At 72.5% G+C, this 112,866-nt stretch carries 100 protein-coding genes, 1 tRNA gene and 2 pseudogenes (2 of these 103 cut by a window edge); 35 read left to right on the forward strand and 68 right to left on the reverse strand.

Annotated features, from left to right (window positions below; all coding sequences use genetic code 11):
- Positions 1 to 258: the beginning of a PLP-dependent aminotransferase family protein gene (locus ACIP5W_RS14750; protein WP_401472097.1), read on the reverse strand. 1,206 nt of this gene lie to the left of the window's left edge; only the first 258 of its 1,464 coding nucleotides appear in the window; it begins with the start codon at positions 256 to 258; its stop codon lies beyond the left edge, outside the window.
- Here ACIP5W_RS14750 and ACIP5W_RS14755 point away from each other — a divergent pair.
- Together ACIP5W_RS14755 and ACIP5W_RS14760 are read left to right on the forward strand one after the other, a co-directional pair.
- The gene (locus tag ACIP5W_RS14755) at positions 257 to 1,171 is read left to right on the forward strand and encodes a DMT family transporter (RefSeq protein ID WP_401472100.1); all 915 of its coding nucleotides are present in this window, start codon (positions 257 to 259) and stop codon (positions 1,169 to 1,171) included. The two genes, ACIP5W_RS14750 and ACIP5W_RS14755, sit on opposite strands and share 2 nt — an antisense overlap.
- A 133-nt stretch (positions 1,172 to 1,304) precedes the next feature.
- A complete protein-coding gene (locus ACIP5W_RS14760; RefSeq protein ID WP_401472103.1) occupies positions 1,305 to 1,502 on the forward strand; it encodes a DUF1918 domain-containing protein in 198 nt (65 codons plus the stop codon).
- 108 nt (positions 1,503 to 1,610) lie between these two features.
- Here the strand turns inward: ACIP5W_RS14760 and ACIP5W_RS14765 are convergent, their stop codons facing one another.
- A complete protein-coding gene (locus tag ACIP5W_RS14765; RefSeq protein WP_401472105.1) occupies positions 1,611 to 2,855 on the reverse strand; it encodes a glycoside hydrolase family 10 protein in 1,245 nt (414 codons plus the stop codon).
- A 180-nt stretch (positions 2,856 to 3,035) separates the two neighbouring features.
- On the opposite strand from ACIP5W_RS14765, the gene ACIP5W_RS14770 reads away from it, so the two are divergent.
- Positions 3,036 to 3,896 carry a 3-hydroxybutyryl-CoA dehydrogenase gene (locus ACIP5W_RS14770; RefSeq protein ID WP_401472108.1) on the forward strand — a complete coding sequence of 287 codons (861 nt, stop codon included), beginning with the start codon at positions 3,036 to 3,038 and terminating at the stop codon, positions 3,894 to 3,896.
- Between the two features lie 66 nt (positions 3,897 to 3,962).
- Here ACIP5W_RS14770 and ACIP5W_RS14775 read toward each other — a convergent pair whose 3' ends face one another.
- The 10 genes from ACIP5W_RS14775 to infC all read right to left on the reverse strand — a co-directional run bounded on the left by ACIP5W_RS14775 (position 3,963) and on the right by infC (position 15,223).
- The gene (locus ACIP5W_RS14775; RefSeq protein WP_401472111.1) at positions 3,963 to 4,508 is read right to left on the reverse strand and encodes an NUDIX hydrolase; all 546 of its coding nucleotides are present in this window, start codon (positions 4,506 to 4,508) and stop codon (positions 3,963 to 3,965) included.
- Positions 4,509 to 4,571: 63 nt separating this feature from the next.
- Complete coding sequence (locus tag ACIP5W_RS14780; RefSeq protein WP_401472114.1) at positions 4,572 to 5,912, reverse strand: transcriptional regulator; 1,341 nt, start codon at positions 5,910 to 5,912, stop codon at positions 4,572 to 4,574.
- 238 nt (positions 5,913 to 6,150) lie between these two features.
- Positions 6,151 to 7,215 carry a PP2C family protein-serine/threonine phosphatase gene (locus tag ACIP5W_RS14785; RefSeq protein WP_401472117.1) on the reverse strand — a complete coding sequence of 355 codons (1,065 nt, stop codon included), beginning with the start codon at positions 7,213 to 7,215 and terminating at the stop codon, positions 6,151 to 6,153.
- A 385-nt stretch (positions 7,216 to 7,600) separates the two neighbouring features.
- Positions 7,601 to 10,111 (reverse strand): phenylalanine--tRNA ligase subunit beta, encoded by a 2,511-nt coding sequence (gene pheT / locus ACIP5W_RS14790; RefSeq protein ID WP_401472120.1) that lies wholly within the window; start codon positions 10,109 to 10,111, stop codon positions 7,601 to 7,603.
- Complete coding sequence (pheS, locus tag ACIP5W_RS14795) at positions 10,111 to 11,232, reverse strand: phenylalanine--tRNA ligase subunit alpha (protein WP_401472123.1); 1,122 nt, start codon at positions 11,230 to 11,232, stop codon at positions 10,111 to 10,113. The genes pheT and pheS overlap by 1 nt, the downstream gene beginning before the upstream one ends.
- Positions 11,233 to 11,390: 158 nt before the next feature.
- Positions 11,391 to 12,530: an ATP-binding protein gene (locus ACIP5W_RS14800; RefSeq protein WP_401472126.1), complete on the reverse strand. Its 1,140-nt coding sequence runs from the start codon at positions 12,528 to 12,530 to the stop codon at positions 11,391 to 11,393.
- A gap of 55 nt (positions 12,531 to 12,585) precedes the next feature.
- Positions 12,586 to 13,434 carry a TrmH family RNA methyltransferase gene (locus tag ACIP5W_RS14805; protein ID WP_401472129.1) on the reverse strand — a complete coding sequence of 283 codons (849 nt, stop codon included), beginning with the start codon at positions 13,432 to 13,434 and terminating at the stop codon, positions 12,586 to 12,588.
- 302 nt (positions 13,435 to 13,736) lie between these two features.
- A complete protein-coding gene (rplT, locus tag ACIP5W_RS14810; protein WP_020938960.1) occupies positions 13,737 to 14,120 on the reverse strand; it encodes a 50S ribosomal protein L20 in 384 nt (127 codons plus the stop codon).
- A gap of 99 nt (positions 14,121 to 14,219) precedes the next feature.
- Positions 14,220 to 14,414 (reverse strand): 50S ribosomal protein L35, encoded by a 195-nt coding sequence (rpmI, locus tag ACIP5W_RS14815; RefSeq protein WP_007829094.1) that lies wholly within the window; start codon positions 14,412 to 14,414, stop codon positions 14,220 to 14,222.
- 107 nt (positions 14,415 to 14,521) lie between these two features.
- Positions 14,522 to 15,223 (reverse strand): translation initiation factor IF-3, encoded by a 702-nt coding sequence (gene infC, locus ACIP5W_RS14820; protein WP_401472132.1) that lies wholly within the window; start codon positions 15,221 to 15,223, stop codon positions 14,522 to 14,524.
- 383 nt (positions 15,224 to 15,606) lie between these two features.
- On the opposite strand from infC, the gene ACIP5W_RS14825 reads away from it, so the two are divergent.
- The gene (locus ACIP5W_RS14825) at positions 15,607 to 15,984 is read left to right on the forward strand and encodes a DUF1844 domain-containing protein (protein WP_401472135.1); all 378 of its coding nucleotides are present in this window, start codon (positions 15,607 to 15,609) and stop codon (positions 15,982 to 15,984) included.
- 6 nt (positions 15,985 to 15,990) lie between these two features.
- On the opposite strand, the gene ACIP5W_RS14830 is transcribed toward ACIP5W_RS14825, so the two are convergent.
- On the reverse strand, positions 15,991 to 16,731 hold the full coding sequence (locus ACIP5W_RS14830) for an SseB family protein (protein WP_401472138.1): 741 nt from the start codon (positions 16,729 to 16,731) through the stop codon (positions 15,991 to 15,993).
- Positions 16,732 to 16,881: 150 nt separating this feature from the next.
- On the opposite strand from ACIP5W_RS14830, the gene ACIP5W_RS14835 reads away from it, so the two are divergent.
- Entirely contained in the window at positions 16,882 to 17,913 is a 1,032-nt protein-coding gene (locus ACIP5W_RS14835; protein ID WP_401472141.1) for a serine hydrolase, read from the forward strand.
- 51 nt (positions 17,914 to 17,964) lie between these two features.
- Here ACIP5W_RS14835 and mycP read toward each other — a convergent pair whose 3' ends face one another.
- Positions 17,965 to 19,167 carry a type VII secretion-associated serine protease mycosin gene (gene mycP / locus ACIP5W_RS14840; protein WP_401472144.1) on the reverse strand — a complete coding sequence of 401 codons (1,203 nt, stop codon included), beginning with the start codon at positions 19,165 to 19,167 and terminating at the stop codon, positions 17,965 to 17,967.
- On the reverse strand, positions 19,164 to 20,807 hold the full coding sequence (locus ACIP5W_RS14845; RefSeq protein WP_401472147.1) for a hypothetical protein: 1,644 nt from the start codon (positions 20,805 to 20,807) through the stop codon (positions 19,164 to 19,166). Before ACIP5W_RS14845 ends, mycP begins: the two co-directional genes overlap by 4 nt.
- A gap of 937 nt (positions 20,808 to 21,744) precedes the next feature.
- On the opposite strand from ACIP5W_RS14845, the gene ACIP5W_RS14850 reads away from it, so the two are divergent.
- Entirely contained in the window at positions 21,745 to 22,947 is a 1,203-nt protein-coding gene (locus tag ACIP5W_RS14850; RefSeq protein ID WP_401472149.1) for an amino acid deaminase/aldolase, read from the forward strand.
- A gap of 362 nt (positions 22,948 to 23,309) precedes the next feature.
- Here the strand turns inward: ACIP5W_RS14850 and ACIP5W_RS14855 are convergent, their stop codons facing one another.
- From ACIP5W_RS14855 to ACIP5W_RS14865, 3 genes are all read right to left on the reverse strand, one after another.
- Complete coding sequence (locus ACIP5W_RS14855) at positions 23,310 to 24,092, reverse strand: 3-oxoacyl-ACP reductase (RefSeq protein WP_401472151.1); 783 nt, start codon at positions 24,090 to 24,092, stop codon at positions 23,310 to 23,312.
- Positions 24,089 to 25,444: an aldehyde dehydrogenase family protein gene (locus tag ACIP5W_RS14860; RefSeq protein ID WP_401472631.1), complete on the reverse strand. Its 1,356-nt coding sequence runs from the start codon at positions 25,442 to 25,444 to the stop codon at positions 24,089 to 24,091. Before ACIP5W_RS14860 ends, ACIP5W_RS14855 begins: the two co-directional genes overlap by 4 nt.
- A 131-nt stretch (positions 25,445 to 25,575) precedes the next feature.
- Positions 25,576 to 26,934 carry a glutamine synthetase family protein gene (locus ACIP5W_RS14865; protein WP_401472154.1) on the reverse strand — a complete coding sequence of 453 codons (1,359 nt, stop codon included), beginning with the start codon at positions 26,932 to 26,934 and terminating at the stop codon, positions 25,576 to 25,578.
- Positions 26,935 to 27,097: 163 nt separating this feature from the next.
- Between ACIP5W_RS14865 and ACIP5W_RS14870 the strand changes: the two genes are divergently transcribed.
- Both ACIP5W_RS14870 and ACIP5W_RS14875 read left to right on the forward strand, forming a co-directional pair.
- Complete coding sequence (locus ACIP5W_RS14870; RefSeq protein ID WP_401472157.1) at positions 27,098 to 27,832, forward strand: FadR/GntR family transcriptional regulator; 735 nt, start codon at positions 27,098 to 27,100, stop codon at positions 27,830 to 27,832.
- Positions 27,833 to 27,978: 146 nt separating this feature from the next.
- A complete protein-coding gene (locus ACIP5W_RS14875) occupies positions 27,979 to 28,653 on the forward strand; it encodes a gamma-glutamyl-gamma-aminobutyrate hydrolase family protein (protein WP_401472634.1) in 675 nt (224 codons plus the stop codon).
- A 14-nt stretch (positions 28,654 to 28,667) separates the two neighbouring features.
- Here the strand turns inward: ACIP5W_RS14875 and ACIP5W_RS14880 are convergent, their stop codons facing one another.
- On the reverse strand, positions 28,668 to 29,606 hold the full coding sequence (locus ACIP5W_RS14880; RefSeq protein WP_401472160.1) for a LysR family transcriptional regulator: 939 nt from the start codon (positions 29,604 to 29,606) through the stop codon (positions 28,668 to 28,670).
- Between the two features lie 70 nt (positions 29,607 to 29,676).
- On the opposite strand from ACIP5W_RS14880, the gene ACIP5W_RS14885 reads away from it, so the two are divergent.
- Entirely contained in the window at positions 29,677 to 30,858 is a 1,182-nt protein-coding gene (locus ACIP5W_RS14885; RefSeq protein WP_401472163.1) for a TDT family transporter, read from the forward strand.
- On the opposite strand, the gene ACIP5W_RS14890 is transcribed toward ACIP5W_RS14885, so the two are convergent.
- From ACIP5W_RS14890 to ACIP5W_RS14905, 4 genes are all read right to left on the reverse strand, one after another.
- Positions 30,770 to 31,489, reverse strand: a complete 720-nt coding sequence (locus ACIP5W_RS14890) for a helical backbone metal receptor (protein ID WP_401472166.1) — start codon at positions 31,487 to 31,489, stop codon at positions 30,770 to 30,772. The two genes, ACIP5W_RS14885 and ACIP5W_RS14890, sit on opposite strands and share 89 nt — an antisense overlap.
- Entirely contained in the window at positions 31,489 to 32,064 is a 576-nt protein-coding gene (locus tag ACIP5W_RS14895) for a helix-turn-helix domain-containing protein (RefSeq protein ID WP_401472169.1), read from the reverse strand. The genes ACIP5W_RS14890 and ACIP5W_RS14895 overlap by 1 nt, the downstream gene beginning before the upstream one ends.
- A gap of 440 nt (positions 32,065 to 32,504) precedes the next feature.
- Positions 32,505 to 34,316 (reverse strand): ABC transporter permease/substrate binding protein, encoded by a 1,812-nt coding sequence (locus ACIP5W_RS14900; RefSeq protein WP_401472172.1) that lies wholly within the window; start codon positions 34,314 to 34,316, stop codon positions 32,505 to 32,507.
- On the reverse strand, positions 34,309 to 35,391 hold the full coding sequence (locus ACIP5W_RS14905) for a glycine betaine/L-proline ABC transporter ATP-binding protein (protein WP_401472175.1): 1,083 nt from the start codon (positions 35,389 to 35,391) through the stop codon (positions 34,309 to 34,311). Before ACIP5W_RS14905 ends, ACIP5W_RS14900 begins: the two co-directional genes overlap by 8 nt.
- 226 nt (positions 35,392 to 35,617) lie before the next feature.
- Between ACIP5W_RS14905 and ACIP5W_RS14910 the strand changes: the two genes are divergently transcribed.
- Both ACIP5W_RS14910 and ACIP5W_RS14915 read left to right on the forward strand, forming a co-directional pair.
- Entirely contained in the window at positions 35,618 to 36,547 is a 930-nt protein-coding gene (locus ACIP5W_RS14910; protein WP_401472637.1) for a 5'-3' exonuclease H3TH domain-containing protein, read from the forward strand.
- A gap of 97 nt (positions 36,548 to 36,644) precedes the next feature.
- Positions 36,645 to 37,490: a siderophore-interacting protein gene (locus ACIP5W_RS14915; protein WP_401472178.1), complete on the forward strand. Its 846-nt coding sequence runs from the start codon at positions 36,645 to 36,647 to the stop codon at positions 37,488 to 37,490.
- Positions 37,491 to 37,802: 312 nt separating this feature from the next.
- On the opposite strand, the pseudogene ACIP5W_RS14920 reads toward ACIP5W_RS14915, so the two are convergent.
- Positions 37,803 to 38,395 (reverse strand): annotated as a pseudogene (locus tag ACIP5W_RS14920) (GNAT family N-acetyltransferase); the annotation flags it as partial.
- A gap of 51 nt (positions 38,396 to 38,446) precedes the next feature.
- Here ACIP5W_RS14920 and ACIP5W_RS14925 point away from each other — a divergent pair.
- Complete coding sequence (locus ACIP5W_RS14925) at positions 38,447 to 39,412, forward strand: RluA family pseudouridine synthase (RefSeq protein ID WP_401472181.1); 966 nt, start codon at positions 38,447 to 38,449, stop codon at positions 39,410 to 39,412.
- Here the strand turns inward: ACIP5W_RS14925 and ACIP5W_RS14930 are convergent.
- The 16 genes from ACIP5W_RS14930 to ACIP5W_RS15005 all read right to left on the reverse strand — a co-directional run bounded on the left by ACIP5W_RS14930 (position 39,406) and on the right by ACIP5W_RS15005 (position 56,439).
- Positions 39,406 to 40,977 (reverse strand): cytochrome P450, encoded by a 1,572-nt coding sequence (locus ACIP5W_RS14930; protein WP_401472184.1) that lies wholly within the window; start codon positions 40,975 to 40,977, stop codon positions 39,406 to 39,408. The two genes, ACIP5W_RS14925 and ACIP5W_RS14930, sit on opposite strands and share 7 nt — an antisense overlap.
- A 64-nt stretch (positions 40,978 to 41,041) precedes the next feature.
- On the reverse strand, positions 41,042 to 41,662 hold the full coding sequence (locus tag ACIP5W_RS14935) for a GTP-binding protein (protein ID WP_401472187.1): 621 nt from the start codon (positions 41,660 to 41,662) through the stop codon (positions 41,042 to 41,044).
- Entirely contained in the window at positions 41,643 to 42,038 is a 396-nt protein-coding gene (locus ACIP5W_RS14940; RefSeq protein ID WP_401472190.1) for a DUF742 domain-containing protein, read from the reverse strand. The genes ACIP5W_RS14935 and ACIP5W_RS14940 overlap by 20 nt, the downstream gene beginning before the upstream one ends.
- Entirely contained in the window at positions 42,035 to 42,442 is a 408-nt protein-coding gene (locus ACIP5W_RS14945; RefSeq protein ID WP_356563317.1) for a roadblock/LC7 domain-containing protein, read from the reverse strand. The genes ACIP5W_RS14940 and ACIP5W_RS14945 overlap by 4 nt, the downstream gene beginning before the upstream one ends.
- Positions 42,439 to 44,061 (reverse strand): ATP-binding protein, encoded by a 1,623-nt coding sequence (locus ACIP5W_RS14950; RefSeq protein WP_401472193.1) that lies wholly within the window; start codon positions 44,059 to 44,061, stop codon positions 42,439 to 42,441. The genes ACIP5W_RS14945 and ACIP5W_RS14950 overlap by 4 nt, the downstream gene beginning before the upstream one ends.
- 837 nt (positions 44,062 to 44,898) lie before the next feature.
- On the reverse strand, positions 44,899 to 47,751 hold the full coding sequence (locus tag ACIP5W_RS14955; protein WP_401472196.1) for a DEAD/DEAH box helicase: 2,853 nt from the start codon (positions 47,749 to 47,751) through the stop codon (positions 44,899 to 44,901).
- A 130-nt stretch (positions 47,752 to 47,881) separates the two neighbouring features.
- Positions 47,882 to 48,826 (reverse strand): twin-arginine translocase subunit TatC, encoded by a 945-nt coding sequence (gene tatC, locus ACIP5W_RS14960; RefSeq protein ID WP_401472199.1) that lies wholly within the window; start codon positions 48,824 to 48,826, stop codon positions 47,882 to 47,884.
- Between the two features lie 47 nt (positions 48,827 to 48,873).
- Positions 48,874 to 49,161 carry a Sec-independent protein translocase subunit TatA gene (gene tatA / locus ACIP5W_RS14965; protein ID WP_363089206.1) on the reverse strand — a complete coding sequence of 96 codons (288 nt, stop codon included), beginning with the start codon at positions 49,159 to 49,161 and terminating at the stop codon, positions 48,874 to 48,876.
- 261 nt (positions 49,162 to 49,422) lie between these two features.
- On the reverse strand, positions 49,423 to 49,617 hold the full coding sequence (locus ACIP5W_RS14970; protein ID WP_401472203.1) for a hypothetical protein: 195 nt from the start codon (positions 49,615 to 49,617) through the stop codon (positions 49,423 to 49,425).
- Between the two features lie 20 nt (positions 49,618 to 49,637).
- Positions 49,638 to 49,931 (reverse strand): hypothetical protein, encoded by a 294-nt coding sequence (locus tag ACIP5W_RS14975; RefSeq protein WP_401472206.1) that lies wholly within the window; start codon positions 49,929 to 49,931, stop codon positions 49,638 to 49,640.
- Complete coding sequence (locus tag ACIP5W_RS14980; protein WP_401472209.1) at positions 49,928 to 51,025, reverse strand: helix-turn-helix transcriptional regulator; 1,098 nt, start codon at positions 51,023 to 51,025, stop codon at positions 49,928 to 49,930. Before ACIP5W_RS14980 ends, ACIP5W_RS14975 begins: the two co-directional genes overlap by 4 nt.
- A gap of 18 nt (positions 51,026 to 51,043) precedes the next feature.
- Positions 51,044 to 52,021, reverse strand: a complete 978-nt coding sequence (locus ACIP5W_RS14985; RefSeq protein ID WP_401472212.1) for a helix-turn-helix transcriptional regulator — start codon at positions 52,019 to 52,021, stop codon at positions 51,044 to 51,046.
- A gap of 130 nt (positions 52,022 to 52,151) precedes the next feature.
- Positions 52,152 to 52,523 (reverse strand): FKBP-type peptidyl-prolyl cis-trans isomerase, encoded by a 372-nt coding sequence (locus ACIP5W_RS14990; protein WP_073495330.1) that lies wholly within the window; start codon positions 52,521 to 52,523, stop codon positions 52,152 to 52,154.
- 59 nt (positions 52,524 to 52,582) lie between these two features.
- Positions 52,583 to 53,593: an FKBP-type peptidyl-prolyl cis-trans isomerase gene (locus tag ACIP5W_RS14995; protein WP_401472216.1), complete on the reverse strand. Its 1,011-nt coding sequence runs from the start codon at positions 53,591 to 53,593 to the stop codon at positions 52,583 to 52,585.
- A 215-nt stretch (positions 53,594 to 53,808) separates the two neighbouring features.
- Positions 53,809 to 55,170 (reverse strand): Pup--protein ligase, encoded by a 1,362-nt coding sequence (gene pafA, locus ACIP5W_RS15000; protein ID WP_020117715.1) that lies wholly within the window; start codon positions 55,168 to 55,170, stop codon positions 53,809 to 53,811.
- 9 nt (positions 55,171 to 55,179) lie between these two features.
- Complete coding sequence (locus ACIP5W_RS15005; protein ID WP_401472220.1) at positions 55,180 to 56,439, reverse strand: MFS transporter; 1,260 nt, start codon at positions 56,437 to 56,439, stop codon at positions 55,180 to 55,182.
- A 120-nt stretch (positions 56,440 to 56,559) separates the two neighbouring features.
- Here ACIP5W_RS15005 and ACIP5W_RS15010 point away from each other — a divergent pair, with 120 nt between their 5' ends.
- Positions 56,560 to 57,573 (forward strand): LacI family DNA-binding transcriptional regulator, encoded by a 1,014-nt coding sequence (locus ACIP5W_RS15010; RefSeq protein WP_401472223.1) that lies wholly within the window; start codon positions 56,560 to 56,562, stop codon positions 57,571 to 57,573.
- A gap of 71 nt (positions 57,574 to 57,644) precedes the next feature.
- On the opposite strand, the gene prcA is transcribed toward ACIP5W_RS15010, so the two are convergent.
- The 6 genes from prcA to arc all read right to left on the reverse strand — a co-directional run bounded on the left by prcA (position 57,645) and on the right by arc (position 63,796).
- Positions 57,645 to 58,391 carry a proteasome subunit alpha gene (gene prcA / locus ACIP5W_RS15015; protein ID WP_401472226.1) on the reverse strand — a complete coding sequence of 249 codons (747 nt, stop codon included), beginning with the start codon at positions 58,389 to 58,391 and terminating at the stop codon, positions 57,645 to 57,647.
- A gap of 58 nt (positions 58,392 to 58,449) precedes the next feature.
- Entirely contained in the window at positions 58,450 to 59,295 is an 846-nt protein-coding gene (gene prcB / locus ACIP5W_RS15020) for a proteasome subunit beta (RefSeq protein WP_401472229.1), read from the reverse strand.
- Positions 59,247 to 59,759 carry an endonuclease VII domain-containing protein gene (locus ACIP5W_RS15025; RefSeq protein WP_401472232.1) on the reverse strand — a complete coding sequence of 171 codons (513 nt, stop codon included), beginning with the start codon at positions 59,757 to 59,759 and terminating at the stop codon, positions 59,247 to 59,249. The genes prcB and ACIP5W_RS15025 overlap by 49 nt, the downstream gene beginning before the upstream one ends.
- Positions 59,760 to 59,880: 121 nt before the next feature.
- Positions 59,881 to 60,099, reverse strand: coding sequence for a ubiquitin-like protein Pup (locus ACIP5W_RS15030; RefSeq protein ID WP_363089217.1), 219 nt, complete (start codon positions 60,097 to 60,099; stop codon positions 59,881 to 59,883).
- Between the two features lie 189 nt (positions 60,100 to 60,288).
- Positions 60,289 to 61,800 carry a depupylase/deamidase Dop gene (gene dop, locus ACIP5W_RS15035; RefSeq protein WP_401472237.1) on the reverse strand — a complete coding sequence of 504 codons (1,512 nt, stop codon included), beginning with the start codon at positions 61,798 to 61,800 and terminating at the stop codon, positions 60,289 to 60,291.
- Between the two features lie 229 nt (positions 61,801 to 62,029).
- A complete protein-coding gene (gene arc, locus ACIP5W_RS15040; protein WP_401472240.1) occupies positions 62,030 to 63,796 on the reverse strand; it encodes a proteasome ATPase in 1,767 nt (588 codons plus the stop codon).
- A 244-nt stretch (positions 63,797 to 64,040) separates the two neighbouring features.
- On the opposite strand from arc, the gene ACIP5W_RS15045 reads away from it, so the two are divergent.
- Entirely contained in the window at positions 64,041 to 64,346 is a 306-nt protein-coding gene (locus ACIP5W_RS15045) for a ferredoxin (RefSeq protein ID WP_401472243.1), read from the forward strand.
- Positions 64,347 to 64,403: 57 nt separating this feature from the next.
- Here the strand turns inward: ACIP5W_RS15045 and ACIP5W_RS15050 are convergent, their stop codons facing one another.
- From ACIP5W_RS15050 to ACIP5W_RS15060, 3 genes are all read right to left on the reverse strand, one after another.
- Positions 64,404 to 64,982, reverse strand: a complete 579-nt coding sequence (locus ACIP5W_RS15050; protein ID WP_401472246.1) for a hypothetical protein — start codon at positions 64,980 to 64,982, stop codon at positions 64,404 to 64,406.
- A gap of 374 nt (positions 64,983 to 65,356) precedes the next feature.
- Entirely contained in the window at positions 65,357 to 66,256 is a 900-nt protein-coding gene (locus ACIP5W_RS15055; protein WP_363089222.1) for a tRNA (adenine-N1)-methyltransferase, read from the reverse strand.
- A 50-nt stretch (positions 66,257 to 66,306) separates the two neighbouring features.
- Positions 66,307 to 67,911: a site-2 protease family protein gene (locus tag ACIP5W_RS15060; RefSeq protein ID WP_401472250.1), complete on the reverse strand. Its 1,605-nt coding sequence runs from the start codon at positions 67,909 to 67,911 to the stop codon at positions 66,307 to 66,309.
- 174 nt (positions 67,912 to 68,085) lie between these two features.
- Here ACIP5W_RS15060 and ACIP5W_RS15065 point away from each other — a divergent pair, with 174 nt between their 5' ends.
- Positions 68,086 to 69,075 (forward strand): RecB family exonuclease, encoded by a 990-nt coding sequence (locus ACIP5W_RS15065; RefSeq protein ID WP_401472253.1) that lies wholly within the window; start codon positions 68,086 to 68,088, stop codon positions 69,073 to 69,075.
- Between the two features lie 75 nt (positions 69,076 to 69,150).
- Positions 69,151 to 69,822: a response regulator transcription factor gene (locus ACIP5W_RS15070; RefSeq protein WP_016434400.1), complete on the forward strand. Its 672-nt coding sequence runs from the start codon at positions 69,151 to 69,153 to the stop codon at positions 69,820 to 69,822.
- A 257-nt stretch (positions 69,823 to 70,079) separates the two neighbouring features.
- Here ACIP5W_RS15070 and ACIP5W_RS15075 read toward each other — a convergent pair whose 3' ends face one another.
- The 3 genes from ACIP5W_RS15075 to metH all read right to left on the reverse strand — a co-directional run bounded on the left by ACIP5W_RS15075 (position 70,080) and on the right by metH (position 76,501).
- Entirely contained in the window at positions 70,080 to 71,687 is a 1,608-nt protein-coding gene (locus tag ACIP5W_RS15075; RefSeq protein ID WP_401472258.1) for an ABC transporter substrate-binding protein, read from the reverse strand.
- Positions 71,688 to 72,154: 467 nt separating this feature from the next.
- Positions 72,155 to 72,853 carry an HAD family hydrolase gene (locus ACIP5W_RS15080; protein ID WP_401472261.1) on the reverse strand — a complete coding sequence of 233 codons (699 nt, stop codon included), beginning with the start codon at positions 72,851 to 72,853 and terminating at the stop codon, positions 72,155 to 72,157.
- 126 nt (positions 72,854 to 72,979) lie between these two features.
- Positions 72,980 to 76,501 carry a methionine synthase gene (gene metH / locus ACIP5W_RS15085; protein WP_401472264.1) on the reverse strand — a complete coding sequence of 1,174 codons (3,522 nt, stop codon included), beginning with the start codon at positions 76,499 to 76,501 and terminating at the stop codon, positions 72,980 to 72,982.
- 344 nt (positions 76,502 to 76,845) lie between these two features.
- On the opposite strand from metH, the gene ACIP5W_RS15090 reads away from it, so the two are divergent.
- The 6 genes from ACIP5W_RS15090 to ACIP5W_RS15115 all read left to right on the forward strand — a co-directional run bounded on the left by ACIP5W_RS15090 (position 76,846) and on the right by ACIP5W_RS15115 (position 83,955).
- Positions 76,846 to 77,610: an IclR family transcriptional regulator gene (locus tag ACIP5W_RS15090; protein WP_401472267.1), complete on the forward strand. Its 765-nt coding sequence runs from the start codon at positions 76,846 to 76,848 to the stop codon at positions 77,608 to 77,610.
- A gap of 360 nt (positions 77,611 to 77,970) precedes the next feature.
- Positions 77,971 to 78,765, forward strand: coding sequence for an MIP/aquaporin family protein (locus ACIP5W_RS15095; RefSeq protein WP_401472270.1), 795 nt, complete (start codon positions 77,971 to 77,973; stop codon positions 78,763 to 78,765).
- Between the two features lie 78 nt (positions 78,766 to 78,843).
- Entirely contained in the window at positions 78,844 to 80,382 is a 1,539-nt protein-coding gene (glpK, locus tag ACIP5W_RS15100) for a glycerol kinase GlpK (RefSeq protein WP_401472273.1), read from the forward strand.
- An 18-nt stretch (positions 80,383 to 80,400) separates the two neighbouring features.
- Entirely contained in the window at positions 80,401 to 82,017 is a 1,617-nt protein-coding gene (locus ACIP5W_RS15105) for an FAD-dependent oxidoreductase (RefSeq protein ID WP_401472276.1), read from the forward strand.
- A gap of 188 nt (positions 82,018 to 82,205) precedes the next feature.
- Positions 82,206 to 82,877 carry a FadR/GntR family transcriptional regulator gene (locus tag ACIP5W_RS15110; protein WP_401472279.1) on the forward strand — a complete coding sequence of 224 codons (672 nt, stop codon included), beginning with the start codon at positions 82,206 to 82,208 and terminating at the stop codon, positions 82,875 to 82,877.
- Between the two features lie 142 nt (positions 82,878 to 83,019).
- A complete protein-coding gene (locus ACIP5W_RS15115; RefSeq protein ID WP_401472282.1) occupies positions 83,020 to 83,955 on the forward strand; it encodes a PAC2 family protein in 936 nt (311 codons plus the stop codon).
- A gap of 102 nt (positions 83,956 to 84,057) precedes the next feature.
- Here ACIP5W_RS15115 and ACIP5W_RS15120 read toward each other — a convergent pair.
- The 6 genes and pseudogenes from ACIP5W_RS15120 to ACIP5W_RS15145 all read right to left on the reverse strand — a co-directional run.
- Positions 84,058 to 84,291, reverse strand: a pseudogene (locus ACIP5W_RS15120) (superoxide dismutase); the annotation flags it as partial.
- Entirely contained in the window at positions 84,228 to 84,428 is a 201-nt protein-coding gene (locus tag ACIP5W_RS15125; protein WP_401472285.1) for a hypothetical protein, read from the reverse strand. The pseudogene ACIP5W_RS15120 and the gene ACIP5W_RS15125, both read right to left, overlap by 64 nt.
- A 187-nt stretch (positions 84,429 to 84,615) precedes the next feature.
- Positions 84,616 to 85,845, reverse strand: a complete 1,230-nt coding sequence (gene mshC / locus ACIP5W_RS15130) for a cysteine--1-D-myo-inosityl 2-amino-2-deoxy-alpha-D-glucopyranoside ligase (protein WP_401472288.1) — start codon at positions 85,843 to 85,845, stop codon at positions 84,616 to 84,618.
- Positions 85,846 to 86,079: 234 nt separating this feature from the next.
- Positions 86,080 to 86,913, reverse strand: a complete 834-nt coding sequence (locus ACIP5W_RS15135; RefSeq protein ID WP_401472291.1) for an SCO1664 family protein — start codon at positions 86,911 to 86,913, stop codon at positions 86,080 to 86,082.
- Positions 86,877 to 87,467 carry a DUF3090 domain-containing protein gene (locus ACIP5W_RS15140; protein ID WP_366062484.1) on the reverse strand — a complete coding sequence of 197 codons (591 nt, stop codon included), beginning with the start codon at positions 87,465 to 87,467 and terminating at the stop codon, positions 86,877 to 86,879. The genes ACIP5W_RS15135 and ACIP5W_RS15140 overlap by 37 nt, the downstream gene beginning before the upstream one ends.
- A gap of 88 nt (positions 87,468 to 87,555) precedes the next feature.
- Entirely contained in the window at positions 87,556 to 88,242 is a 687-nt protein-coding gene (locus ACIP5W_RS15145) for a histidine phosphatase family protein (protein ID WP_398097915.1), read from the reverse strand.
- A gap of 61 nt (positions 88,243 to 88,303) precedes the next feature.
- Between ACIP5W_RS15145 and corA the strand changes: the two genes are divergently transcribed.
- A complete protein-coding gene (gene corA / locus ACIP5W_RS15150; RefSeq protein WP_401472296.1) occupies positions 88,304 to 89,314 on the forward strand; it encodes a magnesium/cobalt transporter CorA in 1,011 nt (336 codons plus the stop codon).
- A gap of 105 nt (positions 89,315 to 89,419) precedes the next feature.
- Here the strand turns inward: corA and ACIP5W_RS15155 are convergent, their stop codons facing one another.
- Together ACIP5W_RS15155 and ACIP5W_RS15160 are read right to left on the reverse strand one after the other, a co-directional pair.
- Positions 89,420 to 90,208: a ferritin-like domain-containing protein gene (locus ACIP5W_RS15155; RefSeq protein WP_401472299.1), complete on the reverse strand. Its 789-nt coding sequence runs from the start codon at positions 90,206 to 90,208 to the stop codon at positions 89,420 to 89,422.
- A 249-nt stretch (positions 90,209 to 90,457) separates the two neighbouring features.
- Complete coding sequence (locus ACIP5W_RS15160; RefSeq protein ID WP_401472302.1) at positions 90,458 to 91,513, reverse strand: LLM class F420-dependent oxidoreductase; 1,056 nt, start codon at positions 91,511 to 91,513, stop codon at positions 90,458 to 90,460.
- Between the two features lie 195 nt (positions 91,514 to 91,708).
- Between ACIP5W_RS15160 and ACIP5W_RS15165 the strand changes: the two genes are divergently transcribed.
- Together ACIP5W_RS15165 and ACIP5W_RS15170 are read left to right on the forward strand one after the other, a co-directional pair.
- The gene (locus tag ACIP5W_RS15165; RefSeq protein ID WP_401472305.1) at positions 91,709 to 92,695 is read left to right on the forward strand and encodes an aldo/keto reductase; all 987 of its coding nucleotides are present in this window, start codon (positions 91,709 to 91,711) and stop codon (positions 92,693 to 92,695) included.
- A complete protein-coding gene (locus ACIP5W_RS15170; protein WP_401472308.1) occupies positions 92,692 to 94,986 on the forward strand; it encodes a helix-hairpin-helix domain-containing protein in 2,295 nt (764 codons plus the stop codon). The genes ACIP5W_RS15165 and ACIP5W_RS15170 overlap by 4 nt, the downstream gene beginning before the upstream one ends.
- 90 nt (positions 94,987 to 95,076) lie before the next feature.
- Here ACIP5W_RS15170 and ACIP5W_RS15175 read toward each other — a convergent pair whose 3' ends face one another.
- Positions 95,077 to 95,796, reverse strand: a complete 720-nt coding sequence (locus ACIP5W_RS15175) for a hypothetical protein (protein ID WP_401472311.1) — start codon at positions 95,794 to 95,796, stop codon at positions 95,077 to 95,079.
- Positions 95,797 to 95,843: 47 nt separating this feature from the next.
- Between ACIP5W_RS15175 and ACIP5W_RS15180 the strand changes: the two genes are divergently transcribed.
- The gene (locus tag ACIP5W_RS15180; RefSeq protein WP_005485166.1) at positions 95,844 to 96,032 is read left to right on the forward strand and encodes a DUF5703 family protein; all 189 of its coding nucleotides are present in this window, start codon (positions 95,844 to 95,846) and stop codon (positions 96,030 to 96,032) included.
- 71 nt (positions 96,033 to 96,103) lie between these two features.
- Here ACIP5W_RS15180 and ACIP5W_RS15185 read toward each other — a convergent pair whose 3' ends face one another.
- The 3 genes from ACIP5W_RS15185 to ACIP5W_RS15195 all read right to left on the reverse strand — a co-directional run bounded on the left by ACIP5W_RS15185 (position 96,104) and on the right by ACIP5W_RS15195 (position 98,835).
- Entirely contained in the window at positions 96,104 to 96,925 is an 822-nt protein-coding gene (locus ACIP5W_RS15185; RefSeq protein ID WP_401472314.1) for a chaplin, read from the reverse strand.
- Positions 96,926 to 97,130: 205 nt separating this feature from the next.
- Positions 97,131 to 97,364, reverse strand: coding sequence for a chaplin ChpH (chpH, locus tag ACIP5W_RS15190; RefSeq protein WP_363089246.1), 234 nt, complete (start codon positions 97,362 to 97,364; stop codon positions 97,131 to 97,133).
- A gap of 142 nt (positions 97,365 to 97,506) precedes the next feature.
- A complete protein-coding gene (locus ACIP5W_RS15195) occupies positions 97,507 to 98,835 on the reverse strand; it encodes a M20/M25/M40 family metallo-hydrolase (RefSeq protein WP_401472317.1) in 1,329 nt (442 codons plus the stop codon).
- Between the two features lie 219 nt (positions 98,836 to 99,054).
- Between ACIP5W_RS15195 and ACIP5W_RS15200 the strand changes: the two genes are divergently transcribed.
- The 4 genes from ACIP5W_RS15200 (at position 99,055) to ACIP5W_RS15215 (ending at position 105,072) form a co-directional block, all read left to right on the forward strand.
- Positions 99,055 to 99,139 (forward strand) — tRNA-Leu (locus tag ACIP5W_RS15200).
- 272 nt (positions 99,140 to 99,411) lie between these two features.
- Entirely contained in the window at positions 99,412 to 103,266 is a 3,855-nt protein-coding gene (locus tag ACIP5W_RS15205) for a Pls/PosA family non-ribosomal peptide synthetase (RefSeq protein ID WP_401472320.1), read from the forward strand.
- A 74-nt stretch (positions 103,267 to 103,340) separates the two neighbouring features.
- Entirely contained in the window at positions 103,341 to 104,705 is a 1,365-nt protein-coding gene (locus ACIP5W_RS15210) for a M1 family metallopeptidase (protein ID WP_401472323.1), read from the forward strand.
- Positions 104,689 to 105,072: a YchJ family protein gene (locus tag ACIP5W_RS15215; RefSeq protein WP_401472326.1), complete on the forward strand. Its 384-nt coding sequence runs from the start codon at positions 104,689 to 104,691 to the stop codon at positions 105,070 to 105,072. Before ACIP5W_RS15210 ends, ACIP5W_RS15215 begins: the two co-directional genes overlap by 17 nt.
- A gap of 26 nt (positions 105,073 to 105,098) precedes the next feature.
- Here the strand turns inward: ACIP5W_RS15215 and ACIP5W_RS15220 are convergent, their stop codons facing one another.
- Positions 105,099 to 105,800, reverse strand: a complete 702-nt coding sequence (locus ACIP5W_RS15220) for a FadR/GntR family transcriptional regulator (RefSeq protein ID WP_401472329.1) — start codon at positions 105,798 to 105,800, stop codon at positions 105,099 to 105,101.
- A 130-nt stretch (positions 105,801 to 105,930) separates the two neighbouring features.
- Between ACIP5W_RS15220 and ACIP5W_RS15225 the strand changes: the two genes are divergently transcribed.
- Positions 105,931 to 106,449, forward strand: coding sequence for a gluconokinase (locus ACIP5W_RS15225; RefSeq protein WP_401472332.1), 519 nt, complete (start codon positions 105,931 to 105,933; stop codon positions 106,447 to 106,449).
- 89 nt (positions 106,450 to 106,538) lie between these two features.
- Positions 106,539 to 107,936, forward strand: coding sequence for a gluconate:H+ symporter (locus ACIP5W_RS15230; protein WP_401472335.1), 1,398 nt, complete (start codon positions 106,539 to 106,541; stop codon positions 107,934 to 107,936).
- A 78-nt stretch (positions 107,937 to 108,014) separates the two neighbouring features.
- Here ACIP5W_RS15230 and ACIP5W_RS15235 read toward each other — a convergent pair whose 3' ends face one another.
- From ACIP5W_RS15235 to ACIP5W_RS15245, 3 genes are all read right to left on the reverse strand, one after another.
- Positions 108,015 to 108,638: a cytochrome b/b6 domain-containing protein gene (locus ACIP5W_RS15235; RefSeq protein ID WP_401472338.1), complete on the reverse strand. Its 624-nt coding sequence runs from the start codon at positions 108,636 to 108,638 to the stop codon at positions 108,015 to 108,017.
- A complete protein-coding gene (locus ACIP5W_RS15240) occupies positions 108,622 to 109,347 on the reverse strand; it encodes a molybdopterin-dependent oxidoreductase (protein ID WP_401472341.1) in 726 nt (241 codons plus the stop codon). The genes ACIP5W_RS15235 and ACIP5W_RS15240 overlap by 17 nt, the downstream gene beginning before the upstream one ends.
- 151 nt (positions 109,348 to 109,498) lie before the next feature.
- Entirely contained in the window at positions 109,499 to 110,485 is a 987-nt protein-coding gene (locus ACIP5W_RS15245) for a hypothetical protein (protein WP_401472344.1), read from the reverse strand.
- Positions 110,486 to 110,923: 438 nt separating this feature from the next.
- On the opposite strand from ACIP5W_RS15245, the gene ACIP5W_RS15250 reads away from it, so the two are divergent.
- The 3 genes from ACIP5W_RS15250 to ACIP5W_RS15260 all read left to right on the forward strand — a co-directional run.
- A complete protein-coding gene (locus ACIP5W_RS15250; protein WP_401472347.1) occupies positions 110,924 to 111,817 on the forward strand; it encodes a DMT family transporter in 894 nt (297 codons plus the stop codon).
- Positions 111,818 to 111,987: 170 nt separating this feature from the next.
- Positions 111,988 to 112,503, forward strand: coding sequence for an NUDIX hydrolase (locus tag ACIP5W_RS15255; RefSeq protein WP_401472350.1), 516 nt, complete (start codon positions 111,988 to 111,990; stop codon positions 112,501 to 112,503).
- 43 nt (positions 112,504 to 112,546) lie between these two features.
- Positions 112,547 to 112,866, forward strand: the 5' portion of a protein-coding gene (locus ACIP5W_RS15260; RefSeq protein ID WP_363089271.1) for a DUF202 domain-containing protein. The gene runs 73 nt beyond the window's last position; the window shows 320 of its 393 coding nt (coding positions 1-320); the start codon lies at positions 112,547 to 112,549; its stop codon lies beyond the right edge, outside the window.

Here is a 112,866-nt window from a genome sequence, read left to right on the forward strand (position 1 = left end):
CGCGACCTCCTGCCAGGAGGTGTCGCCGGCCGGTGCGGACGCGGGGCGTGGCCCGGCCCGGAAGGCCCCGGCGCCCGGCCGGGTGACCACCAGCCCCTCGGCTGCCAGCTGCGCGAGCGCCCGAGAGACCGTCACGGGACTCACCCGGAACCGCTCGACGAGAGCGCGACTCGACGGCAGCTTTCCACCAGGAGAGTAGCGGTCAAGCTCCCTTCGGAGCCGATCCGCCAGTTCACCGACACTGCTACGCTCATGCATGAAGACACAGAGTAGCGCTACTGCCCTTCCCGCGATAGCGGTGACCACCCCGCGGACGAGTGGCCTCGGTACCCTCCAGGCCGCTCTCGGCGTCGGCGCCTTCTCGCTCACCTTCCCCGCCACCGCCTGGGGCCTCGAGGGCTTCGGCCCCTGGGCGCTGGTCGCCGTGCGCAGCGTGCTGGCCGCGCTCGTCGCGGGCGGCTGCCTCCTCGCCCTGCGGGTGCCCCTGCCCGCCCGTCGGCACCGGTCGGGGCTCGCCGTCGTGGCCGCCGGGGTCGTCGTGGGCTTCCCGCTGTTCAGCACCCTCGCCCTGCAGACGTCGTCCACCGCGCACGCGGCCGTCGTGGTCGGTCTGCTGCCCCTGACGACCGCGCTGCTGTCCGCCCTGCGCGTCGGTTCCCGGCCCTCCCGGACCTTCTGGACGGCGGCGCTGGCCGGTGCCGGCGCGGTGGCCGCCTTCACCGTGCAGCAGAGCGGCGGCGCCCTCACCACCGCCGACCTGTACCTGTTCGGGGCGCTGCTGGTGTGCGCGGCCGGTTACACCGAGGGCGGCCGGCTGGCGCGGGTGATGCCGGGCTGGCAGGTCATCGGCTGGGCGCTGGTGTTCTGCCTGCCGCTCGCCGTGCCCGCCGCCGCCCTCGCCCTCGCCCTCGAGCCGGTCCGGCTGACCGCGCACAGCGTCACCGGGCTGTTGTGGGTGGCGGTGGGCTCGCAGTTCCTCGGCCTCGTCGTCTGGTACCGGGGCATGGCCGCCATCGGCATCCCCAAGGCCAGCCAGTTGCAGTTGGCCCAGCCCCTGCTCACACTGGTGTGGTCGGTGCTGCTGCTGGGCGAGCACCTCACGCCCGCCGCTCCGCTGACGGCTGCGGCCGTCCTGGTCTGCATCGCCGTCACCCAGCGGGCGCGCGGTTAGGTCTCGAACGCGAGGCCCCGAGGGCGCCACGCGCCGGTTCGGCCGGTGCCGCGCGCCGCAGACGGGAAAAGGACTCCGGGACGACTCCGAAACACGGACCTCTGCTCCCGCACACGGTGAGGAGGCCTCACAGATGCGTGCAACCACGGGCGACCAGCTTGTCCAGCACGGCAGGGTGGTCGGGCAACACGACAAGGTCGGCGAGATCGTCGAAGTGCTGGGTCAGGAGGGCGGTCCCCCCTACCGCGTCCGCTTCACGGACGGGCACGAGGGCGTGTGCTCGCCGGGACCGGACACCGAGATCCGCCACAAGGACCAGGAACGGCGGTAGCCGGCGGGCCGGCCGGGCAGAGCACGACGGCGGGCCGGCCGGGCAGAGCACGACGGCGGGCCGGCCGGGCAGAGCACGACGGCGGGCCGGCCGGAGAACGAGGGCAGGTCAGCGCGGGGGCGTCGCCGGCTGCGCGTAGTGGTCGGCGACGACCCGCGCCATCGCGCCGACGCGGTCCGTGCGCAGGTCCCCGGCCGCGAAGAAGACGTGGCCGCGGACCTCGGGGTGGCCGGCCGCGAGGGTGAGGTGCCGGGACAGTTCGGCCGGGTCCCGCCAGGCCGCGGGTTGCGCCGGATCGCCGGCCTTGTACAGCGCCTCCCCCAGGTAGAGCTTGGTGCGGCTGCCCCGCGCGACCTCCGCCCACCAGGGCACGAGTGCGGCGTAGTCGGCGGCGGAGAGTCCGATGTTCCAGTACAGCTGCGGCACGACGTAGTCGATCCAGCCCTCCCGCACCCACCTGCGGGTGTCGGCGTGGACGGCGTCGTACGACTGGAGCGCCCGGGTGTCCGAGCCGCGCGGGTCGGTGGAGGCGTTGCGCCACACCCCGAAGGGGCTGATCCCGAACTGTGTGGTGGGCCGCACCGCCTTGATCCGGGCGGCGGTCTCGCGCACCAGCCGGTCGATGTTGTCGCGTCGCCAGGCGGCCCGGTCGGTGAAGGCGCCGCCGTGGGCGTCGTAGGCCGCGTCGTCGTCGAAGGTCTGGCCGGCCACCGGATAGGGATAGAAGTAGTCGTCGAAGTGCACGGCGTCGACCGGGTACCTGCGCACCGCGTCGAGCATCGCGTCCTGCACGAACGCCCGGACCTCGGGCAGACCGGGGTTGTAGTGGAGCTTCCCGGCGTACGGCACCACCCAGTCGGGGTGCCGTCGCGCGGGGTGGGAGGCGACGAGCCTGCTCGGGTCGTCGTGGACGGCGACCCGGTAGGGGTTGAACCAGGCGTGCAGCTGGAGTCCGCGGGCGTGCGCCTCAGCCACGGCGGTGCCCAGCGGGTCCCAGCCGGGCGCCTTGCCCTGGGTGCCGGTGAGCACCTGCGACCACGGCTCGTACGACGAGGGCCACAGGGCGTCCGCGGTGGGCCGGACCTGGAAAATCACCGTGTTGAGGCGGTCGCGGACCGCCAGGTCGAGCCAGCCGAGCAGTTCGGAACGCTGCTGGGCCGCGGTCAGTCCGGTGCGTGAGGGCCAGTCCCGGTTGGCGACGGTGGCCAGCCACATGCCGCGCATCTGCGCCGCCGCCCGGCCGTGCCCGCCGGCGTGCGGGGAGGGGACCCCGGCCGGGCGGGCCGTCGCGCCCGTCGTCGTGACCGCCGACAGTGCGGCCAGCGCGAACGCCCGCCGAGTCAGTCGCGCCATCGCGCACATCCCCACATACGCCGCGGATCCGCTCGGTCACGGATCGTCTCCGCGCCCAGCATGCCCCCACCCCGACGATCGATCATCGATACTTGCTAGTAACGTGCACGATCGGAGCAGGCCCGCCGGGACCCGGAAGACCTGCGCAGTGACCGGAGTCAGCCAGTGAAAGGGACCGATGTGACCGACATCGAACGCGTCGGAGTGGTGGGCTGCGGCCAGATGGGGGCGGGCATCGCCGAGGTCTGCGCGCGGGCCGGACTCGACGTGAAGGTCGCCGAGACCACCGGCGAGGCCCTGGAGTTCGGCCGCACCCGGCTCTTCAACTCCCTGGCCAAGGCCGCCGAACGCGGCAAGATCAGCGAGGAGGAGCGGGACGCCACGCAGGCGCGCCTCAGCTTCACCACCGACCTCGGCGAGTTCGCCGACCGCGACCTGGTCATCGAGGCCGTCGTGGAGAACGAGCAGGTCAAGACCGAGATCTTCCAGGTCCTGGACCAGGTCGTGACCCGCCCGGACGCCATCCTGGCCTCCAACACCTCCTCCATCCCGCTGGTGAAGCTGGCGGTCGCCACCTCGCGGCCCGACCAGGTCGTCGGCATCCACTTCTTCAACCCGGCCCCGGTGCAGAAGCTCGTCGAGCTGATCCCGGCGCTGACCACCTCCGAGGAAACCCTCAGCCGCGCGCAGCTGTTCGCCGAGAAGACGGTCGGCAAGCACGCCATCCGCGCCCAGGACCGCTCGGGCTTCGTGGTGAACGCGCTGCTGATCCCGTACCTGCTCTCCGCGATCCGGATGTTCGAGACGGGCATCGCCAGCCGCGAGGACATCGACAACGGCATGGAGCTGGGCTGCGCCCACCCGATGGGCCCGCTGAAGCTGTCCGACCTGATCGGCCTCGACACGGTGGCCTCGGTCGCGCAGTCGATGTACGACGAGTACAAGGAGCCCCTGTACGCCGCTCCCCCGCTGCTCCAGCGCATGGTCGACGCCGGCCGCCTGGGCCGCAAGACCGGCTCGGGCTTCTACACCTACGGCTGACCCCTCGGAGTCTCAGGCGGGCCCGGCACCTTGCCCGGTGCCGGGCCCGTTCGCACCGGAGGATCGTCAGCGCCCGGTGTCGTGCCCGAGCCTGAGGTGGTGCAGGAGCAGTAAGGCGGCCGCCATGTTGGCGGCCGGGACCTCCCCCCGGGCGACCATGTCGGGCACGAGTTTGAGGGGGACCCACTCCCGGCGCTCGGACTCGAAGTCGTCCACGGGGTGCCCGACGTACTCGCCCTCGTCCGACCAGTAGATGTGGTGCCGGGCGTCGGTGAGGCCGTTGGCCGGTTCCACGCTCATCAGGTGGTGCAGGGTGCCCGGGCGCCAGCCGGTCTCCTCCTCCAGTTCCCTGGCGGCCGCGCGGGCGACGTCCTCGCCGTCCTCGACGACGCCCGCGGCGAGTTCCCATCCCCAGCTGTCGGTGATGAAGCGGTGCCGCCACAGCAGGAGCACCTCGTTGGCCTCGTTCACCACGGTCGCCACCGCGACGGGCCGCAGCCGTATGAGGAAGTGGTCGAGGTGCCGGCCGTCCGGCAGGCCGACATCCGCGAGGTTGACCCGGAACCAGCGGTTTTCATACACAGTTCGTTCGTTTTGTTTCGTCCACTGCACGGTTCTGCCACCTTCCGTCGAGTAAGTGGCAATATCGCAGCAGGGACGGTGGCACGCCGGTCGCTACAGCGGTACGCGCAGTGCACCGTCGATGAGTTCGGCCGCCTCCGCCGTACCCGCGCAGCCACTGCGCACCAGGTGTTCGCGCACCACCCGGAGTCTGTCGCGCAGACGCCGGGACTCCATGCCCCGCGCCTGCTCCGCCATCAGCACGGCGGTGACCACCGCCTTGTCGGCGTTCCCCTGGCGCAGTTCGACGGTGCTGAGCATGGCGAGCCGGTGCACCCGGCCCCGGTCGTGGGCGGGCGTGTCGACGGCGGCCGCGGCGTGCTCCGCGGCGGCGGTGACGTCGCCGAGGCTCAACAGGGCCTCCGCCACCTGGACGTTGACCAGTCCCGGCTGGACATAGCCGGTCTCGTCCGGTTCGGTGCCGCGCCGGATGCGGTCGGCGGCGGCCTCGGCCCGCCGGATGCACGACAGGGCGCTCGTGCCGTCGCCGAGGTGGGCGTACGCCTTCGCCTGCATCGCGTGCAGGTCGGAGGCGAGGGCGGGGGTGACGTCCTTGCCGACCGTGCGCAGCGCGGCCTCCGCGAAGGCGACCGCCTGCCGGAACTCCCGCATGAACAGCGACTGGTTGACCAGCAGCGCGATGACGTACGCCCCGAGTCCCCGGTCCCCGCTGGCCTTCGCCAGCCGCAGCGCCTGGTGGAAGTAGCGCTGGGCGAGCCCGTGCGCATCGGAGTCGTAGGCGCAGATGCCGGCGATCGCCACCAGTCCTCCGGTCGCGCGGTGCAGTTGGCGGCCGGTGGTGTCGGTGTAGCCGCCGCGCAGCAGCGGGGCCGCCTCGGCGTTGAGGAAACCGACGATGCGACTGCGGGTCGCCACACCGCCGGCCTTGCGGTACATCTGCTCGTAGTGGGCGCGGGCCGCGCGCAGCGTCTCGATGTCGGCGGCGGTGACCCGGTGCCGGCCGCCGCGGGAGACGTCGACGTCCTCGGGCGGGTTCTCCCACTCCCACACCGGCATCACGGCGGGCGTGCCGGTGACCGCGGGGGCGCCCAGGACGTGCGGGCGCTGCTGCTCGTCGGAGCGCCACAGGGCGGTGGCCCGCTCCACGAACCCGGACAGCGAGGTGCCGTGCGGTGTCGCGTGCTCGCCGGGCACGCCGAGGCCGATGTCGTCGAGGGTGACGGGCCGTCGCAGCCGGCGGGCGAGCACCTCGCAGATCAGGTCGGGGACCTGTCCGCGCGGGCGCTGGCCCTTGAGCCACCGGGCGACGGCCGTGTGTTCGTAGCGCAGCGCGAGCCCGCGGGCGCGGCCGGCCTGGTTGACGTGCGCGGCGAGGCCGGCGTGCGAGATGCCCGCCTCGTCCAGGATCGCGTCGAGCAGGGTGTTGGGCTGCATGAGGTGCCCCCCGGGTGGTTCGGTGCCGACGGCGCCACTCACGGTAGCGGGTGCGTGTTCACACGGGGTGTGAACCGAGTGCGCACATCCGCAGCGTGCACGCGCTGTCGCGCAGCGTCGCGGTCCGGTTGACTGAAATGCCTCGAAAGAGGCCGGCCGGGCCGCCGGCTCCCCCTCATCAAGCGGCGGCCCGGCAGTCCGCCCCGCGGGGCGGGCCGTCGTCCGCGGTGGGCCGTCGTCACGGGGAGGCCGTCGACCGCGGGTGCGTGGTGGCCGGCCGTGCGGTTCCTTGCGCCCCGTCGGCCGGCTGGTGCGGACGCCGGCTGCGCAGGACGAGCAACGCGACGTCGTCCGCCGGTCTGCCCGCCGTGTGGCGCAGGAGTGCGCTGAAGACCGTGCGCACGATCTGCTCGGACGAGACCGGGTGGTCGTGGGCCGCCTTGGTCAGGGTCTCCGCCAGCGGGAAGAAACGGCCTCTCGTGTCCCGCGCGTCCTCGGCGCCGTCCGTGTAGAGGACCAGGGACTCGTCCTCGTGGAGCCGGCCGCAGTGCGTGGCCGGCAGCTCGGCAGGCAGCGGGAACGGGCCGAGCGGCGGCAGCGGGTCGGCGCGGGCCAGCGGCACCGCCTCGGCCCCGCGGAGCAGATACGGCCACGGATGTCCGCAGTTCAGGGCGCGTATGCCGCCGTCCGCGTCGATCTCCAGCAGCAGGACGGTGACGAACTCCTCGGCGACCGGGGGGTCCGTCGTACGGCCGTTCGCCGGACGCTCCTCGCGGTGGCGCTCTTGCAGGTGCCGGGCGAGGGCCCGCTCCAGCCGGCGCAGGACACCGTCCAGGTCCGGTTCGTCGTGCGCGGCCTCGCGGAAGCTGCCGAGGAGCGCGGCGACGGTCCCGAGCGCGGGAAGCCCGTGCCCGCGCACGTCGCCCATGACGACCCGCACCCCGTGTTCGGTGGCGATGACCTCGTACAGGTCGCCGCCGACGGAGGCGGCGCGGTCCGCGGAGAGCTGCGCCGCGGCCACGTTCAGCCCTTCCACGCGCGGCGGCAGGGGGCGCAGCAGCACGCTCTGGGCGGCCCCGGCGATCCGGCGGACCTGCTTCAGCTCGCGCAGCAGGGTCCGCCGTACGTACTGGACGAGCCCGGTGCCGACGACGAAGAAGACGGCGCTGGTGACGATCCTGGCGCCGAGCCCGTCCTGCTGGGCCAGCGGACAGGTCAGCTTGTAGATGACCGCCGTCGCGCCCCAGGCCGTGGGCAACCCCAGCGGGAGAACCCGGCGCAACGGCCGCTTGGTGCCGAACATGTGGGATGGCCCCCCATCTAGGGCGTGTTTCGAAAGTCCCTCCCCCAGAGGGGTGCCCCCAGCCCGGCAACGCCTGGCACGCACTCCCCGGAGGGGGCACCCCCAGCCGCGTTGTCGGGATCGTCCCGGTACAACCAGTACCGGGGCGACCCTCCGCCTTGCGATCGCACGCACCGGACGCCGCCGGTCCTGCCCTTCGGGCAGACGACGCTGCTTTCGAAACACGCCCCAGGCCCGTACAGCGCAGACAGACCGGCCCCGAGGGGCCGGTCCGATTCTGTCGATGTCAGGGCCCGGAAGGCACGGTCACCGGGAGAACTCACCCGAACGGATGAGATGCGGGTGGGGGGACCGTGCCCCCGCACCCGCCTGGCCGCACGGAACGCTAGCCGCGCAGCACCGCGCCCGTCCGCTCGCCCGCGAGGGCGACCGCCGCGTCCCGGGCGGCCGAGGCCTCGTCGACCGTCAGCGTCCGGTCCGCCGCGCGGAAGCGCAGGGCGTACGCGAGCGACTTCCGCCCGTCGCCCAGCTGCTCCGCGTTCTCGTAGACGTCGAACAGCCGGATCCCCTCGAGGAGTTCACCGGCGCCCTCACGCAGCGCGGCCTCGACGTCGGCGTGCGGGACGTAGACGTCGACGACGAGCGCGACGTCCTGCGTGGCGACGGGGAACGTGGAGATGCCCGGCGCCCGGGGCGTGTCGTCGCCGACCCGCTCCAGGACGTCCAGGTCCAGCTCCATGGCCGAGGTGCGCGCGGGCAGGCCGAGGGCCTTCAGCACGCGCGGGTGCAGCTCGCCGGCGTGGCCGATGACTCGCTCGGCGCCGTCGGCGACGACGACCAGCTCGGCGCACCGCCCCGGGTGCCACGGTCCGTACTGGCCCTTACGGACGATGAGTTCGGCGCCCGCCTCACGGGCGACCGTCCGCGCCGCCTCGACGGCGTCGGCCCAGTCCGCCGGGCGCCCCCTGCCCCACCAGCCGGCCTGTTCGCGGGCTCCCGCGAGGACGACGGCGAGGTGGCGCGGCTGGTCGGGCAGCACGGCGTCGATCGCCGCGATCTCCTCGTCGGTCGGCCGGCGGTCGACCGGCAGATGACCGGCGACGCGCTGTTCGTCGCGCGGGAAGAAGACCAGTCCGGTCTCGAAGAGGGCCAGGTCGTGCGAGCCGCGGCCGTCGTTGCGCCGCAGCGCGGCGAGCAGGCCCGGCAGCAGCGAGGTGCGGAGCGCGGGCTCCTCGTCGTTGAGCGGGTTGGTCAGTCTGACGACGCGGCGGGCCGGGTCGTCGGCGTCCAGGCCGAGCTGGTCGAAGACCTGCTCGGCGACGAACGGGTAGTTCGGCGCCTCGACGTAACCGGCACCGGCCAGCGCGCGGCCGACACGGCGGTGCAGCCGCTGGCGGTGGGTGAGGCCGCGGCCCGACGGGGGCTTGGGCAGCGTGGAGGGCAGGTTCTCGTAGCCCTCCAGCCGGATGACCTCCTCGGCGAGGTCGTTGGCCTCGCCGAGGTCGGGGCGCCAGGACGGCACGGTGACGATCAGCTCGTCCTGCCCGTACACGTCGCAGCCGATCTCCTGCAGCCGGCGTACGACGGTCTCACGGCCGTAGACGACACCCGCGACCTTGTCCGGGTGGTCGGCGGGCATGGTGACGGTGTGCGGCGCGGACGGGGCGACGACCTCGGTGACACCGGCCTCGGCGGTACCGCCGGCGAGCAGCACCAGCAGGTCGACCGTGCGCTGCGCGGCCGCCGACGACGCCTGCGGGTCGACACCGCGCTCGAAGCGCTTGGACGCCTCGGAGGACAGCTTGTGGCGGCGGGCCGTGCGGGCGACGGCGACCGCGTCGAAGTGGGCGGCCTCGATGACGACGTCGGTCGTCCCCTCGGATTCGGCGTGGTCGGCGATCTCCGTGTTGGCGCCGCCCATGACACCGGCGAGGCCGATGGGGCCGCGCTCGTCGGTGACGACCAGGTCCTCGGCGTGCAGCGTGCGCTCGACGCCGTCGAGGGTGACGAGTTTCTCGCCCTCGGCCGCGCGGCGGACGCCGATGGTGCCCTGGACCAGGGTGCGGTCGTAGGCGTGCAGGGGCTGGCCCAGCTCCATCATCACGTAGTTCGTGACGTCGACGGCGAGCGAGATCGGGCGCATGCCGACCTTCTGGAGCCGGCGCCGGAGCCAGATCGGGGAGCGTGCCTCGGGGCTCAGACCGGTGACGGTGCGGGCGGTGAAGCGGTCGCAGCCGGCCGGGTCGGAGACCTGGACGGGGTAGCCGAAGGCGTTCGGTCCGGGTACGTCGAGCAGGGCCGGGTCGCGCAGCGGCAGGCCGTAGGCGATGGCGGTCTCGCGGGCGACGCCGCGGATGGACAGGCAGTCGCCGCGGTTGGCGGTGACGGCGATGTCCAGGACCTCGTCGACCAGTTCGAGCAGCTCGATGGCGTCCTTGCCGACCTCGGTCTCCGGCGGCAGCACGATGATGCCCTTGGTGCCGTCGTCGCCCATGCCCAGCTCGTCGCTGGAGCAGATCATGCCGTGGGAGGTCTTGCCGTACGTCTTGCGCGCGGCGATGGCGAAGCCGCCGGGGAGGACGGCGCCCGGGAGGACCACGACGACCTTGTCGCCGACGGCGAAGTTGCGGGCGCCGCAGACGATCTCCTGCGGCTCGCCCGAACCGTTGGCCTGTCCGACGTCGACGGTGCAGAAGCGGATGGGCTTCTTGAAGCCCTCCAGTTCCTCGATGGTCAGCACCTGGCCGACGACGAGGGGGCCCTTGAGGTCGTGGCCGAGCTGTTCGACTGTCTCGACCTCGAGGCCGGCCGAGATGAGCTTGGCCTGGACGTCGCGGCCGGTCTCGGTGGCCGGCAGGTCGACGTACTCCCGCAGCCAGGAAAGCGGGACCCGCATCAGATCTCCATCCCGAACGGCCGGGTGAACCGGACGTCACCCTCGACCATGTCTCGCATGTCTTCGACGTTGTGGCGGAACATCAGCATCCGCTCGATGCCGAACCCGAAGGCGAAGCCGCTGTACTTCTCCGGGTCGACGCCGCAGGCGGTCAGCACCTTGGGGTTGACCATGCCGCAGCCGCCCAGTTCGATCCAGCCCTCGCTGGAGCAGGTGCGGCAGGGCCGGTCGGGGTTGCCCACGGACTCGCCCCGGCAGACGTAGCAGACCATGTCCATCTCGGCGGACGGCTCGGTGAAGGGGAAGAAGTTCGGGCGCAGCCGGGTCTTCATGCCCTCGCCGAACAGCGCCTGGACCATGTGGTCCAGGGTGCCCTTGAGGTCGGCCATGGTCAGGCCCTCGTCCACGGCGAGCAGTTCGACCTGGTGGAAGACGGGCGTGTGCGTGGCGTCCAGCTCGTCGGTGCGGTACACGCGGCCGGGACAGATCACGTACACCGGCAGCTCACGGCTCAGCAGCGAGCGGATCTGCACGGGCGAGGTGTGGGTGCGCAGCACCACACCGGACTCGCTGCCGCCTTGCGGTCCCTGCACGAAGAACGTGTCCGCCTCGCCGCGGGCCGGGTGGTCCGGGCCGATGTTCAGGGCGTCGAAGTTGAACCACTCGGCCTCGACCTGCGGGCCCTCGGCGACCTCGTAGCCCATGGCCACGAAGACGTCCTCGATGCGCTCGGAGAGCGTGGTGAGCGGGTGGCGGGCGCCGGCCGGGACCCGGTCGTGGGGCAGCGTGACATCCACCGCCTCCTCGACCAGGACGCGCGCGTCGCGCTCGGCCTCCAGCTCGCTCTGCCGGGCGGCGAGGCCCTTGTTCACCGCGCCGCGGGCCTGGCCGACGAGCTTGCCGGCGGCGGCCTTCGCGTGCGGGGGCAGTGCGCCGATCTCGCGGTTGGCGAGGGCCAGCGGGGAGGCGCCGCCGGTGTGGGCGACCTTGGCCTCCTGGAGTGCGTCGAGGGAGTCCGCGGCGGCGAAGGCGGCGAGCGCCTCGTCCCGCATGCGCTCGATCTCTTCCGGTTTCAAGGCCTCGACCTCTACAGGGTCGTACGACTTATTCGGTGCCGACATCTCTTCCCGTGCTTCCGATTGTCCCCCAGCTACCGCTGGGAGGTGCCCCCAGGCTGAATGTCCCCGTCACCGACTCGCTCGGAGGGCCGTCCATGGGACACGAAGGTGCCAAAGGCCGAGTCTAACGGGGCGAGGACGTGCGGATGCGCCCGCGGTGGCTAGGCCAGATAGGCCGGGGCCGCCACGGGCAGCGTAAATCGGAACTCGGCGCCGCCGCCGTGGGCGCGGCCGACCGTGATGACGCCGCCGTGGGCCTCGACGATGCCCTTGACGATGTACAGCCCGAGGCCCGTGCCGCCGCGCTTGCTGCCCCGCCAGAAGCGGGTGAAGACGCGGTTCATGGACTCCTCCGGGATGCCGGTGCCCTCGTCGCTCACGATGACCGACGTGCCGGTGTCCTCCCCCTCGCGGGGGGACGGGCCGGGCATGACGTCAATGGTGACGGTTCCCTCGCCGTGCCGCACCGCATTTTCGATGAGGTTGCTGAGCACCTGGTCGACCTTGTCGGGGTCGGCCCACAGGGCGGGCAGCGGCTGTTGGATGCGCAGCAGGAACCGGTCGGCGGGCTGCCCGGCGGCGACGTAGGCCTGGATGTGGCGGCCGACGGCGGCGCCCATGTCGACGGGCTGCCGGCGTACCTCCAGCCTCCCCGAGTCGATCCGGGAGATGTCGAGGAGCTCGGCGATGAGCCGGGTGACGCGGTCGGCGTCGGCGTCGACCGTCTCCAGCATCAGGCGTTTCTGGTCGTCGGTGAACCGCGTCCACTTGGCGAGGAGCGTGGCGGTGAACCCCTTCACGGAGGTGAGGGGGGAGCGCAGCTCGTGGGCGACGGTGGCGATCAGCTCGGCGTGGCTGCGCTCGGTGCGGCGGCGGGCCTCGGTGTCGCGGAGGGAGACGACGACACGGCGGACGGGGCCGGTGGGCTCGCCGCGGACGTACCGGGCGCAGACGAGGACCTCACGCCCGCCGGGCAGCAGCAGGTTGCGCTCGGGCTGGCCCACCCGGATGGCGAGCCCGCTGTACGGGTCGGTCAGCTGCCACCAGCGCCGGCCCTCGAGGTCCTCCAGCGGCAGGGCCTTGTCGAGCCGCTGCCCGAGGGCTTCGGCGGCGGGAACGGCGGTGATGCGCTCGGCGGCGGTGTTGAAGCAGACGACGTACCCGTGCTCGTCGGCGACGACCAGCCCGTCGGGCAGGTCGTCGGGGTCGATGCCGAGTCCGGCGAGGTCACCGGCCGGTCGGGCCGCGGGCGGGCGCTCCGGTCCACCGGCTCCCGGTGCGCTGCTCGTGCCGACACTCATCCCCGTACCTCACCTCCCGTCCTCCCGGAAGAGGCCCCCCGAGCTGGTCACCCTACTAGCTGTCGGTGACGGAGCGGCACCCTCCGGAGGCGCGCTGTGCACGGGCCGACGCGTAGAGACATACGGCTGCGGCGGTGGCGAGGTTCAGACTCTCGGCCTTCCCGTGGATCGGGACGCGGACGACGGCGTCGGCGAGGGCCCGGGTCTCCTCGGGCAGCCCCCAGGCCTCGTTGCCGAAGACCCACGCGGTGGGCCCGCCCATGGTGCCCTTGTCCAGTTCGTCGTCGAGGTCGTCCTGGCCTGCGCCGTCGGCGGCGAGGATGCGCACCCCGGCGTCCTTGAGCCCGGCGACGGCCCGCTCGACGGGGACGCCGACGGCGACCGGCAGGTGGAACAGCGATCCGACCGAGGCCCGTACGGCCTTGGGGTTGTACAGGTCGACGGAGGCGTCGGTGAGGACGACGGCGTCGGCGCCGGCCGCGTCGGCGCAGCGCAGGACGGTGCCGGCGTTGCCGGGGTCGCGGACGTGCGCGAGAACGGCGACGAGCCTGGGGCGGGTGGCGAGGACGTCGTCGAAGGGGGTGTCGACGAAGCGGCACACGCCGACGAGGCCCTGCGGGGTGACGGTGGTGGAGATGTCCTCGATGACCCGCTCGTCGGCGAGGTGGACGCGGGCGCCGGCTTCCCGGGCCTCGCCGACGATGCCGGCGTGGCGCTCCGCGGCCTCGGGGGTGGCGAACAGTTCCACGAGGGTGTCCGGGTGCGCGGCCGCCTCCCGTACGGCCTGCGGGCCCTCCGCGAGGAACAGCCGCTCCTTCCCCCGGAAGTTCCGCCGCGCGAGGCGCCTGGCGGCAAGGACGCGGGCGGAGCGGGGGGAGATGAGGTCGGGGGTGGCGGGGGGCATCGGGGTTCACCTTCGGTGGGTCGGCGGTGGGTCGGGGCGGGGCTCGGCGTTCTCGCCCCCGCCGCCCCGTCCCGTCCCGGCCCGGGGCTCCGCCCCGTACCCCGCTCCTCGAACGCCGGAGGGGCCGGTTTCCGGCCCGTGCTGCGTTCGAGGACGAGGCCGTTCAGGCCGAAGCGGGGGCCGGGGGCGGCAGCCCCCGGTGTCGGGACGGCAAGGGGCGGCGGGGGCGGACGCACTCGGACCCGCAGGCGGGTGGCCTGCGGGTCCGAGTCATGCTCACTTCCGGCTGAGCCGGCGCGGCGTCACGCAGCCTTCGGCGCGTTCACGTCCGACGGCAGCGCCTTCTGGGCGACCTCGACGAGCGCGGCGAACGCGTTCGCGTCGTTCACGGCCAGCTCGGCCAGGATCTTGCGGTCGACCTCGACGTTCGCGGCCTTCAGACCCTGGATGAAGCGGTTGTAGGTGATGCCGTTCGCGCGGGCAGCGGCGTTGATGCGCTGGATCCACAGCTGACGGAAGTCGCCCTTGCGCTTCTTGCGGTCGTTGTAGTTGTAGACCAGCGAGTGGGTGACCTGCTCCTTGGCCTTGCGGTACAGGCGCGAACGCTGACCGCGGTAGCCGGAGGCCGCCTCGAGGATCGCCCGGCGCTTCTTGTGGGCGTTGACTGCCCGCTTGACGCGTGCCACTTTTTAACTCCTTGTAGCGGGGCCGCGGTTGGACTCACACGGCCCGGAAACGATTGGGTCCCGGTTCAGACGTACGTACGGCGGCAGGGCGCCCGTACGTCACTTGCCGAGAAGCTTCTTGATCTTCTTGGCGTCGCCCGGGGCCATCTCGGCGTTGCCGGTGAGGCGACGCGTCAGGCGCGACGACTTGTGCTCGAGCAGGTGGCGCTTGCCGGCGCGCTCACGGAGCACCTTGCCGGAGCCGGTGACCTTGAAGCGCTTGCTGGCACCGCTGTGCGACTTGTTCTTCGGCATAGCGCCGTTCTCTCCTCGTCGGTGGCGCTCCGGTGCCCGGTCGTGAAACCGGGCACGGGTGGAGCGTCGCTTGTATCGGTTACGTCCTGGGACTGACGTCCCGGGGGTCACGCCTCGGCGGAAGCCTCGGCGGACTCGGGCCGCACGGAGTCCCCGGACTCCTCGGCGTTCACGGCGTCGGAATCCGCGGCGTTCTGCGAGCGGCCCGGGTTGGCCTTCGCCTCGGCCTTGCGGGCCTCCTGGGCCTGACGTGCCTCGGCCATCGCCTCGGTCTTCTTCTTGTGCGGACCGAGAACCATGATCATGTTGCGGCCGTCCTGCTTCGGGTTCGACTCGATGAACCCGAGGTCCTGGACGTCCTCCGCCAGGCGCTGCAGCAGTCGGTAGCCCAGCTCGGGCCGGGACTGCTCGCGACCACGGAACATGATCGTGATCTTGACCTTGTCGCCCTGCTTGAGGAACCGGACGACGTGACCCTTCTTGGTGTCATAGTCGTGCGGGTCGATCTTCGGCCGGAGCTTCATCTCCTTGATGACCGTGTGCGCCTGGTTCTTGCGCGCCTCACGGGCCTTCATGGCCGACTCGTACTTGAACTTCCCGTAGTCCATGAGCTTGCAGACCGGCGGGCGGGCGTTCGCCGCGACCTCGACCAGGTCCAGGTCGTACTCCTGCGCAAGCTCCAGTGCCTTGGCCAGGGGGACGATGCCCACCTGCTCGCCACTGGGACCGACAAGTCGCACCTCGGGAACGCGAATCCGGTCGTTGATGCGGGGCTCGGCGCTGATGGATCCTCCTCGGTAGCACCACACGGCAGTCTGGCGAACGGCCGCGTAACGTCTGTGTTCGATTGGTTGATAACCACGCCGAAGCACAAAAAATGCCCCGAACGATCACACGCGGGGCTCCAAGCACTACCGGAGCACCGCCGCGAGGACCGCGGGGCGCACTACCGGGCGACTCCATCGTCCGTACGGAACGATGGTGGCCGCCTGACCGGGGTGACCCGCCGCCCCGGAGGGTGGTCGGGTGGGAGTTCGGAGCCTCCACTTGTGGGCCGGATCCGCCTGCTGTGGGGCACGCGTGTCCGACCGGTCGTTACACGAGATTAGCAGCTCGCTCACGCGTGCGCGAATCGGGTGCCTCCCGCCTCCTGCTGTCAAGGGGGCGTGCGGCGGGCCCTATCGTGTGGGGCATGAGTGAGACCTCCCCCTCGGACAGCCCCGAGCCCTCCGGCACCGCCGGTTTCGACGAGATGACCCGCGACATCGCCGAGGTCCCGGCGGTCGAGGTGATCGTGACGGTCGCCGTCAACCTGATGAGCGCGTCCGCCGTGAAGCTCGGCCTGACCGAAGAGGGCGACAAGTACAAGGACCTGGACGAGGCCCGCAAGCTGATCACCGCCCTGGCCGGCCTGCTGGACGCGAGCACGACGGAGATCAGCTCCTTCCACGCGGCACCGCTGCGCGACGGCCTGAAGTCGCTCCAGCTCGCCTTCCGCGAGGCCTCGATCGTCCCGGACGAGCCGGGCCGGGGCCCGGGCGAGAAGTACACCGGGCCGGTCTACGGCTGAGGCCCGTCAGTCGCGCAGGTAGAAGGGCTCGCCCGGAGGGGTGGTCCCGGCCGGCAGGAGTGCCAGGTCGAGGCCGCGCACCAGGCGGGCCCTCAGTGTTTCGTCGGCGGCGATGCGCTCCGCCACGGCCTGTGCGGCCTCGGCGGGAGCGGCGTCCGGGGCCAGGACGAGGGCGAGGGTGCCGTCGGAGGGGCCGGGCACCAGGTGGGCGCGCAGGACGGCCGGTTCGGCGGCCACCGCGGCCCGTACCGCCTCGACGACCGCCGGGTCGGCCAGCGGGTCCGTCGTGGTGCGGCCCTCGGCGAGGGCCAGCAGGGCGGGCCCCGCCAGTTCGAAGGCGACCGGTCCGGCCATGTCGAGGACGACCGTGTCGGCCTTCTCGTGCGCGGCCGCCCGGAGGGCCTGGTGCAGGGGTACGGCCACGGGGCGGGCCTGCGGGTCCCAGCGGGCGAGGGACGCGGTGGAGGTGAAGGCCGGCAGCGCCGTGCGGTCCCCCGCCCTCAGGGTCGGTACGGCCATGTCGCTGGTCTTCTCCCGGCGCAGTCCGCCGCCCTCCTCACTGTCCTCCTCCAGCTCCCCGAGCACGGCGACGACGGGGACGAGCAGCCGGGCGCCCTTGAGCGCCTCCAGTACGGGTCCCACGGCGGTGCGGTCCTCGGCCCAGGCGGCGAGCGCCGCGCTCAGCCCGGGGTCGGCGGAGCCGTCGTCGTCGGAGAAACCGGGGTCGGGAATGTTCTTGTTCGCCACGGTCACCGACCCTATCGGGGGGAAACTGCCGGGCTTGTGCGGGGCCGGAAACACGGCGGTGACCGCTTTCACGGGTTTCTCAGACAGTCCTGACACACCTCTTACCCGCGGCTGACGCGGCGCACAGTCGGCGCCCCCAGCATCACGGGCATGGAGTCCTCCAGAGCACGCCGCGGCAGCCGCGCCCGTCCGTCCGGGCGCCGTCCCCTCCTCTCCCGCGTGCTCGTCTGCGCGGCCGTGCTCGGTGCCTCGGCGGCCGGGACGGTGTACGTGAAGGCCCAGGCGCACCCGGGTCCTGGCGCCGTATCGTCGGCGGCACCGTCGCCCTCGGCGTCGGTGTCGGTGTCGGTGTCGGCGGGCGGGGAGGCGTCGGTGGAGCCAGTGTTCCAGTCGGAATCAGAATCGGAGTCGGAGTCGGAGTCGGAGTCCGGGGCCCGGTCCGGATCCGGGGCCGGGGCCGTGGTGGACCGCGACGCCCTGCTGGCGGAGGCGATGGCCTCGGTGACCGTGCCGGACGCCGCCGCGGTCTCCGTGGCCGTGCTCGATGTGGAGTCCGGGCAGAGCGCCGTCCACGGCACCGGTGTCTTCGACACGGCGAGCATCGTCAAGGTGGACATCCTGGCGGCGCTGCTGCTCCAGGCGCAGGACGCCGGCCGGCAGCTCACGGCGCGGGAGAGGACGTACGCGACCGCGATGATCGAGAACAGCGACAACGACTCCGCGACCGCGCTGTGGAACTCCATCGGCGGGGCGGCGGGGCTCGACGCGGCGAACCTGCGGTTCGGACTCACCGGCACCCGGGGCGGTGAGGGCGCGCTGTGGGGACTCACCCGGACCACGGCCGCCGACCAGCTGACGCTGCTGCGACAGGTCTTCGGCACCGCGTCGAAGCTGAGCGGCGCCTCGCGGGCGTACCTCCAGGAGCTGATGGGGCAGATCGCGGCGGACCAGCGCTGGGGGGTCTCGGCCGTCGCCGACGGGTCCGCGTGGGCGCTGAAGAACGGCTGGTTGCCGCGTACGGCGACGGGGCTGTGGGACGTCAACAGCATCGGGCGGGTGACGTCCGGCGGGCACGACTACCTGGTGGCCGTGCTGTCGGACGGCAACGGGACCCGGGCCGAGGGGATCGCGCTGGTGGAAGCGGCGGCGAAGGCGGCGCTGTCGGTGTTCGCGGACGCCTGAGCGGACCGGTCCGGCGGCCGGGCGGGGTGGGGGGAAGCGACGTCCGGACGTCTACAGGACGTCGTAGTGCTGCTGCCCGTCCTCGCGGTCGCGGGTGCGGCGGCCCCGCCACAGGATCACGGCGGCCACCAGCAGCACTCCCCCGGTGCCGCCCGCGAGCGGACCGGCCCGGCCAGAGGTGTCGTCATCGGTCTTCTTCCCGTCCGGGCCGGGGCCGAAGTACTCGTCGTCGTACGCCGCCGCCCGCAGGCCCTCGGGTTCGAGGCCGGCGGCGGCCTCGATCGCGGCGGCCGGGTCGATGAAGCCGAAGCCGCGGGAGTCGTCGCGGCCGCCGGTGGGGGAGTTGCGGGCGGTGTCCTCCAGCAGCTTCTTGACCTGGGCCGGGGTCAGGTCCGGGTGGGCGGCCCTGACGAGGGCGACCGCGCCGGAGACGAAGGCCGCCGCGGCGGAGGTTCCCCAGCCCTCGTAGTACTTGTGGTCGGGGTCGGCGATGACGACGTCGACGCCGGGGGCGCTCACCGTGGCGTACCAGCGGCGGGTGGAGAAGGAGGCGCGGGTGCCGTAGCGGTCGACGGCGGTCGCGGCGATGACGCCCGGGTAGGCCGCCGGGTAGGAGATGTGGTCGCCCTTCTCGCCGCCGTTGCCGGCCGAGGCGACGACGACCGAACCCTTCTCGAGCGCGTACTGGACGGCCTCGTCCTCGGCGGGTTCGGGGTGGGCGGAGGCGGAGTCGTCGCCGAGGGAGAGGTTGATGACGTCGGCGCCCTGGTCGGCGGCCCAGCGGATGCCTTCGGCGAGGGCGTTGCCGCGGGTGTTGCGGGCTTTGGTGCGGGCCGGGTCGCCGTCCTCCAGGATCACCCGGACGGGCAGGATCCTCGCCTCCGGGGCGATGCCCATGACGCCCTCGCCGTTGCCGTAGCCATGGCCGTGACCGGCGATGATGCCGGCCATCGCGGTGCCGTGGCGGGCCCAGGCGCGGTCGCCGGGCCCGGCCCCGAAACCGACCATGTCCCTGCCGGCCAGGACGTTGCCGTCGAGGTCAGGGTGGTCGGCCTCGACGCCGGTGTCCAGGACGGCGACGGTGACGCCCCTGCCCTTGGTGGTCTGCCAGACCTCTTCGGTGTGCAGGGCCTCCAGCGCCCACTGCTTGGCCCGGATGCCGTCCGCGTACGCGGTGGTGGGCGGCACCAGGGCGACCGCGGCGGCCAGCAGACAGCTCAGCGCACCGGCCCGGCGGACACCGCGCCCGCTCATGACGGCGGCTCCGAGGACGGTACGGCGGTCTTGCGCAGGCCGCGCTCGATGCGGTCGGCGAGGCCCTTCGCCTCGTGGCCCAGGCCCGCCTGGGCCACGGCGGTGGTGGCACCGGAGGCGGTGGCCTCGACGGCGGACTGGGCGGCGGCGACCGTACGGCCGTCCGCCCAGCCGGAGACGGCGTAGACGACGACGGGCGCGTCGGTGAGGACGGACACCGTCCACGAGGCGCGCTGCGCGTCGCCGAAGGCGGCGGCGAGCGTGCCCTTCGCGGCGTACGGGCGGGGCATCAGGTCGGTGCGGCCGGCCAGGCCCTCCTTGTCGAACCTGGCGTCGAGGGCACGCATGCCGGCCGCGTCGGCCTTGGTGAACAGCAGGCCCACGGTGGTGAGGAAGCTGCGGGTGGCGTCGGTGTAGGTCGCGCGCAGCAGGCGGGTGCAGCCGACCGGGGCGAGGGCCTTCCCGAGCAGCGGGTCGAGGGCGCCGGCGCAGCCGCTGTCCGGGGCGACGGCGATCCGCGTCCAGGTACGGTCGGCGCCGCCGGGGCCGGCGCCCTGCCCGTCCACGGTCGGGGGGAACAGCCGGTCGACGGGCACGTTGTGCCACAGGCCGCCCGCGGTGGCGTAGACGCTCCGCTCCCCCGCGTCCGCGGGGTCGCCGACGAGCCAACTGCCGGTGACGGCACCGCCGATGAGGCCCAGCCCGAGGACCACGCAGGCGGCCGCCGCGACGGTGTGACCGCGCAGCCTCCGGCGCCCCGCGCGCGGGGCGTCGCCGTACCCCTCCGGGGCCGCGAACGTCACCACGGGCCGTGTGGCGCCCGGCGCCCCGCCCGGCATCGTCGGAGCGCTCCACGACAGCGCCGGGTCGGGTCCGGCCCCGGCGGCCGGGGACGGGGCGTCGAAGTCGGGGTGGCGCAGAGGCGTCGCGGGACTCCAGACGGGCGGCGCGTCCGCTTCGGGGTGCCGCCCGGGAACGGCGGTCGACAGCCCGTCCCGGTGCTGCCCGGGCGCGGGCGCCCAGGAACGCGGGAGGGGGCTCCAGGCGGTGCCGGGGGCGGGAGGGCCGGGATGATCGGGGGCGCGCTCACGGGGGGCGGCGGGGGTGCCGGGGCGGGAGGGGGCGGCCGGGTGGGCAGGAGCGCCCGGCACGTCGTGGCTCTCCCGGCGGGAGAAGGCGGGTGGGGCGGCTTCCGTGCCGGGGGCGGGGGCCGGGGCGGGGTTGCGGTCCGGAGCGGCGGTGGCGGTCGCGCCGTCCTGCGCGCCGGCCCGGGGGGCGGCGAAACGGTCCTGGCCGGTGGCCTCCGGGGCGGTCGGGCGGGAGCCGTTCGCGGGCGCGGCGTCCGGGTCCGCCGGACGGATGGTGTCCAGCCGTACGGGGCGGCGGGCGCCCGGGCCCGCCGGGCGGGAGGCCTCCGGGCCGGTGTGCCGGGACGCCTCCGGGCCGGTGTGACGGGACGCCTCCGGGCCGGTGTGACGGGACGCCTCCGGGCCGGTGTGACGGGACGCCTCCGGGCCGGTGGCACGGGAGGGGGCCGGGTGCGGGGAACGGGCGCCGTCCAGGCGGGCGGGGCGCGGGACGCCGGGACATGCCGGATCGGCACCGGCCGGTGCCGATCCGGCAGGACCGTCCGACGGCACGCCGCCGGCACCGTCCGGACCGGCTGCCGGGAGGGGACCCTCCGGGCGGGCCGGGCGCGTGATCCCCGGCTCCTGCCGCCGCGCACCCGACGGTCCCTCGGGGGCAACGCCCTCCGAACCGGCCGGACGGGAACCGTCCAGGCGGGCCGGGCGCGTGATGCGCCGCTTCGCCGGTCCCGCCGGGACCGGGGCCTCCGGGGCCGCGGGACGGCCGCCGTCGGTGACCGCGGACCGGGGGTCTTCCTGCGGCGTGTGCGCCCCGGTCCGGGAGGGGCCTTCGTCGTTCCTGCCGTTCCTGTCGTTCCTGCCGCTCGGGGGCGGGCCGTCCGGGAAGCGGGCCGACGCGGGGGGCGGGGGCATGTGGTCCGGCTGCGGGGGCCGGGGCGGCAGGTGCGGGAGACCCGGCGCCGCGAGCGGCTGCTCCGGCACGCGGCGCGAGGACGCGGACGGGTCCGGTGAGGCCGCGGGCGGCGGCTCCGGGGCCGTACGGAACGACGGGAACCCCGTAGGCGGCGGTTCGGGGGCACGGGAGTCCGGGGCCTGGCCCGGGTCCGGGTCCGCGGACGCCGGTGGGTGGGGCGGGCGGGGCGGGGTCGCCGGGGGCGGGGGCGTCGCCGGGCGCGGGGGAACCGAGGCGCGGCGTGCTTCCGTGCTCATGCACCCCCCGTTTCCTCGTGCCCGCGCCGTCGTCGTCCTGCGCGGGCCGGTCTCCTCGGCCCGGCGGCCCCGGTGCGGACCCGGCGGTCCTTCCTGGGCACGCATACCCGCACGGGCGGACCGGCATCCCGGCACGGGTGACCGGCCGGAGCCCTCCTCCGTGCGTGCGCGTCACTCTACGGCTTGTTCCTGCACGAACGGGAACCAGTGCGCACCCCCGGGGGCATCTGCCCGGAACGTCCCCCTACCCTGCGGTAATCCGGTCTGGCAGGCTGCGTTCATGACTGCGCGCGCCGCCGACCGGGCCCGGTACGACCGGGCCACCGCCCATCTGGACGCTCCTGTCGCCATCGTCGACCTGGAGGCATTCGACGCCAACGCGGACGATCTGGTGCGCCGGGCGGGCGGGAAGCCGGTCCGGGTCGCCAGCAAGTCCGTCCGCTGCCGGGCCCTGCTGGAACGCGTCCTGGCGAAGGACGGTTTCGCGGGCATCATGTCGTTCACCTTGGCCGAATCCCTGTGGCTTGCCCGGTCGGGCTTCGACGACGTCCTGCTCGCCTATCCCTCCGCCGACCGCTCCGGCTTCGCGGAACTCACCGGCGACCCCAAGCCGGCCGCCGCCGTCACCGTGATGGTCGACGACGTCGCCCAGCTCGACCTCATCGACTCCGCGCGCGGCGAGGGAAGCGAAGTGGTGCGGGTCTGCCTGGAGTTGGACACCTCGCTGAAGCTGCTGGGCGGCCGGGTGCGGGTCGGCGCGCTGCGCTCGCCGCTGCACTCCCCGGACCGGGTCGCCGACCTGGCGCGGGCGGTGGCCCGGCGGCCGGGGTTCCGGCTGGTGGGGATCATGGCGTACGAGGGGCACATCGCGGGCGTGGGCGACTCGGTGGCCGGCCGGCCCTTCCGGTCACGGGCGATCCGGCTGATGCAGGCCGCCGCCCGCCGTGAACTCGCCGAGCGGCGCGCCGCGGTGGTGCGTGCGGTGCGGGCCGTCGCGCCCGACCTGGAGTTCGTCAACGGCGGCGGCACGGGCAGTGTGCAGCACACGGCCGCGGAGGACGCGGTCACCGAGATCGCGGCGGGTTCGGGACTGTACGTGCCGCGTCTGTTCGACAACTACACGTCCTTCAGCGGCCGTCCGGCCGCCCTGTTCGCCCAGCCCGTCGTACGGCGGCCGGGCGTCGGCGTCGTCACCGTCCTCGGTGGCGGCTACCCCGCCTCCGGTGCCGCCGGCGGCGACCGGCTGCCGGTGCCGTACCTGCCGGAGGGGCTGCGCTACGACTCGCAGGAGGGGCCCGGCGAGGTGCAGACCCCGCTGCTCGGCTCCCCCGCCGACGATCTGCTGATCGGCGACAAGGTGTGGTTCCGGCACGCCAAGGCCGGTGAACTGTGCGAGCGGTTCGACACCCTGCATCTGATCGAGGGCGACCGGGTGACGGCTACCGTGCCGACGTACCGGGGCGAGGGCCGGACGTTCCTCTAGATCGCGCGGTTCACCGCGTCGGTTCACCGCGTCGGTCCGGTGCCGCTGCCGACCCCGCCGCCGCCCGCGGCCGCGCCGTCGCTCCCGCGCAGCACGACGGCTCCGGTCACGGCCGCGACGACCGGGACGGCCGTCACGGCCACCAGGGCGACCGCCCGGGACCGGTGCGCCCGGTGAAGCCGGTGAAGCCGGTGAGGCCAGCGGTCCGGCGGTCCGGCGCCCTCCGCCGCCGGTGCGGCGGAGGCTCCGGGGTGCGCCGGTGGTCGGCCCGGGTGGTGCCGTCCCCCCGGCGTTCCCGGTGGGGAGCCGTCAGGTCGCGGTGCCGGGGGCGTCATGCTCCTCCCGGCACCGCGAGGCGCGGCCTACAGCGGGGTGACGTACGCCCCGGAGATGCCGCCGTCGACCAGGAAGTCGCAGGCGTTGACGAAGGAGGAGTCGTCGCTGGCCAGGAAGGCGACGGCGGCGGCGATCTCGTCGGCCTCGGCGAACCGCCCGGCCGGGATGTGGACGAGACGGCGGGCCGCCCGCTCGGGGTCCTTGGCGAACAGCTCCTGGAGCAGCGGGGTGTTGACCGGCCCGGGGCAGAGGGCGTTCACGCGGATGCCCTCCCGCGCGAACTGCACACCCAGTTCGCGGGACATGGCGAGGACGCCGCCCTTGGAGGCCGTGTACGAGATCTGGGAGGTGGCGGCGCCCATCCTGGCCACGAAGGACGCCGTGTTGATGATGGAGCCCTTGCCCTGGCGCCGCATGTAGGGGATGGCGGCCTTGCAGCACAGGTAGACGGAGGTGAGGTTGACCTCCTGGACGCGTTTCCAGGCCTCCAGCCCGGTGTCGAGGATGGAGTCGTCGTCGGGGGGTGAGATGCCGGCGTTGTTGAAGGCGATGTCGACGCTGCCGTAGGTGTCGTACGCCGCCTTGAACAGCGCCTCCACCTGGTCGGGGTCGGTGACGTCGACCTTGACGAACAGGCCGCCGACCTCCTCGGCTGCGGCTTTGCCACGGGTCTCGTCGATGTCTCCGCAGACGACGTGGGCCCCCTCGGAGGCGAGGCGGCGCGCGGTGGCGAGGCCGATCCCGCTGCCGGCCCCGGTGATGACGGCGGTGCGGCCGACGAGCCGGCGGCAGCTGATCTCTTTGGTCACTGTGCGGGGCCCTCCGTGCTGATGAAGACGTTCTTGGTCTCGGTGAAGGCGGTCAGGGCGTCCGGGCCGAGTTCGCGGCCGATACCGGACTGCTTGAAGCCGCCGAACGGGGTCCAGTAGCGGACGCTGGAGTGGGAGTTGACGGACAGGTTCCCGGCGCGCACGGCCTGCGAGACGCGCAGGGCGCGGCCGACGTCGCGGGTCCAGACGGAGCCGGAGAGGCCGTAGTCGGTGGCGTTGGCGAGTTCGATCGCCTCCGCCTCGTCCTCGAAGGGCAGGACGACGGCGACCGGACCGAAGACCTCCTCGACGGCGACACGCGCGCGGGGGTCGAGGCCGGTCAGGACGGTGGGCGGGAACCAGAAACCGGGGCCGTCGGGGGCCTTGCCGCGGATGCCGGCCAGGTGGTCCGGCACGTACGAACGGACGCGGTTCAGCTGGGCGTCGGAGATCAGCGGGCCCATGTCCGTGGTCTCGTCGGCCGGGTCGCCGACCACGACCGACTCGATCGCGGGGGCGAGGAGGTCCAGGAAGCGGTCGTGGACGGAACGCTGGACGAGGATGCGGGTGCGGGCGCAGCAGTCCTGTCCGGCGTTGTCGAGGAAGGCCATGGGAGCCGCCGCGGCGGCGGCCTCGATGTCGGCGTCGGCGAAGACGATGTTGGGGCTCTTGCCGCCGAGTTCCAGGGTGACTCGTTTGAGCTGCTCGGCCCCCTTCGCCAACACCCGTTTGCCCACGGCCGCCGACCCGGTGAAGACGATCTTCGCCACGCCCGGATGCTCGACCAGGGCGTTGCCCGCGACGGGGCCACGGCCGGGCAGCACCTGGAAGAGGTCCTCCGGCAGGCCCGCCTCCAGGGCGAGTTCGGCCAGCCGCAGGGCGGTCAGCGGGGTCGTCTCGGCGGGCTTGAGGATCACCGCGTTGCCCGCGGCGAGCGCCGGGGCGGCGCCCCAGGCCGCGATCGGCATCGGGAAGTTCCACGGCGCGATGACGCCGACGACGCCCAGCGGTTCGAGGATCGTGACGTCCAGGCCGCCCGCGACCGGGATCTGACGTCCCGTGAGCCGCTCCACTCCGCCGGCCGCGTAGTCGAGCAGATCACGCACGTTGCCCGCCTCCCAGCGGGCGTTGCCGATGGTGTGTCCGGCCTCGCGGACCTCCGACTGCGCGAGTTCCTCGAGGTGTTCGTCGACCCGCGCGGCGAACCGGCGCAGCAGGCGGGCGCGGTCGCCGGGCGCGAGGGCGGCCCAGCGGGACTGGGCCCGGGTGCCGCGCACGACGGCCGCGTGGACGTCGGCCTCGGTGGCGGCGGGGACGGTGGCGACGACCTCCTCGGTGGCCGGATCGATCACCCGGAGCCGGTCCGCGCAGAGGTCGCCGGACGAGAGCCGGTCGGAGGTGGACCGGTCGGAGGTGGACCGGTCGGAGGTGGACCGGTCGGAGGTGGACCGGTCGGAGGTGGGCTGGTCGGGCAAGAAGGGCCTCACATGCGTTCGAAGGAGCGGCGCAGTTCCCAGTCGGTGACCGCCGCGTCGAAGGCCTCCACCTCGACGCGTGCCATGTTGCGGTAGTGCGCAACGACCTCGTCGCCGAAGGCGGCCCGGGCGATGGCGCTGTTCTCCCAGAGGTCGGCGGCCTCGCGCAGGGTGGTGGGGACGCGCGCGTGGCCGGCGGTGTAGGCGTTGCCGGCGCAGGGCTCGGGCAGTTCCAGCTTCCGCTCGATGCCGTGCAGTCCGGCGGCCACCAGTCCGGCGACCGCGAGGTGCGGGTTGACGTCGCCGCCGGGCAGCCGGTTCTCGAAGCGGAGGGAGCGGCCGTGGCCGACGACGCGCAGGGCGCAGGTGCGGTTGTCGCGTCCCCAGGCGACGGCGGTCGGGGCGAAGGAACCCGGCTGGAACCGCTTGTAGGAGTTGATGTGCGGGGCGTAGAGGAGGGAGAAGTCGCGCAGCGCGGCGAGCTGTCCGGCGAGGAAGTACCGCATGGTCTCGGACATCCCGTCCGGCCCGGCCATCGCGTTGGTGCCGTCGGCGTCCGCGAGGGAGAGGTGGATGTGGCAGGAGTTGCCCTCGCGCTCGTCGTACTTGGCCATGAAGGTGAGGGAGACGCCCTCCTGGGAGGCGATCTCCTTGGCACCGGTCTTGTAGACGGCGTGCTGGTCGCAGGTGACCAGGGCCTCGTCGTAGCGGAAGGCGATCTCGTGCTGGCCGGGGTTGCACTCGCCCTTGGCGGACTCGACGGTGAGACCGGCGCCGGCCATGTCGTTGCGCAGGCGGCGCAGCAGGGGCTCGACGCGGCCGGTGCCGAGGATCGAGTAGTCGACGTTGTACTGGTTGGCCGGGGTGAGTCCCCGGTAACGGGCGTCCCAGGCCTGCTCGTAGGTGTCCTTGAAGACGATGAACTCCAGCTCGGTGCCGACCTGGGCGGTGTAGCCCAGGTCGGCGAGGCGTTCCAGCTGGCGGCGCAGGATCTGCCGGGGGGCGGCGACCACGGGTGAGCCGTCCTCCCAGGCGAGGTCGGCGAGGAGCATCGCCGTACCGGGGTGCCAGGGCAGGCGGCGCAGGGTGCTCGGGTCGGGGCGCATGGCGAAGTCGCCGTAGCCCCGCTCCCAGGAGGACATCTCGTAACCGCCGACCGTGTTCATCTCGGTGTCGACGGCGAGGAGGTAGTTGCAGCCCTCGGTGCCGTGTTCGAGGACCTCGTCGAGGAAGAAGCGGGCGGCGAAACGCTTGCCCTGGAGACGCCCCTGCATGTCGGGGAAGGCGAGGACGACGGTGTCGATCTCGCCGCCGGCGACGAGGGCGTGCAGTTCCTCGACGCCGAGCGGGGGTGTGCGGTCTGCCACGGGAGGGCCTCCTCAGGCTTCCTCGGCTGTTGCGACTGCTGCTGGGGCGCTGCTGGGGCTGCGGGACTGCGGGGCTGCTGCTACAGCCACCGGGGCTGTGTCGGACGACCGGGAGCCATAAGGTATTGCGGGGAACCTTTACTTGGGAAGGGGGCGCGACCGGATGCCGGCGGATGCCGAGGAAGGACCGGCGGACCGGCTGACGCCGGTGCTTCGGCCGGTGCGGGCCGGGAACGGTTTCGAGGAGGCCCTGCAGCAGATCCTCCAGGTGGTACGGCTGGGCCTGGTGCCGGGCGGGGAGCGGCTGCCGGCCGAACGGGACCTGGCGGAACGGCTCGGGATCAGCCGGGTGACGCTGCGCGAGGTGCTCAGGGTGCTCCAGGACCAGGGACTCGTGGAGTCCCGCCGGGGCAGGTACGGCGGAACGTTCGTGCTGCCGCGTACGGACGCGGTCGGCGAGGACGAGCTGCGGCGGCGGATCACCGAGGCCGACATGGAGGACGTGCTCCGGTTCCGGGAGGTGCTGGAGGTCGGCGCGGCGGGCCTGTGCGCGGCGCACGGCCTGACGGCGGAGCAGGCCGGGCGGTTGCGGGCGGCGCTGGCACGGACCGAGGACGCCCCCCTCGCCGACTACCGCCGCCGCGACACGATGCTGCACCTCACCCTCGCCGGCCTGTGCGGCTCGCCGTCGCTGGCGGCGCAGTACGCGGCGGTCCGGGCGACGCTCAACGACCTGCTGGACTGCATCCCGCTGCTGGTGCGCAACCTGGAGCATTCGCAGCGCCAGCACACGGCGCTGGTGGGGGCGGTGCTGGAGGGCGACGCGGACGGGGCGCGGGAGATCATGCGCGAGCACTGCGCCGGGACGGCCGCGCTGCTGCGGGGCTTCCTCGCCTGACCCGCGGGCGTGTTCAATGGTTCGCGTCCGGTCCATTCGGTCCGGGGGCGGCCGGGCCGGGGGCCTGTACCTGCCGCACAGAGGCAGTGGCCGGTGGTCGGCGGCGGGACGGAGGGCGGGGCGTGGTGAACGGGACGGGCAGGCCGCTGATCGGCGTCAGCACCTATCTGGAGGCCGGCACGCGGTGGGGGGTGTGGGAGCTGGAGGCGGTGCTGCTGCCTGCCGGGTATCCGCGGCTCGTGCAGCGGGCGGGCGCGCTGGCGGCGATGCTGCCGCCGGACGCGCCCGGGTACGCGGCGTCCGCCGTGGCCCGGCTGGACGGACTGGTGATCGCGGGCGGGCCCGATGTCGAGCCCGCGCGCTACGGCGCCGAGCGCGATCCCCGGACGGGGCCGCCGGCGCGGGAGCGGGACGCCTGGGAACTGGCGTTGATCGAGGCGGCGCTGGGGGCGGGGGTGCCGCTGCTGGGGATCTGCCGGGGGATGCAGTTGCTGAACGTGGCGCTCGGGGGGTCTCTCGTGCAGCACCTGCCCGGCCACGCGGAGGCTCCCGGTGTGTTCGGGCGGCATGCGGTGAAGCCCGTGCCGGGCACCCGGTACGCCGCTCTGGTGCCCGAGGAGACGTCGGTGCCCACCTTCCACCACCAGGCGGTGGAGCGGCTGGGGGCGGGACTGGTGGCGTGCGCGTACGCGGGGGACGGGACGGTGGAGGCCGTCGAACTGCCGTCCGCGGGCGGGCGGTGGGCGCTGGGGGTGCAGTGGCATCCGGAGATGGGGCAGGACCTGCGGGTGATGCGGGGGCTGGTGACGGCGGCGGGGTGAGCGCGGCCCCTGCCCTACCCCCGCGTCAGCGACAGCAGGTCCCGGGCCGGGCCCGTGGGGCGGTGGCCCGTGGGCCAGACCGCCCGGAGGTCCCGGGCCAGGCGGACGCCGTCCACCGGGACGGACACCAGGCGCCGCAGGCCCAGTTCCTCCCCCACCGCCAGCTCGCTCAGGACCGCCGGCCCCGCGCCGCCGACCGCGGCCGCCTTCACCGCCGTCGTCGAGGACAGCTCGATCAGGGGGCGGGCCAGCCCGCCGAGGGCCGCGTCGAGGACCTGCCGCGTCCCGGAACCCTCCTCCCGCAGGATCAGCGGCGTCGAGGCCAGTTCCGGCGCGGACACCGCCCGCCGGCGCCGCGCCCACGGATGCGCCGGCGCGGCGACGACGATCAGCCGGTCGTGGGCGATGACCGTCGAGTCCAGGCCCGCCGGCACGCTGAGCCCCTCGACGAAACCGAGGTCGGCGTCGCCGGACAGCAGCCGTTCCGCCACCGCCGTCGAGTTGCCCGCGAGCAGCGACACCGCCGTGTCCGGCCGCTGCGCGCGCAGCGCGAGGAGCCAGCCGGGCAGCAGGTACTCGGCGATGGTCATGCTCGCCGCGACCCGCAGCCGCGAATCGCGCCGGTCGCGCAGCGCCTGCGCACCCGCGTCGAAGGCCGCCGCCGCCTCGACGACCCGCCGCGCCCAGTCGGTGACCAGCGCCCCGGCGTCGGTGAGCCGGGAACCACGCGGTGAACGGTCCACCAGGGCCACCCCGAGCTGGCGTTCCATCGTGCGGATGCGGCTGCTCGCGGCCGGCTGCGTGATGCCCAGCTCGCGGGCGGCCGCCCCGAGACTGCCGAGCCGGGCCACGGCCAGCAGCAGCTCCAGGGCGCCGAGGTCGGGGACCCGGTGCGCGATCGAGCCGCCGGGCCGCTCCTCCGGGGGTTCGTGCGTCGTCTCGTCGCCGCTCATAAGGTCAGCTTATGCCCCCATAGAACCATCGTCCCTGGTCGCGGGGGCGTCGGAGCGGGACGGTGGGGTCATGGTCACCGCAGTCCGGCCCGCCCCCGCCCCCGTCCCCGTCGCGCGCCCGCGCCCGCGTGCCGCCGCCGTCCGCCATCTCGGCCCCAACTGGTACGCCACGGTCATGGGCACCGCCGTGGTGGCGACGGCGGGCGCCGCGCTGCCCGCCCGCCCTCCGGGACTGCGCCCGGCCTGCGCGGCCGTCTGGGCGCTCTCCCTGGTCCTGCTGCTGGCCCTGCTCGCCGCCCGGGCCCTGCACTGGCGCCACCACCGCGACCAGGCCCGCGCCCACGTCCTGGACCCGGCGACGGTCCCGTTCTACGGCTGCCTGGCGATGGCGCTGGTCGCGGTCGGCGGCGGGGCGCTCTCCGTCGGCCGGGACTGGATCGGCACCGGCGCGGCCGTGGCCCTCGACGCCGTGCTGTTCGGCGCCGGTACGGCGGTGGGGCTCACGGCGGCCGTCGCCGTGCCGTACCTGATGGCCGTACGCCATCGGGTCGAGCCGGGGCAGGCCACGCCGGTGTGGCTGCTGCCGCTCGTCGCACCGATGGTGCCGGCGGCGGCGGGGCCGCGGCTGGTGCCGTACCTGCCGGCCGGGCAGGCCCGCGGGACGCTGCTGTTCGCGTGCTTCGCGCTGTTCGGGCTGAGCCTGCTCGCCACGCTGGTGATGCTGCCTCTGGTCTTCGCCCGGCTGTTCACGCGCGGACCGCTGCCCCTCGCCCTCACGCCGACCCTGTTCCTGGTCCTGGGGCCGCTCGGGCAGTCGACCACGGCCGTCGGGGCGTTCGCGGAGGTCGCGCCCGCGGTGGTCCCGGCCGCCGACAGCCGGGGCCTCGCCGTCCTCGCCGTCCTGTACGGGGTGCCCGTCATGGGGTTCGCGCTGCTGTGGCTGTGCCTGGCCGGCGCCCACGTGGTGCGGGCCCGCCGGCGCGGAATGCGCTTCGCGATGACGTGGTGGGCGTTCACCTTCCCGGTCGGCACCTGTGTGACCGGCGCCGAGTCGCTGGCCCGGCACACCGGACTCGTCGCGTACGGGGCGCTGGCCACCGGGCTGTACGTCGTGCTCGTGACCGCCTGGGTCGTCGTCACCGCGCACACCGTGCGGGGGCTGGTCAGCGGTGGGCTGCTCGCAGCGCCCCGGCCAGCACGTGGGGAGCCTCGGCGAGCGACGGGCCGTACCACGTCAGGTGCCGTCCGCTGACGAGGGCGCACGGCAGGCCGGGGAACGCCTCCGGGCCGTCGCCGGCGGTGAAGCGGTAGGGCTCGTCGGGGAGGACCACCAGGTCCGGGGCGGCCGCCCGCAGTTCCTGCGCCGTGACCTTCGGATAGCGGTCCGGGTGGGCCGTGTACAGGTGGTCCACCCCGAGGCGGGCGAGGACGTCCCCGGCGAAGGTGTCGCGGCCCAGGACCATCCACGGCCGCCGCCAGACGGGAACGACGGCCGTACGGCGCCGGTCGGGCGGTCGCGGGGCGCTCCAGGCCTCCTCGGCCTCGTCCAGCCAGCGGGGGCGTGTGCGGGCCCCGCAGGCCGACAGCACGCGGGCCAGCTCCCGGAAGGCCTGCGGCACGTCCCGGACCTCGGTGACCAGGACCTCGATCCCGGCGTCCCGGAGGGCGACGAGGTCGGGCTCCCGGTTCTCCTCCTCGTTGGCGATCACGAGATCGGGCGCGAGCGCGGCGATCCGGCCGGTCGCGGGGTTCTTGGTGCCGCCCACCCGGACGACGTCGAGCCCCGCCGGGTGGGTGCACCAGTCGGTGGCGCCGGCCAGGACGCCGGGCAGGGTCACGGCCACCGCCTCCGTGAGCGAGGGCACCAGGGAGACGGCCCGCACTACGGCTTGCGGTCCCGGACCGCCTCGATGTGCTCCGCCACGGCGACGACCACGACCCGGGTGTCCGGCACGGTGGCGCGCCAGCGGTGCCGGACACCGCCGGTGAGGTACAGGGTGTCGCCGCGGCCGAGACGGTAGGCGCGGCCCTCGGCCTCGATCTCCACCGCGCCGTCGGCGACGTACATCAGCTGGTCGTTGCGGTACTGGAACTCGCGGCCGGCCTCGTGGTCACCGGTGAACTCCGAGGCGTGCATCTGGTGGTGGCCGCGGACCAGCGAGCGGGAGCGCGGACCAGGTCCGGGCTCGGCGGTCTCGGCGGTCTCGGCGCGCACGACGTCGACGCTGCACGCCGGGTCGGCGGCGGCGAGGAGTTCGACGGCCGTGGTGCGCAGGGCGTCGGCGACCTTCTCCAGGGAGCCGGTGCTGGGCCGCGCCCGGTCGTTCTCGATCTGGCTCAGGAACGGCACCGACAGCCCGCTGCGCTCGGCCACGACGGCGAGCGTGAGGTCCAGGGACCGGCGCCGCCGCCGGACGGCCGCGCCCACCCGCAGGGGCTGTTCTTTGTGGTCGCCCATCGCTCCGGCTCCCTCCTACGCTCGTCGGTGCGACTGCCGAGTGCCCCGTCGCGGGCGCACGTCGTCTGATGAGTTCTCTTGCACCCTACGCATGTTCGGCAAACCGTTTCACGGGCCCGTCACATCGGGGACATCCGGTGTCACACGGGAACTCACGGTTCGCGCCAGTCGATCATCCGCGGGCAGAGCCGCTTCCTCGTGTCCTTCGGTTCAATGCCCGGCGTCCTCCTGGTGTTCCCGTGCCGTTTCCGCAGCGTGATCCGGCTGGTCGGGCGGCCGACGCCGGCGGACGGCCGACCGCCGGGCCGGGCCCGGACGCAGCGCCGCGTGGTTGGCCGGATCCGTGCCGTGCGAACGGCGGCGCGGGACGGGCCCCGGCGTACGTCCCGCGGAGGTACGCCGGCGCCCGCCCCGCGCGGGACGGCAGGGATGCTGTCAGGTCACCCGGCCGCCCGGCTCCTCTCCCCCGCGCCGTCGACCGGTACCCACCGGTCGAGCAGGCCGGGGTTGTCCTTCAGCCAGGCGCGGACGGCGTCCTGCTCCTTGCCCTTGCCGGACTTCTGGATGCGCGCCTCCAGACCGGTGAGCTGCTCCTCGGTCATGGAGAAGTCCTTCAGCCAGGCGCCGACCTCGGGGTGGTCGGCGGCGAAGCCCTTGCGGGACAGGGTGTGCACGCCGTCGCCCTCGCCCCAGGCGCCCCGGGGGTCCTTCAGCTTCTTCAGGTCGTACTCGCTGTAGGCCCAGTGCGGCGACCAGAGCGTGACGACGATCGGGGCCTTCTCGGCGTACGCCCGCTTCAACTCGGCCAGCATGGCCGGGGTCGAACCGTCGACGACCCGGTAGCCGTCGAGGCCGTACTCCTTGACGACCTTGTCCTTGAGCAAACCCATCATTCCGGCGCTGGGCTCGATGCCGGTGATCCTGCCGCCGAACTCGGCCGACCGGGCCTTGAGGTCGGCGAGGGTGTTCACGTCCTTCAGGTACGCCGGGACGCTCAGCTCCAGGGACGTGGGGCCGTACCACTTGCCGAGGTCGTCGAGCCGGTCGCCGTACTTCTTCCAGTACTCGGCGTGCGTGGTGGGCAGCCAGGAGTCGGTCTGGAAGTCGATCTGGCCGGTGGCGAGGCCGGTGTAGAGCGGGGCGGCGGCGTACTGGGTGGTCTTCACCTCGAAGCCGCGCTCCTCCAGCAGTTCCTTCCACAGGTAGGTGGAGGCGATGCCCTCGTCCCAGGGGATGTAGCCGATGGTGATCTCCTCGCCCTTGCCGATGTCCGTGACGGAGGCCTCGGCGGTGCCGGAGTCCGAGCCGAGGACGCCCATCCCGCCGGCGACGAGCGCGAGGACGACCACACCGGCCACGGCCACGGCCGGGCGGGGGCGGTGGCTCCACACGGTGGGGCGGGCCTTGGCGGCGGCGCGGCGGCCGAGCGGGGAGATGCGGGTGCCGAGGGCGCCGGTCATGCGGTCCAGGTAGATGGCGAGCACGACGATGCCGAGGCCCGCCTCGAAGCCGAGACCGATGTCGAGCCGGCCGATGGCCTCGTTGACGGAGCCGCCGAGGCCGCCGGTGCCGACCATGCCGGCGATGACGACCATCGACAGGCCGAGCATGATGACCTGGTTGACGCCCGCCATGATCGTCGGCAGGGCGAGCGGCAGCTGGACCCGCAGGAGCGTGTCGCGGGGCGTCGTGCCGAAGGCCTCCGCTGCCTCGACGAGTTCGGCGTCGACCTGGCGGATGCCGAGTTCGGTCATGCGCACGCCGGGGGCGAGCGCGAAGATCAGGGTGGCGACCACGCCGGCGGGCACGCCCATGCCGAAGAAGAGGATCGCGGGGATCAGCAGGACCATCGACGGCATGGTCTGCAGCAGGTCCAGGACCGGCCGCAGGGCGGCGCTCACGGCCTTGGAGCGGGCCGCCCAGATGCCCAGCGGGACGGAGATCACCAGGGCGATCACGGTCGCGACGAGCACCAGCGACAGCGTGGACATCGCCTCCTCCCACAGGTCGAGGGAGTCGATGAGCGCGAACCCGGCGAAGCCGAGGACGCCCGCGACCAGGCCGCGCAGCCACCAGGCGAGGACGGCGAGGATGCCGGCGAGCAGGAGGGGTTCGGGGGCGGTGAGGACGGCGTCGATTCCGTCGTACATGCCTTCGACGACCGCCTTGACGGCGTCGAACAGCCAGGACATGTGGGTGACGAGCCAGTCGACGCCGGAGTCGACCCAGTCACCGAGGTGCAGCCTAGGCACGGGCGGTCACCTTCCCCCCGTCGCGCGGGCCGGCGCAGGCGGTGGGCTCCCCGTGCTCGTCGCCGAGGAAGCCGACGAGGCGCCGGCGCGGGACCACTCCGACGAGTTCGCGCCGCGCGTTCAGGACGGCGACCGGGTGCGTCACGCGGGCACTGAGCGCGCACAGCTCGGTGAACGGGGTGTCGGGGTCCGCGGTGGCGCAGCCGCAGTCGGCCTCGTCGCCGCGGACGGCGGTGTCCATGACGGCGGACGCGGTCAGCACGCGGGAGCGGTCGACGTCCTGGATGAAGGAGGCGACGTAGTCGTCGGCCGGGCGGACGAGGATGTCCTCGGCGGTGCCGTTCTGCACGATGCGGCCGTCGCGCATGACGGCGATGCGGTCGCCCAGGCGCATGGCCTCGTTGAGGTCGTGGGTGATGAAGACGATCGTCTTCTTCAGGGTCTTCTGGAGCGTGAGCAACTGGTCCTGCATGTCGCGGCGGATCAGCGGGTCCAGCGCGCTGAAGGACTCGTCCATCAGGAGCAGGTCGGCGTCGGTGGCGAGGGCGCGGGCGAGGCCCACACGCTGCTGCATGCCGCCGGACAGCTCGTCCGGCCAGGACTTCTCCCAGCCGGCCAGGCCGCACAGCCGCAGCGCCTCGCGGGCGCGCTCCTCTCGCTCGGCGCGCGGGACGCCCTGCACGGCGAGGCCGTAGCCGGCGTTGTCGAGGACGCTGCGGTGCGGGAAGAGCGCGAAGTGCTGGAAGACCATGCTGATCTTCCTGGCGCGGACCTCGCGCAGCTCGCGGTCGCCGAGCGCGGTCAGGTCCTCGCCGTCGAAGAGGACGCGTCCCGCGGTGGGTTCCAGCAGTCCGTTGAGCATGCGCAGCAGGGTGGACTTCCCGGAGCCGGACAGGCCCATGACGACGAAGATCTGGCCGGGGTCCACGGTGAAGGAGGCGTCGATCACGGCGGCGGTGGTGCCGTCGGTCCGCAGCTCGTCCCGGTCGGCGCCGTGGCGCAGCCGCTCGACCGCCTCGTCCTGTCGTCTGCCGAACACCTTGTACAGATGATCGGCTTCCAGCCTGGAGGACACACGTACCTTCTCGGATCGGGGGCAGGGGCGGGAGCGGCACCGGGGTCGGGGCCGGGGTGCGGACCACCGCGCGACATCAACAGTTGAATGTGCAACCGGCACCGCTCCGGGGCGGCGCCTGCCCTGCCCCGGCAGGGGCAAACGCACCAGTGGGGCAGTTCACAGACCCTTCACACCTGCCACGGGAGTGCATCACGGCGGCTCCCCGCCGGGCCGGTGCGGCATGATGCGTGGCGTGACCGGACGACTGATGCTCCTCGACACCGCCTCGCTTTACTTCCGCGCCTACTTCGGCGTTCCCGACTCCGTGAAGGCCCCGGACGGCACGCCGGTGAACGCCGTGCGCGGGCTGCTGGACTTCATCGACCGCCTGGTCAAGGACCACCGGCCCGACGAACTGGTCGCCTGCATGGACGCCGACTGGCGGCCGCGGTGGCGGGTCGACCTCATCCCCTCCTACAAGGCGCACCGGGTCGCCGAGGAGCACGAGGCGGGCCCGGACGAGGAGGAGGTGCCGGACACGCTCTCGCCGCAGGTCCCGGTGATCGAGGCGGTCCTGGACGCGCTGGGCATCGCGCGCGTGGGCGTGGCCGGCTACGAGGCGGACGACGTGATCGGCACCTTCACCGCACGCGCGAAGGGCCCGGTCGACATCGTCACCGGCGACCGCGACCTGTACCAGCTGGTGGACGACGCGCGCGGGGTGCGGGTGCTGTACCCGCTGAAGGGCGTCGGCACGCTCCAGACCACGAACGAGGCGTGGCTGCGCGAGAGGTATGGCGTCGACGGGCGCGGGTACGCGGATCTGGCGCTGCTGCGCGGCGACCCGAGCGACGGTCTGCCCGGCGTGCCGGGCATCGGCGAGAAGACCGCGGCCAAGCTGCTGGCGGGGTTCGGCGACCTGGCCGGAATCCTGGCGGCCGTCGACGATCCGGAGGCCGGGCTCACGCCCGCGCAGCGCAAACGGCTCGACGAGGCCAGGCCCTACCTCGCCGTCGCGCCGAAGGTGGTCAGGGTCGCCGACGACGTGCCGCTGCCGCAGGTGTCGACGGAGCTCCCGCGCGCCCCGCGGGAACCCGCGGTACTTCAGGGGCTGGCGGAGCGCTGGGGGCTCGGCGGGTCGCTGCAGCGGCTGCTGACCACGCTCGGCGCGTAGGCATCGATCCTGCGAGCGGGGGCCCGCGTCGGCGCACCACGGCGGCACGAGGTGCTAACTTAGGCAAACCTAACCAATAAAGGCTTGGGAGGCCGTCATGGCAGAACGTCCGGCACGGAAGCCGCGGAAGCCCCATTCCGCGCAGGTCGTCCGCACCGAACGGCTCACCCCCCACATGCAGCGCGTCGTCCTCGGCGGGGAGGGGCTGGCCGGGTTCACCGCCGGCACCTGTACCGACCACTACGTGAAGCTGCTGTTCGGGCCCGAGGGCGTGACCTACCCGGAGCCCTTCGACCTGGAGCGCATCCGCGCGGAGTTCCCCCGCGAGCAGTGGCCCGTGACGCGGACGTACACCGTGCGCCACTGGGACACCGAGCACCGCGAGCTGACCCTGGACTTCGTCCTGCACGGCGAGGAGGGCCTCGCCGGACCGTGGGCGGCCCGCGTCCGGCCCGGCGAGACCGTCCGTTTCATGGGCCCCGGCGGCGCCTACGCCCCCGACCCGGCCGCCGACTGGCATCTGCTGGCCGGTGACGAGAGTGCGCTGCCCGCCATCGCGGCGGCGCTGGAGTCGCTGCCCGCCGGTACCGTGGCGCACGCCTTCATCGAGGTCTCCGGGCCCGGGGAGGAGCAGAAGATCGACTCCGATGTGGAGGTCGTCTGGCTGCACCGCGGCGATCGTCCGGTCGGCGAACGGCTCGTGGAGGCCGTCCGCGCGCTGGAGTTCCCCGAGGGCCGGCTGCACGCCTTCGTGCACGGCGAGGCCACCTTCGTGAAGGAGCTGCGCAAGCTGCTGCGGGTCGAGCTGCAGATCCCCCGCGAGGACCTGTCGGTGTCCGGCTACTGGCGGCTCGGCCACGACGAGGACGGCTGGCAGGCCGGCAAGCGGGAGTGGAACGCGCGTGTGGAGGCCGAGCAGGAGAACGCCACGCCGGCCACCTGACACCGCGGCAGGCGGCCCGCACCGAAGCGGGCCGCCGCCATGACGCCGTGCGGTCGTGCGGGCCGCCGCACCGCGGCCCGGAGGCCTGCGGTCACACGGACCGCTGGTACGCCCCGACCGTCCGGATCGACAGCCACACCGCCGCCGCGGCGGGCGCAGGCAGACCGCCACCGCGGGCGAGGACCGCGGTCGGCGGTCGGCGGTCGGCGGTCGGCGGTCGGCGGTCGGCGGTCGGCGGTCGGCGGTCGGCGGTCGGCGGTCGGCGGTCGGCGAGAGCCTGGGGGCCTTGGCGCCTTGGGGCCGGGCAGGTCGGTCGCCCCGCACCCGGGCGTGCATGTCGTGCCGGCCGTCCTGGTGGAGGGCGGCGCTGCGCTTGGTGCCCTCCAGGAGGAAGCCGGCTCCGGCGGCCACGCGGCAGGACGCCTCGTCGGACGTGGCGTGCAGCAGTTCCAGGCGGTGGAAGCCGACCTCGTCGAGGGCCCACCGGGACAGGGCGGTCGTGGCACGTACGGTGACACGCCGGCCCCGGGCGGCCGCCGTGGTCCAGCAGGCCACCTCGGCCGTGCCGTCGCCCGGTTCGATGCCGCGCAGTGCCACGCGTCCGCGCAGTGCGTCGGTGTCCGCGTCGACGGCGGCCCGCTGGGCGGTCCTCTCCTCGGCCCGATCGGCCGGCCATTCCTCGATCCAGCCGGTGACCTCGGCGACGGAGTCGGCGGCCCGGACGTGCCACACCGGTGCAGCAGCGGGTCCTGGAAGGCGGCGTGGACGGCGGGCGCGTCCGTCGCCCGCCAGGGCCGCAGGAGGAGGCCGTCGCCGGTGGGGACGACCGGGCGAGGGGACTTGGCGAGGGTGCCGGCGGGGAGGACGGGACCGGTGAGGAGGGGCTTGCCGGGAAGCCTGTCCACCGGGCGGGAGCATGCCAACAGGTTTTCGCGGCGGCCGTAGGGTGGATCCCGATGAGACGCCGCACCGCTCCCCCGCCGTCCCCCCTCCCGCAGCGCGATGGGGTCGATCCGGTCCGGGTGCGGCTGCCGGGCGACGGCCCGTGGGCGACCGTGCGGGAGCATCTGGCGGAGCGGTTCGGCCCGGAGCGGGCCGAGGCCGTGGACGCGCTGTTCGCGGCGGGGCGGATCGTCGGGGCCGACGGGCGGGCGGTGGCGGCGGACACGGCGTACGCGCCGGGGATGTTCGTCTGGTTCCACCGGGACCTGCCCGCCGAGGAACCGGTGCCGTTCCCGCTGGAGGTCGTGTACCGCGACGAGCACGTCGTCGTGGCCGACAAGCCGCACTTCCTCGCCACCACACCGCGCGGCAGTCACGTCACCGAGACCGCACTGGCCCGGCTGCGGCGGGAGCTGGGGCTGCCCTCGCTCGGCGCCGCCCACCGCCTGGACCGGCTCACCGCGGGCCTGGTGCTGTTCACCGTGCGCCCCGAGGAGCGCGGCGCCTACCAGACCCTGTTCCGCGACCGCCTGGTCCGCAAGGTGTACGAGGCCGTCGCGCCGTACGATCCGGGGCTGGCCCTGCCGGTGACCGTGCGCAGCCGGATCGTGAAGGAACGCGGGACGCTGACCGCCCGTGAGGTGCCGGGCGAGCCCAACGCGGTCAGCCGGGTCGAGCTGGCCGAGCAGCGGCCGGACGGGCTCGCCCGCTACCGGCTGGTCCCGCGGACCGGGCAGACCCATCAGCTGCGGGTGCACATGAGCGCGCTGGGCGTGCCCATCCTCGGCGATCCCCTCTACCCGGAGGTGACCGCCCCCGGACCGGCCGGTGACTTCCGGCGCCCGCTGCAACTGCTGGCGCGGGAGCTGGAGTTCACCGATCCGGTGACGGGGGCGGAGCACCGGCTGCGGAGCCGGCGGACGCTGGCCGCCTGGTCGTCGTACGACGACCGGGGCGGCGGGCGGGCCCGGGATCAGTAGCCGCGCCACCAGTCGAGGAAGCGCCGCCAGGCGCTCGGCCGGCAGGCCGGTTCGGGAGCGCCGGCCGGTGCGGGCGCGGGCCGGGGCTCGGGCTGTGGCTGGGGCTCGGGCTGTGGCTGGGACTGCGGGACGGTCGCGGGCCGGGGCTCGGCGGGCGGCGGCAGACGGGTGGCCAGGGGCGGAGCGGCGGGTACGGCGCCGGGTGCCGGCGTGGTGCCGGGGGTCACCGGGACGACGGGGCGCGGCGGCGGGAGCGCGCCGTGGACCGGCCTGGCCATGACGTCCTGCTGGGGCTTCGGCTCGAAGTGGACCGGCAGTTCCATGAGGTGCCGCGAGGCGATCGACGTCGTCCAGCGCAGGTCCTCCTCGGCGCAGGCGAGCTGCACGTCCGGCAGGCGCGTGAGCAGGGCGTCGACGCCGACGTCGGCGATGGCGCGCCCGATGTCCTGGCCGGGGCACTCGTGCGGACCGCCGCCGAAGGCGAGGTGGGCGCGGTTGCCCTGCATGCTGGCGGACAGGTCGGGACGGACCCGCGGGTCCACGTTGCCGGGTGCGGGTGCGAAGAGGAGACCGTCGCCCCGGCGGATGCGCTGACCGCCCAGTTCGGTGTCCTGCTTGGCGAAGTAGGCGAAGACCGTACTGAACGGCGGCTCGTCCCACAGGGACTGCTCGACCGCCTCCGGCACCGTCATCTGTCCGCCGTTGAGCCGGGCGAGGAACCGCGGGTCGGTGAGGACCATCCGCAGGGCGTTGGAGAGCAGGTTGACCGTGGCCTCGTAGGCGGCGAAGAGCACCAGGCGCAGATGCTCCCGGACCTCGTCGTCGGTCAGTTCCGCCGGGTCCAGCACGAGATGGCTGGTGAAGTCGTCCTGGGGTTCGGCGCGGCGGCGGGCGGTGAGCCGGCTCAGCGCCTCCATGACGTGGGTGTGGCTGGCGATCGCGGTCTCGGTGCCCTTGAGCGCGTCCCGGGCGGCGTGGACCATGCGGTCGTCGTACTCCTCGGGCATGCCGAGGACGTGGCACATCACGGCCATCGGGAGGTGCTCGGCGAACTGGCCGACCAGCTCGGCCCGGCCCCGCTCGCAGAAGCGGTTGACCAGGCGCTGGGTGGACCGGTAGATGTACCGGCGCAGGCTGCGGTCGTCGATGGTGGCCATGGCGGCGGTGACCGCGCCGCGCAGCCGCTTGTGCTCGTCGCCCTCGGCGTGGGAGCAGATGGGCTGCCAGGCGATGTGCGGCATGAGCGGGTGGTCGGGCTTGACCGTGCCGTCCGCCAGCGGCGTCCAGATGCGGCTGTCGCGGCTGTACTGGGAGGGCGTGCGGACCATGTGCATGTTCTCGGCGTGGCCGAGGACCACCCACATCGGCACGTCGTCGTGGAGCAGTACGGGCGCCACCGGGCCGTGCTTCTCGCGCAGTTGCTCGTAGAGGTCGTCCAGGTCCTCGGCGCCGGGCCCGTAGAGCCGGCACAGTCCGCCGGGGCCACGGCCGTGCGCGGGGCAGCCGGGCGGCGGGTCGAGGGCCAGGTCGTGCGGGCCGGTCGTCATGGGGTGGTCAGGCGTCACTGGGTCGCTCCGAAAGGGATCCGGGAGGGGCCGGGAGGGTCGGGAGGGTCGGGGTGGGCGGGTGTCAGGTCAGGCTGCCGGTCCGCGCGAGGTCGTGCAGGAAGCGCGTCAGCGTCATCAGCACGTCGCGGCTGGAGGCCCGGCGGCGTACGTCGCACTCCACGATCGGTACCTCGGGCGGCAGGTCGAGGGCGCCCCGCAGGTCCTCCAGCGGGTAACGGGGGTCGTCGGGGAAGGTGTTGACGGCGACCACGAAGGGCACGCCGCGTTCCTCCAGCCGGCCCATGACCTCGAAGCTGACCTCCAGGCGGCGGGTGTCGACCAGGACGACCGCGCCGAGGGCGCCCTCGAACAGGCCGTTCCACAGGAACCAGAACCGCTCCTGGCCGGGGGTGCCGAAGAGGTAGAGCACGACCTGGTCCGTGATGCGGATGCGGCCGAAGTCCATGGCGACGGTGGTGGCGGTCTTGCTGTCGGAGCCGTAGTCGTCGTCGACGCCGATACCGGCCTGCGTCATGGTCTCCTCGGTGGTCAGCGGCTTGATCTCGCTGACCGACCCGACCATGGTCGTCTTGCCGACACCGAAGCCGCCCACGATGACGATCTTGGCCGCCGCCGTGGTGGTCTGCGGCAGGTGGTCCTCGGCGCGTGGGCCGGGGACGGTGTCAGAGCCGTTGAAGTCCATGCATCACCGCTTCGAGGAGGGAACGGTCGGGGAGGTGCTGCCGGACGATCGGGGCGCGCGCCTGGACGAGTTCGGCCGCCAGCATCTCGGTGAGCAGCACCGTCACCACGCTGAACGGCAGGCTGAGATAGGCCGACACCTCGGCCACCGACAGCGGGGCCCGGCACATCCGCAGCACCGCCGACTGCTCCGGGGTGGCGGAGGAGGGCGGTTCGGCGCGCGCCACGATCAGGGTGACGAGGTCGAGCGGGGCGCGTTCGCCGTCCGGGCCGGTGATGATGTACAGCCGTTCGGGGTTCTTGCCCTCCTCCTCCTTGGACGGCCGCGGTGGCGGTTCCGGGACGGGGTCGCGCCGTCGGCGTTGCGGAGGCGTCATACGCTCTGCCCGTTCCGTCGGGGCGGGCTGGTCAGATGGGCCCCGATCCGCACCACGAGGTCGCGCATCATGGCGCTCATGCGGCCGGCCTCGCAGCGTACGTCGGCGAGAACGGCGAGGTAGGCGTTGGCACCGGCGGACATCATGTAGAAGTAGCCGCCGTTCAGCTCGATCATGACCAGGTTCATCTCGCCGTCGCTGGAGTGGATCTCCTGGGCGACGGCGTTGGCCAGGCTCTGGAGGCCGGCGCAGGCCGCCGCGACCCGGTCGGCGGCGTCGGGATCACCGGCGTAGCGGGCGATGCGCAGTCCGTCGGCCGAGAGCACGACGATCATCTCGATGCCCGGAACCCCGTCGTAGAGTTCCTTGAGCAGCCAGTCGAAGTTTTGGCGCTGCTGGATCACGTGAGGTCCCCTTCGTCGTCGGCCTCGAACTTGGCCTTGTCCTTGAGCAGATGCAGGTATGCGGTGGGGTTGCGGGTGAAGTCCGTCGGGTGGTGCCCAGGAGGGGCCTCCTTCTTCAGGCCCTCCCAGAACGCCTCGAAGGCGACGCCGGGCTCCTGCCGCTTGACGCCGGGCTCGGGTTCCGGTTCGGTCCGCGCGAACGGGTCCGGCTCACCGGCGCGTTCGGCCGCCTGGGCGGCGTACGCCTCGCGGTAGCGCTGGCTGATCGGGATGGTGGTCTTGCTGCGGCGCTGGGGCAGGCCCTTGTCGGTCCACTCGGTGACCTCGGGTACCTCGTCGTCGTCCAGGGAGACACCCGCCGGGATCCTCGGGTTGGTGGGGCGGCGCTTCTTCGGAGGCCGCTTCGGGCTCTCGATGTCGCCCAGGTCGATCTGCGGTACGGCGGTGGCGCCGATGCCGTGGGCGAAGCCGGGCGCGGGGTCCGAGGTGACCATCTCGCTCGGCGCGATCAGTACGGCACGGACGCCGCCGTAGGCCGAAGTGCGCAGGGACACCTGCATGTTGAACGCCGTGCAGAGCCGGCCGACGACCGCGAGCCCGAGGCGCGGGGTGCCCCCGACGTCCTGGATGTCGACACCGGCCATGGCCTGTTCCAGCATGCGCTCGGCCTTGGCGCGGGCCTCCTCGCTGAGGCTGACGCCGGCGTCCTCGATCTCGATCGCGATACCGGTCTGCACCTCGACGGCGTTGACGTGCACCTTGCTGGTGGGCGGCGAGTAGCGGGTGGAGTTGTCGAGGAGTTCGGCGAGCGCGTGGATCAGCGGTTCGACGGACAGGCCGCGGATGTTGACCTTGGCGATGGAGTCGAGCTGGATGCGGCGGTACTCCAGGATGCGGGACATGGCGCCGCGCAGCACGCTGTAGAGCGGCACGGGCTGGGGCCAGTTGCGGCCGGGGCGGCCGCCGCCGAGCACGCCGATGGAGTCGGCGAGACGGCCGATCAGGGCGGTTCCGTGGTCGATGCGCAGCAGGTCGTCGAAGACCTCGGGGTTGCGGCCGTGGTCCTCCTCCATCTCCCTCAGTTCCGCGGCCTGCTGGTGCACGATGGCCTGGACGCGCCGGGCGACGCTGACGAACGAGCGCTGTGCGGAGTCGCGCAGGGCCTCCTCGTGGTCGACGATCTCGAGGATCGTCCTGACCACCTTCCGCTGGCCCTCTCCGAGGTCGCGGTAGCCGGCGTCCACGTCGGCGAAGTGGAGCATCACCTCTCGGGGCGAGTTGCCGGCGCGCAGCCAGGCCACCGCCTGGGGGACGAAGTAGTCGGCGAGCCGGAGGTTCTGCTCCTCGTGGGCGAGGACCCGGCGTTCCAGATTCCCGATCCGGCGTTCCTTCTCCGCGCGCAGTTCCTTCAGTTGACGGCCGCGGCGCACCGACTCGGTGCCGGCGAGGACCACCAGGAGGGTGGCGACGGCTCCACAGACGCCGACGGCCGTCCGGGCCGGGGGCGCCACCAGGGCGACGGCCGCTCCGGTCGCCGCGGCCATCACTATCGCCGGCAGCAACACCGTGCGGACGTAGGCCGGCTCACGGCGACCGGGTGGGGACTGAACACTCACCATGTGGGCACCCTCTGTAGGGGATCTGTCGGCATCATCGGGATATTCGGGAACAAGCGCACGAATACGCCTCAACTCGGTGCGCTGCGGGCGAGCCTAGTCCGACCGGATCACCGCCGCGCCATGTTCGGCAACCACCTGAAACCACACCCGTACCTGGGGTAACCTCGGGCGTTTTGCACACTCGGAGTTCATTCGCACACGCTGCGTAAAGGCGCACGGGCGTGCGAAGAACTTCACCGGGCCAGGTGAATCAGGGGTTGCGGGGCTGCCGTCCGGCGCCCGTCATGCGCAAGGCCGCCCCGGCGGTGCCGCGGGGCGAGGTCCGGGGCGGGGCGCGCGCATCGGATCCGCCGTTCGGGCGCGACGCCGATCGGCCCGGCGTACGCGGAGGAACGGCTCGTCCGCAACGCGGACCCGCCCCCGGCCCTGCGGACGACCTCGCCGAAGCCCGGCGCCTCGTCACCGCGGGCGGGTGCGGCAGCCCGGCCGGGGCGGAGGTGTCGCGCTTCCCGGCGACGGGCCCGGGCGGCGACCCCGCACGCAGTCGGCGCCCGGGAAGGCACTCACCGCAACCGGCCCCGCGCCCGCCGCGGGGCCCCGTCCACGGGCCGTCAGCAGAGCCCTGCCACCGCCCCGTTCACCGACCCGGCGCCTCCCCTCGGGCGACGGCACACTTCACCGGCCCCGCCTCTCCGCTCGGCCGACAACACCCGTCCGACCCGGCCGCTCCCCTCGGCCCACGGCACCCGTGCGACCCAGCCTCGCCGCTCGGCCGACGGCATACGTGCGGGCCCGGTCGGAGCCACCGCTCCGACCGGACTTCCCGCCCCCGTCCGCTCAGCCCACCGACGAGTACGCCACGACGCCCCGCAGCAGTGCGTCGACCGCCTTGCGGGCGTTCCTCGCCACCGACGAACTCTCCGCGGGCGCGGCCGCCGCGATCTGCCCGAGGACGTCGATGACCTGCTTGCACCAGCGCACGAAGTCGCCGGCCGGCATCTCGACCTCGCGCAGGACCTCGTCGAGGCCCTTGCCCGAGGCCCACATGTGGGCGGCCCAGGCGAAGCCGAGGTCGGGCTCGCGCTGACCGACGCCCTCGGTCTGGCTGATCCGGAAGTCCTCCTCCAGGGCGTCCAGCCGGCCCCAGATCCGCACCATTTCGCCGAGCGCGGCCTTGGCCTTGCCCGCGGGCAGCTTCGGCGCCATCGCGTCGTCGCCGGACCGGGCCTCGAACACCAGCGCCGAGACGCAGGCGGCGAGTTCGGCCGGCCCCAGGCCCTCCCAGACGCCGGCCCGCAGGCATTCACTCGCCAGCAGGTCCAGCTCGCCGTACAGCCGGGCCAGCCGCCTGCCGTGTTCGGTGACCTCGTTGCCGCGCAGGTAGTCCAGTTCGGTCAGCAGGGCCACGATCCGGTCGAAGGTGCGGGCGATGGTGTTCGTCCGGCCCTCGATCCGGCGCTCCAGCTGCGAGGTGTCGCGCAGCAGCCGGTGATAGCGCTCGGCCCAGCGGGCGTGGTCCTCGCGGTCGGAGCAGCCGTGGCAGGGATGGGCGCGCAGCGCGGCGCGCAGGCGGGCGATCTCGCGGTCGTCGGCGGCCTGGGACCGGCCCCTGCGGGCGCGCTCCGGTGTGATGTGCCCGGCCTTGGTGCGCAGCGCGGAGGCGAGGTCGCGGCGCGACTGCGGCGAGCGCGGGTTGAACGTCTTCGGGATGCGCATCCGCTCCAGCGCCTCGACGGGCACCGGGAAGTCCATCGCGGCGAGCCGCTTGACCTGCCGCTCGGCGGTCAGCACGAGCGGGCGCGGCCCGTCGTAGTGGTCGAAGCCGCGATGACCGTTGGCCCGGCCGGCGGGCAGGCCCGGATCCAGGACGAGCGCCAGTCCGGCGTACTTGCCGGTGGGCACGTGGATGACGTCGCCCGGCTTCAGCTTCTCCAGCGCCACCGCCGCCTCGGCCCGCCGCTGGGCCGCGCCCTGCTTGGCCAGCTCCGTCTCACGGTCCTTGAGTTCGCGGCGCAGCCGCGCGTACTCCTCGAAGTCGCCGAGGTGGCAGGTCATGGAGGCCTTGTAGCCCTCCAGGCCCTCCTCGTTGCGCTGCACCTGCCGGGAGATCCCGACGACCGACCGGTCGGCCTGGAACTGCGCGAAGGAGGTCTCCAGCAGCTCGCGCGAGCGGTGCCGGCCGAACTGCTGGACCAGGTTGACCGCCATGTTGTACGACGGCTTGAAGCTGGAGCGCAGCGGATAGGTGCGGGTGCCGGCCAGACCGGCCAGGTGGTCGGGGTTCATGCCGCGCTGCCACAGCACGACGGCGTGCCCCTCGACATCGATGCCGCGGCGCCCCGCACGACCGGTGAGCTGCGTGTACTCGCCGGGGGTGATGTCGGCGTGCTGTTCGCCGTTCCACTTGACGAGCTTCTCCAGCACGACCGAGCGGGCGGGCATGTTGATGCCGAGGGCGAGGGTCTCGGTGGCGAAGACGGCCTTGACCAGGCCGCGGACGAACAGCTCCTCGACGACCTCCTTGAAGGTCGGCAGCATGCCCGCGTGGTGGGCGGCGATGCCCCGCTCCAGGCCCTCCAGCCACTCGTAGTAGCCGAGGACGTGCAGGTCCTCGTGGGGGATGGCGGCGGTGCGCTCCTCCACCAGGGCGCGGACCCGCTCGCGCGCCTCCTCGTCGTTGAGCCGCAGCCCGGCGTACAGGCACTGCTGGACGGCGGCCTCGCAGGCGGCACGGCTGAAGATGAAGGTGATCGCGGGCAGCAGGCCCTCGGCGTCGAGCCGCTCGATGACCTCGGGACGCCCGGGCGTCCACACCCGCGACCGCTGTCTGCGCTCGCGCTCGCGGTCGGCCTCGCGCATGTTCCGGCCGCGCCTGCGGTCCTGGTACGACGGCCGGCTCGCCTCCATGCGGGCCAGCCGCGCGAGGTCGGGGTTGACGGCCCTGCGGTGGCCCTCGCCCTCCTCGAAGAGGTCGTACATCCGCCGTCCGGCGAGCACGTGCTGGAACAGCGGTACGGGCCGGTGCTCGGAGACGATCACCTCGGTGTCGCCGCGCACGGTGTCGAGCCAGTCGCCGAACTCCTCGGCGTTGGACACGGTCGCCGACAGGGAGACCAGGGTCACCGATTCGGGGAGGTGGATGATCACCTCCTCCCATACGGCGCCCCGGAAGCGGTCGGAGAGGTAGTGCACCTCGTCCATCACCACGTAGCCGAGGCCGAGGAGGGTCTGCGAGCCGGCGTACAGCATGTTCCGCAGGACCTCGGTGGTCATCACGATCACCGGGGCGTCGGAGTTGACGCTGTTGTCGCCGGTCAGCAGACCGACCTTGTCGGCGCCGTGGCGACGGCACAGGTCGGAGTACTTCTGGTTGGACAGCGCCTTGATGGGTGTCGTGTAGAAGCACTTCTTGCCCTGCCGGAGGGCGAGGTGGACGGCGAACTCGCCGACGATCGTCTTGCCCGAGCCGGTCGGGGCGGCCACCAGAACGCCCTTGCCCGACTCGAGTGCCTGGCAGGCCTCGATCTGGAAGGGGTCGAGACCGAAGTCGTACATCTCGCGGAAGGAGGCGAGCGCGGTGGCCTGCTCGACAGCACGCTTACGGGCTGCCGCGTACCGCTCGGCCGGTGAGAGGTCCTCTGTCATCGTGCTTTCCACCGTACCGGGCCGCACTGACAACAGGACGATCATTATCCGGATCCACTGCCCCGGGGCCCACGTCCGCGCAGTTCAGGGCCTCACGGTGCGTCGCCGCCCGGGCACACGGCGCGGCCGGGGCGCCGCACGGGCGCCCCGGCCGCGAGGAGGTCCGTCCCGGTGCTCAGGTCACGTCGTCGTAGCCGTTGACCCGTTCCGCGCTCGCCTGTCCGGGCAGCGTCCGGCTCGGGGTCACCGCCTCGACCGCGCCGATGTCCTCGGGGGTGAGGTCCAGCTCGGAGGCCTCGTCGTCGGCGGGGCCCAGGGCGTCCCGGCGGCGCCTGCGGCGGTCGTTCAGCAGGGAGAAACCGGTCGCGAAGAAGTAGAGGATCCAGATCGGTCCGGCGAGCGCGAGCATCGTCAGCGGGTCGGTGCTGGGCGTGGCCACGGCGGCGAAGACCGTGATGCCGATGATCATGCCGCGCCACCAGCTCATCATGCGCCGGCCGGTCAGCGCCCCGGTCAGGTTGAGCATGACCAGCAGCAGCGGCAGCTCGAAGGAGAGGCCGAAGACGAGCACCATGCGCACGATGAGATCGAGCAGGTCGTCGAGCGGCAGCTGGTTGTCCAGGTCCGCCGGGGAGAACTCGAGAAGCACCTTCGCCATCGTGGGCAGCGTCTTGTACGCGAAGAAGGCGCCGCCGAGGAACAGCGGGACACCCGTGCCGACGAACGCGTAGGCGTACTTGCGCTCGTGCTGGTGCAGACCGGGCGCGACGAAGCCCCACAGCTGGTAGAGCCAGACCGGGGACGCGAAGATCACACCCGCCATCAGGGAGACCTTCAGGGCGAGCGTGAACGGGGTGAGCAGACCGTTCAGGACGATGCGGGCGCAGTTGCCGCTCCTCTGCTGCGCCAGCTCCGCGAAGGTCGAATCGCACCCCACCGCGGTCAGGATCGGGTTCGTGAAGAACTCGATGATGTCCTTGTAGAAGAAGGCGGCGACGATCGTCACGACCACGATGGCCAGCAGCGCCTTCGCGAGCCGGTTGCGCAACTCACGAAGGTGCTCCGCGAGGGGCATCCGCCCCTCTGGGTCCTTCTCCTTCTTGCGGGCGGACTTGAGCAACCCACGTTCCCATCTCGTGCGGCGGGCCGGAGGTCACCGGCCCTGCGTCAGCGCTTGGTCGAATCCGTCGGCTCGCTGACCGGGCGCGAGCTGGTCACGTCACCGGGGGAGGCCTGGATGGTGCGCTGAGCCGGCGGCTGCTCGCCGTCGTTGGGCGGGCCGGCCGGGGTGGCCGTGCTGCTGCCGTCGTCCTTCATCGCCTTGGCCTCGCTCTTGAGGATGCGCGCGGACTTGCCGAGCGAGCGCGCCATGTCCGGAAGCTTCTTCGCGCCGAACAGCAGGATGATGACGACGAGGATGAGAATGATCTCGGGGGCGCCGAGCCTTCCGAACATAAGTCTTTACCTTCTCACCGAGGCGGCTGGGTGGGATTGCTGTCCGACCGGTCGGACAGTTGTCCGAACGATCGTGCTGGCAGCGATCGTAACGCTCAGGGGTGAACGTGAGGCAATCCCCGTGCGTACTCCCGGTCCGCGTTCCGGGCCTCGTTCTCCGGACCGCGATCAGCAGCGTACCTGTCCGGACCACCGCGACGGGAGGGCGAAGTGTCCCAAAACGCATTCCGCGCGGGACTCACAGGAGGGCCACAGCGGCACTCACAGGGTGTCCACGGCCCGGGCCGCGCTCAGGGACGCCCGCTCCAGCTCCTCCGCGGCCCGGTTGATGCGCTGCGCGGAGTCCGACACCTGACGGCCGAGACGCTGCGCCTCCAGGAAGACCCGGACGGCGAACACCGCGAGGACGGCGAGACCCAGAAAACCCACGGCTACCGCGAACATCGGCCAGAACATGACGCCGAGCCTAGACCTTCCTACGGCGTGTGCAGCCGCAGGGTCCTGACCCCGCCCCCGGTCAGCAGCTCGACCACCCGCTCCCCGGCCGGCTTGCGCACGGCGGCGCCGCAGTCGGGACAGGTGAAGGAGTAGAAGGTGGTGCGGCTGGAGGCGCCGATGACCAGGCGCAGCGCACCGGCGGCGAGTTCGAAACGGCCGCGGCAGTCCGGGCAGCCGGCCCTGAAGACCACCGGGGCCACCCCGGTCATGCCCGAGAACGCCGAGGCCACCGAGACGCCCCGCACACCAGACGTCGTCGCCGACTCGCTCACCGCTGCTGCTCCCGCCCCTCGATCCGCCCCCGCGCCTGCCCGGCCCGCTCCGTGCCGCCCTGCCCGCCGACGGGTCCGGCGGCCCTGCCGTACCCCGCGGCCCCCTCTGCCTCCACTCCGTCGTACGCCGCCAGCGCCTCACGGGCCGCGCGGCGAGCGCTGTCGGCGAGGTCCTGCGGCGCCACGATGCGGCCGTCGCGGCCGAGCCGCAGTGCCAGCCGCCGCAGCGAGGCCGGGTCGGGCGTGCGCAGGGTGATACGCAGGCCGCCGTCGGGGAGTTCATCGGCGCTGTCGTGCGGGTAGTACTCGGCGACCCAGCGCCCGGCGGGCCCCACCTCGACGACGACCTCCGGGTCCTCGGCGGCGGGCTGGACCAGCCCCTCCGACAGGTCCCGCAGTTCGACCTCCGGCGGCGCGGCGGGCTCGTCGAGGATCCTGATCTCCGCGACCCGGTCGAGACGGAAGGTGCGGCGCGCCTCGGAGCGGCGGCACCAGGCCTCCACGTACGTGTGCCCGACGCTGACGAGGCGGATGGGGTCGATCTCGCGCTCGGTGACCTCGTCGCGGGCGGGCGAGTAGTAGCGGATCCACAGCCGGCGGCGCTCGGAGATCGCCCGGTCGACGTCGGCGAAGACCCCGCCCTCGGACTCGAAGGTCACCGACAGGCGGGAGCTGGCGCCCGCCGCCTCCCCGGCCGCGGTCTCCACCTTGGCGGTGGCCCGCAGCAGTGCCTGGCGGTCGCTCTCGCGCAGGCCGGGCAGGGTCGCCACCGCGCGGGCGGCCACCAGCAGCGCGGTCGCCTCGTCTGCGGCCAGCCGCAGCGGCTCGGCGGCGTCCGCGCCGAGGGCGGCCGGGTTGTGCCACCAGATCCGCTCGCCGTCGGTGTCGATGTCGAGCAGGTCGCCGCCGCGGAAGCTGGTGCCGCACATGGGCAGCACGTCGAGGTCGGAGACCAGCTCGTCCTCGGTGATCCCGAAGGCGCGGGCGACGTCCTCGATGCGCGCTCCCGGGCGCTCCCGCAGATACGTCACCAGGGAGAGCATCCGCCGGGTCTGGTCGATCGCGTTCGCCGGCCTGACCGGTTTGCCTGCCACTGTGTTGCTCGCTCCCCCTCAGCCCTTGGCCACGGCGCGCAGCCGGTCCACCACGTCCGCCCGCAGCTCCGCGGGCTCCAGCACCACCACGTCCGGCCCGAACTCCACCAGCCAGGCGTCCAGGCCGTGCCCGTACGGAATCTCCAACTCGTCCCAGCCGTCGCCGAGTTCCCGCACCGCCGTGGCCCTCGCCCGCAGGGGGTACCCACAGCCGCCGCGCAGCCGGATCAGCGCGCTGCGGTCGGCGGTCTCCCCCGCCCAGCCGGCCACGGTCTCGCGGACGGTGACGACGTCGGGCACGGGCGCGCTGAACGCCGTACCGCGCGAGCGCACCTTGCCGGTGATGCGGGACAGCCGGAAGACGCGCTCGGCACCCCGGTCGCGGTCCCAGCCCGCGAGGTACCAGTGGCCGCGCCAGCACTCCAGGGCCCACGGCTCCACGTGCCGGGGCTCGGGACGGGCGGCGGTGGCCTTGCGGTAGTCGAAGACGACGGGGCGGCGGTCGCGGCAGGCCAGCATCAGCGGCTCGAACGCGGCCTCGTGGACGGGGATGCGCGGCTCCAGGGCACTGTGGGGCTCGTAGGGGTCGACGTCCTCGGGCAGGCCCGCCGCGCGCAGTTTCTGCAGGGCGCCGCTGGCCGCGCCGGCGAGCCTGGCCTGCTGCCACACCTTGGCGGCCAGGCCCAGGGCGGCGGCCTCCTCGGCGTCGAGGGTGATGGCCGGCAGCCGGTTGCTGTCACGGCGGGCGAGATAGCCGATCTCGCCGTCCAGGCTCTCGACGGTCTCGATGACCAGGCCCAGCTCGCGCAGGTCGTCCTTGTCCCGCTCGAACATCCGGTTGAAGGAGTCGTCCGCTCCGGCCCCGCCCCTGCCCGGACCGAACGCCTCGACGTAGGCCTCGATGGAGTCACGCAGCTCGCGCTTGCTGAGCGGCCGCCGCGTCCCGAGCAGACACAGCGCCAGGTTCATCAGCCGCTCTGCCTTGGCAATGGCCATCGACGCCCTTCGCCTCTCCTGTGGTGCTTCCGACGGATGACCGTACCGCTCCGCGGCTCCCGGGCAAAAGCCGAGGGCCCATGCCCGGACAGGCATGGGCCCCAGCCGGTCGAGACCGGTCGTACGACGATCAGACCCCGAGCAGGTCGACCACGAAGATCAGCGTCTCGCCCGGCTTGATCGCCGGGGTCGGGCTCTGGTTGCCGTAGGCGAGGTGGGCCGGGATGGTCAGCTGGCGACGGCCGCCGACCTTCATGCCCTGCACGCCCTGGTCCCAGCCCTTGATGACCCGGCCGCCGCCCAGCGGGAAGCGGAACGGGGTGCCGCGGTTCCAGCTGGCGTCGAACTCCTCACCGGTGCTGAAGGCGACACCGACGTAGTGCACGGAGACGGTCTGGCCCGCCTGCGCCACCTCACCGTCGCCCTCCCAGATGTCCTTGATCTCGAGGTCCGCCGGGGGCTCGCCGCCCGGGAAGTCGATCTCGGGCTTCTCGATGCTCACGTCTTACGCTCCTGCTTGTTCGCGGAAAGGCAACAGCACAGTCTTACATCACGACGGCGTCACATCTTCGCGAGGATGTCCACCGTGAAGACCATCGTGGAGTCCTTCTCGATGCCGCTGCCGGCCGGCGGCTGGTCGCCGTACCCCAGGTCGGGCGGGATGACGATGACGACGCGGCTGCCGGTCTTCTTGCCGGTCAGACCCTGCGCCCAGCCCTTGACGACCTGCTGGAGGGAGAACGAGGTCAGCGCGGACCGCTTGTACGTCGAATCGAACTCCTTGCCGGTGTCCCAGATGACGCCCTTGTACTGCACGAGGACGGTGTCGTCGGCCGCGACGGCCTCCCCGTCGCCCTCGATGACGTAGCCCGACACGAGCTTCTTCGGCGGATCGGTCTCGGGGATCTCGACGGAGGGCGCCTTGCCGTCGGTGTTGGTGCCGACCTTCGGCAGGGCGGCGTCGTCCTGGGGGACGTCCTTGCCCTTGGCCGAGCTCTTGGCGTTGAAGGTGTCCTGGACGTCGAACACGAACACCAGCGTGTCGGTGCCCTTGACGCCCGCCTCCGCGTTGCCCTCCTTGCCGAAGCCCCAGGCGGGCGGGACGGCGAACTCCACCCGGCTGCCGGCCTTCTTGCCGGTCAGGGCATAGCGCCAGCCCTCCATGGTGCTGCCCTGCGCGAGCTGGGTGAGCAGCGGCGCCCCGCGGTCGTAGGAGTTGTCGAGGACCTTGCCGGTGTCCCAGATCTGGCCGAGGTACTGGGCCTGGATGTAGTCGCCCTCCGCGACGGTCCGGCCGCCGCCCGCGATGACCGTCTTCACGGCGAGCTGGTCGGAGGGCTCGCCGCTGCCCTTGGCGACCGTCGGCTTCTCCCCGAACTTCGTGCCCGCGGTGATGGCCGGCAGCGGCCCGTCGACGATCTTGGGAGCGGGCGCGGCGGAGGAGGCCGAGGCGGAGGGCGACGCACTGTTGTCCACCTTGCCCGACGAACCGGACGAGTCGTCGTCCCCGCATCCGGCGAGCGTGACCAGTCCTGCGGGTACGGCGGCGAGAATGAGTGAGCGTCGGCGCACGGTGGGGGCCTCGTAATCGGTTGATCTTGCTGATGGCGTGCGCGCTACCTTACTGACGATTCCGTGCCGATTCAGGTTCCGGCCCGGTTCCGTTTCGGCCGGGGGCTCCGGGGGTTGTCCTCCGGGACGGCACTGACGGCATGAGAAGGGCGCCGTACGGGAAACGTACGGCGCCCGTGTTGCGTTCCGGCCTCACCGGGAAACGCGGTGCCCGGTCACATTCCGGCGATCAGCTTCTCCACCCGGTCGTCCACCGAACGGAACGGGTCCTTGCACAACACCGTGCGTTGCGCCTGGTCGTTGAGCTTGAGGTGGACCCAGTCGACGGTGAAGTCCCGCCGCTGTTCCTGCGCCCGGCGGATGAAGTCGCCGCGCAACCGCGCCCGAGTGGTCTGCGGAGGAACCGACTTGCCCTCGAAGATCTTCAGGTCGTTGCAGATCCGGGCGGCCTGGCCCTTGCGCTCCAGCAGGTAGTAGAGGCCACGACGGCGGTGGATGTCGTGGTAGGCGAGGTCTATCTGCGCCACGCGCGGGTGCGACATGGTCATGTTGTGCTTGGCCCGGTACCGCTCGATGAGCTTGTACTTCATCACCCAGTCGATCTCGGTGCCGATGCGGTCGAGGTCCTCGGCCTCGATCGCGTCCAGCGTGCGGCCCCACAGCTCCAGGACCTGGTCGACGGTGCCGGTACGGATGCCGCGGCGCTCGACGAAGTCCACGGCCTTCTCGTAGTACTCGCGCTGCACCTCGAGGGCGGAGGCCTCACGGCCGCTGGCCAGGCGCACCTTGCGCCGGCCGGTGATGTCGTGGCTGACCTCGCGGATCGCCCGGATCGGGTTCTCCAGGGTGAGGTCGCGCATCACGGTGCCCGCCTCGATCATGCGCAGCACCAGGTCGGTGGCGCCGACCTTCAGCAGCATGGTCGTCTCGGACATGTTCGAGTCGCCCACGATGACGTGCAGGCGACGGTAGCGCTCGGCGTCGGCGTGCGGTTCGTCGCGGGTGTTGATGATGGGCCGGGAACGGGTCGTCGCCGAGGAGACGCCCTCCCAGATGTGCTCGGCCCGCTGGCTCACGCAGTAGACGGCCCCGCGGGGCGTCTGGAGCACCTTGCCCGCCCCGCACAGCAGCTGCCGGGTCACCAGGAAGGGGATGAGGATGTCCGCGAGCCGGGAGAACTCCCCGTGCCGGGCCACCAGGTAGTTCTCGTGGCAACCGTAGGAGTTGCCCGCCGAGTCGGTGTTGTTCTTGAAGAGGTAGACGTCGCCCGCGATTCCTTCCTCGTGCAGGCGTCGTTCCGCGTCCACCAGGAGTCCCTCGAGAATGCGCTCGCCGGCCTTGTCGTGGGTGACCAGTTCGGTCACGTTGTCACATTCGGGTGTCGCGTATTCCGGATGCGATCCCACGTCGAGATAGAGGCGGGCGCCGTTCCGCAGAAAGACATTGCTGCTTCGGCCCCATGACACGACACGCCGGAAGAGGTACCGCGCCACCTCGTCAGGCGACAGGCGGCGCTGTCCCCTGAACGTGCACGTGACGCCGTACTCGTTCTCCAGCCCGAAAATGCGGCGGTCCATGAGTGAACATTACGCCCGATCCCCTGAACTGAAACGGGGTTCGACGGCACGGTTCGGATCATTTTCCGATGAAGCCGCAACCACCCCACTTCCAGCGGGAACCGCAAGTACCCGCCCCGTGGCCAGCAAAACCACCAATGTCACGGCACCCGCCGCGCCCGGTACGGCAAATCCCCACCGGGCGCCACCCGCCTCGACGACCGGGCCCGCCACGGCCGTTCCGAGCGAGTGACCGACCGTGAAAGTGGTCACCAGCCAGGAGAACGCCTCGGTGACGGTGCCACGCGGCGCGTGCCGGTCGACGAGGACGAAGGCGCAGGCGAGCGCGGGCGCGAGGAACACGCCGGCCAACGCGGTGAGCGCCACCATGACGACCGCGCCCGGCATCAGCATGAGCGGCAGGTAACACACCGCCAGGAACGCCACCAGGACCCGCAGTCGCCGCTCCGGCACGCCCACCCACCGCCGCGCCCCGTAGGCCACCCCGCCGACGAGCGCGCCGAGGCCGAGGGCGGCCATCAGCCAGCCGTACACCACGTCACCGCCGTGGTCGTCGGCGTACGGCACGGAAGCCACCGTGATGGAACCCAGCGCGATGCCGACGAACAGGAAGGCACCGAGCAGCGCGAGCAGACCGGGCGAGCGCAGGGCGCCGAGCCAGTGCGCCTCGCGCGGAGCGGAGCGCCACGCGCGCGAGGGCGGCGAGACGACCACGGTCAGCGCCCCGAGCACACCGAGCGCGTTCAGGACCAGCAGGGCGGCCTGCGCCGACCAGAGCGAGGTGCACAGGGTCACCAGCAGCGGCCCGACGGTGAACATCACCTCCTGGGCCACCGCGTCCATGGCGTACGCGGTGTGCACCTGGTCCTCCCGGCGCAGCACCGACGGCCACAACGCCCGCAGACCGCCCTCCAGGGGCGGGGTGAACAGCCCGGCGGCCGCCACGAGGACGTGGGCGAGCGGGAGCGGGGCGATGCCGGTGAAGGCGAAGGCGCCCATGGCGAGGGCCGCGGCGAACGCGGCGGGCAACTGCACACGCGGCTGGCCGTACAGGTCGACCAGGCGGCCGAGCAGCGGCTGACCGACGGCGTTGGCGACGCCGTACACGGCCGCCAGGGCACCCGCGAGGGTGTAGCTGCCGCCCTCGGCGCGCACGAACAGCACGATCGCGATGGCACCCGTGGCGTTGGGCAGCCGCCCCACCAGGGTGCCGGCGAGGAGCCGGGCCGCGTGCCGCGCCCTGAGGATCTCCAGGTATCCCGCGGCCATGTCCCGCCTCCGTCGACTCCCCCGAGGCGGTCGGCCCCGCCAAGGTTTTACGTATAACGCGCTTCGGTCATACGTACCATGTGCGCTGTTCACACGTCCAGACGAAAGAGCAGGCCCACGGTGGCACGAGCCAGCACGCGCCCGACGAGCCGTGACGTCGCCCGCGCCGCCGGGGTGTCCCAGGCCGCCGTCTCCCTGGTACTCGGCGACAAGTGGCGCGGCCGCGTCTCCGAGCCCACCGCGGAACGGGTACGCCAGGCCGCCCGCGACCTCGGCTACCGCCCCAACCTGGCCGCCCGCAACCTGCGCCTGGGCCGCACCCGCACGGTCCTGCTCGTCGTCCCGGAACTGACCACCGAGTTCTTCGCCGGCGTCTACACCGGCGCGGCCCGGCTCGCCACCACCCACGGCTTCGGCGTGGTGCTCTACCCCTCCCCCGAGGGCATCGGCCCCGCCCCCGACCCCTTCGCCTCCGCCCCCGCCGCACTGGACGGCGTCCTGGCCTCCTCCATGGCCGCCGACGCCCTCACCGCCATCCGCGGCGACCAACTGCCCCTCGTCATGCTCGACAGCGACCCAGACGGCAGCCTCGGGTCCGCCACCGTCAACCTCGACATCGCCGACGGCGCCCGCCAGGTCGCCGAACACCTGCTGGACCTCGGCCACCGGCACTTCCTGCACCTGGCGTCCGACGTGCCCTCCTGGACCTTCGAAGTACGCGCGCGCGAACTGGCCGCACGCCTGCACGCCGTCCCCGGCACCACCCTGCGGACCGCCCCCACCCCGATGACCATCGACGGCGCCCGCACCGCCACGGAAGCCGCCCTGGACACCCCCGGCCCCCGCCCCACCGCCGTCGTCTGCGACGACGACAAACTCGCCGCCGGCGTCTACAAAGCCGCACGGCGGCGCGGACTGCGGGTACCCGACGACATCTCCGTCACCGGCGTCGACGACATCGCGCTCGCCGCCGCACTCGACCCGGAACTGACGACCGTACGCCTGGACGCCGAACTCTTCGGAGAGCACGGCATGCGGGCCCTGCTGGCGGTCCTGGACGGCCGGACACCCGAGACCGGACAGATCCCGGTCCACCTGGTCGTCCGGGGCTCCACGGCCCCACCCAGGGCCTGAGAGGCACCCCCGGGGAAAACGCCCGTGCCCCGACCGGAGAACCGGCCGGGGCACATCGGAGACAGGCCGGACTACTTCTCGTCCGGCTCCTCGGCGCTCTCCGCCTCCGTCGACGCCCCGCCGGCCTCCAGCAGCCGCCCCAGCTGCCGGCCGACGATCCGCTTGAACTTGCGCGACTGCGGACGCGTACGGTCCAGCACCGCGACCTCCAGACGCTCGGCGGGAATCTCCCGCTGCGTACCACTGGTGTCCCGGGACAGAGCCTGCACGGCGAGCTTCAGCGCCTCGGCCAGGCTCATGCCGTCCCGGTGGCGCTGATCCAGATAGCTGCCGATCTGCTCGGCATTGCCCCCGACCGCGACCGAACCGTGCTCGTCCACGATCGACCCGTCGTGCGGCAGCCGGTAGATCTGATCGCCGTCCGGCGTCTCACCGACCTCCGCCACCACCAGCTCCACCTCGTACGGCTTCTCACCGGCCGAGGAGAAGATCGTGCCCAGCGTCTGCGCGTAGACGTTGGCCAGACCCCGGGCGGTCACGTCGTCCCGGTCGTAGGTGTAACCGCGCAGGTCCGCATAGCGCACCCCGCCGATCCGGAGGTTCTCGTACTCGTTGTACTTGCCGGCGGCGGCGAAACCGATCCGGTCGTAGATCTCGCTGAACTTGTGCAGCGCACGGGACGGGTTCTCACCGACGAACACGATGCCGTCGGCGTACTGGAGCACCACCAGGCTCCGACCACGGGCGATGCCCTTGCGCGCGTACTCCGCGCGGTCCGCCATCGCCTGCTGGGGTGAGACATAGAACGGCGTCGACACCGGTTATCCGTCCCTTTCTGTGGAAGTCACTCGATCACCTTGCCAGGAACCCGGCCCGCTACAGCAGCGCGGCCCGAGGACCGTCCGGCTCTTCGAGACGACGGGCCAGCACCGAACGGGCGATCCCGGAGGACTCGTCGTCGGTGAGCCGGCGGAAACCGTCCTCGGTGATCACGGTGACGATGGGGTAGATCCGGCGGGCGACATCGGGACCACCGGTCGCCGAGTCGTCGTCTGCCGCGTCGTAGAGCGCCTGGACCACGAGCGTCGTGGCGTCCTCCTCGCTCAGGTCCTGGCGGTACAGCTTCTTCATGGCACCGCGCGCGAACACCGAACCCGAACCGGTCGCCGCGAAGTGGTGCTCCTCGGAACGGCCGCCGGTGACGTCGTAGGAGAAGATCCGGCCCCTGCCGCGGTCCACGTCGAACCCGGCGAAGAGCGGCACCACGGCCAGGCCCTGCATGGCCATGCCCAGGTTGGAGCGGATCATCGTCGACAAGCGGTTCGCCTTGCCCTCCAGCGACAGCTGGGCGCCCTCGACCTTCTCGAAGTGCTCCAGCTCCAGCTGGAAGAGCTTGACCATCTCCACGGCCAGACCCGCGGTGCCCGCGATACCGACGGCCGAGTACTCGTCCGCCGGGAACACCTTCTCGATGTCGCGCTGCGCGATGACGTTGCCCATGGTCGCGCGACGGTCACCGGCGAGCACCACACCACCGGGGAAGGTCACGGCCACGATCGTCGTGCCGTGCGGCGCCTCGATCACACCCTGCATCGCGGGCAGCTGCCGGTTGCCGGGCAGCAGCTCCGGCTGGTGCTCGGAGAGGAAGTCCATGAAGGACGAGGACCCAGGCGTCAGGAAGGCAGCTGGTAGACGCCCGGTGCTACGAGTGTTGGCTTCCACGCGATTCCTTCCACGTAAGCAGCAGCCCGCCTTATGGCATCGGGCCGATCCTTGAACTGCCCCAGTGCGGCATTGCAGCTGAAGCACAGTACGCCTCGGACCCTACCCGTCTTGTGGCAGTGATCCACATGCTCGGCCGGGGCGGCAAGACATATACAGCAGACGCCGTGCTGATCCGCGACGAGTGCGTCCAACTCCGTCGGCGTCAGGCCGTACTTGCGCTTGAAGTAGCTGATCCGGTTCCGCTCCGCTCGGCAAGCACGGCAGTAACTCGCCCACCCGTCCGACGACGCCTTGTTGCGCTCCCATTCGGAGTGCGGCTTCACGTCCTCGCACTGCGGACACCGCTTGTGTCCCGGTGGGACAGGAACCTTCTCTCGAACTTTCTTCCCTTTGGCCTCCTGGCGCTGCCGGCAGTACTCAGCGGAGCACTCCCGGCAGTACGCCTGGAGACCGTCGGGCATGGACTTGTTGCTTGCAAACGCCGCTCCAGGCAAGTGTTGCTTGCACCGTGAGCACCGCCTGAGCGTCGACTCTTCGATCACCTCAAAGCCCCCGGGTTTCACCTTTGAATCAAAGGTGAAACTACTCTCCACCCTTCTGGACGAAGGACCTCACGAAATCCTCTGCGTTCTCCTCGAGTACATCGTCAATCTCGTCAAGAACCGAGTCCACGTCGTCGCTCAGCTTCTCCTGACGTTCCTTGAGGTCGTCCGAGGCCTGCGTCTCCGCCGCCTGCTCCTCGGTCTCCTCGGTGGAGCGCGTCGCCTTCTGCTGGCCGCCGCCGGTGTCCTTGGTCGCCATAACCCTCACCCCGCTCAGTTCGCCCGACATGGTCGACAGGTCGGCATTCCTGCCGATCGGTGATGATCAGACCCTACAAGCCGGGTCCGACATCGGCCCCGCAGTTGCGACAACGTGCGGGTGCCACCTCGATGATTCCCGGGCGCGGGGGTTTCCACCCCGCGCGCCCGGGTCCGGCCGAGTGCCCGTTCAGTTCCCGGACAAGACCTTGACCAGGTCTTCTGCCGTGCGGCAACGGTCCAGGAGCGCCTTGACGTGATTTCGCGTTCCGCGAAGCGGTTCCAGGGTTGGAACCCGCTGGAGGCTGTCGCGGCCCGGTAGGTCGAAGATGACCGAGTCCCAGGAGGCCGCCGCCACGTCGTCGGCGTACTGCTCCAGGCAGCGGCCGCGGAAGTACGCGCGGGTGTCCTCCGGGGGCTTGCCCACGGCCCGCTCGACCTCCGTCTCGTCCAGGAGCCGCTTCACGCGCCCGCGGGCCGCCAGGCGGTTGTAGAGGCCCTTCTCGGCGCGTACGTCGGCGTACTGGAGGTCGACCAGGTGGAGGCGGGCGGCGTCCCAGTCGAGGCCGTCGCGGCGCCGGTAGCCCTCCATCAGTTCGCGCTTGGCCACCCAGTCCAGTTCGCCGGCCAGGCTCATGGGGTCGTTCTCCAGGCGCGTGAGGGTGTCCTCCCAGCGTGCCAGGACGTCCTTGGTCTGGTCGTCGGCGTCCGCCCCGTAGCGCTCCTCCACGTACTTGCGCGACAGTTCGAAGTACTCCATCTGCAGTTGGACCGCGGTGAGTGTGCGGCCGCTGCGCAGTGTGACCAGGCGCTTGAGGGTGGGGTCGTGGGAGACCTGGTGGAGGGTGCGGACGGGCTGGTCCACCGCCAGGTCGACGGCGATGAAGCCGTCCTCGATCATCGACAGGACCAGGGCGGTGGTGCCGAGCTTGAGGTAGGTGGAGATCTCCGAGAGGTTGGCGTCGCCGATGATCACGTGGAGGCGGCGGTACTTCTCGGCGTCGGCGTGCGGCTCGTCGCGGGTGTTGATGATCGGGCGCTTGAGTGTGGTCTCGAGGCCGACCTCGACCTCGAAGTAGTCCGCGCGCTGGCTGAGCTGGAAGCCGTGTTCGTGTCCGTCCTGGCCGATGCCCACCCGGCCGGCCCCGGCGAAGACCTGGCGGGAGACGAAGAAGGGCGTGAGGTGGCGCACGATGTCCGAGAAGGCGGTCTCCCGTTTCATCAGGTAGTTCTCGTGCGTGCCGTAGGAGGCGCCCTTGTTGTCGGTGTTGTTCTTGTAGAGGTGGATCGGCTGGGCGCCCGGCAGTGCCGCGGCCCGTTCGGCCGCCTCGGCCATGATCCGTTCGCCCGCCTTGTCCCACAGGACGGCGTCGCGCGGGTTGGTGACCTCGGGCGAGCTGTACTCGGGGTGGGCGTGGTCGACGTAGAGGCGGGCGCCGTTGGTGAGGATCACGTTGGCGAGGCCGATGTCCTCGTCGGTGAGCTGGGTGGAGTCGGCGGCCTCGCGGGCGAGGTCGAAGCCTCGGGCGTCCCGCAGGGGGTTCTCCTCCTCGAAGTCCCAGCGGGCCCGGCGGGCCCGGTGCATCGCCGCCGCGTAGGCGTTGACGATCTGGGACGAGGTGAGCATGGCATTGGCGTTCGGGTGACCGGGGACGGAGATCCCGTATTCCGTCTCGATGCCCATTACTCGCCGTACGGTCATGCGGCCCTCCTTGCCCGGCGGCGCCCTCGGTCGTGGGCGGCGCTCAAGTACCGCGGGTGCTCCGGTGCGTGTGCGGTGCCCGTCCCCGCACTGCGCCCGGCGGTACGGATGAGCCTAGAACGCCTCTGCGCTGGTGGGGAGATCATTTGCGTCATTGCCTGCTCCAGCCGTGGCCCGAAAAGCAGTCGGCTGCGGGTACCCGGAAAGGGGACCCGCAGCCGCCCTGGTTCTACAGGTACTGTCCGGTGTTCGCCACCGTGTCGATGGAGCGTCCGGTGTCGGAGCCTTGCTTTCCGGTGATCAGGGTGCGGATGTAGACGATCCGCTCGCCCTTCTTTCCGGAGATGCGGGCCCAGTCGTCGGGGTTGGTGGTGTTGGGGAGGTCCTCGTTCTCCTTGAACTCGTCCACGCATGCCTGGAGGAGGTGGGAGACGCGGAGGCCCTTCTGGTTCTTCTCGAGGAAGTCCTTGATGGCCATTTTCTTGGCCCGGCCCACGATGTTCTCGATCATGGCGCCGGAGTTGAAGTCCTTGAAGTAGAGGACTTCCTTGTCGCCGTTGGCGTAGGTGACTTCCAGGAAGCGGTTTTCCTCGGATTCGGCGTACATGTGTTCCACTGCCGTCTGGATCATGCTTTCGACGGTGGTGGTGCGGTCGCCGGCGTGCTCGCCGAGGTCGTCCGAGTGGAGCGGGAGACGTTCGGTGAGGTACTTGCCGAAGATGTCCTTGGCCGCTTCGGCGTCCGGACGTTCGATCTTGATCTTCACGTCGAGCCGGCCGGGGCGCAGGATGGCCGGGTCGATCATGTCCTCGCGGTTGGAGGCACCGATCACGACCACGTTCTGGAGGCCTTCCACGCCGTCGATCTCGGCGAGCAGCTGCGGGACGATGGTGTTCTCCACGTCCGAGCTGACACCGGAGCCGCGGGTGCGGAAGAGGGACTCCATCTCGTCGAAGAAGACGATGACGGGGGTGCCCTCGCTGGCCTTCTCACGAGCGCGCTGGAAGACCAGGCGGATCTGCCGCTCGGTCTCGCCGACGTACTTGTTGAGCAGCTCGGGGCCCTTGATGTTGAGGAAGAAGCTCTTGCCGGCGGCCTGGCCGGTGACCTCGGCGACCTTTTTGGCCAGCGAGTTGGCGACGGCTTTGGCGATGAGCGTCTTGCCGCATCCGGGGGGGCCGTAGAGCAGTACACCCTTGGGCGGCCGCAGCTCGTGCTCCCGGAACAGGTCCGGGTAGAGGTAGGGCAGCTCGACCGCGTCGCGGATGGCCTCGATCTGGCCGCCGAGACCGCCGATCTGCTCGTACCCGATGTCGGGGACCTCTTCGAGGACGAGTTCTTCGACCTCGCTCTTGGGGACGACCTCGTAGACGTACCCGGAGCGGGGTTCGAGGAGCAGGGCGTCGCCGGGCCGGATGACGACGTCCAGCAGGGGCTCGGCGAGCCTGACCACCCGCTCTTCGTCGGTGTGTCCGACGACCAGGGCGCGCTGGCCGTCCTCGAGGATCTCCTTGAGGGTGACGATGTCGCCGACGCTCTCGTACTCCATGGCCTCGACCACGTTGAGGGCTTCGTTGAGCATCAGTTCCTGGCCGCGCCGGAGCTCCTCGAGCTCGACGCTGGGGCTGACGTTCACCCGGAGTTTGCGGCCCCCGGTGAAGATGTCGGCGGTGCCGTCCTCGTTCGCCTGCAGGAAGACACCGAAGCCGGCCGGCGGCTGTGCGAGCCGGTCGACTTCTTCCTTGAGGGCCACGATCTGGTCGCGGGCCTCACGGAGTGTGTTGGCCAGTCGCTCGTTCTGGGCGGACACGCCGGCCAGGTTGGTCTGCAGCTCGACGATCCGCTCTTCGAGAATCCTCGTGTGTCGCGGAGAGTCGGCGAGCTTGCGTCGCAGGACGGCGATCTCCTGCTCAAGGTAGGCAATCTGCCCGGCGGGGTCGTCGGACCCTCGTCCCGGGCGGATGCCGCGGTTCATGTCGTCGTCGTGGGCTGCCACGGTCCTCACCTCCTCCAAGGGGAGCTGGACGCTTCCAGACCCTACCTGGGTGGGTGTCGATTGAAACCCCTAGATCACAAAGACTGTCGGGGTGTGTCCGATCTTCACCCTTGCGCTCTCCCTCACGCCAGGGGAATACCCACCGAACATGATTGGAAAGCTGCCGGAGGTAGGGTCGAAGTGTTCAACACCCGTCAGAGCCTGCATCGTTCCCGTACGGCTCGGCAAACGATCGGCAGGAGTCATGGGCGTACAGCAGGAAGCCGGTGTCGGTGGCGAGGCGCTGGAGGTCTGGATCGACCAGGATCTCTGTACCGGTGACGGCATCTGCGCGCAGTACGCGCCGGAGGTGTTCGAGCTGGACATCGACGGTCTGGCGTACGTCAAGAGTCCTGATGACGAGCTTCTGCAGGACAGGGGCGCCACGGCGCCGGTTCCGCTGCCGCTGTTGACGGACGTGGTGGACTCGGCACGGGAGTGTCCGGGCGACTGCATCCATGTGCGGAGGGTTTCGGACCGGGTCGAGGTCTACGGGCCGGACGCCGGGTGAGCGGGTGGGCACCGGCGGTGACGGCTGTCCGGTTTCCCGCGGCGCCGATGGCCCGGTTCAGACGCTGTGGGTGGCGGCGGGGGTGGAGCGGACGAACGCGTGGTCCTGCCACCGCCACTTGGCGCTCTCCTTGACGTCCGGGCAGCAACTGGGCACGTCGGCCGAGGAATAGCCGAGGTAGTCGGCGAGGACGGCGCCGTCGCCGACCGACAGGGCGGTGACGGTACGGCGTTCCTTGGGGGCGACGAGTGTGGCGACGACCCGGGGGGTCGTCGCGCCGGCGGCCCGGGTGAGGACGTAGACGCCGTCGGGCGGGGTGCCCATGGGGGCGTCGCAGTGGACCACGGCGACCGTTTCCGGCCTGCCGTCGCCGTCCAGGTCCCCGGAGGCCTTTTTCATCACCAGTTCCTTCACCGGGCCGCACTCCAGGGGGAAGTCGACGCCCGTGGTGGCGGGGGCGGCCGCGGTGACGGGCGCGGGGGCGGCGTGGGGGCCGCTCGCCTGGGCGGCGGTCGCGGGGCCGGGCTGGAGCACCGAGGACAGGGCCACGACGCCGGCGACGGCGGTGGCCGTCGCGACCCAGTGGATCGGCCGGGTGTGAGTGTGTGCCAGTTCCGGGACGGCGGATTGCTGCACGAGGAGCGTCTCCTGTGAGGGCTGTGCCGGCGGGGGTGGCTGCATCGTGCCACAGGTCACAGCGCGGGGAACAGGGGGGTCGGGGATCCCGGGCGGTGCGCCCCGCGGCCGGCGCCAAACCGACGGCACCGTGGCCCAGTTCCGCAGGTTCACGGTAACTGGGCCACGGCGTCGGTTCGTTGGTGCGGCGTTCGGCCGCTGCGGCGGTGGCTAGTGCTGTGACCGGAAAGGTTCACCGGCTCGCGACGTCCGGCACGACACCTCGCCGCGTTGTCGCATCACCCGAGTACATCCAGTACGCGGGCAATGCTCCGCCTTGCGATGCACCGCACCGGACGCCGCGAGCTTTCCGGCAAACCTTTCCGGCCACAGCACTAGCGGGTGCCGCCGTCGGCGTTGGGGCCGGTGTAGTCCTCGCCGTAGGCGCCCTTGGCGGGACGGCGGCGGCGCATCGGCGGCTCGACGCCGTCGGCCAGGCGGCGGGCGGTGAGGAGGAAGCCGGTGTGGCCGATCATGCGGTGGTCCGGGCGGACGGCCAGGCCCTCGACGTGCCAGTTGCGGATCATCGTCTCCCAGGAGGTCGGCTCGTTGAAGGAGCCGATCTCGCGGATGGACTCGACGGTCCGGGCGAGCTGGGTGGTGGTCGCGACGTAGCAGCACAGGATGCCGCCGGGGACGAGTGCCTTGGAGACGGCCTCCAGGCACTCCCAGGGGGCGAGCATGTCGAGGATGACGCGGTCCACGTCGGTGTCGCTCAGGTTGTCCTGGAGGTCTCCGACGGTGAGCTGCCAGGCGGGATGCGGGCCGCCGAAGTAGCGCTCCACGTTCTGCCGGGCGATCTCCGCGAAGTCCTCGCGGCGCTCGTAGCTGTGCAGCATGCCCTGGTCGCCGATGGCGCGCAGCAGGAAGCTGCTGAGCGAGCCGGAGCCGACGCCGGCCTCCACGACGCGCGCGCCGGGGAAGATGTCGGCGAAGGCGAGGATCTGCCCCGCGTCCTTGGGGTAGACCACGGCGGCGCCGCGGGGCATGGACAGGACGTAGTCGGGGAGCAGGGGGCGCAGCGCGAGGTAGGCGACGTTCCCGGTGGTGCGGACGACGCTGCCCTCGGGAGCACCGATCAGTTCGTCGTGCGGGAAGGAACCCTTGTGGGTGTGGAAATTCTTCCCGGCCTCGAGCGTGAACGTGTAGTGGCGGCCCTTGGGGTCGGTCAGCTGTACCTGGTCCCCGACCTTGAAGGGCCCGCGCCTGCGGGCGGCACCGGTCGGTTCGGACATGTGAACAGCCTACCGGGATCTGCGGGGGTCGCCGACCACCGGGGTCGCCGCTAGGAGGGCCTGGCCATGGCCTTCACGAAGGCGCGCTCCACGTCGGCCGCGGAGAGGACGCCGTAGATCTCGCCGGTCTCCTCGACGACCAGGTACTCGGTGGCGGGGGTGGCGCGCAGGGCGTCCAGGAGGTCTTCGCCGGCGAGTTCGGCGGAGACCCGCATGCCTTCGGTGAGGTCCTGGGCGAGGCCGCTGACCGCGACCCAGGGGCGGCGGTGTTCGGGTACGCCGACGATGGCGGCCTCGCGGACCAGGGAGAGGGGTTCGCCGTGGGCGTCGACGACGACCAGGGCGCGGGCGCCAGCGTCGTTGGCTCGGCGCAGTGCTTCGGAGAGCGGGGTGTTCGTCTCGACGGGGACCGCGCGGCGGGTCAGCTTGCGGGCGCGCAGTTCGGGGAGGTGCTCGCGCAGGCGGGCCATGCGCAGGCTGTTGCCGGCGCCGGTCCAGATGATCGCGGCGAGGATGGCGGCGAGCAGGGCGTCCAGGACGGTGTCCATGCCGACGCTGTCCTCGGCCTGGGAGCCGAGCGCCCCGGACTGGGTGAGGAGCGGGAGGCCGATCAGGACGGAGACGGCGAGGGCGCGGCCGACCCAGGCGGCGGCGACGGTGCCGGTCATGGGCTTGCCGGTGATCTTCCAGACGACGGCGCGGAGCATACGGCCGCCGTCGAGCGGGAGTCCGGGCAGGAGGTTGAAGATCGCCACGATGAGGTTGGAGACCATCAGCCCGGCCAGCAGGACACCGGGGACGGTGCCGGGCTCCACGGTCTGCATGGCGAGGTGGAAGACGCCGGCGAGCACCAGGGAGAGCAGGGGGCCGACGAAGGCCAGTACGAATTCCCGGCCGGGGGTCTCGGCCTCCTTCTCGATCTCGGAGACGCCGCCGAAGAACTGGAGCTGGATGCGGCGGACCGGGAGCTTGAAGCGGAGGGCGGCGATGGTGTGTGCCAGCTCGTGGACGAGGACGGAGGCGTAGAAGGCGACCGCGAAGAAGAGGGCGACGAGGTAGCGGGCGGCGCCCAGCTCGGGCAGCACGCGGTCGAGCTGGCCGCCGAACACCCAGGTGATCAGCGCGGCGACCAGGAACCAGCTGGGGGCCACGTAGACGGGGACGCCGAAGGGGCGTCCCATCAGCAGGCCGCCGCGGGACTCCGGGGGGCGCGGGGGACGGCGGCCCTTGGCGGGGGTGGGGGTTTCGCCGAGGGCGGGGGTGGTGTGGGCGTGGGGGCGGTCCGGGTGGAGGTCGTGGTCGTCCGGGGTCCGGCCGGCCGTCGGGTCCGGGGTGCTCCCGGGTGGTGTTCCTGGCTCTCCGGCCGGTTCCGTCGCGGCCGGTTCCGTCGCCTGCCGGTCCGTCCCGGCACGCTCGGTCCCCCGCTCCTCCTGCTCCTCCTGGCCCTCGCGGTCCTGGCGGTCCTGGCGGGCCGTCTCGTACGCCGTCTCTTTCGCGGGACCGGCCTGCCGCTCCGCGGAGGTGCCGTCGACCTCGGCGGTGGTCTCCTCGGAGGCGGTGTCCTCGGAGGCGGCCGGGGGCGCAGGTGTCACGTGGTGCTCGGCCGACTCTTCGCTGCCCGGCCGCGGCCGCCCGCTCCCGCCGCTTTCCACCACGGTGTCCCCTCGTTGGTTGCGACTCCCGCTCCTGCCGGGCGGGAGGGTCTGGGACCGATGGTATGCGTCCGCCGGGACGCGTTCGGCTCCGGCACCCCCTGTGTTTTCACGGCTGTCGCCCCTGTCGTCGGCGGTGTGGGGTCACTGTCGGTGGCGGGCCGTAAGGTCTGTGGCATGGAGAGCAGCAGCGAGGGTGTCGTCCGGCCGGGCGACGAGGACGGCGTGGGCGGCCCGCCGGGGGCGGCGGCCGGGGAGACGGCCGGGGAGACGGCCGTGGCGGCGGTGCGGGCCGCCGGTGAGAAGGCCGTCGCCCCGGCGGCGCCCGCCTCGCTGTCGCCGTCGCGCGCCGGGGACTTCATGCAGTGTCCGCTGCTGTACCGGTTCCGGGTGATCGACCGGCTGCCGGAGAAGCCGAGCGCGGCGGCCACCAGGGGCACGCTGGTGCACGCGGTGCTGGAGCGTCTGTTCGACGCGCCGGCCGCGGAGCGGACCGCGCCGCGGGCCAGGGCGCTGGTCCCCGGCCAGTGGGAGCGGCTGCGCGAGTCCCGGCCGGAGGTCGTGGAGCTGTTCGCCGACGATCCCGAGGGCGAGCGGCTGGCCGGCTGGCTGGCCGAGGCCGAGCATCTGGTCGAGCGGTGGTTCACGCTGGAGGACCCGACACGGCTGGAGCCCGCCGAGCGGGAGCTTTTCGTGGAGACCGAGCTGGAGTCGGGGCTGAGGCTGCGCGGGATCATCGACCGGGTCGACGTGGCCCCCACCGGTGAGGTGCGGATCGTCGACTACAAGACGGGCAAGGCACCCCGGCCCGAGTACGCCGAGAGCGCGCTGTTCCAGATGAAGTTCTACGCGCTGGTGGTGTGGCGGCTGAAGAACGTGATCCCCCGGCGGCTCCAGTTGGTGTACCTGGGCAGCGGTGACGTGCTGACGTACGACCCGGTGCGCGCCGATCTGGAGCGGGTCGAGCGCAAGCTGCTCGCGTTGTGGGAGGCGATCCGGCTGGCGACGGAGACGGGCGACTGGCGGCCGCGTCCGACGAAGCTGTGCGGGTGGTGCGATCACCAGGCGCACTGCCCGGAGTTCGGCGGCACTCCCCCGCCGTATCCGCTGCCGGTGCGGCCGGCCGAGGTTCCTCCGGCCGCGGGCGGGGGGACCGCTTCGGCGTAGGCCGTCGGTGAGGGCGGCCGAGTCCGGCGTTGTCGCGCAGGGCAGAATGGGGCCGGACTACCGAAGGAGACTTACGTGGCCATCCGCGTCCTACTGGTCGACGACCAGCCGCTGCTGCGTACCGGCTTCCGGATGATTCTGGAGGCGGAGCAGGACATCGCGGTGGTCGGTGAGGCCGGTGACGGCCTCCAGGCCCTCGACCAGGTGCGGGCTCTGCAGCCCGATGTGGTTCTGATGGACATCCGCATGCCGCGCATGGACGGGGTGGAGGCGACACGGCAGATCACCGGGCCGGGCCGGGACGGGCCGGCGAAGGTGCTGGTGCTGACGACCTTCGACCTCGACGAGTACGTGGTGGAGGCGCTGCGCGCCGGGGCGAGCGGGTTCCTGCTCAAGGACGCGCCCGCCAACGAGCTGGTGCAGGCGATCCGCGTGGTGGCGGGCGGCGAGGCGATGCTCGCGCCGAGCATCACCCGGCGGCTGCTCGACAAGTACGCCACGCATCTGCCCTCGGGCGACGAACCGGTGCCGGACACGCTGCACACGCTGACCGACCGCGAGGTCGAGGTGCTCAAGCTGGTGGCGCGGGGGTTGTCGAACGCGGAGATCGCCGCGGACCTGTTCGTCAGCGAGACGACCGTGAAGACCCATGTCGGGCATGTGCTGACCAAGCTGGGGCTGCGCGACCGGGTGCAGGCCGCGGTGTACGCCTACGAGAGCGGTCTGGTGCGTCCCGGAGCGCAGTAGCGCAGGCCCCGCCCCGTACGGCACGGAGGGCGCCCCTTCCTGACAAGGGGCGCCCTCCGCGTTCGTGTGGGCCTCCCGGCCGGGGTGGTCACCGTGGCCGGCGGTGCGGCCGTCCTCCGGCGTTCGACAGGCCGGAGGCCGGCCCCGCCGCGAGGGACGGGACCGGCCACTGGTCGCGCATGTTCACGTGCGGGTGTCTCGGCCGCCGTGTCCGTGCTTGCGGGGTCGTCGTGCGCGGCCCCGGGACGGAGCGTCCGTCAGCTGCTGACGCCGCGGGAGAGCTCCCACAGCTGGAGGGTGGCGGAGGAGTTCAGCACGTAGGCGGTGCCCGTGATGTCGTCGCGGGAGGCGACGTACTGCTTGCCCTGCCACAGCGGCAGCAGGGGGACGTCCTCGGCGACGATGTCCTGAATCTCCGTCAGCGTCTTGCCGGCGGACAGGCGGTCGGCCTCGCGGCGGGACTCGGGGATGAGCTTGTCGATGACCTCGCGGTTCTGGTACGGCGACTTGAGGAAGTTGTCCTTGTCGAGGAACGGCGCGATGTAGCTGTCGCCGTCGGCGAAGTCGGGGAACCAGCCCATGCCCCAGACGTCGTACTCGCCCTTGCGCTCGGCCGGGACGAAGGTGTCCCAGGCGGTGCCCTCGATGGAGACGTCGAACAGGCCGCTGTCGTTGAGCTGCTTCTTCAGCAGCTCGAACTCCTTCTTCGTGGCCGGACCGTAGTGGTCGGTCGTGTAGTGCAGCGTCAGCTTCACCGGGGTGGTGATGTCGGCCTTGGACAGCAGGGTCTTGGCCTTGCCGACGTTGGCGTCGCCGTACTTGTTGAAGAACGAGTTGGAGTGGCCGGTGACGGAGGCCGGGACCAGCGAGTACAGGGGCTCGGCCTGGGAGCCGTACACGTCGGTGACGAGCTCGCCGCGGTCGATGATCTGGGCCATGGCCTGACGGACCGCCTTGTCCTTCACCGTCGGGGCGGCGGTGTTGAAGGCGAGGTAGCGGATCTCGAGGCCGGCCAGTTCGACGATGTCGACGCTGCTGTCGGAGGAGGCGTCGGAGAGCTTCTGGATCTGCTCGGGCGACATGGTGCGGGTCATCACGTCGATGTCGCCCTTGTCGATGGCGGTGCCCATCTCCTCGGCGTCCGCGAAGGAGACCATCTCGACCTTGTCGTTCTTCACCTCGAGGGCCCCCTTGTAGTTGGGGTTCTTGGTGAAGACGGCGCGGGTCATCTCGTCGCCGTCGGTCTCGGCCTTGAGGGTGTACGGGCCGGAGCCGTCGATCTCGAAGCCGTCGCGCAGCTTGCCCTTGTCGTAGTCGTCGGGGTTGACGATGCCGGCGACCGGGGTCGACAGCTTGAAGGGGAAGGTGGCGTCGGCGGTGTTGAGGTGGAAGATGACTTCGTTGTCACCCTTCGCCTCGACGGTGTCGACGGTCGACAGCAGGGCGAAGACGCCGGAGTCGGCCTTGATGGCGCGGGCCCGGTCGATGGAGAACTTGACGTCCTCGGCGGTGACGGCGTCGCCGTTGGCGAACTTCAGGTCCTTGCGGAGCTTGCAGGCGTAGCGCTCGTTGCCGGTGTCGGTGAAACCACAGCTCTCGGCGGCCTCGGGGACGGGGTCGCCCTCCCCCTTGGGCTGGATCATCAGGGTCTGCACGGTCTGGCGCAGGATGTTCCAGGTGCCGACGTCGTAGGAGTACGCCGGGTCGAAGGGCGCCGGGGCGTCCTTGGTGGCGGTGAACCGGTCGGTGGTGCCCACGACGATGGCGCCGCCACTGCCGCTGCCGCTGTCGGAACCGCCACAGGCGGCGAGCACGGGCGCGAGCAGACCTGCCACGGCCGGCAGCACCAAAGTCTTGCGGTTCATGCTCGAGTTTCTCCAGAGCTGTCAGGTCCGTGTACCCGGCATGCAGGGGTGTCGCGGCGGATCACGGGGGTAGGGGCTAGGTTCTCGCGACGAGATTAGTCCGCACCTGCACGAGGGGTCGCCGCCGCCGGAGTTGAAAGCTCATCACGGAGCGAAACCGGGCGTGGACGCACCGAAAACCCGACAGCGGAATGATTCGTGCAGCGTCACATGAATCGGTACACAAGGACACGCCCGCACCCCTCGTACGAGGGTGAACTGCACACCCGTACGCCCCTGTCGAGGCCCTCGGGCGTGGCGAAGCTCACAGATTCGACGGGGGTCGCGCGCAGCGGAATTCGGCCGTCCGTGGCGGGATGAATTCATCGCGCGTGCACGCGTCGAATTCCCTTGCTATCGACGGTGCACGCTGGGTGAACGGCTATCGCATTTCCGTCATCGGGGATCACGGTTGATCTTCCCGGCGATCATTCGAGCGGCATCAGGCCGCGCAGGAATGTCAGGTCGACCTGTTCCAGCGAGGAGACGACGGTCCGCCGGCGGGCCGGGGCGATGGGCGCCACGGAGGGGACGGCGACGACGTGGCAGCCCGCCGCCTCGGCCGCGGCGACCCCGGTCGCGGTGTCCTCGACGACGGCGCACCTGGTCGGATCCACGCCCAGGCCGGCGGTGGCGAACAGGTAGGGGTCGGGGTGCGGCTTGGTGCGCGACACCTCGTCGCCGGCCACCGTCAGCGCAAAGTGCTGGGGACCCAGCGAGGTCAGGACGCGGTCGATGATGCGCCGGTGGGAGGCGGAGACGAGGGCCGTCGGGATCTCGTGCGCCACCAGCTCGGCCAGCAGCCGGGCGGCTCCCGGCATCAGGGGCAGGTCGTGTCCGATGCGCCGCTCGAAGCCCTCGTTGAGCAGGACGCTGAGCTCGGCGAGGGTGATGTCGGCGCCGGTCGCCTCGATCAGGAACCCGGCACTGCGGCTCATGGGGCCGCCGACCACGACATGGCGCCAGGAGTCGTCGAGGGTGTGGCCGAGCCCGGCGAAGACCTCGGCCTCGACGTCCCACCAGAATCCCTCGGTGTCCACCAGGGTGCCGTCCATGTCGAGGAGCACCGCCTGCAGGGCCGAGCCTTCGGCCGTCCGGGTTCCGAGCGCGGGGACCGTGCTGGTCATCCACGTACCTCCTTGAGGGACGAGCAGGCCGGTTCCCACGGGGGAACCGGCCTGCAGTGGACCGACCAGTGTACGACTTGTCCGATCAATGTGCAGAAGGAGGTGCGCCGGGCGGTGTCCGGTGCCTCACCGTGCGTTGAAGTACTTCGCCTCCGGGTGGTGGATCACGATGGCGTCCGTGGACTGCTCGGGGTGCAGCTGGAACTCCTCGGAGAGGTGGACGCCGATCCGCTCGGGCCGCAGCAGCTCGGCGATCTTGGCGCGGTCCTCCAGGTCGGGGCAGGCGCCGTAGCCGAGGGAGAAGCGGGCGCCGCGGTACTTGAGGGCGAACATCTCCTCGACGTCGGCCGGGTCCTCACCGGCGAATCCCAGCTCCGACCGCACGCGCGCGTGCCAGTACTCGGCGAGGGCCTCCGCCAGCTGGACGGACAGGCCGTGCAGCTCGAGGTAGTCGCGGTAGGAGTTCGACTCGAAGAGCTTGGCGGTCTCCTCGCCGATGCGGGAGCCGACGGTGACGACCTGGAGGCCGACCACGTCGGTCTCCCCCGACTCCTCGGGGCGGAAGAAGTCCGCCAGGCACAGCCTGCGGCCGCGGCGCTGGCGGGGGAAGGTGAAGCGGGTCCGCTCGTTGCCCTGCTCGTCCAGGATGATCAGGTCGTCGTCCTTGGACACACAGGGGAAGTAGCCGTAGACGACGGCGGCTTCGAGCAGGTTCTCGGTCTGGAGCCGGTCCAGCAGTCCGCGCAGGCGCGGCCGGCCCTCGGTGTCGACGAGTTCCTCGTACGTCGGGCCGTCACCGGTGCGGGCCTGCTTCAGGCCCCACTGGCCCTTGAAGAGGGCGCCCTCGTCGAGCCAGGAGGCGTACTCCTTCAGCTGGATGCCCTTGATGACGCGGCTGCCCCGGAACGGCGGCTCGGGGACGGGGTTGTCGGTGGCGACGTCGGAGCGGACGTGCCCCTCCTCCGGGCGTTCGTCGACCTCGACGGCGGTGGCGCTCGCGCGGACCCGGCGCTGCCTGAGCTCGGGCAGCGCGGCGCCGGGTACGCCCCGCTTGACGCCGATGAGGGCGTCCATCAGGCGCAGTCCCTCGAAGGCGTCGCGGGCGTAGCGGACCTCGCCCTCGTAGACCTCGTGCAGGTCCTGCTCGACGTAGGAGCGGGTCAGGGCGGCGCCGCCGAGGATGACGGGGTAGTTAGCCGCCAGGCCGCGCTGGTTCAGCTCCTGCAGGTTCTCCTTCATGATCACCGTGGACTTGACCAGGAGCCCGGACATGCCGATGACGTCGGCGCGGTGCTCCTCGGCGGCCTCGAGGATCGCGGAGACCGGCTGCTTGATGCCGAGGTTGACGACGGTGTAGCCGTTGTTGGACAGGATGATGTCGACGAGGTTCTTGCCGATGTCGTGGACGTCGCCGCGGACGGTGGCCAGCACGATGGTGCCCTTGCCCTCCTCGCCCTCGACCTTCTCCATGTGGGGTTCGAGGTGGGCGACCGCGGTCTTCATGACCTCGGCCGACTGCAGGACGAACGGCAGCTGCATCTGGCCGGAGCCGAACAGCTCGCCGACGACCTTCATGCCGTCCAGGAGGGTCTCGTTGACGATCTCCAGGGCGGGGCGGCTCGCGAGGGCCTCGTCGAGGTCGGCCTCCAGGCCGTTTCGCTCACCGTCGATGATGCGGCGCTTGAGGCGCTCGTCCAGCGGCAGGGCGGCCAGTTCCTCGGCGCGGCCCGCCTTGAGGGACTTGGTGGTGGCGCCCTCGAACAGGGCCATGAGCTTCTGGAGGGGGTCGTAGCCCTCGCTGCGGCGGTCGTGGATGAGGTCGAGGGCGGTGGTGACCTCCTCCTCGGTGAAGCGGGCGATCGGGAGGATCTTGGAGGCGTGCACGATCGCCGAGTCCAGGCCGGCCTTGACGCACTCGTCGAGGAAGACCGAGTTGAGCAGGACGCGGGCGGCCGGGTTGAGGCCGAAGGAGATGTTCGACAGGCCGAGGGTGGTCTGGACGTCGGGGTGGCGGCGCTTGAGCTCGCGGATCGCCTCGATGGTGGCGACTCCGTCCCCGCGCGACTCCTCCTGACCGGTACAGATGGTGAAGGTCAGGGTGTCGATGAGGATGTCCTCCTCGCGGATGCCCCAGTTCCCGGTGAGGTCGTCGATGAGCCGTTCGGCGATCTCGACCTTCTTCTCGGGGGTACGGGCCTGGCCCTCCTCGTCGATGGTGAGGGCGATCAGCGCGGCGCCGTGCTCCTGGGCCAGCCGGGTGACCCTGGCGAAGCGGGACTCGGGGCCGTCGCCGTCCTCGTAGTTGACGGAGTTGATGACCGCGCGGCCGCCGAGCCTCTCCAGGCCGGCCCGGATGACCTCGACCTCGGTGGAGTCCAGGACGATCGGCAGGGTGGAGGCGGTGGCGAAGCGGCCGGCGAGTTCCTCCATGTCGGCGACGCCGTCGCGGCCGACGTAGTCCACGCACAGGTCGAGCATGTGGGCGCCTTCGCGGATCTGTTCGCGGGCGATCTCCACGCAGTCGTCCCAGCGGCCCTCCAGCATGGCCTCGCGGAACTTCTTGGACCCGTTGGCGTTGGTGCGCTCGCCGATGGCCAGGTAGGCGGTGTCCTGGCGGAAGGGGACGTTCTGGTAGAGCGAGGCGGCGCCGGGCTCGGGGCGGGGGTCGCGCTCGGCGGGGGTGAGGCCGCGGACGCGCTCGACGACCTGGCGCAGGTGTTCGGGGGTGGTGCCGCAGCAGCCGCCGATCAGGGAGAGGCCGTAGTCGCGGACGAAGTTCTCCTGGGCGTCCGCCAGCTCGGGGGCGGTGAGCGGATAGCTGGCGCCGTCCTTGCCGAGCACCGGCAGGCCCGCGTTCGGCATGCAGGCGAGCGGGATGCGGGCGTTGCGGGCCAGGTAGCGCAGGTGCTCGCTCATCTCGGCGGGGCCGGTGGCGCAGTTCATGCCGATCATGTCGATGCCGAGCGGTTCCAGGGCCGTCAGGGCGGCACCGATCTCGGAGCCGAGCAGCATGGTGCCGGTGGTCTCCACGGTGACGGAGACGATGAGCGGCACGTCCAGTCCGGCGTTGCGGCGGGCGCGCTGGGCGCCGAGCACGGCGGCCTTGGTCTGGAGCAGGTCCTGGGTGGTCTCGACGATCAGGGCGTCGGCGCCGCCGGCGAGGAGTCCCTCGGCGTTCTGCTGGTAGGCGTCGCGCAGGGTGGGGTAGGCGACGTGCCCGAGGGTGGGCAGTTTGGTGCCGGGACCGATCGAGCCGAGGACCCAGCGGGTCCGGCCGTCGCGTGCCGCGAAGGAGTCCGCCGTCTCGCGGGCGATGCGGGCGCCCGCCTCGGACAGTTCGTGGACCCGCTCCGGGATGTCGTACTCGGCCATGGCGGCGAAGTTCGCGCCGAAGGTGTTCGTCTCCACGCAGTCCACGCCGGCGGCGAAGTACTCCTCGTGCACCGCGCGCACGATGTCGGGCCGGGTGACGTTCAGGATCTCGTTGCAGCCCTCGAGGTTCTGGAAGTCCTCCAGGGTGGGGTCCTGGGCCTGGAGCATCGTGCCCATCGCTCCGTCGGCCACCACCACTCGGGTGGCGAAGGCCTCGCGGAGCTCGGACACACGGGTCCGGCTGTCGGCGGAAGGGGTCGGCGGCACAGAGGCCATGTAGGGGCTCCCTCGGGTGCGACGGCTGTCGGCTTCACGGCGCCCCGTGGTCGCTCCCGGACCGTCCCGTGGGATCGGCCGGGGAGCTTCCCGTGCAGGGCGCTCGCGGCCAGGGTAGCCGGGACGGGGGGCTTATGGTCAGGGCGTCCACGGGACGGACCGGGATCTCCCCCTGTTGCCGGCGGGGGACGCGTGGTGCGACGGGGCGACGAGATCACGAGATGACGGGATGGCGACCGAACCATTGGCGGGAGGTCGGCATGGACCGGTAGTGTTCGACAATGCCGAACGACGGCAGTAATGGCTGCGCGTGGACGGCCGAAGGGGACGGAGGCGGAACGGCGATGGCACGGAACATCCAGTCGCTCGAAAGGGCGGCCGCGATGCTGCGACTGCTCGCGGGCGGTGAGCGGCGGCTGGGCCTGTCGGACATCGCCTCGGCCCTGGGCCTGGCCAAGGGCACCGCCCACGGCATTCTGCGCACGCTCCAGCACGAGGGTTTCGTCGAACAGGACGACGCCTCCGGCCGCTACCAGCTGGGCGCGGAGCTGTTGCGCCTGGGCACCACCTACCTGGACGTGCACGAGCTGCGCGCGCGCGCCCTGGTCTGGACGGACGACCTGGCCCGCTCCAGCGGCGAGAGCGTGCACCTGGGGGTGCTGCACCAGCAGGGCGTGCTGATCGTGCACCACGTCTTCCGGCCCGACGACAGCCGGCAGGTCCTGGAGATCGGGGCCATGCAGCCGCTGCACTCGACGGCCCTGGGCAAGGTGCTGTCGGCGTACGACCCGGTCGCGCACAGCGAGGCCATGGAGGCCGAGCGCAAGCCGTTCACCGAACGCACGGTGTGCGAGCCGGAGGGCTTCGAGCAGCTCCTCGACCTCACGCGCGCGCGGGGGTACGCGGCGGACGTCGAGGAGACCTGGGAGGGCGTCGCCTCCATCGCCGCGCCCATCCACGACCGGCGCCGCATGCCGGTGGGGGCGGTCGGCATCACCGGCGCCGTGGAGCGCGTGTGCCGGGACGGCGAGGTGCGGCCCGAGCTGATCGCGGCCGTACGGGACTGCGCCCGCGCCGTGTCGCGGGACCTGGGCGCCGGGCGGTTCTGAGCGCCGTACAGGAGCACACCGGGACGTCGGGACGGCGTTCCGGCCGTCGTCGTGCCCGGCGAGGGACATATGGGGCGGGGCGATCGCACCCGTGCAGCTCCGACGGGTGAGGCCCCGCTGCCCGGGCCGACAGGCGCCGACGATCAATAACGATCGTGCTTTCGACAACAGGACTCTTGACGCACCTGTGACGCCGGAGCGAGACTCCCGTCCATCGGTCGGCATTGTCGAACACTTACCGGCAATACGCGTTAGAGTGTGACAACGCCAAGGGCCGGCATCGCTCTCACCCGAGGGCAGCTCGAACTCCCGGAGGGACCCGGGGTTCGGTCCCCTGGACGAAGGACAAAGGAGTCGCGGGTGTCCAGCTCCGACATCTTCATCGGCGAGACCATCGGTACCGCCATACTCATCCTGCTCGGCGGTGGAGTCTGCGCCGCCGTGACGCTGAAGGCCTCCAAGGCCCGAAACGCCGGCTGGCTCGCCATCACCTTCGGGTGGGGCTTCGCCGTCCTGACGGCGGTCTACACCTCGGCGCCGCTGTCGGGTGCCCACCTGAACCCGGCCGTGACCCTGGCGCTCGCGATCAAGGACGGCGGCTGGGGCGACGTCCCGGTCTACTGGGCCGGTCAGCTGCTCGGCGCCGCCATCGGCGCGGCCCTGGTGTGGGTCGCCTACTACGGCCAGTTCCACGCGCACCTCACCGACAGGGAGATCGTCGGCGGCCCGGGCGCGCAGGCCACGACGGCCAAGGCCGTCGAGGCCCAGGAGAAGGGTGCCGGTCCGGTGCTCGGCGTCTTCTCCACGGGCCCGGAGATCCGCAACGCGGTGCAGAACCTCGCCACGGAGATCATCGGCACCGTCGTGCTGGTGCTCGCCGTCCTCACCCAGGGCCTGAACGACAAGGGCAACGGCCTCGGCACCCTGGGCGCGCTGATCACCGCGCTCGTGGTCGTCTCGATCGGCCTGTCCCTCGGCGGCCCGACCGGCTACGCGATCAACCCGGCCCGTGACCTGGGTCCGCGCATCGTGCACGCCCTCCTGCCCCTGCCCAACAAGGGTGGTTCCGACTGGGGCTACGCCTGGATCCCGGTGGTCGGTCCGCTGATCGGCGGAGCGATCGCCGCGGGTATCTACAACGTCGCATTCGCTTAGGAACATGAGCTTCACGCCGCACCCCGAGCGCGCGCCGTACGTACCGCCCCTCAACCACGGAATCTCCTGGAGCACACTGTGACCGACGCCCACACCGCCGGCCCGTTCATCGCCGCGATCGATCAGGGCACCACCTCCTCGCGCTGCATCGTCTTCGACCGCGACGGCAGGATCGTCTCCGTCGACCAGAAGGAGCACGAGCAGATCTTCCCGAAGCCGGGCTGGGTCGAGCACGACGCCACCGAGATCTGGGCCAACGTCGAGGAGGTCGTCGCCTCCGCCATCGCGAAGGCGGGCATCACCCGCGACGACATCAAGGCCATCGGCATCACCAACCAGCGCGAGACCACTCTCCTGTGGGACAAGAACACCGGTGAGCCCGTCCACAACGCCATCGTCTGGCAGGACACCCGCACCGACGCCCTCTGCCGCGAACTCGGCCGCAACGTCGGCCAGGACCGCTTCCGCCGCGAGACCGGCCTGCCGCTGGCCTCGTACTTCGCCGGCCCGAAGGCCCGCTGGCTGCTCGACAACGTCGAGGGCCTGCGCGAGCGCGCCGAGGCCGGGGACATCCTGTTCGGCACCATGGACAGCTGGGTCATCTGGAACCTGACCGGCGGCGTCGACGGCGGCCGGCACGTCACCGACGTCACCAACGCCTCGCGCACCATGCTGATGAACCTGCACACCCTGGAGTGGGACCCGAAGATCGCCGAGTCCATCGGCGTTCCGCTGGCGATGCTCCCGGAGATCCGCTCCTCCGCCGAGGTCTACGGCGAGATCACCGGCGGCAAGCTGGGCGATCTGCTCGGCGGCATCCCGGTCGCCTCCGCGCTCGGCGACCAGCAGGCGGCCCTGTTCGGCCAGACCTGTTTCGCGGAGGGCGAGGCCAAGTCGACGTACGGCACCGGCACGTTCATGCTGATGAACACCGGCGACAAGATCATCAACTCGTACTCCGGTCTGCTGACGACCGTCGGCTACCGCATCGGCGACGACAAGCCGGTCTACGCCCTGGAAGGCTCCATCGCCGTCACCGGTTCGCTGGTGCAGTGGATGCGCGACCAGATGGGCCTGATCTCCACCGCCGCCGAGATCGAGACCCTCGCGCTGTCGGTCGAGGACAACGGCGGCGCGTACTTCGTGCCGGCCTTCTCCGGCCTGTTCGCCCCCTACTGGCGCCCCGACGCCCGCGGTGTGATCGCCGGCCTCACCCGGTACGTCACCAAGGCGCACCTCGCGCGCGCCGTCCTGGAGGCGACCGCCTGGCAGACCCGTGAGATCAGCGACGCCATGACCAAGGACTCCGGCGTCGAGCTGGCGGCCCTCAAGGTCGACGGCGGCATGACCTCCAACAACCTGCTGATGCAGACCCTCTCGGACTTCCTGGACGCACCGGTCGTGCGTCCGATGGTCGCCGAGACGACCTGCCTCGGCGCGGCCTACGCCGCCGGCCTCGCCGTCGGCTTCTGGACGAGCACCGACGACCTGCGCGCCAACTGGCGGCGGGCCGCCGAGTGGACCCCCCGCATGGACGCGGAAACCCGCGACCGTGAGTACAAGAGCTGGCTCAAGGCCGTCGAGCGGACCATGGGCTGGATCGCCGACGAAGACTGACGAGGAGTAAGAACCGCAATGACCACTGAGTCCACCCTGAAGTCCGTGCCTGCCCTCGGTACGCGCCCGGCCTCCGGCTCGAACCCGAGCCGTGCCGAGACCCGGGAGCAGCTCGCCAAGGCGTCGTACGACCTCCTCGTGATCGGCGGCGGCATCCTGGGCATCTCCACCGCCTGGCACGCCGCGCAGTCCGGCCTCAGGGTGGCAGTGGTCGATGCCGGCGACTTCGCCGGCGCCACGTCCTCCGCCTCCTCCAAGCTGCTCCACGGCGGTCTGCGCTACCTGCAGACCGGCGCGGTGAAGCTGGTGGCGGAGAACCACTTCGAGCGCCGTGCGGTGTCCCGCCAGGTGGCCCCCCACCTGGCGAACCCGCTCACGTTCTACCTCCCCGTGTACAGGGGCGGGCCGCACGGCGCGGCGAAGCTCGGGGCGGGCGTCTTCGCCTACTCCGCGCTGTCGGCCTTCGGCGACGGCGTGGGTCACCTGCTGTCGCCGGCCAAGGCGCAGCGGGACGTGCCCGAGCTGCGCACCGAGAACCTCAAGGCCGTGGCCGTGTACGGCGACGACCAGATGAACGACGCCCGGATGGCGCTGATGACGGTGCGCGCGGCCGTCGAGGCGGGCGCGGTGGTGCTCAACCACGCCGAGGTGACCGGACTGCGCTTCACCAAGGGCCGGGTGACGGGCGCCGAGCTGCGCGACCGTCTCTCCGGCGACGAGTTCGGCGTCAACGCCCGGCTGGTGCTCAACGCGACCGGGCCGTGGGTGGACCACCTGCGCCGGATGGAGGACCCCCAGGCCGCACCGTCGATCCGGCTGTCGAAGGGCGCGCACCTGGTCCTGAAGCGGACGTCCCCGTGGAAGGCCGCGCTGGCGACCCCCATCGACAAGTACCGGATCACCTTCGCCCTCCCCTGGGAGGACATGCTGCTGCTCGGCACGACCGACGAGGTGTACGAGGGCGACCCGGCGGACGTCGCGGTCACCGAGAAGGACACCGCGCAGATACTCGACGAGGCCGCGTTCTCCATCCGTGACCAGCAGCTCGACCGTGATCTGATCACGTACGCGTTCGCCGGTCTGCGGGTGCTGCCGGGTGGTCCCGGCGACACCGCGAAGGCCAAGCGGGAGACGGTGGTGACCGAGGGCAGGGGCGGGATGCTGTCGGTCGCGGGCGGCAAGTGGACGACCTTCCGGCACATCGGGCGGACGGTCATGCAGAAGCTGGAGGCGCTGCCGGGCCACCCGCTCGGTGACGACTTCGAGCCGATCTCCGCGCTGCCGAAGAAGCTGCCGCTGCCGGGGGTCGCCAACCCGCGCGCGGTCGCCCACCGGCTGCTCGTCGACCACCCGGCGCCGGGGCCGCGCATGGCGGCCGACACCGCCAGGCACCTGGCCACGCACTACGGTTCGCTGGCCTTCGACATCGCCCGGCTGGCGAACGAGAACCCGGAGCTGGGCGAGCGCGTGCACCCCGACGCTCCGGAGATCTGGGCGCAGGTCGTGTACGCCCGGGACCACGAGTGGGCCGAGACGCAGGACGACGTGCTGCGCCGCCGCACGACCCTGACGATCCGCGGTCTGGCCACGGACGAGGTCCGCGCGAAGGTGCAGGACCTGCTCGACAGGAAGTAGCCGCCACGGCGGTGACTACGGCGGGAATTACGGCGGGAAAGGGACGGCTCCTCACCGGGGAGCCGTCCCTTTCCCGTGGCGGGAGGTGACGGACCGGCCGCCGACGCGGCCGCGCCACACCATAATGACTGCCAGACATCCGATGTCTGAGCGTGGGACAGCGGCGATGCGCGAGAGGGAGGCCGGTCATGGCAGTCACCGACGAGGCGATCGAGAAGATCAAGGGCATGATCGTCTCCGGTGCGCTGCGCCCCGGGGACCGGCTCCCCAAGGAGAGCGAGCTGGCCGCCGAGCTGGGCCTGTCCCGCAACTCCCTGCGCGAGGCGGTGCGTGCCCTGTCGCTGATCCGGATCCTGGACGTGCGGCAGGGCGACGGCACGTACGTGACCAGTCTCGATCCCCAACTGCTGCTGGAAGCACTGAGCTTCGTCGTCGACTTCCACCGCGACGACACGGTCCTGGAGTTCCTGGCCGTACGCCGCATTCTGGAGCCGGCCGCGACGGCGATGGCCGCCCTGCGCATCAGCGACCAGCAACTGGACGCTCTGGAAGCCCAGTTGGACACACTGGGCGCCACGCCCTCGGTGGCCGAACTCGTCGCCTGCGATGTGGAGTTCCACCGGGGCATCGTGCGCGGCGCCGGCAACTCGGTGCTGTGCTCCCTCCTCGAGGGTCTTTCCGGACCCACCACGCGGGCCCGGATCTGGCGCGGGCTGACCCAGGAGGGCGCGGTCGCGGGCACCCTGCGCGAGCACCGTGCGATCCTCGCGGCGCTGCGCGACCGGGACGCGGAGGCGGCCGGATCGTGGGCGACGGTGCACATCGCGAGCGTGGAACAGTGGCTGAGGTCGAGCCTGTGAGCGGCGTCCGGCGAGGGGTGTCCGGGGGTGGTGAACGGGGCAGTGATCCGTTCACTGGCCCGCGCAAGGGGGCTGCGGGCGCCCCCGCCGGACGCCGTAAGGTTGGGTGGTCAGGCGAGGGCACGTCGGAAGGAGGCGCTGGGTGATCGAGCTCGAGGGGGTTCCCGAGCTGATCGACCCGGTCATGGTGGCCGCGTTCGAGGGCTGGAACGATGCCGGCGACGCCGCTTCCACCGCGGTCGCGCATCTGGAGCGGGAGTGGAAGGGCGAGGTGTTCGCGGCGCTGGACGCCGAGGACTACTACGACTTCCAGGTGAACCGGCCCACGGTGTGGATGGACGCCGGAGTGCGCAAGATCACGTGGCCGACGACAAGGTTGTCGGTGGTGCGCGTCGGCGGCGAGAAGCCGCGCGACCTGGTACTGGTGCGCGGCATCGAACCGTCCATGCGCTGGCGCTCGTTCTGCAACGAGCTGCTCGGCTTCGCGCACGAGCTGGGCGTGGAGCTGGTCGTCATCCTGGGCGCCCTGCTGGGCGACACCCCGCACACCCGTCCGGTGCCGATCAGCGGGACCACGTCCGACGCGGACCTGGCCCGGCGCATGGATCTGGAGGAGACGAAGTACGAGGGCCCCACGGGCATCGTCGGCGTCCTCCAGGAGGCGTGCACGCACGCGGGCGTGCCGGCGGTCAGCCTCTGGGCCGCCGTACCGCACTACGTGTCGCAGCCGCCGAACCCGAAGGCCACGCTCGCTCTCCTCAACCGGCTGGAGGACCTGATCGACGTGCGCATCCCGCTGGGTGAACTGCCCGAGGACGCGCGCGCCTGGCAGGTGGGGGTGGACCAACTGGCCTCGGAGGACAGCGAGGTCGCGGAGTACGTCCAGACGCTGGAGGAGGCCCGCGACACCGCGGAGCTGCCGGAGGCCTCGGGGGAGGCGATCGCCCGGGAGTTCGAGCGGTATCTGCGGCGCCGGGACGGCGGCGGGCCGCCCGGCCCCGGGGAGCGGACACGGCCCCCGAAGCCGCCGAAACCGAGCGGGGACAGCGCCGACGAGGACGATTCGTCGGAGGACTGAGCGGATCGACTGCGTACGGCCGGCTGGGCGAGGCCGGCTGAGCGGTGCTGGACGGGACGGTGCTGGACGGGGCGGTGCGGGGAGCGCACCGCCCCGTCGCCGTCAGACCCGGTCCACGGCCACCACGTCGTAGTCGGTGGCGGGCGTCGGTTCCACGTCGAAGCGCGCGCCCGGCAGGTACAGGCGGTCGCCCCAGGCCGCGACCGTCGTCGGGACGCGGAAGCGCGGGTCGGTGATCCGCCCGATCGCGGTGCCGTGGGTACCGGCCGCGTTCAGCCGGAACACGTCGATCGCGTTCTGCTGTTGCTGGACGGCGTGGAGGATCCGGCCGAGGGCAGCGGGAACCGGTCCGGCCGGACGGTCCCGCGTGCTTCGGCGGCCCGCGCGCCGCCGGTGCCGATCAGGGCGGCCGTGGAGAGCGCGGCCGTGGTGAGGAGTCCGCGGCGGGTGAGGGAACGGGGTGCGGGTGTCACGTGCGTCCTTCCGTACGGTGGCCGGCGGAACGGTGACGAACGCTCACACCCCGTCACACGGCGGCGGCCACCCGGAGCCGAACACACGACCGGGGCGCCTCCTCGCGTGGAGGAAGCGCCCCGATCGCACGGACGGCGGTTCCGGTCGTACGGGCCGGCGTTCCGGTCGTACGGCTCCGGTGGTGGGCTACAGCGCCACGCCCAGCAGGGCGTCCACCGCTCGCGACACCACACCGGGCGCCCCGGTGTCCGTGCCGCCGCGCTCCTGCTGGAGTGCGGCCCAGCGGTCGACGGCGGCCAGCGCGGCCGGGGCGTCCAGGTCGTTCGCCAGGGCCGCGCGGATCTCGTCCACCAGGGCCTCGGCGGGCGGACCGTCGGGCCGGGAGACGGCCGCGCGCCAGCGCCCGAGCCGGTCCACGGCGTCCTGGAGGACCTGGTCGGTCCACTCCCAGTCGGCCCGGTAGTGGTGGGCGAGGAGCGTGAGCCGGATCGCGGCGGGATCGACGCCGTCCTGGCGGAGCTTCGAGACGAAGACCAGGTTGCCCTTGGACTTGGACATCTTCTCGCCGTCCAGCGCGACCATGCCGGCGTGGACGTACGCCTTGGCCATGGGGAACTCGCCGGTGAGCACCTGGGCGTGCGAGGCGCCCATCTCGTGGTGCGGGAAGGCGAGGTCGGAGCCGCCGCCCTGCACGTCGAAGCCCATGCCGAGGTGGTCCAGGGCGATGGCGACGCACTCGATGTGCCAGCCCGGCCGGCCGCGGCCCAGTGAGCCGCCGTCCCAGCTGGGCTCGCCCTCGCGGGCCGCCATCCACAGCATCGGGTCGAGCGGGTTCTTCTTGCCGGGCCGGTCCGGGTCCCCGCCGCGCTCGGCGGACAGCAGCCGCATGGCGGCGGCGTCCAGGCCGGAGACCTTGCCGAAGTTCGGGTCGGACCCGACGGAGAAGTAGACGTCCCCCTCGAGTTCGTAGGCCGCGCCGAGCTCGCGCAGCCGCTCGACGAGCGGGACGATGCCGGGTATGGCCTCGACGGCGCCTATGTAGTGCCGCGGCGGCAGCATCCGCAGGGCCGTCATGTCCTCGCGGAAGAGGGCCGTCTCCTTCTCGGCGAGGGCGACCCAGTCGAGGCCGTCCCGCTCCGCGCGCTCCAGGAGCGGATCGTCGACGTCGGTGACGTTCTGGACGTAGTGAACCTGCCGCTTGGTGTCGAGCCACACGCGCTGAACCAGGTCGAACGCGTTGTAGGTCGCCGCGTGACCCATGTGGGTCGCGTCGTACGGCGTGATGCCGCAGACGTAGATACGGGCGACGGGACCGGGGTCGAGGGTGACGAGGCCGCCGGTCGCGGTGTCGTGGATCCTCAGGTCGCGGCCCTGACCAGGCAGGGCGGGGACCTCGGAAGCGGGCCAGGCATGCATGTCATGAGCCTAACCGGAGGGCTCCGCCGGGTACGAACCGGAGCGGGCCGGATGACCGGGAAGGCACTCTTGCGCGGTTCCGTCCCGCGTGCTGGGGCAGCCGTGGCGGGACGGGACCGGGCGGGGGACGGGTGGGACCGGACCGGACCGGACGGGACGGGACGGGTGGGACGGGACCGGGCCGGACGGGACGGGACGGGTGGGACGGGACCGGGCCGGACGGGACGGGTGGGGCTAGACCGGTGGCCAGGGAATGGCCGGCCAGTCGCCGCCGGGCTCGGGGTGCCTGCCGGACTCCAGCAGCGCTGCGACACGCGCGCGCGTGGCATCGACCTCGGCCGGGGTGACGAGCGCGGCCAGGGTGGCCGCCAGCGCCCCGCCCGCCTCCAGGGCGCCCTGGAGGTCCTTGAGCACCTCGACGGCCTCCCCTGTCAGGGGCTCCCCCGCCCACCCCCACAGGAGGGTGCGCAGCTTGTCCTCGGCGTTGAAGGTGACGCCGTGGTCGATGCCGTAGAGCCGCCCGTCGGCGGTGGGCAGCAGGTGGCCGCCCTTGCGGTCGGCGTTGTTGATGACCGCGTCGAGGACGGCGAGCCGGCGCAGCCGCTCGTCGTCGGCGTGCACCAGCAGCGCGGTCCGCCCCTCGCCGGCCTCGGCGAAGCCGATCGCCTTCCAGCCCGGCTCGGGCTCCTCGGCGTCGACCAGGGCGAGCAGCTCGGCCTGCGGGAACACCTCGATCCACAGCTGGCACATGCCCTCGCCGTACGGCCCGTCGCGCAGCACGGTCGGCGGGACGAGCCCCCAGCCGGTCGCCTCGGAGACCGCGTACGCGGCGACCTCCCGCCGGGCGAGGGTGCCGTCGGGGAAGTCCCACAGGGGTCTCTCGCCGGCGACCGGCTTGTAGACGCAGGCCGCCTCGCGGCCCTCGTGGGCGACGGTGCAGTACAGGGCCGCGTTGGACGCCTCCCGGATGCGGCCGCGCACGGTCAGCTCGCCTCGCGCGAGCAGGTCGGCGTCGGCCCGGCCGGTGGTCGTCACGCCCCGCGGCGGTATCCGTTCTGGCGCGGACATACGTGTCCTTCCGGGTCGAGCGGCAGGCTGCACAGCGGGCACGGCGGCCGGCCGGCGTTGACGACGTCGAGAGCACGCTTGGCGAAGGCCCTGGCCTGCGCGCCGGTGAGGCGGACCCGCAGCATCGGGGGCCCGTTCTCCTCGTCCTGGAGCAACCGTTCCTCGGCCTCGGCGAGGTCCTCGTCGGTCTCGGCGTCGAGTTCCACGAGGGCCTGCGCCTCGACGATCATGCGCTGCTCCTCGCCGTCCCAGGCGAGGGCCATCGTGCCGACCCGGAACTCCTCCTCGACGGGGGTGTCGAGGGGGGCCGAGTCGGCTACCTCGGTGGGTGCGACGGCGGGCACCGCGGCACTTCCGCCGCTACGGCGTACGACCTCGTCCAGCAGCTCGTCCATGCGCTCGGCGAGCGCGGCGACCTGGGTCTTCTCCAGGGCCACGCTGGTCACCCGGGAGCCGGCCGTGGCCTGGAGGAAGAAGGTACGGCGCCCGGGCAGTCCGACCGTACCGGCCACGAAGCGGTCCGGGGGGTCGTAGAGGAACACCTGACGGGACACGTCCTGTCTCCATGGGAATCGTGGGTACGGAACGTCCATGCGTGAACGCGCGCGTATGTGGACCGCTTCACCCTACTGCGGTCGACGATCACGGTGCGCCCGCATCACCCCCGACCGTGGCGTCCTGCCGCGGGGGCTCCTCGCGCGGCACGAGGGAGGCGAAGTCGCCGGTGTCGCCGAGGCGCACGAGGAAGGGCCGCAGGCGGGTGTAGCGGATCACCGTGACGGAACAGGGTTCGACGGAGATGCGCTGGAAGAGGTCGAGGTGCAGTCCCAGCGCGTCCGCGACGAGCGACTTGATGATGTCGCCGTGCGAGCACATGAGGTAGACGGCGTCGGGCCCGTGGTCGCGCTCCACGCGCGCGTTCCACTCGCGCACGGCCTCGGCGGCGCGGGTCTGCATGGCCCGCATGGACTCGCCGCCGGGGAAGGCGGCCGCGGAGGGGTGCGCCTGGACGACCTCCATCAGCGGGTCGTCCGTGAGCTCCGCGAGCTTGCGTCCGGACCAGTCGCCGTAGTGGGCCTCCCCGATCCGCTCGTCGGAGTGGACGGGCAGGCCGGGGCGGGCGTCGAGCAGGGGCCGGATCGTCTCCTGGCAGCGTTGCAGCGGGCTGGCGACGACCTCGGCGATCGGCAGGCCCTCGAGCCTGGCCGGCAGCGCGGCGGCCTGTGCGGCGCCGCGCTCGTCGAGGGCGACGCCGGGCGTCCAGCCGGCGAGCACTCCGGAGGTGTTGGCGGTGGACCGACCGTGCCGGACCAGGATCAGCGTGGGCATGCCGCCCAGGGTAGGGGTACTCCTGGGGGCACAGGGAACCGCGGAAGGGAGAAAGCACTTCGTGATCGTCGACTGCGCCATCTATCGGGACGGGCGCCGGACGGAGGGCCCGCAGGACTTCTCCGACGCGCTGGAGGAGGCGCGGGCCGCGGGCGGCTTCGTCTGGATCGGGCTGCACGAGCCCACCGAGAAGGAGTTCGCCCACGTCACGCGGGAGTTCGCGCTGCACCCACTGGCGGTGGAGGACGCCCTCAAGGCCCACCAGCGGCCCAAGCTGGAGGTCTACGACGATTCGCTGTTCCTGGTGCTGAAGCCGGTGGTGTACGAGCCGGAGAGCGACGCGGTGTCCTCCGGGGAGGTCATGGTCTTCCTCGGCGACTCCTTCGTGCTGACCGTCCGGCACGGCGACGGCGCGCCCCTGGCGGCGGTACGGCGGCGGCTGGAGCACGAGCCGGAGATGCTGGCGAAGGGACCGACGGCGGTGGTCTACGCGATAGCCGACGCCACCGTCGACCACTACCTGGACGTGGCGACGGAGCTGCAGACCGACCTGGAGGAGCTGGAGGCGGAGGTGTTCTCGCCGGACGGCGGCGGGTCACGGAACACGGCCTCCCGGATCTACACCTTCAAGCGGCAGGTCCTGGAGTTCCGCCGGGCCACGGTCCCGCTGGCGCCCCCGGTGTCCCGGCTGGCCGGCACCGCAGGGTCCGGGGCGGGCCTGTCGGGGACGGGCCTGCCCTTTGTGAACGACAAGGCGCGGCCCTTCTTCCGGGACGTCAGCGACCATCTCGCGCGCGTCAACGAGTCCGTGGAGGGCCTGGACCGGCTCGTGTCGGACATCCTCTCGGCGCACCTGGCGCAGATGAGCGTCCGGCAGAACGACGACATGCGGAAGATCTCCGCGTGGGCGGCCATGGCCGCGATCCCCACCATGATCGCGGGGATCTACGGCATGAACTTCGAGCACATGCCGGAACTGCACTGGACCTGGTCGTATCCGGCGGTGATCGCGATCATGGCCGCCCTGGAGGTGGTCCTGTACCGGATGTTCAAGCGGCGGGGGTGGCTGTAGGGCGCGAGGGCCCCGCGCGCGGGTGGCGTGCCGGACGGCTCGCGCGCCACGCGCGCGCGTGCAAGGCCGGACGGCTCGCGCGCCACGCGCGTGGCGGCCCGTCGCTCAGGCGAACTCGGGGGCCGTGGTGGCCGGGCCGCCCAGGGCGTCGCGGTGTTCGGGCATGCTCAGGGTGACCATGCGGCGCCAGCCCGCCAGCCGCTCCCACGCGTACACGGCGTGGATGCCGGCGGCGAGGAGGGCCGCCTTGGGCCGGGACCAGCCGAGGATGCGGCCCATGTGGGACATCACGGCCAGGCTGACGTCGCGGTAGACGCGGATCTCCGCGAGCGCGGACTCGCGCAGCGTGCGCTGGATCGCGCGGCCGTGCCCCGCGCGCGCGAAGCGCAGCAGTTCCTCGTGGCAGTAGGCGAGGTGGTTGTCCTCGTCGTGGGAGATCATCCGCACCGCGCGGCCGATGTCGGGGTGGTCGGCGAAGTGCTTGCGCAGCAGTTCCATCTGCTCGGAGGCGCGCTGCTCGGTGACCCGGCTGTGGGCGAGGTAGGTGACGACGTCCTGCACGGTCAGCGGCCGGTCGGCCTTGAGCTTGTCGTGGGCGAGGCCGATGCCGGCGCGCTCCAGGAGCATCGTGTAGTCGGTGTCGGGCGGGACGGGGACGGGCTGGAGGCCGCGCTTCTTGAGCAGGGCGTTGAAGATCCGCCCGTGCTTGTCCTCGTCGGCGCCGTGCCGCGTGATCTTGGGGGCGAGGTCGCGCTGGTCCGGCGGGACGAGCGCGGCGATCCGGGCGTTCTCCCAGCCGCCCTGCGACTCCCCGCTCGCGGCGATGGAACAGAACAGCCGGAAGGACTCGTCGTCGTCCAGGATCTCCTGGAACAGACTCTTGGCCGAAAGCATCGTGGGGCACCTCTCTGCGTCCCGGGGGATTCCGCAGGTTCCGCAAAGAACGAGTCAAGTGCGGAGAGGGAGGCGCCGCAACAGCTGTGCCGGACGACTGCGCCGAACGGATGACCCGAGAAGCTCGCGCCGGAGGCGTAACCGCGCGCTTCGCTGGGCGTTGTTCCCCGTGACGGCCGTGGCGGGGAAGACCCCCGAGCCCCCACCACGGCCGCTGACTTCCCCCTTCGCTACGCCGGCCCGGCTTCGCTACGCCAGCCCGGCCAGCTCCAGCGCCTCGGCGCCCGCCCGCAGCGAGGCGAGCCGCTCGTCGAGCGTGAAGCCGGCGGGGGCCAGGGTGAGGGTGGTGACGCCGGCCGCCGCGTAGGCCTTCATCCGGTCGGCGATGCGCTCCGTGGAGCCCAGCAGCGTGGTCCGGTCGATCAGCTCGTGCGGAACGGCCGCCGCGGCGCCCTGCTTGTCCCCGGAGAGGTACTTGTCCTGGATCTCGTCGGCGGCCCGCTCGTAGCCCATGCGCCGGGCGAGCTGGTTGTAGAAGTTCTGCTTGCGGCTGCCCATCCCGCCGACGTAGAGCGCGGTGTAGGGCCGGAAGGTGTCGGCGAGCCGCTCGACGTCGTCGTCGGCGCCGACGGCCAGCGGCAGCGTCGGGCAGACGTCGAAACCGTCCAGCGTCTTGCCGGCCTTCTCGCGCCCCGCGCGCAGGTGCTTGATCGCGGTGTCCTCGATGTGGTCGGCGGACGGGAAGATCAGGAGGGCGCCGTCGGCGATCTCGCCGGTCTGCTCCAGGTTCTTCGGGCCGATCGCGGCGATGTACAGCGGGATGTGCTCGCGCTCCGGGTGCACGGTCAGCTTGATCGGCTTGCCGGGGCCGCCCGGCAGCGGCAGCGTCCAGTGCTCGCCCTCGTACGACAGCCGCTCGCGCGTCATCGCCTTGCGGACGATCTCGACGTACTCGCGCGTGCGGGACAGCGGCTTGTCGAACTTGACGCCGTACCAGCCCTCGGAGACCTGCGGGCCCGAGACGCCGAGGCCGAGGCGGAAGCGGCCGCCGGACAGCGAGTCGAGGGTGGCGGCGGTCATCGCGGTCATCGCCGGCTGGCGGGCCGGGATCTGGAAGATGGCCGAGCCGACGTCGATGCGCTCGGTCTGGGCGGCGACCCAGCTGAGCACGGTGGCGGCGTCCGAGCCATAGGCCTCCGCGGCCCAGCAGACCGCGTACCCCAGCCGGTCGGCCTCCTGCGCCACGGCCAGGTTGTCCCCGTCCATTCCGGCACCCCAGTAGCCGAGGTTGATCCCGAGCTGCATGACCGATTCCCCTTACTGATCAGTAACGACGCTGTTCCGGAGACAGTAGCGCGGGGGCGGCCCCGAGGGAGGGCGGTGTGGCGAGGGTCGCGGCGGCCCGGGGCCCCGGCCTGCCCGAACCGGTCCCGGCCTGCCCGGAATTCCGTTGTCCACAGGCAACCCACGGCCCAGTTCCGGCCAGTAATCTCGGCGTCCATGGAGCAGAGGCATCTCGGTCGCACCGGCCTGCGCGTGTCCCGCATCGGGCTCGGCACCCTGACCTGGGGCCGTGACACCGACGAGCACGACGCGGCGGACCTCTTGAAGACGTTCTGGGAGGCGGGCGGCACCCTCGTCGACACGGCGGACGTGTACGGCGACGGCGAGGCCGAGTACGTGCTGGGGCGGCTCATGGAAGGCCTGGTACCGCGCCGGGACCTGATCATCTCCACGAAGGCCGGCAGCGTGCCCGACCCGGAGCGGCGCTTCGACGGCTCACGCGGTCATCTCCTCGCGGCCCTGGACGCCTCGCTCACCCGGCTCGGCACGGACCACGTCGACGTGTGGCACGTGCACGCCTTCGACCCCGACACCCCGCTGGAGGAGACCCTCCAGGCCCTCGACATCGCGGTCGCCAGCGGTCGCGCCCGCTATGCCGGCATCTCCAACTTCTGCGGCTGGCAGCTCGCCAAGGCCGCCACCTGGCAGCTGGCGGCACCGGGTACGCGCACCCGGCTGGCCAGCACGCAGATGGAGTACTCCCTGCTCCAGCGCGGTGTGGAGCGCGAGGTGCTGCCGGCCGCGCTGGACCTGGGCATCGGTCTGCTGCCCTCCTCCCCGCTCGGCCGGGGCGTCCTCACCGGCAAGTACCGCGGCGACGCCCTGCCGCCGGACTCCCGCGCCGCCTCCGACCACTTCGCGCCGTTCGTCGAGCCCTACCTCGACGACACCGCGAGCCGCATCGTGGACGCCGTGTCGACCGCGGCGGACGGGCTCGCGGTGAGCCCGCTCCAGGTCGCCCTCGCCTGGGTCCGCGACCGGCCCGGAGTGGCCGCCCCGATCGTCGGCGCGCGCAACGCGCAGCAGCTCACGGCGGCATTGTCGGTGGAGGCGCTTAGTCTTCCTGACGAGATCTGCCGGGCGCTCGACGACGTGTCGGCGCCCGTGCACCGCTATCCCGATCACGACTGGAGCACGCTGTGAGCACGGAGCCGGAGCCCCCCAGCACCACGGAGAACACCGGGCCGGGCACCCCGGACGACGCCCCGCCCGCCGAGGGCTCACCGGAGACCGGCTCCGTGGCGGCCCCGGCCGACGGCGACGGGACGACGCCCGGGTCCGCGGCCGCGGGGAGCACGCCGGGGCCCGCACCGGACGACGCCACCGTGCCGGGGCCCGACGGCGCCACCGTGCCGGAGTCCGCGGCCGACGAGTCCGCCCGGAAGCTGTCCGAGGCCGAGGCGGAACTCGCCGCCCAGAAGCTGGAGCGGGAGCGGATCGAGCGGCGCAAGGCGGAGAAGCAGGGGCCCATCCCGGCCGGGACCAAGCTGAGCGGCAAGGCCGCCGACCTCCTCGCGGCCGTACGGGCCGTGGAGAGCGGGGAGAAGCCCACCGCCACCGTGTTCGCCGATGCGGAGGCCGCCCCGCCGCGCGCCGCCCCGGAGCCCGTGCGGCGCCCGCAGCCGGTGGCCGCGGATCCCGTCGCCACCGCACCGGCGCCGGACACCGTCGAGGCCGTACGGCGTGTGCTGGCCGGTGGCGGTGCGCCCGAGGCGCTGGCGCCCCAGGTCGCGGCGGCTCTCGGCGAGGGGGCCGCAGAGGCCCTGGGCGAGGACCCCTGGCAGTTGCTGCGCGTCCCCGGTGTGCGCCCCGAACAGGCGGACGGCTTCGCGCGGGCGCTGCTCGGCGCGCAGTGCGCCCCGGACGACGAGCGGCGGGGCCGGGCGGTGACCGTCTGGCTGCTGGAGCAGGCGGCCCTGGCCGGGCACACCGCCCTGGAACTGCCGACGCTGACGGCCGCGCTCGCCCGGCAGGGGGTACCGGACGCGGACGCGGCCGTGCAGGGCACCCTCGCCGAGGGCGAGGCCCTCGCCTTCCAGGACGCCCTGGAGGAGCCCGGCGCCGCCCCGGCCCCGGTGGCCGCGAGCGAGGAGTCCGAGGAGTCCGAGGACGCCGACGAGGACAACGCGGAGGGCACCGGCCCGGTCCGGGTCCTCGTCGGTCTCGAGCGGTACGCGCTCGCGGAGGAGAGCCTCGCCGACGGTCTGGCCCGCGTGGCCAACGCCCTGGCCAAGGAGACCTCGACACCGTGGGAGTCCGCCGCCGCCCGGGCGTCCGGCAGCACGGCCGAGCTGATCCGCGCGGTCGCCGGGCACGGCGTCGTCGTGCACACCGGCGGCGAGGCGGCGCGCGCCGAACCGGCCGCCCTGCTCGCCGCCGCCCGGTCCCTGGGAGTGCGCGCGTTCGCCGCCTGCCACACACCGGACGGGCGGCGCCGGCTGGCGGCACACCTGGACTCGGCGGACGACGCGGCGGACGGCTTCGTCGTCACCCTCCCCGGCCTGCTGTCCGGCGCCGAGGGCCCCGGCCGGGACGCCGAGGGCGCCTTCGCCCTCGACCTGCTGATCCTGCTGGACGCGCCGCAGCTGGACGTGGAGAGCGCCGCGATGGTGGTGGAGTCGCTCCCGGACGGCGCCCGGCTGGTGCTCAGCGGCGACCCGGCGCTGCTCTGGTCGGCCGGGCCGGGCCGGGTCTTCGCCGACCTCCTCGCCGCCCGGGTGTGCCCGCAGGTCGCCTCCCGCGTCCCGGATCAGGGGCCGCTCGGCGAGCTGGTCTCCGGAGTGGGCATCGGTGAGCTGAACCGGGTCGAGGCGCCCGGCAAGGAGATCGTGATCGTGCCGGTGCGGGACGCCGGCGAGGCCGTGCACCGGACGGTGCAGCTCGTCTCGGACTCCGTGCCGCGGGCCTTCGGCATCGCCGCCGGGGAGGCGGTGGTCGTCACCCCGGGCCACGGCGGCGCGGCCGGCACCCGCGCGCTGAACGCCGCGCTGAAGGAGCGTCTCAACCCCGGCCCCGGCCGCTTCGGCGGCTTCGACCCCGGCGACCGGATCGCCTACTCCCCCGTCCCGGGCCGTACGGTGACGGGCCGGGTGGTGGCGGCCGACGCGGAGGGGCTGCACCTGTCCTGCGCCGGTGCCGCCGTGGTCGTACCGAAGGAGCGGGTGGAGCACTCCGTCCGGCACGGGTGGGCGCTCACGGCGCACCAGGCGGTGGGGAGCCGGTGGCCGGCGGCGGTCGTGGTGCTGCCCGGTGATGCCGCGCAGGTCCTGTCCCGTCCCTGGGTCTACACGGCCTTCGGCCGCGCGGAGCGCCACCTGTCCGTGGTTCACGGGGTCGAGCAGGCGCTGCCCGCAGCGGTCGCCGGAATCACGGCGAAGCCCCGCACGACCCGGTTGCCGGTGCTGCTGCGCACGCAGGTCCCGGCGGCGGACTGACGGTCGCGCAGACGCGAACGGCGGTGGTCACGGCGGGGAATCGCTCCCCGCCGTGACCGCCGCCGTCTCCTGCTTGTCGCCGTCTCTGCGCTAGCGGTCGGCCCGCCCGGCGTCCAACGGCTCCAGATCCTCGTCTTCGTCGTCCTCTACGTCCTCTGCTTCCTCTTCTTCCTCTTCTTCGTCATCCGCCGGCTCGTCCTCGATGTCGTCGTCGAAGACCGAGCTGACGTCGAAGCGGCACACCACCTGCTGCGGGTCCGGCTGCTCGAAGGGCGTCTCCAGCCATTCGCCCGGCTCGGCGGGTTCGTCGGCCGCCAGCACCCACAGGGTGGAGTCGCCCTCCTCCAGGCCGAACTCCTTGTGCCGGGAGGCGATCTCGTCGGGTTCGAACTCGCCGAAGAGCAGGCCCAGCGCGCCGTGGACGGTCCCGGAGGCCTCCGCGTCCGCACCGTCCTCGAACTCGGCCGCCTCGACCCGCTGGGCCTGCGCCAGCAGCCGCTGCGGTTCCACCACCGCGTAGTCGCGGCGGATCAGGACGCTCAGGGCGTTGGGCTCCTCAGGTCCCGCGTAGGGCGGCAGCGAGTCGTCGGCGCCGGGGATCTCGAAGGGGGTGACCTCGTCGTAACGGTCGTAGAGCAGTTCGTCGTACGCCTCCGCGGCAGCGGCCAGCTCGTTGAACGCCTCGTAGACGGCCGGGTCGTCCTCACCCGTCCGGCGTTCGACCGCCGCAAGGTGGCGGTCGAGCGCGGTCTTGACCGCCTCGGCGGCGGCGCGTACCTCGGCAGCGGTGGGCTGCGCAGCATCAGACATAGTGCAGACGCTATCCGTACCGGGCCCCAGCCCGCACAATAGATGCGATGCCGGAATACGAATTTGTCGACGTGTACGTACCGCGCGGGGTCTCCCGCAAGGACGCGACACGTCTGCTGACCGACCATGCGGAGTACGGACACTGGGAGTTGGACCGTCTGAGCCTGCTGCGGGACGGCAGTCGCCGAGTGCGGCTGCGCCGGCGGATCATCCGTCAGGTACGCGCCACGTGGTGAGCCGAGGATGACGGAAACGGAGCGGGCCCCGCCGAGGCGGGGCCCGCTCCGTTGTGCGGTGCCGGGGACCGTCAGGCCGCGGCGCGCGCCTTGCGGTAGAGGACCGCGCCCGCGAGCAGCGCGCCGGCGCCGGCCGGGAGCGCGAGGCCCAGCGGCAGTCCGCTGCCGGTCTGCGCGAGCTGCGGGGAGTGGACGGAGGAGTGTCCGGCCGGGGTCGCGTGACCAGGCTTGGCTGGGGTGACCTCGTCCTGGGAGTGGCTGGGCTTGCCGGGGCCCGGTGTGCCGGGTGTCTCCTCCTCGCCGCCGGGAGGCGTGCCGTAGTCGGGGCCGGGGCCGCTGTCGTTGGCGCAGTTGTTGCCCAGGGCCGGGTTGAGGATCCCGACGACGTCGATGGTGTTGCCGCACGCGTTGACCGGCACGTCGACCGGCGCCTGGACGTTGTTGCCGGAGCCGACGCCGGGTGAACCGGCGGTGTGGCCGCCCGCGTGCGCGCCGCCCGGGCCCGCGTGCGAGCCGGAGCCGCCGTGCCCGCCGGTACCGGTGTGCGTACCGGAGCCGCCGTGCCCGCCCGGGCCCGTCTGCGAGCCGGAGCCGCCGTCGTCGTGCCCGGCGTGGCTGCCGCCGCCGCTCTTGCCGTCGCCGTGGCCCGTGCTCCGGTTGGTGCAGGAGTTGCCGACCGCCGGGTTGAGGATCCCGACGACGTCGACGGTGTTGCCGCACACGTTGACCGGCACGTTCACCGGCGCCTGGACGTTGTTCCCGGACAGGACGCCGGGCGAGTCGGAGGCGTAGCCGCTCGCGCCGGAGTCGGCGTGGGCGTACCCGCCCGCGGCGGCGAGCACCCCCGTCGCCGCCGCCACGGTCATGAGGCCTTTACGGGTGACCTGTCGCATTGCTGAATCCCTGCTTTCGATCTCGTCCCGAATCGCTCGCATCCTTCCAGCTTCGCGAGGCCTCCGGGCGCTACGACTTCTTCGCTTTCTTTTCTCATGTCATTCGGATTTCGCACGAATGGCAGGAGAAAAGACCGGTCGGCCCCGGAGCGCATGGCGTGCGCTCCGGGGCCGACGGCGTGGACGACCCCTCAGCGGGTCGACGTCACTTGTTGATGCAGACGTTGCCGAAGGCGGGGTTCAGCAGCCCGATCACCGAGATCGTGTTGCCGCAGACGTTCACGGGGACGTGGACGGGCACCTGGATCACGTTGCCGGAAGCGACACCCGGGGAGTGCACGGCAGCACCCTGGGCACCCGAATCGGCGACGGCCATGCCCGCGCCCGCGAGAACCAGACCACCGGTGGCAGCCGCAGCAGCAACGACCTTCTTGAGCATTATTCCTCCTTGTTGGCAATGCGATCCCCAGTAACGGGTCGCATCAGCACTAACGACGAGGAAGTAATGGGGCTACGTGCTTATCGGCGCATTCACTCTTCTCAGTCGCTCCCGTACATGCTGCCGAATAAAAGGCGGCCGTTCAGGAGGCGTCGATGAAGCGGTCGAGCACGCGGACGCCGAACCGGAGGCCGTCCACGGGCACCCGCTCGTCGACGCCGTGGAACATGCCGGCGAAGTCCAGCTCCGGCGGCAGCTTCAGCGGGGCGAAGCCGAAGCCGCGGATGCCGAGGTCGTCGAAGGACTTGGCGTCGGTGCCACCGGAGAGCATGTAGGGGATCGCCTTGGCGGTCGGGTCCTCGGCGAGCAGCGCGGACTGCATGGCCTCCACCAGCGGTCCGTCGAAGGAGGTCTCCAGGGCCTTGTCGGAGTGCACGTCCTCACGGCGCACCTTCGGGCCGAGGATCCGGTCGAGGTCGGCGAGGAACTCCTCCTCGTGCCCCGGCAGGAAGCGCCCGTCGACGTGGGCGGTGGCCTCGCCGGGGATGACGTTGACCTTGTAGCCGGCGTTCAGCTGCGTGGGGTTGGCGGTGTTGCTCAGGGTCGCGCCGATCAGTTTGGCGATGCCGCCGAGCCGGGCGAGGGTGGACTGCATGTCCTCCGGGTCCAGCGGGGTGCCCAGCGCGTCGCCCAGTTCGTCGAGGAAGGCCCGGGTGGTCTTGGTGACCCGCACCGGGAAGGTGTGGCGGCCGAGCCGGGCCACGGCCTCGGACAGCTCCGTGATCGCGTTGTCCCGGTGGATCATCGAGCCGTGCCCGGCGGTGCCGGCCACCCTCAGCTTCATCCAGTGCATGCCCTTCTCGGCCGTCTGGATCAGATAGAGCCGGCGCTCCTCGCTCACCGTGAAGGAGAACCCGCCCACCTCGCTGATCGCCTCGGTGACGCCCTCGAAGAGGTCCGGGTGGTGGTCGACGAGGTGCCGGGCGCCGTAGGTGCCGCCCGCCTCCTCGTCGGCGAGGAAGGCGAGGACGATGTCGCGCGGCGGCCTGCGCCCGGAGCGCAGCCGGTCGCGGACGACCGCCAGGGTCATCGCGTCCATGTCCTTCATGTCGACGGCGCCCCGGCCCCACACGCACCCGTCGGCGACCTCTCCGGAGAAGGGGTCGTGGGTCCAGTCGGCCGCGTTGGCGGGGACGACGTCGAGGTGACCGTGGATGAGGAGCGCGGGCCGGGAGGGGTCCGCGCCCTCGATGCGGGCCACGGTGGAGGCGCGCCCCGGGTGGGACTCGTAGATCTTCGGTTCGAGCCCGACCTCGGCGAGCTTCTCGGCGACGTACTCGGCCGCCTCGCGCTCGCCCGGACCCGAGTGGTCGCCGTAGTTGCTGGTGTCGAACCGGATCAGCTCGCGGCAGAGGTCCACGACCTCGTCCTCGCCGGTGACGCCCCTGGCCGTGTCGTCCGTCGCGCTCACGCTGGTTCCTCCCGCTGTCACTGCTGGTGGTTCCCCTCATCCTCCCCCTCACCGGCGCCCGTGCCCAAGACCGGTCCCGGCCCGTCACACGCCGTTCACGCCGGGTGCGGCGGACGGCGCACGGCGGGCGGGCGGCGGGCGGGCTGTGATCGGGCACCCCGGAAAGCCTGGTAATGTTTACGTCGTCGCCGCAGGGGAAACCCGCGCGACAGACACCTTGTCCGGGTGGCGGAATGGCAGACGCGCTAGCTTGAGGTGCTAGTGCCCTTTATCGGGCGTGGGGGTTCAAGTCCCCCCTCGGACACGTGAGATGAGTGAGGGCCCCGACCGTCAGGTCGGGGCCCTCACTCGTTGGTGTGGGGCATCTCTCCCCTGTTCGAAGATCGCCAGGTCACGGCATTTCCGCGGTTCCCCGGCGGGCCCCGTTCGGCCGTCCCGGCTGGCCGCCGGAAAGGGGCGAGCCTAGCGTCGTACTAAAATTTCCGGCTTGTTACGGGCTGGAGCCGGACAACCCCAGGCAGACCTGCGGGCCCGCCAGCGCCCCGGAGGGCTCCGGGAACGAGACGCGAGGACCCGATGGCAGCCACAGACGAGAGCAGCGCTCTCGGCCTGCTCGACGAAGAGATCCGCGAACAACTCGGCGACACGGCACGTTTCTCGGGCGGTCCCGCCCCCTCCCCGCGCACCCTCGTCGACATCCTCGACGCGTCCGTGCGCTCGTACCCCGACGAGCCGGCCCTGGACGACGGCGCCGCCGCGCTGACCTACCGCGAGCTGGCCGTCGAGGTCGAACGGGTGCGCCGCCGGCTGGCCGGTGCCGGGGTCGGTCTCGGCGACCGGGTGGGGATCCGGGTGCCGTCGGGGACGAACGACCTGTACGTCGCGATCCTCGCCGTGCTCGCCGCCGGGGCGGCCTACGTTCCCGTGGACGCCGAGGACCCCGACGAGCGGGCCGAGCTGGTGTTCGAGGAGGCCGGGGTCAGGGCCGTCGTCGGTGCCGGGCACGAGCTGACCGTGCACGGCAGCTCGCAGACGCCGGCCGCGCGGCCCGGTGCCGGGCACGACGCGTGGATCATCTTCACCTCCGGCTCCACCGGGAAGCCCAAGGGCGTCGCCGTCAGCCACCGCAGTGCCGCCGCGTTCGTGGACGCCGAGGCCGCGCTGTTCCTCACCGACGAGCCGATCGGGCCGGGCGACCGGGTGATGGCGGGGCTGTCCGTCGCCTTCGACGCCTCCTGCGAGGAGATGTGGCTGGCGTGGCGGTACGGCGCCTGCCTGGTGCCGGTGCCGCGTGCGCAGGTCAGGAGCGGTGCCGATCTCGGTCCCTGGCTGGTGGAGCAGGAGATCACCGTCGTCTCGACGGTGCCCACGCTCGCCGCGCTCTGGGAGCCCGGGACCCTCAACGACGTCCGTCTGCTGATCTTCGGCGGTGAGGCCTGTCCGCCCGAGCTGGCGCAGCGGCTGGTGACCGAGGGACGCGAGGTCTGGAACACGTACGGGCCGACCGAGGCGACCGTCGTGGCCTGCGCGGCGCTGCTGGGCGCAGCGGAGCCGATCCGGATCGGGCTGCCGCTGCGCGGCTGGGAGCTGGCCGTCGTGGACGAGGCCGGTGAGCCGGTGCCGATGGGCGGCAGCGGGCAGCTGGTGATCGGCGGCGTCGGGCTCGCCCGGTACCTCGACGCCGGGAAGGACGCGGAGAAGTACGCGCCGCTGGAATCGCTGGGCTGGGAGCGGGCGTACCGCAGCGGTGACCTCGTCAAGGCGGAACCGGAGGGGCTGGTCTTCCTCGGGCGGGCCGACGAGCAGATCAAGCTCGGCGGGCGGCGGATCGAGCTGGGCGAGGTCGACGCGGCGCTCCAGGCGCTGCCCGGGGTCGCGGGCGCGGCCGCCGCCGTGCGCACCGCGCGCGGCGGCAACCAGCTCCTCGTCGGGTACGTCGTCGTGCAGGACGGCTGGGACCGGGCCGCGGCCGTGGACAGGCTGCGCGCCGAGCTGCCCGCCGCGCTGGTGCCGCTGCTCGCGCCGGTGGCCGAGCTGCCGACCCGGACGTCGGGCAAGGTCGACCGGGCCGCGCTGCCGTGGCCGCTGGAGGGCCTGGAGACGGGCGGGCCGGCCGAGCGGCTCCACGGCACCGAGGCCTGGCTCGCCGAGCAGTGGACGGCGGTCCTCGGCGTCCCCGTGGGCGGCGCCCGTGACGACTTCTTCGCGATCGGCGGCGGCAGTCTGGCAGCCGCGCAGCTGACGACGCGGCTGCGGACCCGGTACCCGAGCGCCGCCGTGCTCGACGTCTACCAGCGGCCGACGCTGCGCAAGCTGGCCCGGCACCTGGAGGAGTCCGCGCAGGACGACGGCTCCCGGCGCACCGTCGCCCCGGTGCCGCGACGGGCGCAGCTGGTGCAGGTGTTGCTGCTCCTGCCGCTGTTCACGCTGCTGGGGCTGCGCTGGACGCTGGTCCTGGCCGCCGCGGGCAACGTCCTGCCCGCCCACGGGTGGCTGCCGACCGCGCCCTGGTGGCTGGTGGTCGCGGGCGCGCTGCTGTTCTTCAGCCCGCCAGGCCGGCTCGCGCTCGGCGCGGGCGGGGCACGGCTGCTGCTGCGGGGGGTGGCGCCGGGCCGTCACCCGCGGGGCGGCGGGGTCCACCTGCGGCTGTGGGCCGCCGAGCGGCTCGTCGAGTTCAGCGGGGCGACCTCGCTGACCGGCTCCTGGCTGCAGCGGTACGCCCGCGCCCTCGGGGCGAGGATCGGTCCGGACGTGGATCTGCACGCGCTGCCGCCGGTCACCGGCATGCTCAGGCTGGGCCGGGGCGCGGCCGTCGAGTCCGAGGTGGACCTCTCCGGCTGGTGGCTGGACGGCGACCGGCTGGAGATCGGCCCGGTCAGGGTCGGTGCGCACGCCGTCGTCGGTACGCGCAGCGTCCTCTTCCCCGGGGCCCGGGTCGGCAAGCGGGCCGAGGTGGCGCCGGGTTCGGCCGTCGTCGGCCAGGTCCCGACCGGGCAGCGCTGGGCGGGCGCGCCCGCGGTCGAACTCGGCAGGGCCAAGCGCAACTGGCCCAAGGAGCGGCCGGCCCGCAGCCGGGTCTGGCGGGCGCTGTACGGGGCCTCGGGGGCGGGGCTGACGCTGCTGCCGGTGCCGGCGGCCGGGGCCGCGCTGCTCGTGGCCTGCGCCCTCGTCCCGCCGGACGCCCCGCTGCGGGGTGCCGCCCTGGCGCTGGTCCCGGCCACGCTCGCCTACGGGCTGACGTACGCGCTGCTGCTTCTGGTCGCCGTGCGGCTGCTGAGTCTGGGGCTGCGGGAGGGCACGCATCCGACGCACGGCCGGATCGGCTGGCAGGCCTGGACCGTCACCCAGCTGATGGACCGCTCGCGCGAGACGCTCTTCCCGCTGTACGCGGGGCTTGCGACGCCGGTGTGGCTGCGGCTGCTCGGGATGCGGATCGGCAAGGGCGCCGAGGTGTCGACCGTACTGGCGCTGCCCAGCCTGACCACGGTCGGCGAGGGCGCGTTCCTGGCCGACGACACGCTGACCGCGCCGTACGAGCTGGGGGGCGGCTGGATGCGGATCGGGCGCGCGGAGATCGGGCGGCGGGCGTTCCTCGGGAACTCGGGGATGACCGCGCCGGGGCGGAGCGTGCCGGACGGCGGGCTCGTCGGGGTGCTGTCGGCGACGCCGAAGAAGGCGAAGAAGGGCAGCTCCTACCTGGGGCTGCCGCCGGTGAAGCTGCCGCGGGCGGCGGCCGACGGCGACCGGAGCCGTACCTACGAGCCGCCGGCGCGGCTGCTGTGGGCGCGTGCGCTGGTGGAGCTGTGCCGGATCGTGCCGGTGTTCTGCTCGGCCGGTCTCGCGGTGCTGACCGTGGCCGCGCTGTGCGCGCTGGGGGCGTGGGCTCCCCTGCTGTCCGGGCCGGTGCTGCTGGGGGCGGGCGGGGCGGCGGCCCTGCTGTCGATCGCCGCGAAGTGGCTGCTGGTGGGGCGGCACCGGCGCGGGGAGCACCCGCTGTGGAGCGGTTTCGTGTGGCGCAACGAACTGGCGGACACCTTCGTCGAGGTGGTGGCGGTGCCGTGGCTGGCCGGTTCGGTGCCGGGTACGCCGGTGCTGTCGGCGTGGCTGCGCGGGCTCGGCGCGCACATCGGCCGGGGCGTGTGGGTGGAGAGCCACTGGCTGCCCGAGGCGGACCTGGTGACGCTGGAGGACGCGGCCACGGTCAACCGGGGCTGTGTGCTCCAGACTCACCTCTTCCACGACCGGATCTTGCGGACGGATACTGTGGTACTCCGTGAGGGTGCCACGCTGGGCCCTGGCGGGATCGTGCTGCCCGGCAGCACGATCGGGGCCCGGACGACCCTGGGTCCCGCGTCGCTCGTGATGGCCGCGGAGTCCGTCCCGGACGACACCCGCTGGCTCGGCAACCCGATCGAAGCGTGGCGTCCCTGAACGCCGGCCGCTCGGAACCGGACGACGGCACACCGGCGGGGAGCGGCAGCACGGCGCAGGGAGCGGACGCGGCAGTGGCAGTTCAGCAGGCAGGCGGGGCGGACCCGTACTTCCCGGCCAACGGTGACTCCCGGTACCGGGTGCATCGCTACGAGCTCACGCTGGACTACCGGCCCGGGCCGAACCGGCTCTCGGGCACCGCCCGGATCAACGCGATAGCCGGGCGTTCGCCGCTCGCCGAATTCCAGCTCAACCTGGCCGACTTCAAGATCGGCAGGGTCCGGGTGGACGGCCGGCAGGCGCACTACACGCACCGCGGCGGCAGGCTGCGCGTCCGGCCCGCCAAGGCGCTGCGGGCCGGGGCCGCGTTCACCGTCGAGGTGCACTGGGCGGGCAATCCCAGGCCGGTCAACAGCCCCTGGGGCGGGATCGGCTGGGAGGAACTGGGCGACGGGGCGCTGGTGGCGAGCCAGCCCGTCGGGGCGCCGTCCTGGTACCCGTGCAACGACCGGCCCGCCGACAAGGCGTCGTACCAGATCTCGGTCACGACGCCGTCGGCGTACTCGGTGGTGGCGGGTGGCCGGCTGCTGACCCGGACGACGAAGGCGTCCACGACGACCTGGGTGTACGAGCAGTCCGCGCCGACGTCCAGCTATCTGGTCGGGCTGTCGATCGGCAAGTACCAGACGGTGCTGCTCGGTGATCCGGGGCTCGGCGGGGTGCCGCAGCACGGACACATCCCGGCGGACCTGCTGCCGGAGTTCTCGCGGGACTTCGCGCGCCAGCCCGGCATGATGCATCTCTTCCAACAGCTTTTCGGTCCTTACCCGTTCGACGAGTACGCGGTCGTGGTGACCGAGGAGGAACTCGACGTGCCCGTCGAGGCACAGGGGTTGTCGCTGTTCGGCGCCAACCATGTGGACGGGGCCCGGGGTTCGGAGCGGCTGGTGGCGCACGAGCTGGCGCACCAGTGGTTCGGCAACAGCGTGTCCATCGCCGACTGGCGGCACATCTGGCTGAACGAGGGCTTCGCCAAGTACGCGGAGTGGCTGTGGTCGGAGCGCTCGGGCGGCCGTACGGCGCAGCAACTGGCCGCCGTCGCGCACCGGTCGCTGTCCACCCTGCCGCAGGACCTGAGGCTGGCGGACCCCGGCCGCAAGTCGATGTTCGACGACCGGCTCTACGAGCGGGGCGGGCTCACCGTGCACGCGCTGCGCTGCGCGCTGGGCGACGACGCGTTCTTCCGCATGCTGCGCGCCTGGCTCGGTCTGCACCGCGGCGGCGCGGTCACGACGTCGGCCTTCACGGCGCACGCGGCACGGTTCGCGGCCGAGCCGCTGGACGACCTGTTCGACGCGTGGCTGTACGCGACGGCGCTGCCGCCGCTGCCGCGGGCCGGCACGCGGGCGGCCGTCCAGCACAATGGCGGCCATGAGTAAGCGTTCCTGCCCCTGCGGACTGTCCGGGATCTACGCGGAGTGCTGCGGCCGCTTCCACTCCGGTGCCGCCGCGCCGACCGCCGAGGCGTTGATGCGGTCGCGGTACAGCGCCTTCGTGAAGGGCGACGCGGGGTATCTGCTGCGGACCTGGCATCCGCGGACCCGGCCGGGACGGCTGGACCTCGATCCGGGGATGCGGTGGACGGGGCTGGAGATCCTCGACACGGTCGAGGGGACCGCGTTCCACGCCACGGGGGTCGTGGAGTTCCGGGCCTCCTACCGGGGCGGCGCGCTGCGGGAGCGGAGCCGCTTCGAGCGGGTGGCGGGGGCCTGGGTGTACGTGGACGGGGAGTTCCCGGAGCGGTAGGGCACGCCACCCGGAGCGCGGGTGCGCTACGGCGCCAGGATGTCGAGTTCCTGGAGCGCGCCGACCGTGATCTCGCGCGTCAGCTTCTCCGCGCGGTCCGCGTCGCGTTCGCGGACCGCCTCCGCGACCTGTACGTGCAGGGTGACGGCGGCCGGGTCGGGGTCCTCGAACATGACCTCGTGGTGGGTGCGGCCCGAGAGGACCTCCGCGACGACGTCCCCGAGGCGGGCGAACATCTCGTTGCCGGAGGCCGTGAGGATCACGCGGTGGAAGGCCACGTCGTGGAAGAGGTAGCCCTCCAGCTGGTGGCCGCGCGAGTTGGCCACCATGCCGAGCGCGCACTCGGTCAGTTCGGCGCACTGCTCCGCCGTGGCGTTGCGTGCCGCCAGGCCCGCCGCGACCGGTTCGACCGCCGACCTCAGGACGGTGAGCGAGCGCAGCTGGTGGGGGCGGTCGGCGCCGGCCAGCCGCCAGCGGATGACCTGCGGGTCGTAGACGTTCCACTCGGCCCTGGGGCGTACGGTCACGCCCACCCGGCGGCGGGACTCGACCAGGTGCATCGATTCCAGGACGCGGACCGCCTCGCGCATCACGGAGCGTGAGACGTCGAAACTCTGGGCCAGTTCGTCGGTGCGCAGGACGCTGCCCGGAGGGTACTCACCCGCGGTGATGGCGGGGCCGAGGGTGTCGAGTACATGGCCGTGCAGACCCCGGCCCGGAATGGTCATGCACTCAGCGTACGCGCCGCGTCACGGACCCAAAAAGTCAGACTTATTTGTCACAGACTCTTGAATTCGTCGTACCTAATGGGTTTCAGTGTCGTCGACATCAGGTGTCGAGGAAGACAGCGAGGCAGAGATGCTTACCCCCCACGTCGTCGTGGTGATGGGCGTCGCCGGCACGGGCAAGACCACCATCGGTCCGCTGCTCGCCGCCCGGCTGGGCGTTCCCTACGCCGAGGGCGACGACTTCCACCCGTCGGCCAACATCGCCAAGATGTCGGCCGGCACCCCGCTCGACGACGACGACCGGTGGCCGTGGCTCGACGCCATCGGCGACTGGGCGCACGGGCGGGCCGGGCTGGGCGGGGTCGTCAGCTGCTCGGCGCTGAAGCGGTCGTACCGCGACCGGCTCAGGGCCGCCGCCCCCGGGATCGTGTTCGTGCACCTCGCGGGTGACCGGGCGCTGATCGAGGACCGGATGGCGCACCGGCAGGGTCACTTCATGCCGACCGCGCTGCTGGACTCCCAGTTCGCCACGCTCCAGCCGCTCGAGGCGGACGAGGCGGGGGTCGCGGTCGACGTGACCGGGACCCCCGAGGAGATCACCGAACGCGCCGCGCGGGCGCTCGACGGGCTTCCCGGCACCCGGCGGTAGCCGCCCCGCGCTGCCGGGCGGCGCCGCAGCAACACCCGCAGTACCCCCTCTCCCCCATCCCCACCCCCCGTAACGTGTAAGGGACCCCCGTGACCAGACTCAGCGTCGAGATGCTGGCGGCGGACAGTGTCGAGCCGATCACCTCGGCCGGCCATGCCCAGCTGGGCATCGCCGTGCTGGCGGGCATCGCCGTCATCGTCCTGCTCATCACCAAGTTCAAACTGCACGCCTTCCTGGCGCTGACCATCGGCTCGCTCGCGCTCGGCGCGTTCGCCGGGGCGCCGCTCGACAAGGCGATCGCCAGTTTCACCACCGGTCTCGGCGCCACGGTCGCCGGTGTCGGCGTGCTCATCGCGCTCGGCGCGATCCTCGGCAGGCTGCTCGCCGACTCCGGCGGCGCCGACAGAATCGTCGACACGATCCTCGCCAAGGCGGGCGGCCGGTCGATGCCGTGGGCGATGGTGCTGATCGCCTCGGTGATCGGTCTGCCCCTGTTCTTCGAGGTCGGCGTCGTCCTGCTGATCCCCGTCGTGCTGATGGTCGCCAAGCGCGGCAACTACTCGCTGATGCGCATCGGCATCCCGGCGCTGGCCGGCCTGTCCGTGATGCACGGCCTGGTCCCGCCGCACCCCGGTCCGCTGGTCGCGATCGACGCCGTGGACGCCAACCTGGGCGTGACGCTCGCGCTGGGCGTGCTGGTCGCCGTCCCGACCGTGATCATCGCCGGTCCGGTGTTCTCCCGGTTCGCCGCCCGCTGGGTGGACGTCCCGGCCCCGGACCGGATGATCCCGCAGCGGCCCTCCGAGGACCTGGAGAGGCGTCCGGGCTTCGGGATCACCCTGGTGACGATCCTGCTGCCCGTCGTGATGATGCTGGCCAAGGCTCTCGTCGACATCGTCGTGGACGACCCCGAGGACACCGTGCAGCGCGTGTTCGACGTGGTCGGCTCCCCGCTGATCGCCCTGCTCACCGCCGTCGTCGTCGGCATGTTCACCCTCGGCCGGGCGGCCGGCTTCACCAAGGACCGGCTCTCCTCCACGGTCGAGAAGTCCCTCGCCCCCATCGCCGGCATCCTGCTGATCGTCGGCGCGGGCGGCGGCTTCAAGCAGACGCTGATCGACTCCGGCGTGGGCCGGATGGTCCTGGAGATATCCGAGGACTGGTCGATCCCGGCCCTGCTGCTGGCCTGGCTGATCGCGGTGGCGATCCGGCTGGCGACCGGCTCGGCGACCGTGGCGACGATCTCCGCGGCCGGCCTGGTCGCGCCGCTCGCCGCCGACATGTCGACCACCCACACCGCCCTGCTGGTCCTGGCCATCGGCGCCGGCTCGCTGTTCTTCAGCCATGTCAACGACGCCGGCTTCTGGCTGGTGAAGGAGTACTTCGGCCTGAGCGTCGGCCAGAACATCAAGACCTGGTCGGTCATGGAGACCATCATCTCGGTGGTCGCCGGCGGCCTGGTCCTGCTGCTCTCCCTGGTCATATAGGCCCGCAGGGGGCATATGACCCTAAGGGAGCGTGAGCACCCGCTGTCCGGCACCGACGGCCGTACGGTTCGCCGGCGGTCAGCGGTGCCACAGCGGGTGCTCCCGCTCCGCCCAGTCCGGGCTCACCGATCCGGTGCGCATGCCGCGGCGGGCCTCCGGGTCGCCGAGGGCCATGCCGATGTGGCCGGCCAGGACGATGCCGACGGCCAGGGCCAGCCAGTCGTGCACGAAGGTCGCGCTGGTCCGCCACATGATCGGGGTCAGGCCGGTGAACCACATGAGCAGCCCGGTGCCGAGCATCACCACCGTGGCCCCGGCGATCCACGCGGCGTAGACCTTCTGGCCCGCGTTGAACTTGCCCGCCGGCCTGGACTCCCGTCGCCGGTCGCGGCGCAGGGCCGCGCGCAGCCAGCGGCGGTCGTGCGGGCCGAAACGGTTCAGGCGGCCGAGGTCGGCGCGGAACGCGCGGGAGACGAGTCCGGCCAGGACGGGGACGGGCAGGAGCAGGCCGGACCACTCGTGGACCCGCACGACCAGCTCGCGGCGGCCGACGAGCTGCGCGAGCTGGGGGACGTAGAGGAAGGCCGCCGTCAGCACGCACACGCCCATGAGCAGGGCGGTCGTACGGTGTGTCCAGCGTTCGGCCGGGCTGAAGCGGGGGACGCGGGCGGGGGCGGGCGGCGCGTCAGCTCGTGGGCTCATCGTCCCGCCCGTTCGAACGGCCCACCCAGGCGTCGACGTCGTAGCCGCGCCTCTCCCAGTAGCCGGTCTCCACCTTCTCGGTGACGGTGATGCCCGAGAGCCACTTGGCGGACTTGTAGAAGTACATGGGTGCCACGTACAGGCGGACCGGGCCGCCGTGCTCGTGGCCGAGGTCCTCGTCCCGCATGCGCAGGGCGACCAGGACGTCGGGGCGGCGGGCCTGGGCGAGGGTGAGGCTCTCGGTGTAGGTGCCGTCGAAGCAGGTGAAGCGGACGGCGCCGGCGCGTGCGCGCACTCCGGCCGCGTCGAGCAGGACGGACAGCCGTACGCCTTCGAAGGGCGTCTTCGGCACCCGCCAGCCGGTGACGCACTGGACGTCCTTGACCACGCGGGTCTGCGGCAGTGCCCTCAGGCCGGCCAGGGTGTGGGCGGCGGGGCGGTCGACCAGGCCGTCGACGGTCAGGCGGTAGGTCCCGGCGTCCTTGTGCGGCACGGAGGAGGCCACCGAGTAGTAGCGGAAGCCGCCCCCGTTGGGGAGCAGGCCGGTGAGGCCGGTGGGGTCCTTGTCGGCGGCGCTGCCCAGGAAGTCCTCCAGGCCGCGCTGGAGGACGGGGGCGGCGACGACGCCGAGGGCGCCCAGGCCGAGCGTGCCGAGGAAGACGCGGCGGCCGACGGGGGTGCCGCGCTCCTCGGGCGTTTCGGAGGTCACGCCTCCATTCGAGCACCCGGGGCCCGGGCGGGGCCAGGGAGGCGGGGTGGCCGTCAGGATTGCGTCATCACTTCCCGGCTTCCGCCGGCCGGCACCGCGGACGGCCTCGCCTCACCCCGCCTCACCCAGCCCCGCCTCGCCTCGCCTCATGTCACCTTCCCGGCCGCTCCTGCCCCAGCGCCGCCGTCCGGGCCGCGTGGAAGGCGGCGTACGGATCGCGGTCGGGGTAGGACCAGGGGGCCGGGGTGACGTGGTCGCCGATGCGGCGGAAGAGGGCGGCGGCCTCGGCGGGCAGGCCCTCGCAGAACTTGGCGTGGGCGAGGAAGTTCAGGTCGACCAGGCGGCGGGGGTGATCGTCGTGCTCCCACTCCAGCCACCAGTCGAAGGCCGCCTTCATCACGTCGGCGGCCCGGTGGTCCCGCCAGTGCAGGGCGGTCGTCGGGTCGGCGGGGGCGTGACCGCGGACGGCCAGGGCACGGTAGCGCTCGGCGTGCGCGACGATCGGGAGGATGGCCAGCGGGGAGTCGGCGGGTGCCTGCTCGGCCGCCCAGACGGCGAACTCGTACACCTCGTGCAGCGGGTCCGGGCCGGCGTCGGCGCGGCGCTCGGCGAGCAGGGCGACCATCCGGTGGTGGGCGTGGTGATGGTCGCGGTGGCGGGCCCGGATCTCCTCGAAGATCCGGACGGCGTCGGCGGTGCCCTCGCGCTCCAGCATCAGCAGGCCGAGCCAGGGGGTGGGGTCGGCGGGTGCCGCCGCGGCGGCGGCCCGGCAGGCCGCACGGGCGGTGGCCGGGGTCTCCCTGCCGCGCAGGGCGCGCCTGACCTGGGCCAGGGCGAGCAGGACCGCGGCGTCGGCGGAGTCGGGCTCGGCGACCAGCCACGCGCGGGCCCAGGCGGCGGCGTACGGTTCGAGGGCGAGGACGGTGATCCGGTGTCCGCGCCGGTCCCAGTCGTCGCCGGTGCGGGCGAGCAGCGAACGGGCCGCCTGCCGACGGCCCTGGGCCAGTGCGGCGCGGGCGGAGACCAGCTCGGTGTCGTCGAGCGCCGCGTGATCGAGCGCGGCGTCGTCGAGCGCCGGGTAGGCGGTCGCGGCCGGACGCTCCTGGCGCCGGGCCGGGGACAACGGGGGTCGGGGCACCGCGGGACTTCCTCATCCTCCTCGGTGACGGGCCGGGCAGGCGGCCGCGCACGTCTCGGGCGGCGGGCCCGTCATCGGCCCGCAATCGACCGATCACCCACAGCAAACCCCCAGCCGGCGCCCATCGTCAAGCGCCGGGGTCACATGACAGGTGTCAACTCCTCCGGGCGGAAAGGCACTTGACCGGTCTCGCCGCTGGTCGCGGCGGGACCCCGGTGCCGGATGTGGCGTACGCCATGGCGCGGCGCGCTCCGGTCCCGCAGCATGGCGGTACGGTCGCTCCGCGCCGCCCCCGGTGCCGCGACCGCGTCGGGCGCCCGTGAGCGGGCACTCGCCGAGGTACACATTCCCGGGCACTCCGGGGCGCCGAGCGCGCCAGGAGGCTACAGTCGGTCACTGCCCACCCCGTGGCCCGACCCGATGATCGAGGTACGCAGCGTGTCGGTTCTGGTTCTGGTTCTCGCCGTGAGCGCCGCCTGCTGCCTGGGTTTCGGATTCGTCCTGCAGCAGAACGTGGCCCGGAAGGCGCCCCTCGGCGACTTCCTCTCGCCCCGGCTGCTGCTCGACCTGATGCGCGTGCCGCGCTGGCTCGGCGGCATCGGGCTGATGGTGGCCGGCATGGCGCTCGGCGCCGTCGCCCTGAGCCAGGGCGAGCTGTCCCTGGTCGAGCCGCTGCTCGCGACGAACCTGCTGTTCGCCCTGGCCCTCTCCCGCCGCCAGACCGGACAGTCGCTGGGCCGGCAGGGCTGGGCGGGCCTGCTGCTGCTCGCGGGCGGGGTGAGCGCGTTCATCGTGGCGGGCGAACCGCGCGGCGGCACGGCGCTCTCCGATCCGCTGCGGCAGTGGCTGATCATCGGCGTGATGGTCGGACTGGCCCTGCTGCTCACCGGCTACGCCAAACGTTCCCGGCTGTCCGCGGCCCCGGTGCTGCTGGCCCTCGCGGCCGGGCTGCTCTACGGCGTCCAGGACGCCCTGACCCGGATCAGCGGGGAACGCTTCTCCGAGGGCGGCCTCGCCGGGCTGCTCACCGGCTGGCAGCCGTACGCCGTACTGGCGCTCGGGGTGACCGGTCTGGTGCTGGTGCAGAGCGCGTTCGAGGCGGCGCCGCTGCGGATGTCGCTGCCCGCGCTGACCGCCGCCCAGCCGCTGGCCGGGATCATCTGCGGGGTGGGCTTCCTCGGGGACCGGCTGCGCACCGACACCGGCGCGCTGGCCTGGGAGGCGGCCGGGCTCGCGGCGGTCGTAGGCGGCATCATGCTGCTCGGGCTGCATCCGGCGATGCCGCAGGGCGGGGCCCCGCGCGAACGGGTGCCCGGCCTCCAGCCGCTCTGACCTCCGGCGGCCCGGACCTCCAGCCGCTCTGACCTCCGGCGGCCCGGACCTCCAGCCGCTCTGACCTCCGACCGCTCGGACCTCCGACCGCTCGGACCTCCGGCGGCTCCGCCGCCCGGGCCGTCCTGCCGTCCTGCCGTCCTGCCGCCCGCCCCTGCTTGGATGGGCGCATGAGCGCTGCTGACGAGATCCTCGACGTCGTCGACGAACACGACCGGGTGGTGGACCGCCTGCCGCGCGGGCAGGTGTACGCCCGGGGCCTGCGCCACCGCTGCGTCTTCGTCCGGGCCCGGGACGCCGAGGGCCGCCTCTTCGTCCACCGCCGCACCCCCACCAAGCTGGTCTTCCCCTCGCTCCACGACATGTTCGTCGGCGGCGTGGTCGGCGCGGGCGAGAGCTACGACGACGCGGCCCTGCGCGAGGCCGAGGAGGAACTCGGCGTGAGCGGCCTGCCGCGTCCGGAGTTCCTCCTCAAGTTCCTCTACGACGGCGGCGCCCGCGGGAGCTGGTGGTCGGCCGTGTACGAGGTGCGCTGCGAGCTGCCGGTGAACCCCCAGGTGGAGGAGGTCGCCTGGCACGCCTTCCTCACCGAGGAGGAGGTCGAGAGCCACCTGCGCGACTGGGAGTGGGTGCCGGACGGCCTCGCGGCGTACGAACGGCTCAGGGCGCTGCGGGCGGCGGACTGAGGCATCGGCGGGCACGCGGACGGGTCCGGGTAGGGTCCGAGACGTGAGCGAGTTCGTGCGGAACGTCCGGCTGTGGTTCGCGCCCGAAGAGGTCCGGCGGGAAGGGGTGACGCCCGACTACCGGTTCTCGCTGGCCAACGAGCGCACCTTCCTGGCCTGGCTGCGGACCGCGCTGGCGCTGGTCGGCGGCGGGTTCGCGGTGGACCAGTTCCTGCCGGACCTGCGCTGGGGCTGGCGGGTGGGGCTGGCGCTCGCGCTGCTGGCGGCGGGCGTGCTGTGCGCCCTGCGGGCGGTGAACCACTGGGTGCTCTGCGAGCGGGCCATGCGGCGGGGCGAGGACCTGCCGGTCTCGCGCTTCCCCGC

This window comes from Streptomyces sp. NPDC088766 (assembly GCF_044750845.1).
In the GTDB taxonomy this organism is placed as follows: domain Bacteria; phylum Actinomycetota; class Actinomycetes; order Streptomycetales; family Streptomycetaceae; genus Streptomyces.

Bases quoted from the DNA above. Each gene is read 5' to 3' on its own strand.
- ACIP5W_RS14850 (WP_401472149.1), top strand. From the start codon at position 21,745: ATGACTGCGCGCGCCGCCGACCGGGCCCGGTACGACCGGGCCACCGCC.
- ACIP5W_RS14825 (WP_401472135.1), top strand. From the start codon at position 15,607: ATGAGTGAGACCTCCCCCTCGGACAGCCCCGAGCCCTCCGGCACCGCC.
- ACIP5W_RS14785 (WP_401472117.1), bottom strand. From the start codon at position 7,215: ATGTTCGGCACCAAGCGGCCGTTGCGCCGGGTTCTCCCGCTGGGGTTG.
- rpmI (WP_007829094.1), bottom strand. From the start codon at position 14,414: ATGCCGAAGAACAAGTCGCACAGCGGTGCCAGCAAGCGCTTCAAGGTC.
- ACIP5W_RS15105 (WP_401472276.1), top strand. From the start codon at position 80,401: ATGACCACTGAGTCCACCCTGAAGTCCGTGCCTGCCCTCGGTACGCGC.
- ACIP5W_RS14940 (WP_401472190.1), bottom strand. From the start codon at position 42,038: ATGACGCCTCCGCAACGCCGACGGCGCGACCCCGTCCCGGAACCGCCA.
- ACIP5W_RS15075 (WP_401472258.1), bottom strand. From the start codon at position 71,687: ATGAACCGCAAGACTTTGGTGCTGCCGGCCGTGGCAGGTCTGCTCGCG.
- ACIP5W_RS15175 (WP_401472311.1), bottom strand. From the start codon at position 95,796: ATGTCTGATGCTGCGCAGCCCACCGCTGCCGAGGTACGCGCCGCCGCC.
- mycP (WP_401472144.1), bottom strand. From the start codon at position 19,167: ATGAGCGGGCGCGGTGTCCGCCGGGCCGGTGCGCTGAGCTGTCTGCTG.
- mshC (WP_401472288.1), bottom strand. From the start codon at position 85,845: ATGCATGCCTGGCCCGCTTCCGAGGTCCCCGCCCTGCCTGGTCAGGGC.
- ACIP5W_RS14955 (WP_401472196.1), bottom strand. From the start codon at position 47,751: ATGATCGTCCTGTTGTCAGTGCGGCCCGGTACGGTGGAAAGCACGATG.
- ACIP5W_RS14780 (WP_401472114.1), bottom strand. From the start codon at position 5,912: ATGCAGCCCAACACCCTGCTCGACGCGATCCTGGACGAGGCGGGCATC.
- ACIP5W_RS14935 (WP_401472187.1), bottom strand. From the start codon at position 41,662: ATGGACTTCAACGGCTCTGACACCGTCCCCGGCCCACGCGCCGAGGAC.
- ACIP5W_RS15165 (WP_401472305.1), top strand. From the start codon at position 91,709: ATGGAGCAGAGGCATCTCGGTCGCACCGGCCTGCGCGTGTCCCGCATC.
- ACIP5W_RS15135 (WP_401472291.1), bottom strand. From the start codon at position 86,913: ATGTCCGCGCCAGAACGGATACCGCCGCGGGGCGTGACGACCACCGGC.
- pheS (WP_401472123.1), bottom strand. From the start codon at position 11,232: ATGTCGGCACCGAATAAGTCGTACGACCCTGTAGAGGTCGAGGCCTTG.
- ACIP5W_RS14835 (WP_401472141.1), top strand. From the start codon at position 16,882: ATGGAGTCCTCCAGAGCACGCCGCGGCAGCCGCGCCCGTCCGTCCGGG.
- ACIP5W_RS14880 (WP_401472160.1), bottom strand. From the start codon at position 29,606: ATGAGCGGCGACGAGACGACGCACGAACCCCCGGAGGAGCGGCCCGGC.
- ACIP5W_RS14985 (WP_401472212.1), bottom strand. From the start codon at position 52,021: ATGGCCATTGCCAAGGCAGAGCGGCTGATGAACCTGGCGCTGTGTCTG.
- ACIP5W_RS15235 (WP_401472338.1), bottom strand. From the start codon at position 108,638: ATGAGCCCACGAGCTGACGCGCCGCCCGCCCCCGCCCGCGTCCCCCGC.
- ACIP5W_RS14970 (WP_401472203.1), bottom strand. From the start codon at position 49,617: ATGTTCTGGCCGATGTTCGCGGTAGCCGTGGGTTTTCTGGGTCTCGCC.
- ACIP5W_RS15145 (WP_398097915.1), bottom strand. From the start codon at position 88,242: ATGCCCACGCTGATCCTGGTCCGGCACGGTCGGTCCACCGCCAACACC.
- ACIP5W_RS15090 (WP_401472267.1), top strand. From the start codon at position 76,846: ATGGCACGGAACATCCAGTCGCTCGAAAGGGCGGCCGCGATGCTGCGA.
- ACIP5W_RS15065 (WP_401472253.1), top strand. From the start codon at position 68,086: ATGGAGAGCAGCAGCGAGGGTGTCGTCCGGCCGGGCGACGAGGACGGC.
- dop (WP_401472237.1), bottom strand. From the start codon at position 61,800: ATGACCGTACGGCGAGTAATGGGCATCGAGACGGAATACGGGATCTCC.
- ACIP5W_RS14915 (WP_401472178.1), top strand. From the start codon at position 36,645: ATGGCAGAACGTCCGGCACGGAAGCCGCGGAAGCCCCATTCCGCGCAG.
- ACIP5W_RS15155 (WP_401472299.1), bottom strand. From the start codon at position 90,208: ATGCTTTCGGCCAAGAGTCTGTTCCAGGAGATCCTGGACGACGACGAG.
- ACIP5W_RS14925 (WP_401472181.1), top strand. From the start codon at position 38,447: ATGAGACGCCGCACCGCTCCCCCGCCGTCCCCCCTCCCGCAGCGCGAT.
- ACIP5W_RS14885 (WP_401472163.1), top strand. From the start codon at position 29,677: ATGGTCACCGCAGTCCGGCCCGCCCCCGCCCCCGTCCCCGTCGCGCGC.
- ACIP5W_RS14895 (WP_401472169.1), bottom strand. From the start codon at position 32,064: ATGGGCGACCACAAAGAACAGCCCCTGCGGGTGGGCGCGGCCGTCCGG.
- ACIP5W_RS15080 (WP_401472261.1), bottom strand. From the start codon at position 72,853: ATGACCAGCACGGTCCCCGCGCTCGGAACCCGGACGGCCGAAGGCTCG.
- metH (WP_401472264.1), bottom strand. From the start codon at position 76,501: ATGGCCTCTGTGCCGCCGACCCCTTCCGCCGACAGCCGGACCCGTGTG.
- ACIP5W_RS14765 (WP_401472105.1), bottom strand. From the start codon at position 2,855: ATGGCGCGACTGACTCGGCGGGCGTTCGCGCTGGCCGCACTGTCGGCG.
- ACIP5W_RS15215 (WP_401472326.1), top strand. From the start codon at position 104,689: ATGGCGGCCATGAGTAAGCGTTCCTGCCCCTGCGGACTGTCCGGGATC.
- ACIP5W_RS14805 (WP_401472129.1), bottom strand. From the start codon at position 13,434: ATGCCCCCCGCCACCCCCGACCTCATCTCCCCCCGCTCCGCCCGCGTC.
- ACIP5W_RS15110 (WP_401472279.1), top strand. From the start codon at position 82,206: ATGGCAGTCACCGACGAGGCGATCGAGAAGATCAAGGGCATGATCGTC.
- ACIP5W_RS15030 (WP_363089217.1), bottom strand. From the start codon at position 60,099: ATGGCGACCAAGGACACCGGCGGCGGCCAGCAGAAGGCGACGCGCTCC.
- chpH (WP_363089246.1), bottom strand. From the start codon at position 97,364: ATGCTCAAGAAGGTCGTTGCTGCTGCGGCTGCCACCGGTGGTCTGGTT.
- ACIP5W_RS15005 (WP_401472220.1), bottom strand. From the start codon at position 56,439: ATGGCCGCGGGATACCTGGAGATCCTCAGGGCGCGGCACGCGGCCCGG.
- ACIP5W_RS14950 (WP_401472193.1), bottom strand. From the start codon at position 44,061: ATGGTGAGTGTTCAGTCCCCACCCGGTCGCCGTGAGCCGGCCTACGTC.
- ACIP5W_RS15045 (WP_401472243.1), top strand. From the start codon at position 64,041: ATGGGCGTACAGCAGGAAGCCGGTGTCGGTGGCGAGGCGCTGGAGGTC.
- ACIP5W_RS14755 (WP_401472100.1), top strand. From the start codon at position 257: ATGAAGACACAGAGTAGCGCTACTGCCCTTCCCGCGATAGCGGTGACC.
- ACIP5W_RS15160 (WP_401472302.1), bottom strand. From the start codon at position 91,513: ATGCAGCTCGGGATCAACCTCGGCTACTGGGGTGCCGGAATGGACGGG.
- ACIP5W_RS15025 (WP_401472232.1), bottom strand. From the start codon at position 59,759: ATGCCCGACGGTCTCCAGGCGTACTGCCGGGAGTGCTCCGCTGAGTAC.
- ACIP5W_RS14760 (WP_401472103.1), top strand. From the start codon at position 1,305: ATGCGTGCAACCACGGGCGACCAGCTTGTCCAGCACGGCAGGGTGGTC.
- ACIP5W_RS14800 (WP_401472126.1), bottom strand. From the start codon at position 12,530: ATGAGTGTCGGCACGAGCAGCGCACCGGGAGCCGGTGGACCGGAGCGC.
- ACIP5W_RS15255 (WP_401472350.1), top strand. From the start codon at position 111,988: ATGAGCGCTGCTGACGAGATCCTCGACGTCGTCGACGAACACGACCGG.
- tatA (WP_363089206.1), bottom strand. From the start codon at position 49,161: ATGTTCGGAAGGCTCGGCGCCCCCGAGATCATTCTCATCCTCGTCGTC.
- pheT (WP_401472120.1), bottom strand. From the start codon at position 10,111: ATGCGGGTCCCGCTTTCCTGGCTGCGGGAGTACGTCGACCTGCCGGCC.
- ACIP5W_RS15180 (WP_005485166.1), top strand. From the start codon at position 95,844: ATGCCGGAATACGAATTTGTCGACGTGTACGTACCGCGCGGGGTCTCC.
- ACIP5W_RS14870 (WP_401472157.1), top strand. From the start codon at position 27,098: ATGCCGGCGGATGCCGAGGAAGGACCGGCGGACCGGCTGACGCCGGTG.
- ACIP5W_RS14910 (WP_401472637.1), top strand. From the start codon at position 35,618: ATGCGTGGCGTGACCGGACGACTGATGCTCCTCGACACCGCCTCGCTT.
- ACIP5W_RS15205 (WP_401472320.1), top strand. From the start codon at position 99,412: ATGGCAGCCACAGACGAGAGCAGCGCTCTCGGCCTGCTCGACGAAGAG.
- ACIP5W_RS15220 (WP_401472329.1), bottom strand. From the start codon at position 105,800: ATGACCATTCCGGGCCGGGGTCTGCACGGCCATGTACTCGACACCCTC.
- pafA (WP_020117715.1), bottom strand. From the start codon at position 55,170: ATGGACCGCCGCATTTTCGGGCTGGAGAACGAGTACGGCGTCACGTGC.
- ACIP5W_RS15185 (WP_401472314.1), bottom strand. From the start codon at position 96,925: ATGCGACAGGTCACCCGTAAAGGCCTCATGACCGTGGCGGCGGCGACG.
- ACIP5W_RS15225 (WP_401472332.1), top strand. From the start codon at position 105,931: ATGCTTACCCCCCACGTCGTCGTGGTGATGGGCGTCGCCGGCACGGGC.
- ACIP5W_RS15055 (WP_363089222.1), bottom strand. From the start codon at position 66,256: ATGTCCGAACCGACCGGTGCCGCCCGCAGGCGCGGGCCCTTCAAGGTC.